Source organism: Amycolatopsis coloradensis, from assembly GCF_001953865.1.
GTDB classification, from domain to species: domain Bacteria; phylum Actinomycetota; class Actinomycetes; order Mycobacteriales; family Pseudonocardiaceae; genus Amycolatopsis; species Amycolatopsis coloradensis.
In genome coordinates, this window is record NZ_MQUQ01000020.1 from 1 (window position 1) to 112281 (window position 112281).

Below are 112281 nucleotides of genomic sequence, written 5' to 3' on the forward strand. Positions count from 1 at the left end.
CCCGCACCCAAACGGCGAACACCCGTGCTCAACCGGACAACACCCGTGCTTGGCCGGACAACACCATGTCCTCCACCCGATCACACGAGATCGCCGCCTGATAACGCGAGTTCGCCAACCAATCACGCGAGTTCGCCATTCACGCACGCGAGATACGGGCCCAATCACGTGAGTTACGCGTTCAAGCACGCGAGTTGCGGATCCGGGCACAGGCTCGACGGGGGTGGTTGGGACGAGTTCGCCGCCTGATCACGCGAGATCGCCAGCCAATCACGCGAGTTCCCGTCTGATCACGCGAGATCGCCACCCGATCACGCGAGTTACGCGCTCAAGCACGCGAGTTGCGGATCGGGGCACGGGTGTGACGGGGCGGTTGGGAGCTGGCGGGGCGGGAGCGAAGCAGGGCACTCGGGTGCCTGTCGTTCCGCGCACCCGACACCACCGGGACAGGACTGGGCCGGTCGGAACTGTGTGGATTTTGGGACATCTGACGTCCTGAAATCCACACGGTCACGCACCAGCGGTCCGGTCACGCACTTGATGCGCGAGCCCGCCCCGCGAACTCGGGATCAGCCCTGGGAGCCGACGGGGCGGCGCAGGTGGTAGATGTCCATGATCCAGCCCTTCCGTGACCGCGCCGCGGCGCGCACGGAGCGGATTTCCGAAGCGAGAGCGGCGGTGAGCGGGCCGGACAGCAGGAGCTCATCGGGCGTGCCGAGGTAGGCGCCCCAGTAGATCTCCAGTCCTGTGTCCGCGAAGCGAGAGAACGTGCAGCCCGCGTCCAGCATCACGAACACGTCGTCCGCGTCCGCGGGCCAGCCCGCTTCGAGACGCCGTCCGGTCGTGATCAGCACCGGCCGCCCGATCTGGTTCATCGTGGTCCGATGCCGGGACGTCAGCGCGGCCACGCTGCTGACGCCGGGGACGACCTCGTACTCGAACTCCACGTTTCCCCGCGAGAGCACCGCGTCCAGCAGAGTCAGGGTCGAGTCGTAGAGCGCCGGGTCACCCCACACCAGAAAAGCGCCCCGCTCATCGGGACCCAGCGAGCCGATCATGGTCTCGTAGACGTCGGTGCGGAGCCGGTGCCAGTCGGCGACGGCCTTCCGGTAGTCGTCCGGAGTACGGTCGCGTTCGGGGTCCTGCGCCCGCACGACGCGGTAGCCGGGCCGCTCGACGAACCGGTCGAGGATCTCCTGGCGCAGACCCACCAGGTCTTGCTTCTCTGAACCTTTGTCGAGAACGAAGAAGACATCGGTCTCGTTCAGCCGCCGGACGGCCTGGACGGTCAGGTGTTCCGGGTCGCCGGCGCCGATGCCGATGGCGGAGATCTTCCTCATCGCCGCAGTGTGCCCGCACCCTCAATGCACACCCCTACCCCCATGGGGTATAAATGAAGTGATCGCTTCGTCTGTCCTGTAGAGGAGTTCGTACCGATGGCCGAAACCACCTACACCGTCAAGGGCATGTCCTGCGGGCACTGCGCCTCCTCCGTCACCGAGGAGGTCAGCGGCATCGCGGGCGTCAGTGCCGTGAACGTGGACGTGGCCAGTGGCAAGGTAACCATCACCAGCGACGCCGCGCTCGATGTCCAGATCGTGGACGCGGCCGTCACCGAGGCCGGTTACCAGCTCGTCTCGTGAGCACCGCCGTCAAGGTGTCGGCGTTCGCCGCGGCCCTGGTCGCGGTGTTCGTCGTCGCCTGGGCGATCGGCTCCGCCGTCGGGCCGCCGGACGAGACACCGGCGCCATCCTCGCCCGCGCCGACCAGTGAGCACGAAGGACATCACGAGGGCCACACGGGAGGTACGCCGTGAGCGTCGAGACGTCCCAGCGCGTCGAACTCGCCATCGGCGGGATGACCTGCGCCTCGTGCGCCGCACGGGTCGAACGCAAGTTGAACAAGGTCGACGGCGTCTCAGCCACGGTCAATTACGCCACCGAGAAGGCGCAGGTCGATTTCCCGGCCGCGCTGTCGGTGGACGACCTCGTCGGTGTCGTCGAATCGGCCGGTTATACGGCCGAGCCGCCCAAGCCTGACGAAGTGGACGACCAGGCAGCCGGGCTCCGGCGACGGCTTCTGATCTCCGCCGTGCTCGCTGTCCCGGTGATCGTGCTGGCGATGGTCCCGGCCTGGCAGTTCACCTACTGGCAGTGGGTCTCGCTGGCCTTGACCGCCCCCGTCGTCACCTGGGGCGCGTGGCCGTTCCATCGCCCCGCCTGGACGAACTTCCGCCATGGCGCCGCCACCATGGACACCCTGATCTCGCTCGGGGTCGCCGCCGCCACCCTCTGGTCGCTGTACGCGCTGCTGTTCGGCACCGCCGGAGTACCCGGCATGCGGCACGGCTTCGCACTGACCATGGAACGCGGCTCCGGCGCGGGCAACCTCTATCTCGAGGTCGCCGCCGGGGTGACCACGTTCCTCTTGGCCGGTCGCTATTTCGAGGCCCGCTCCAAGCGTCGCTCCGGCGCCGCTCTGCGGGCACTGCTCGAACTCGGGGCGAAGGACGTCGCCGTCCTCAAAGACGGTGTCGAGACCCGCGTCCCGATCGGGGAGCTGAAGTCCGGCGACGAGTTCGTCGTGCGGCCGGGGGAGAAGATCGCCACCGATGGCGTCGTGACCGACGGCGGATCGGCGGTCGACCTGAGCATGCTGACGGGTGAAGCCGTCCCGGTCGAGGTGAGCGTCGGCGACACCGTTGTCGGCGGGACGGTCAACGCGGGGGGCAGGCTCGTCGTCCGCGCCACCCGGGTCGGAGCCGACACCCGGCTCGCGCAGATGGCGAGGCTGGTCGAGGACGCGCAGAACGGCAAGGCCCGGGTCCAGCGGCTCGCGGACCGCGTTTCGGCCGTGTTCGTCCCAGTGGTGATCGCGCTCGCGGTCGGCACGCTCGGGTTCTGGCTCGGCGCGGGCAGCGGGGCGGACGCCGCCTTCACCGCCGCCGTCGCGGTCCTGATCATCGCTTGCCCGTGCGCCCTCGGCTTGGCCACGCCGACGGCGTTGCTCGTCGGCACCGGCCGGGGCGCGCAGCTGGGCATCCTCATCAAGGGCCCCGAAGTGCTCGAGTCCACTCGTCAGGTCGACACCATCGTCCTGGACAAAACCGGCACGGTGACCGCAGGGAGAATGAGCCTCACTGACCTTCACGGGGCCGACGAGACCGAGGTGCTCCGGCTCGCCGCGGCGGTCGAGCACGCGTCGGAGCATCCGATCGCCCGCGCGATCGTCACGGCCGCGGAAGAGCGGCTCGGTCAGCTACCGCCGGTCGATGGGTTCCGCAACATCGAGGGCCTAGGTGTCGTCGGTGAGGTCGGGGGGAAGACCGTCCTGGCCGGCCGCACTGCTCTCCTCGAACAGCACGACATCACCGTCGGAGACGACTTCGCCCAGGTCAAGGCGGCCGCCGAGGAGCGTGGCGCGACCGCGGTCGTGGTCGCGTGGGACGGCGAGGCACGCGGTGTGGTCGTCGTCGCCGACACGGTCAAGCCGACCTCGAAGCAGGCCGTGCGGGAACTGCGGGCCCTCGGGCTCCGGCCGGTCCTGCTGACCGGTGACAACACCGGTTCCGCGAAGGCGATCGCCGCCGAAGTGGGGATCGATGAGTTCATCGCCGAAGTGCTCCCCGCCGGCAAGGTCGACGTCGTCAAGCGCCTGCAGTCCGAAGGCCGCGTGGTCGCCATGGTCGGTGACGGCGTCAACGACGCGGCCGCGCTCGCGCAGGCCGACCTCGGCTTGTCGATGGGCACCGGGACGGACGCCGCGATCGAGGCGGGTGACCTGACGCTCGTCCGCGGCGACCTGCGTGCCGCCGTCGACGCGATCCGGCTTTCGCGCCGCACGCTCGGCACGATCAAGGGCAACCTGTTCTGGGCGTTCGCCTACAACGTCGCCGCGCTGCCACTGGCCGCGCTCGGCCTGCTCAACCCCATGATCGCCGGGGCCGCGATGGCGTTCTCCTCGGTTTTCGTGGTCTCCAACAGCCTGCGGCTGCGCGGGTTCCGAGGAGTGGCTTAGGAGCGGACCAGCCGCGCGATCGCGTCGGAGGCCTCCCGGACCTTGAGGTCGGCCTCTTCACCGCCCGCGGCGGCGGCCTGGACCACGCAGGTGGCGAGGTGCTCGTCCAGCAGTTCGAGCGAGAACGACTGCAGTGCCTTGGTGGCGGCGGACACCTGGGTCAGGATGTCGATGCAGTACTTGTCCTCTTCGACCATCCGCTGCAATCCGCGGATCTGCCCCTCGATCCGGCGCAGGCGCTTGAGATAGGCCTCCCGCTCGCTGCCGTAGCCCGTCATTCCGCACCCGTTCTCTCGTCGTTCCCCAGCCGTCGCCGAGTATACCCTCCCCACGTATCCACCCCGGGTGGGCGGAATCCGCGGGTGCCAGGATGTCGAGGATGGTCCGGCGGCTCCGACTCAAGCGTGAACGGCCGGGCACCCGGCCGGACGACCAGGAGGAACACCGATGAAATACATGATCATGATCACGATGAACCCCACCGCGTGGGACGCCCTCCCCGAGGAGGAGCGCAACGAGGTGGTCGCCCGCATCGACCCTTTCATGAAGAAGCTGACCGAGAGCGGCGAGCTGCTCGGGACGCAGGCGCTGGGGGAGCCGAAGGACAGCACGGTGGTCCGGGTGCGTGACGGCGTCCCGGTGGTCACCGACGGCCCGTTCGCGGAGTCGAAGGAATACCTCGCGGGGTTCTACCTGGTCGAATGTGACAGCAAGGAGCGCGCGATCGAGATCGCGGGCGAGATCCCGGACGCGCACGTCAACGCGATGGAGATCAGGCCGGTGGTCTTTTCCTCAGGTGACAACGCCTGAGGCGGTCGCTTCAGCGCCGGTGCGGGTCTCTGGCCTGCTCCGGCGCTGAACGGGCACTTCCGGCTTCGGTTCTTCAGTCATGGTCAGGACCGTACCGGCCTCGGCGAGCAGTTCACGGCAGCCGACCAGCTGTTTCAGGACGTCATCGCGCAGGTGGAGGGCCACATCGGCCTTCTGCCGCGCTTCGGCGAGCAGGCGCTCGCCCTCTTCGGCGGCGTTGTCGAGCAGTTTTCGCGCCCGTGCTTGCGCGGCTTCGTCCCGTGCGGCGAGCGCTCGCATCGCCTCCGCCCGGCGCAGCGTCATGGCGCGCTCGAAGTCTTCGGTGATCCGCTTCCGTTCCGCCTCGGCCTTGGCGGCCTCCTCGGTGGCGCGCGCGATGATGTCGTCACCCTCTTCGCGGGTGAGTTCGAGCATCCGGCGCGATCGCTCCTGCAACGCGTCCGGTGCGATCGGCACGCGGCTGATCCGATCGATGCTGGCTTTCAGTTCGCGGTTCTCCTCGCACGCGGCGGTGAGTTCCGCGGCGAGCGCCTCCGCGCGCCGGATCGCTTCGTCGCGTTCGGCGGCGGCTCGTCGTAGCTCGGTTTCCACCTCGCGAACGAATTCCCGGACCTGAGCGCGATTGAAACCACGCCACGCCAGATCGAAGCCGGGCATCTCCATTGGTCACCTCCACAGTGGGCGATCCGTCACCGGTGCGCGACAGTTGTTGGGACGACAGAGTCCTTGCGGCACGGGGCTTTCCCCGTCCAGTGTGCCTGAAGCCGCAAGGACACGCGCCAGGGGTGGGTGATCTTTGCGCCGAGCGGTCCGCGCAAGCGGGGAGAAGGGTGATCCTCGAACCGGTGGGAGAATGGACGACCATCGTTTACCCCTACTGGAGGTGGCCGCGTGACGAGCAGCCGAATTCGGGTCCCTGGCTGGAATACGGCGACCGCGGCCGAAGGGTATCGGCAGGTCAGAGAGAACATCTCGATCTTGCTCGCCGAGCACGCGAGCGCGGGCGAGCGGGCCGTCCCGGCTTGTCCACAGTGGACAGTCCGGGATCTGCTCGCGCATGTGACCGAAATCTGCGATCGGGTCATCACCCGCTTCGGGGGAGAGCCGTGCCCGGTCCCGGAGACGGCGTCGGTCGCCGGATTGCTGAGGCTCTGGAACGAGCGCGGTCCCGAGGCCGACACCATCCTCGCCGCGGACGGCGACGGGAAGAGCCGCGGCGACATCATGGTGATGGACGCCTTCACCCACGAACTCGATCTCCGGTACGCGCTCGGCGCCCCGCTGCCCGAGGCGCACGGGGCCTGGCTGCGGGGTTTCGAAGTGCTCGTCAGCGGCCTCGGCGCCTCGCTGAAAGAGCACGGGCTGCCCGGGATGCGGATCGAGACCGAAGGCGCCAGCTGGATCGCCGGCACCGAGCCGGTCGCCGCGGTGCTCTCGGGCCCGCCCGCCGAGCTGTACCGGTCCCTCTCCGGGCGCCGGAGCCCGGCCCAGATCGCCGCCTTGGACTGGCTGGGCGATCCCGAGCCGTGGCTCCGGGCCTTCACCTGGGGCCCGTTCACCCCGCCGACGGAAGCGACCGAGCGCTGATCAGCCGGTCGGGGACATCGAGGACAGTGTCGCGGCCAGCGCGAGCACCACGGCGACGATCAGTACCTCGACCCCGACGCTGACCCGCAGTTTCCGCAGGTCGGCGGTCACGACGCCGGTGCCGCCGCGGCCGGAGACCCCGCGGCGCACCGCGTTGCGGCTCAGGTTCGCGACCAGCAGCAACGTGGCGAACCCGGACAGCTTCAGCAGGAAGACGATGCCGTAGGCCGACGTCCAGAGCGCTTCCACCGACGGGACGAGCCGGAAGCCCAGGTAGGCGCCGCTGACCACCATGATCACGATCGACCAGGTGGCGATCGGATGGAACCGCGCCAGCGCCGGTTCGGCCTCCGAGGCCGAGTACTCGCCGCGCAGCAGCACGGCCAGCTGGATCAGCCCGCCGATCCAGACGGCCATCGCGCCGAAGTGGGCGAGGTCGGCGCTGACCGAGAGGAACATGATCTTGTCGGCCACCGCGTGCCCGGTCGCGGAGAAGCTCAGCATCACGATGAACCCGGCCGCGATACCGAGGTTCTCGTAGCGCGACCGCTGCCTGTCCGGCAGGCCGTCCGCCAGCAGCCGTCGCACGATCACGGCGAGCGCGACGATCGCGGCGAGGCGCAGGAGCAGGAGCTTCCCGTACGCCACCCGCAGGGTCGCCTCGATGAGTGCCGGGTCGAAGACGGAGCCCACGCCACGGCCCGCGACGTACGGGCCTTGCAGCAGGAACCCGGCCACGGCCGTCACGGCCGAGAGCCACACCCCGGCGGTGATCAGCCTCCGCGCCGCCGGGTCGGTCCGGCCACCCGGACGGCAGACCAGCACGAACACCAGCCCGCCGAGCAGCGCGACCCCGCCGAACGAGCCCCAGCGGAAAGTGGTGAACAGCGCGTCGGTCACCGGATCCGTGCCGGTGGAGGCGGACACCGCGCCCGCCGAGGTGATCAGGGGGCCGGTGCCGATCACGAAGGCGATCGTGCCGCGCACCGGATGTGAGTCAGTCGAGACGAAGGCGTACTCGACAAGATAACTGCCGTCGGGAAGATCGGGTTCGAGCTTGACGGCGACCTGTTCGGCGATGTCGCCCGGCTGGAACACCGGTCCGGCGACGACGTCCGTGCCCTGCTGATCGACGACCTTGATCGAGTTCGGCTGGATACCGATGTTCTCCGACAGGGTGATCGAGACCTGAGCGGGCGCCGAGGTGAGCCGGGCGCCGTCGGCGGGATCCGAAGCGAGGAGTTCGACGTGGGCCGAGGCGGGGGCCGCGGCGAGCACCGCGACCCCGAACCACGCCGCCACAAGAGCCAGTAGCGCGAAGAGTCTCCTGGTCACGACGCCGTTGTCGCCAGCTCACGCCGGCTTTCGGGCGAGCACGTGCAGCCGGTGAGCTCCCGCTCGGCGGCGGAGGCCTTCCGGTGCACGAGCATCGCGATGATCATCGGGATGGTGACGATCGTGTTGTAGAACAGGTGCAGTTCCACCCGGGGGATGAACAGCTGGATGATGCTGCTCGGCGCGGTTCCGCCGCCGAGGCGCCAGCCGGTCTGCGCCTGGACCAGCAGCAGCAGATGCTCGATGTGATGCCAGAACTGCAGGCCGAGCGCCAGGTTCCACCACTGCCGCGAGCGGCCCGCGAAACCCTTGCGCAGGGCGAACAGCGCGATCAGCATGACGATGGCGTAGCCGTAGTGCAGCCATTCGGAGCTGATCAGCTCGGGGAACGGGATGCCGAGCACACCGCGGGCGTCCGGGGTCTTCCAGCCGAGGACGTAGATCTGGAACGCCTGCACGAGGTGTTCCGCCCAGTGCGCCAGCACGATCAGCGCGAAGACGGTGAGCGCCGCGCGGTGGTATTTCCCGTTGAGCGAAGCGAGCAGGCCTGGACGTGGCGAATCGAGTGAGGCCATGAAAGTGCTCCTAGGGCGAAAAGACCGGCCGGTGACGGATGTCGACGATATCTCGCGCACCGGCCGTTTCCGTTACTCCGAATTGCTCATCTGACCGCGGTACCGCGCCGGATGGTTCAGTGAACGACGATTCCGTGGGACACCTGGGGCGCGGCGGGGATGTGGAACAGCTCGGTGAACAGTTCCAGGTACTCGAAGGCGCCGTCGATCCGGACCTTGCCGGTACGGGTGGCGTCGGTGGCGCTGAGTTCCCCGCTCAGCAGTTCCTTGATGAACGGGCCCAGCGGTTCGATCGTCGCGTCGGCGCCGGGATGCGCGCCGCCCGCGACCTTGAGCGCGCCGTCCTCGACGATCGCGTGCAGGACCATGCCACCCGGGTAGTGCAGTTCGTAGGTGGCGTGGACGCCCTTGGCCCGCTCGCTCTGGAACGTCGTGTACAGCGAGAGGATCGCCGCGTCCGTGGTGAGCACGTCCTCGGGAGCGGGCCTGCCGAGCGACCGCGCGCCCCACAGCCCGAGGTCCAGCACGATCTGGTCGAGTTCGCCGCCGTACTCGGTGAGTTCGTAGACCACCGCGGCGTCGAGCTGGGGGAGCAGCCGGCGGCGGATCACCCCGGACTGTTCGAGTTCGTTGAGCCTCGCGGACAGGGTGCTCGCCGGGATCTTGGGCAGGCCCGCCCGCAACTCGGTGAACCGCTTCGGGCCGAGGACGAGGTCACGGACGATCAGCAGCGACCAGCGTTCGCCGATGATCTCCAGCGCGCGGGCGAGACCGCAGAACTGTCCATAGGTACGACTGGTCATCCGCCGATCCTCACTTTCGTTTTCCGTGGCAGGAGCAGGTCTTCACGCGGGTTCACCCTCGGAGAGCAGGTCGTGGTGCAGGATCTGCAACTCGTCGCAGGGCTCGACGCCCAGTTCATTGTTGAGCCTGGCGCGCACCTGGCGGTAGGTCGCGAGGGCGTCGGATCGCCGCCCGCTGCGCCCGAGGACGCGGATCAGCTGGCCGTGCAGTGCCTCGTCCAGCGGGTTCGCGGTGACCAGTGAGCGCAGTTCGCCGATCAGTTCGTGCCGCATCCCGGCCGAGATGTCCGCCTCGATCCGCAGGTGCAGGGTGCTGCGCCGCTGTTCGACGAGGTCGACCGCGTACGCCGACAGCACCGACCCACAGTGGACATTCGCCAGCGGCGGTCCGGACCACAGGTCGAGCGCCGACCGGAAGGTCTTCGCGGCTTCGGCGTGCTCGCCCCGTAGTTGCAGCTCCCGGCCCTGTTTCTGCAGCGTCTGGAACTCGAAGACGTCCACCTGCTCCGGGGCGATCCGGAACACGTACCCCGGCGGTTTCGTGGCCAGCATGGTCTCGCCGTACGGGGCGAGGTCGTTCTCGTCGATGCACCGGCGCAGCTGATAGACGTAGGTGTGCATCGTGGTGCGGACGCTGCGCGGCGGGTCGTTGGCCCACAGCTCCTGCACGATCGTGTCGATGTGCACGATCTTTCCCGGGCTCATCACCAGCATGGCGAGCACCTGCAGCAGCTTCGGCGTCGTCGGCGCGTAGTCGATCCCGTCCCGCACGAGTTCGAGCGGGCCGAGCAAGGTGAAGCGGACAGGGCTTGCGGACAGGTCCGGATTCGGGTTGGGTGCCGAGCCGTGGTGCGTGTCCGATACTCGTGATCCGGCATACATCGCAAGCGCCCTCCAGCTCGATACGCGTCGTGTCCCGCTTTCCCAGTGCGTCGACAGTGACAGAGCGGCGGGGTGCCGGGCCAGTGAGCCGTCCACCAGGTCCCGCGTGCGTGTGTCCCGGAAGAACATGGGTTTTTCACGTCCGACCCGTGAATCTCGCACTGGCCGGTACGCGGCCCGGCGCAGCAGGATTCGGGGACCGCACCGACCTACGGGGGTTCCCATGCGCGAGGCAGTGTCGAACGGGTCAGGCTCCAGCACCGGCGGTCTGGGATTCAAACGGCATCTGCGGGCGGAGATCAGTGAGGGCAACGGCGCCTATCTGTTCTCGGAACAGGGGGTCATCGCGATGCGCGGCGCGCAGGTCGCCTCGGTCGCGGCGTTGCTCGACGGCACCCGTGACTTCGACGGACTCCTCTCCGCCTGCCCGGAGGGGATGAGTGCCGAGCAGGTCACCGGGGTGCTGGCCCGGCTCGTGGAAGCGGGACTGGTCACCATCCGCGTCCCGGACGAACTCAGCGGTGACGAACGCGCGCTCGCGTACTGGGACGCGTGCGGTCTCGACGCGTCCGCGGTGGCCTGCCGTCAGAAGCCGGCGACGGCGAGCCTGACCGCGATCGGCCGCGGCGTCGACACCTCGCAGGTGGAGAACGCGCTCGTCGCGAGCGGGATCGAGGTGGTCGGGACGGCTTCCGAACTGGCCATCGTGCTGTGCGACGACTACCTCGACCCGAAGCTGGCCGAGATCGACGCCGAACACCGGCGCACCGGCAGGCCCTGGTTGCTGGCCCGGCCGTCGGGGTCGCAGGTGTGGATCGGCCCGATCATGCGGCCCGGCCGGTCCGGCTGCTGGCACTGCCTGACCAACCGGCTGTGGGGGCACCGGCACGCGGAGGCCTGCGTGCAGGAGGTCCTCGGGCACGACGGCCCGGCCTCGTTCCCGATGCCCGCCGTGCCGCCGCTGACCGCGGCCGCGTCGCACCTGATCTCCCTCGAAGCGTCCAAATGGCTGGCGGGACACCGGTATCCGGGTCAGCAGGCCGTGTGGATCCTCGACACCCTCGACCTGCAGGGGCGGCTGCACGAACTGCGGCGGCGTCCGCAGTGCCCGGAATGCGGTGACGAAGGAATCGTCGCCGCGCGGACGGCCGAACCGGTCGTGTTGCGGGAGGCCAAGAAGGCGACGTCGGGTGGTGGCGGGCACCGGACGCTCACCCCGGTCGAGGTGCTCGACCGCTACGGCCACCTGGTCAGCCCCGTCACCGGCATCATCAAGGAGATCGCCCGTGACCCGAGGGCGCCCGCGTTCGTGAACGCCTACCGGTCCGGGCTCAACGTCGCGCGCCGGGTGCGGGGTGAAGCCGGGCTGCAAGCCGGGCTGCGGGGGGACAACGGCGGCAAGGGCGCCAGCCCGCTCGACGCCGAGGTCGGCGCCCTGTGCGAGGCGATCGAACGGTTCTCCGCGAACTACCAGGGCGACGAACTGCGGATCCGCGACACCTTCCGCGCGCTCGGTGAGGACGCCGTCCACCCGAACTCGTGCATGCTCTTCGACGAACGCCAGTACGACGGCCGCGACGAGTGGAACGCCAAACACGCGATCTTCCAGCACGTTCCCGAACGGTTCGATGAGAAGGCGGCCGTCGACTGGACGCCGTTGTGGTCGCTTTCGCGGCAGCGGCGGAAGCTGATGCCGACGGCGTACCTCTATTACGGCGTGCCGCTGGAGTGCGGGATCACCGGGATGCGCGCCGACTCCAACGGCTGCGCGGCCGGCAGCAGCATCGAAGACGCCGTCCTGCAAGGACTGCTCGAACTCGTCGAACGGGACGCCGTCGCGATGTGGTGGTACAACCGGCTTCCGGTGCCGGGCGTCGACATCGCCTCGTTCGACGACCCGTGGGCCGTGGAGATGGTCGGCCAGTACGCGCGGGCGGGCAGGGAACTGTGGGTCCTCGACCTGACCGCGGATCTCGGTGTCCCGGTGATGGTCGCGCTGTCCAGGAGTATCGCCGGGCCCCGCGAGAACGTCATGATGGGTTTCGGCGCCCACCTGGACCCCAGGACGGCGCTGCGGAGGGCGGTCAGCGAGCTCAACCAGATGATCCCGGCGGTGCTCGCGAACGACGTCGAACTCGACGATCCCGACGCGGCGCGGTGGCTCCGGCACGCTACGGTCGCGAATCAGCCGTATCTGCTGCCGGCGCCTGGACGGTCGGCGAAACGGGCCGCGGACTTCAAGTTCGTCCGGCGGGCCGACGTACGGGACGACGTGGAATCGCTGGTACGCAAGCTTTCCGCGCTGGGGATGGAGACGCTGGTGCTGGATCAGACCAGGCCCGACATCGACCTTCCGGTGGTCAGGGTGGTCGTTCCGGGGTTGCGGCCCTTCTGGAGCCGCTTCGCCCCCGGACGGCTGTTCGACGTGCCGGTGCGGCTGGGCTGGCTCACCGAACCGACCCCGTACGACCGGCTGAATCCCTTCCCCATGTTCTTGTAGATCCGGCTGGAGCGACAGTTGAGGACAGATCCCCCCGGCGGTGTGGCCGAGACGATCCCCCTGTGGTCGCTCACCGACGACAGCCTTGTCGAGATCGGTGAGGACGGCTCATTGGTGGTCGTCACGCGCTGGGGGGAGCACGACTTCGACCGCGCCGAGCCACTGGTCCGGGAATCGTTGCGGCGGATGGCCTTGGGGCCGATCTCGCTGGCGAACGTGACGTCCTCTTGGGAGCCTGACGAGCGGGAGCCCGACCTCGAAGGCGAGCTGAGCTGGACCGCGGAGGGGGCCGACGCGCTGCGGCGGGCACTCAAGGAACTCGGCGGTTCCGTGGTGCGTTCACTCGGTCTCGCCGACGGGAGAGGGCCGCTGCTGTCGGTGATCCCGGTGGCGCTCGCCCCGGTGTTCGCGCCGGTCGAGATCCCTGCCGCGCGCCCGATCCGGTTGTCCCGCTTCTGTTCCCTGCGCTCCGACGCCTACGGCATGGGGCTGGAGTCGCCGTCCGCGCGCTACCGCGTCGTGCTGTACCAGCCGTGGGCGGTGCACGTCGCGGCGACGCTGGCGACGGCGAAGTCGGTGGGCGAGATCGTGTCCACGACCGGGATCGAGCCGGGGGTGGTCGGCGCGATCGTGTCCTATCTGGTCGCCGCGGGCGTCGCCGGGGTCGCGGGGGAGCACGGCCGGTTCGCCGAGGACGAGGATCCGGAACTCGGCCTGTGGTCCCCGGACGAACTGTTGTTCCACACCACGAGCCGGACCTGGCGGCCCGGTGGCCCGGCCGAGCTGCCGGGGCTCGGGAAACCGCCGGTGGTCAAGGCCGCCACCGGCGAGGGGCCGGTCTACTCGCTCTACCGGCCGGATCTGGCCGACCGCGCGGAGACCGATCCGACGCTGACGGCGTTGCTGGAGAACGATCACACCTGTCCCGAGTTCACCGAGGGGGAGCTGTCCGCCGAGCAGATCGGCGAGTTCCTGTTCCGTGGCGCGCGGATCCGGTCGATCGGGCCCGCGCACTTCCCCGATGGACACGGCCCGAACGGCCCCAGCCACAACGCTTCGCAGCGGCCGTATTTCAGTGTCGCGTGCCTGTACGAACTCGAGCTGTACGTCTCGGTCAACCGTTGTTCGGGGCTGGCGCGCGGGATCTACCATTACGACCCGCTCGATCACCGCCTCGGCTTGGTCAACGACGACGAGGCCGACCTGGACGCGATGCTCGACATGGCGATGATCGGCGGCGGCAACCATCGGCGGCCCTCGGCGCTGATCACGGTGACCGCGCGGATGCCGAGGATGGCGTCGGTGCTCGGCGGCGGCGCGTACGCCACGACCCTGGCGCACGTCGGCGCGTTGCAGCAGACGCTCTACCTCGTCGCCCGCGCCATGGGACTGGCCGCACACGCCGTCCCGGTCGACGCCGGCGACCGCGTCGACCGCGCCCTGAAGCTCGAATGGCCCGCCGAGGTGGGCGTCGGGGAGTGCGTGCTCGACCTCCTCGCGTGATCGAACGGCGAACTCGCGTGATCAGGCGGCGATCACGCATGCTTGGACGGCGGACGCGCGGAGCTGGACCACCCCTGCGCAGACCCCTTCTCGATCGCGCGTCGAGTGCTTCGAAATCGGTGCGGCGTTTGCTGGCGTGCAGAGGAAAAGCGACAGCGAATCCGAGGTTGGTCTGATGCAGCTACGAACAGTCGCCACGGCGGCGAACGAGAAAGGCGTCACCGAACCCCGTCGGCTCCCCGAGCCGGCGTCTCCCTTGCAACCCGCGGTGCTGCAGGCCATCTCCGCGATGCACGCGAGGTACTTCGACCCGATCACACTGGGGGATCTGGCCTCCGAAGTCTTCGTCAGCCCGTTCCACTTCTCGCGGATCTTCACCAAGGCGACCGGGGTGACCCCCGGCCGGTACCTCACCGCGATCCGGCTCTTCGAAGCGAAACGACTGCTGCTCACGACGTCGTTGACGGTGTCGGACATCGTCTGCAGTGTCGGCTACAGCAGTGTCGGCACGTTCACCAGCCGCTTCACCCGTGCGGTCGGGATGACCCCGACCCAGTACCGTGACCCGGAGGTCGGCGAGCTGCTCGTGGCGCTGGCCCCGCATTTCCAGCGGCTGCCGTCGCTGGAAGCCCTGCACAGCGCCGGAATGGGCTGTGCGTCGATGCGCAGCGGCACCGGGACGATCAGTGTGCGCGTCGAGACCCCGCGCGGAGCGGGCCCGGCGAGTGTCCTCATCGGACTGTTCGCCGAGTCGATCCCGCAGTGCGGCCCGGTCGCGTTCGGCGGACGGGCGAACGTCCTTTCCGCGGACATCGAAATCCAGAACGTCCCCGAGGGCAGGTGGACCGTGATCGCGGTCGCGGAGCACGCCGCCGGGACCGCGGCGTCGTCGTTCTCCGTCGGTACCCTGCCCGGCCGCGTCGACATCACCCGGTACGGCCGGGTCCACCTGCGGATGCCGATGCGCACCCCGCAGCCGACCGACGCGCCGATGGCGATCACCCTCGCCGGGAACCCGACGTCGACCGGGAACCGCATGACCATGCCCGCTCCCGACTATCTCCGCGCGGTGGCCTGAATCAGGTCTATTCCCGGTTCTCCCGGTTCACGCAAACCGGGAGAACCGCGGGCGCAACCGTGGAGTAGCTGCCGTGTCAGCACGCATGTGAGCCTTTAACCAGTCCGCAGAATTCGAATCCACCCGATAGGGGGAGAGTGCGTTGGGCAATGGTTGGCGCACGTTAAGACGTCGCATGATCACACCGGACGTCTCCGAGACGTCGCTGGACAAGCGGGGTTTCCACAAGAAGAGCCCAGCCGCTCAAGAATTGCTGGAGACCGTCGGGGAGAAATTCCTGCTCGGCTACGCGCACGCGGTCGAAGCGCGTTCCGTCGAACAGGCGGAAGAATGGCTCGAGCGAATTCCGGTCAAATTCCGTGGCTTCGCCTACGAAGGCGCGGGAATGGGTTACGGAATGCTGGACGGCCTGCCGGGGGGAGGCCGCGGGCATATCGCGGACCTCCTCGACGGTCCCGGTGAGAAGCACGACTACATCATCTACGTCGGCGTCGGCTGGGCGATGGCGCGGCTGCCGCGCTTCCGCTGGCCCTCCGCCGAGGACTTCGACCCGTTGCTGCGCTGGCTGGTGCTCGACGGGTACGGCTTCCACCAGGCCTACTTCAAGACCGCCAAGTACGTCGACGGTCAGTTCCAGGACCCGGACTTCGCCTGGCCCGCCGGCAACAACGGCTACTCGTTGCGGGCGATCGACCAGGGCATCGGCCGGGCGCTGTGGTTCATCTGCGGCACCGACGTCGATCTCGTCACCGACACCGTCGCGAGGTTCCCCAAGCAGCGGCACGGAGATCTCTACGCCGGGATCGGGCTCGCCTCGACCTACGCGTGCGGTGTCACCTCCGACGAACTGCTGAAGCTGGCCGAGTTCGCCGGTGAACACCGCGGGAACCTGGCCCAGGGCAGCGCTTTCGCCGCCGAGGCCCGGGTTCGCGCCGGATTGCTGATCCCCGAGACCGAGGTCGCCACCCAGGCGATCTGCGGGCTGCCGGCCGAGCGCGCCGCGGCCATCACCCAGGAAGTTCGCCCCGCCGTGGTCGTCGACGGTGAACTCCCGCATTTCGAAACCTGGCGACAGCGCATCGCCGAAGCGATCCTTTCGGCCGGGAAGCGGAGCTGACGATGCAGACATCGCTTGCCCCCCTCTGCGCGCCCCTGGCCGGAGGCCCCGCGATCGCGGCGGCAAGGTGCCCGACGACGCGATCGCACGTTCACCGAAAAGTAGCGCCCTGGCGACGTGATCGCGGTAGCGCGCTGACCGATAAACACGGAGGTGCAGGTAAATGACCGCGACCTTGGGCTGGCTCCGCAAGCAGCTGGCGGGCATCGTGGCGCTGTTGCTGATGGCGGGACTGTTCGTGGTGGCCCAGCTGCCGACGGCCTCGACCGCCGACGCGGACACCATGGCGTCGAAGTACGCGTTCGAGCCGTTGACGATCGCCTTGCCGGAGGCGGCGAAGAGCCAGTCGATCCGGACGGTGAACAAGGAGTACGAGCACATCCGCGCCTGGATCTCGTCGGTCGGCGCCGCGATCGCGGTCAACGACCTCGACGGTGACAAGCTCGCCAACGACCTGTGCTTCGTCGACCCGCGCAGCGACCAGGTGGTCGTCACCCCGACGCCGGGCAAGGGCGGCGACCGGTACGCGCCGTTCGCGCTCGACGCCGCGCCGCTGCCGATGGGCAAGTACATCGCCCCCATGGGCTGCGTGCCCGCCGACCTGAACGAAGACGGCCGGGTCGACCTGCTGGCCTACTACTGGGGCCGCACGCCGATCGCCTTCCTGGCGAAGCCGGGCGCCACGAAGCTCGACCCGAAGGCCTACGAGCCGGTGGAACTGGTGCCGGGCAACAACTCCAAGAACGGCGAATACTCCGGTCCACTGTGGAACACCAACGCCGCGACCGTCGGTGACTTCGACGGCGACGGCCACCAGGACATCTTCATCGGCAACTACTTCCCCGACAGCGCGGTGCTGGACGACCGCGTCCAGGGCGGGGTCGAGATGAACAAGTCGATGTCGCACGCGGACAACGCGGGCGGCAAGTACATCCTGCGGTTCACCGGCGCCACCCAGGGCGCGAAGCCGACCGCGTCGTTCGCCCTCGACGACAAGGCCATCCCGGCCGACGCCCAGGGCGGCTGGTCGCTCGCGGCCAGCGCGACCGACGTCGACGGGGACAACCTGCCGGAGCTCTACATCGGCAACGACTTCGGTCACGACCGCCTGCTGTACAACAAGTCCCGCCCCGGACACGTCGAATTCGCCGAGGTGAAGGGGATCCGCGGGCCGAACGAGCCGAAGTCCAAGGTGCTCGGCAACGACTCCTTCAAGGGCATGGGCGTCGACTTCGCCGACCTCGACCACGACGGCCTCTACGACCTGTACGTCAGCAACATCACGACGTCCTGGGGTATCGAGGAAAGCCACTTCCAGTTCATGAACACCGCCCAGGACACCGCGGATCTGCGTGGTCGTCTCCAGGGCGGCGAGGCACCGTGGGTCGACCGCAGCGCACAGGCCGGCACCGCGTGGTCCGGCTGGGGCTGGGACGTCAAGATCGCCGACTACAACAACAGCGGCGAATCGGTGATCACCCAGGCGACCGGCTTCGTCAAGGGCGACGTCAACCGCTGGCCGCAGCTGCAAGAACTGGCGACGTCCAACGACGAACTGCTGAAGCACCCCTACTTCTGGCCGAACATGGTCGCCGGTGACGACGTCGGTGGCGACCACACCCTGCACTTCTGGGCCAAGGGCCCCGACGGCCGCTACACCGACCTGGCCCCGCGCCTCGGGCTCGCGGTCCCGGTGCCCACCCGCGGAATCGCCACCGGCGACGCCGACGGTGACGGCAAGCTCGACTTCGCCGTGGCCCGCCAGTGGGAGCAGCCGATCTTCTACCGCAACGTCAGCGCCGACACCGGTTCGTACCTGAACCTGAAGCTGGTGCACGACAAGGCTCCGGCGGAGGGTCCGCTGAAGGCGGCGGGCACCGCGGCGATCGGCGCGCAGGTCACCGTCATCACCCCCGACGGCAAGAAGTACATGGACCGCGTCGACGGTGGCAGCGGCCACTCCGGCAAGCGCAGCCACGAGATCCAGATCGGACTCGGCAAGGTCACCGGGCCGGTGAAGGTGTGCCTGCAGTGGCGCGACCTGACCGGGACGATCCGCACCCAGGAAGTCCAGCTGACCCCGGGCAACCACACGTTCCAGCTCGGCGCTCAGGCTAAGGAGAAGTGACCCGTCATGGCTGAGCAGACACTGACCGCACCGAAGAGCAACAAGACGATCACGGCCCTTCGCCGGTTCGCGATCTCGATCACCATCTTCAACATCATCGGCTACACCGTGCTCGGGTTCGAGCAGCCGTACACCTATCCGTTCATCGCGCTGGCGACGGCGTACACCACGGAAATCCTGCTGGAGATCATCGGCGCCCGGGCGCAGGGCCGTCCCGTCCGGTTCCGCGGCAACGGTTTCAAGGGACTCGTGGAGTTCCTGTTCCCGGCGCACATCACCGGTCTCGCGCTCAACATGCTGACCTACGTCAACGACCAGGTCCTCGTGATGATCTTCGGCGTGGTGGTCGCCGTCGGCGCCAAATGGGTCCTCCAGGCCCCGGTGCGCGGCAGGCTCCGGCACTACATGAACCCGTCGAACTTCGGCATCACGATCATCCTGCTGGTGTTCCCCTGGGCGAGCATCGCTCCGCCGTACCACTTCACCGAGCAGGTCGACTCGTGGGTCGGCTGGCTGATCGTCGGCATCATCATGGTGTCGGGCACGGTGCTCAACGCGCTGCTGACCCAGCGGATGTGGCTGATCGGCGCGTGGCTCATCACCTTCGCGCTCCAGGCGATCATCCGAGGTCTGGTGTTCGACACCGCGATCCCCGGCGCGCTCGGGATGATGACCGGGGTGGCGTTCGTGCTCTACACGAACTACATGGTCACCGACCCGGGCACGACCCCGTCGAAGCCGGCGTCGCAGATCCTGTTCGGTTCGGGGGTGGCGATCGCCTACGGGTTCTTCATGGTGGTCCATGTGGCGTACGGCTTGTTCCTGGCCACCGCCCTCGTCTGCCTGATCCGCGGGATGTTCCTGTGGGGCCTGCACTTCTCGCAGAAGGCCACCGCTAAGTGGGAAGCGGAGCAGGCGAAGTCGGCCGAGATCACGACCCTGCCCAAGCCCGCCGGGAAGACGGGGACCGAAGAAGCCGGGGCCGTGGCGGCATGAGTCAGAGTGCGGAAGTCACCCGGGGGGCGCGTCTCGCGCCCCCCGGGCCGCCGCGCCGAGCGACCTTCGGTCTGCTGAAGAAGCTTTTCACCGACCGGCTGGCGCTCATGTCGGGCTCGGCGGAGGCCTACGGGGACGTCGTCCGGATCGCGATCGGCCCGAAGACGATGTACCTGGTCAACCACCCCGAGCTGGCGAAACACGTGCTCGCGGACAACGCGGCCAACTACCACAAGGGAATCGGCCTCCAGGAGGCCAGGCGGGCGCTCGGCGACGGGCTGCTCACCAGTGACGGCGAGGTCTGGAAGAAGCAGCGCCGCACGATCCAGCCGGTGTTCCAGCCCAAGCGGATCGCGCGGCAGGCCTCGGTCGTCGCGAACGAGGTCGAAGGCCTCGTGAAACGTTTGCGTGACGCGGGCGGGCCGATCGAGATCCTGCACGAGATGACCGGGCTGACCCTCGGCGTGCTCGGCAAGACGTTGCTCGACGCGGACCTCGGCGGGTTCACCTCGCTGGGCCACTCCTTCGAGGCCGTGCAGGACCAGGCGATGTTCGAAGCGGTGACGCTGAGCATGGTCCCGCAATGGGCTCCGCTGAAGAAACAACTGCGGTTCCGGGAATCGCGGGACGACCTCCGCCGCATCGCCGAGCAACTCGTCGAGGAGCGGTTCGCGAACCCGGTCGAGAACGGGGAAGACGTCCTGTCCCGGCTGATCGCGACCGACGGGACCCGCGAACAGATGCGGGACGAGCTGATCACCCTGCTGCTGGCCGGGCACGAGACGACGGCGAGCACGCTGGGCTGGGCGTTCCACCTGCTCGACGAACACCCCGAGGTCGCGGCGAAACTGCGTGCCGAGGCCGATTCGGTACTGGGCGACCAGTTGCCCACCCACGAGGATCTGCACCGGTTGCCGTACACGGCGCGGGTCGTCGAGGAGGTCATGCGGCTGTACCCGCCGGTGTGGCTGCTGCCGCGGGTGGCGCAGGCCGACGACGAGATCGGCGGCTACCACATCCCGGCCGGGTCCGACGTCGTCGTCGTGCCCTACACGCTGCACCGGCACCCGGACTTCTGGCCGGAGCCGGAGAAGTTCGACCCGGACCGGTTCGACCCGGACCGGCCGAGCGGGCGGCCCCGGTACGCCTACATCCCGTTCGGCGCCGGGCCGCGGTTCTGCATCGGCAACAGCCTCGGCGTGATGGAGGCCGTTTTCGTGCTGACGATGGTCCTGCGCGACCTGGATCTCAGGAAACTCCCGGGCTACGACGTGGTTCCCGAGGCGATGCTGTCGCTCCGGGTGCGCGGCGGGCTGCCGATGACCGTGCACACCAGGAACAGGAGGTAGGCGCCGTGGATTCGGACGAACAGGTCAAGGTGTCCACTTTGGAGGCTTACGCGGACACGATCCTGCCGGGGGAGAAGCGGTTCCCCGGCGATCACGCGATCGCCGGCGCCGCGGCGGGGCCGGGCGCTGTCGTGGCGGGCGCGCTCGAACTACTGCACACCGAGGCGACCGGGGTGACCGTCGGACTTCCCTATCTGGCACAGTCCCTCAACGAACACGCGAAGGTCTACGCCAAGGAACAGGACCTCACGCTGGACGAGTCGCTGCCGTCGTTCGTCGCACTGTCCTTCGAGGACAGGACGGCGCTGGTGAAGTCCCTGACCGCGCCGGGACATCCGGAGAAGGACGGCTGGGTCAGCCTCGCCTTGTTCTGCAACATGTCCTTCGACAGCGCGGCGCACAAGCACACCGCCGAAGCCATCGCCGAGGGCCACCCCGGCCTGCTGGCGATGGGGTACACCGCGCCGGACGAAGACGGCCTGTGGCGGTTCCCGAAGTTCTCCTACCGCCGCGAGTTGGCGCGACTCCACCCTGACACCACGCCTTCCGGGAGCCCGGCATGAACGCCTACGACAAGACCGACGTCGTCATCGTCGGCAGCGGATTCGGCGGCTCGATCCCCGCGTACCACTTGGCCGCGGGCGGGGCGAAGGTCACCGTGCTGGAACGCGGGCCGTGGCTGGAGGCCCAGGAGTTCGAGCACGACTACCTGCTCGGTTCCTCCTACACCCGGGCGTTCGACTTCGTCGTCGGCGACGGGATGAGCGTGCTGGGCGGCAACTGCGTCGGCGGCGGCAGCGTCGTGTACTTCGCCGCGATGCCGAGGGCGCCGAAGTTCGTCTTCGAGCGGCACGGCAGCATCGGCCGTCGCATGTGGCCTTCGGTGATCACGCGTGACACGCTGGAGCCCTGGTACGACCGGGTTTCGGATTCGCTGCCGGTGTCCAAACAGGACTGGAACGACGTCTCGTACGCGGGCGGGCTGTGGGCGGCGTTCTGCGACCACTCCGGGCGCACCGCCAACCCGGCGCCGGTCGCGGTGGACAACGACCGGTGCGTGAACTGCAACTTCATGATGGCGGGCTGCCGGTTCGACGCGAAACGCTCGTTGCTGACCAATTACCTGCCCGCCGCGCTCGCGCACGGCGCGCAGATCCGGCCCCTGCACGAGGTCCAGCGGATCGAGCGGATCGACGACGGCGACTACCGCGTGCACTTCACCACCGTCGACGACTCGGATTACCGCGTGCAGACCGGGAGCGGGACGATCGACGCGAAGGTCGTCATCATCGCGGCGGGCGCCGGTGCGACACCGGTGATCCTGCAGCGTTCGGAGTCGGCGCTGGGCACCATGCCGCACGCGGTCGGCCGGTACTTCTCGGGTAACGGTGAGCGGCTCAACACCGCGATCATCAACGAGGAGCGGGTCCGCGAGGTGCTCGGACTGTCCCGTGAGGACGGCAAGGTCTACGAGGCCAACCACATCGGCAAGGGCCCGACCGTGGCGAACTGGGACAAGCTCGACGGTTCGCTGCCGGAGTACGAACGGTATTCGCTGGAACAGCTGTACTTCCCGCCCGGGCTCGGCACGATCCTCGCTCAGGTGCCGGACGGCGACGAACCGCGCTGGTTCGGGGCGCAGAAGAAGGAGATCCTCAAGAAGTGGTCGTCCTGGCTGACCATCTTCCTGATGACCGAGGATGACAACGAGGGCGTCTTCGGCGCGCCGCCGCCCACCGGCAACGCCTACCGCATCTCGCAGCAGATGCTCGGCCGCGGCCCGCTGAAGTACGACCCGACGCCGAACACCCTGCACGGCTGGTCGCTGGCCGACGCGGAGTGCAAGGAGATCCTGGAGAAGGACGGCCTGGCGAAGGTGGCGCCGTGGACCAACGACGTCGTCGGCGCGTACACCGTGCACCCGCTGGCGTCGTGCCGGATCGGTGACGACCCGGAAACCTCGGCGCTGCACCCGAATCACGAACTTCGCAACCACCCGGGGATCTTCGTGACCGACAGCGCTTCCGTGCCGGGCGCGCTGACGGTGAACCCGGCGATGACGATCGCGGCGCTGGCCGAACGTTCGGTGCCGGGTATCGTGCGGGCGCTCCAGGCTCGCGGCGTCGACGTCTCCTATGGCGCGCCGGCTCCGGACGGTTCCATCACCGGGCGTCGGGCGGTCAGCCGTCTTCCCGTGGTGACCGGCTGATCATGGCGCCGGCGCTAATTCGACTCGCGCTGCGGCGGGTGTCGCGCGAAGTCCGGTACGTCCGGCCGGTTCCCTTCGGCCGGGCGACCGGGCTCGTGCGCGACGTCTACCGCGGGCTCGAACGGGACTTCGGCATGCTGGCCCCGCCGGTCGCCCTGCATTCGCCGTCGCCGGCGGTTCTCGCGGCGAGCTGGGTGATGCTGCGGGAATCGCTGGTGGCGGCGGGGGATACTGGCCGAGCGGACCGGGAGGTCGTCGCTTCGCTGGTGTCGCGGGCGAACTCGTGTCCATACTGTGTCGAAGTGCACGGGATGGCACTGGATTCGCTCGGGCGTTCCTCGGTGGCTTCGGCGATCGCGGCGGGTGAGACGGTGCCGGATCCGCTCGCCGGGGCCTTGTCGGCGACGGCGCGGGCGGAGCTGACCGCGGTCGCGTTCACGTTTCACTACCTGAACCGGGTGGTGAGCGTGTTCCTCGGGCCGTCACCGCTGCCTTCTTCCGTGCCGGATTCCGCGCGTGCTCGGGCCAAGGCCGTGCTGGGGCGGTTTCTTCGTCCCGTGGAGGACGCGTCGCCGGGGGTCTCCGTGGATCTCTTGCCGCCTGGATCGCGCGACTTCTCGTGGGCGTCGGGAAATCCGGTCGTCGCGGATGCCTTCTCGCGTGCGTCGCTGGTATTCGATTCGGTGGGGATCTCTCCTGTCGTGCGGGATGTCGTGTTCCGGCATCTGTCCACTTGGGACGGTTCGCCGCCCGGACTGAGCCGGGCTTGGGTGGACGGCGTCGATGATCCCGTGGCTCGATTGGCTTTGGTGGTCGCGAAGGCGCCTTATCAGGTCGATGACGCTTTGGTCGCCGGTGCGGGTTTGGGCGATCGAGAGCTGGTCGAACTGGTGGGGTGGGCGAGTTTCACCGCCGCCGCACACCGCGTGTCGCGCACTTCGATCCGCAAGGCGGCCTGATACCGCAACCACTCGACTACTGGCGGGGACTCACGCGTCGGGATCGCGCGTGAAGGCCCCCTTCCCTTCGCTGAGCCGAGGGAAGGGGGCCTTCACGCGCGAAGTTGTGACGTGTGGTGATGTCGCGACGGGGCGTCCGAAGTGCACGGTCGCCAAATTCGTTGCCCGCCTTCAACAACATGAGAGAAGACTCCGCGACCTGCTCCGGTTCATGCTTGACCGGACCGCAGATGCGGACGGCGACCGTGCCTCTGAGGACAGAGCGCCGGAACCGGATTCCATGACTTGAGTGGTTGAGAGCTAGGGGAGTGCGGTGGCATGAGCGTTGAGCGGATTTCGATTGTCGGTATCGGTCTCCGATACCCGGACGCCGGTTCCCCGGATGAACTGTGGGAGAACGTCCTCGCCGGCCGCCGGGCGTTCCGGAGACTGCCCGACGAGCGGATGAACCGCGAGGACTACTACTCGCCCGACCCAGCGGCTCCGGACCGTTTCTACGCCCAGAAGGCCGCGGTCCTCCGCGACTACGAATTCGACCGGATCAAGTACAAGGTCGCGGGCAGCACGTTCCGGTCGACCGACACCACGCACTGGCTCGCCCTCGACGTCGCCGCGCAGGCCTTGGCGGACGCGGGTTTCCCGGAAGGTGAAGGGCTGCCGAGGCCCGCCACCGGCGTGGTCATCGGCAACAGCCTCACCGGCGAGTTCTCGCGGGCCAACATCATGCGGCTGCGCTGGCCGTACGTGCGCCGCACGGTCGCGGCGGCGCTCGCCGAGCGCGGCTGGGCCGAGGGCGACACCGTCGAGTTCCTGCACGATCTCGAGGCGCAGTACAAGGCGCCGTTCCCCGAGATCGACGAGGATTCGCTCGCGGGCGGGCTGGCGAACACGATCGCCGGCCGCGTCTGCAACTTCTTCGACTTCGGGGGCGGCGGGTTCACCGTGGACGGTGCCTGCTCGTCGTCGCTGCTTTCCGTTGTCACCGCGGCGAACGCGTTGTGCGAGGGTGATCTCGACGTCGCCGTCGCGGGTGGTGTCGACTTGTCGATCGACCCGTTCGAGGTGATCGGGTTCGCCAAGACCGGCGCACTCGCCAAACGCGAGATGAAGGTCTACGACGCCGACTCCAACGGTTTCTGGCCCGGCGAGGGTTCCGGCATGCTCGTGCTGATGCGCGAGGACGACGCCATCGCGCAGGGTAAGCGGATCTACGCCTCCATCGGTGGCTGGGGTGTCTCGTCCGACGGCAAGGGCGGCATCACGCGGCCTGAGGCGTCGGGGCACCGCCTTGCGCTCAAACGGGCCTACGACAAGGCGGGATACGGCGTCGAGACCGTCTCCTACTTCGAGGGGCACGGCACCGGCACCGCGCTGGGCGACGCCACCGAGATCGAGGCGCTCTCCACCGCCCGCCGCGACGCCGACCCGCTCGCCGAACGTGCCGCGCTGAGCACGATCAAGGGCAATATCGGGCACACCAAGGCCGCCGCCGGGGTCGCCGGGCTGATCAAGGCGACCTTGGCGGTCTACCACCAGGTCATCCCGCCCGCGACCGGCCACTTCGAACCACACGAGTCGCTGGTCGGTGACTCCGCGCGGATGTACGTCCCGGCCGAGGCCGGGCTGTGGCCTTCGGATCACCCCGTGCGCGCGGGTGTTTCGGCGATGGGCTTCGGCGGCATCAACTCCCACGTCACCGTCACCGAAGCGCCGGGTGCGGCCCGGCGCAAGGAACTCGACGAGAAGACCCGGACGCTGGTCGCCGGACGGCAGGACACCGAACTGCTGCTGCTCGACGCCGACGACGCCGCGTCGCTGCGCGGCCGGGTGACCGGGCTGCTGGAGGTCGTCCCGAAGCTTTCGCTCGCCGAGCTGGCGGACCTCGCCGGCACGCTTTCCGTGGAACTGTCCGGAAAACCGGTGCGGGCGGCGATCGTCGCGACCAGCCCGGAGGACGCCGAGCGCAAACTGTCCAAGCTGCTCGACCTCCTCGGCGAAGGCGAACCGGAAGTCTTCTCCGCCGGTGAAGGCCTCTTCGTCACCTCGCGTACCAAGGGACCGAAGATCGGCTTCCTGTTCCCTGGCCAGGGTTCCGGGCAGGGCACGGTCGGCGCGGTGCGGAAACGCTTCGCCCACGCCGACGACATCTACCGCGCCGCGGGCCTGTCCACCGGCGCCGACCAGGTCGCCACCGACGTCGCGCAGCCGCGCATCGTCACCGGCTCGCTGGCCGGGCTCCGAGTCCTGAAGAGTCTCGGGATCGAGGCGCAGACGGCGGCCGGGCACAGCCTCGGCGAGCTGACCGCACTGCACTGGGGCGGCGCGCTCACCGAACGCGAAGTGCTCAAGCTGGCCAAGGTCCGCGGCAAGGTGATGGCGGGCGCCAGCGCCGGAAACGGCGCCATGGCGGGAATCGCGGCCGCGCCGAACGTCGTCGAGCGGATCGCGGACGGCGAGGACGTCGTCATCGCCGGCTACAACGCGCCCGAGCAGACCGTCCTTTCCGGACCGGCGGACGCCATCGAGCGGGTGGTCGCGCTGGCCCGCGCCGAGGGCGTCACGGCGACCAGGATCAACGTCTCCCACGCGTTCCACTCGCCCGCGGTCGAACCGGCCGCCGAGGCGATGACCGAGGAACTCGCCGCGTTCGCCTTCACCCGGCTCGACCGGCCCGTGGTGTCCACTGTGACCGGTGACGTCCTGCACGCCGCCGAGGACCTGCGTGATCTGCTGCGCGACCAGGTGGTCCTGCCGGTGCGTTTCCGTGAGGCGGCCGCGAAGGTCGCCGAGCGCAGCGACCTGGTGATCGAGGTCGGCCCCGGCCGGGTGCTCACCGGCCTGTTCGGCGAGATCGCGCCCGGCACCCCGGTGCTCGCGATCGACACCGACAGCCCGACGCTGGCCGCGGTGCTGAAGGTCGCCGGTGCCGCGTTCGCGTTCGGTGTCCCGCTGGACACCTCGGCGCTGTTCGCCGGCCGGGTCGTCCGGTCCCTGCCTGCCGACGGTGTGTTCAACTTCCTGGCGAGCCCGTGTGAGGCCGCGCCGTCCATCGGCGCGGAACTGGCTCGCGACCGCGTTGCCGACACCACCGAAGCCACCGCGGGGGAGGCGTCGGAAAACGGCGGCAGCAGCACGCTCGACCTGCTGCGCAAACTCGCTTCCGAGCGGGTCGAACTGCCGCTCGAAGCGGTCACCGCCGACACGCATCCGCTCGACGACCTGCACCTTTCGTCGATCACCGTCGGCCAGCTTGTCAACGACGTGACCCGCGCGCTCGGCCGTCCGGCGCTGGAGGGCATGCCGAACTTCGCGACCGTCTGCCTCGGCGAACTCGCCGAGATGATCGACGAACTCGCGCAGACGGCCAAGCCCGCCGACAGCAACCAGGCCGAGGTCGCCGGTGTCGGACCGTGGGTCCGGCCGTTCGCGGTCGAATACGTCGTCGCACCGAGGCCCGCGCCCGATCTGACCCCCGGCGTCTCCACCGCTGGTCTCTCGAAAGCGGAGTGGACGGCGTTCGCGGCCGAAGGCCACCCGCTGGCCGAGCCGCTGCGTGCGGCCCTGGCCAACGCGGGTGTCGGCGACGGTGTCCTCCTGTGCCTGAACGAGGACAGCGACGCCGATGACGTCGGATTGTTCCTGGACGCGGGCCGCGCGGTGCTGGCCGCGCCCAACGGCACGCGGTTCGTCGTGGTGCAGCACGGCCTCGGCGCTTCCGGTCTGGCGAAGACGCTGCGACTGGAAGACCCGTCGGCCCGCACCACGATCGTCGATCTCGCCGACGTCAACCCGGTCGACCCCGAAGCGATCGGCGCGGCGGTGTCCACTGTGGTCACCGAGGTCGCGGCGACGAACGACTTCAGCGAAGTCCGCTACGACCCGGCGGGTGTCCGTTCGGTGCCGAAGCTCGCCGCCCTCGCACCTTCGGAAACGGAGGGGACTCCGCTGGGCACGGACGACGTCCTCCTCGTCACCGGTGGCGGCAAGGGCATCACCGCGGAAAGCGCGCTGGCGCTGGCCAAGGACTCCGGTGCGAAACTGGCGCTGCTGGGCCGGAGCGATCCGGCCGACGACGCCGAACTTTCGGAGAACCTCGGGCGGATGGCGGCGGCGGGTATCACCTACCGCTACGAACGCGCCGACGTCACCGCCGCACAGCAGGTGGCGGACGCCATCGGCCGGATCCAGGCCGAGTTCGGCCCGGTCACCGCGGTCCTGCACGGCGCGGGCCGCAACGAGCCCGCGGCGCTGTTCTCCTTGACCGAGGAGACCTTCCGCAAGACGCTGGCGCCGAAGATCGGCGGCCTCAACGCCGTCCTCGACGCCGTCGACCAGGACAGGATCAAACTGCTGGTCACCTTCGGCAGCATCATCGGACGGGCGGGCCTGCGCGGTGAGGCGCACTACGCCACGGCCAACGACTGGATGACCGAACTGACCGTGCGCTTCGGCCGCGAGCATCCTCATGCGCGGGCGATCGCGCTCGAATGGTCGGTCTGGTCCGGGACCGGGATGGGCGAAAAGCTCGGTGTCGTCAGCGCTTTGATGCGCGACGGCATCACCCCCATCCCGACCGAGGAGGGCATCGAGATCCTCCGCCAGGTCGTCGGCGATCCGGCCGCCCCGTCGGTACTGGTCGTCTGCGGCCGTACCGCGGGGCTGGCCACCCTGCCGGTGGAAAAGCGCGAACTGCCGCTGACCCGCTTCGTGGACCGGGCGGTCGTGCACTACCCGGGGGTCGAGCTGATCACCGAGGCCGACCTGTCGGCGGGCAGCGACCCGTATCTGGCCGACCACCTGCTCGACGGCCAGCTGCTGTTCCCGGCGGTGATCGGCATGGAGGCGATGACCCAGGTCGCCAAGGCCACGCTGGCCGTGGAATCCCTGCCGGCACCGGTGTTCTCGGACGTGGAGTTCCTGCGCCCGATCATCGTCTCGCCGGGCGGTTCGACCACGATCCGGCTCGCCGCGCTGGCCAGGGACGCCGAAACGGTGGACGTGGTGCTGCGCAGCGGGGAAACCGGGTTCAGCGCCGACCACTTCCGTGCCCGGTTGCGGTTCAGCAGGCCGGATCCGCTCGGTGAGACCGTCGTCCGCGACGTCGCGCTGCCGCCGGTCCCCGTCGACCCGACGACCGAGCTGTACGGCACGGTTTTGTTCCAGGGCAAGCGATTCCAGCGGGTCATCGGTTACCGGCGGGCCAGCGCGCGGCACGCGGTCGCGGAGATCGCGACCGGCGCCGAGGTCGACTGGTTCGCGCCGTTCCTCCCGCAGGAACAGCTACTGGCCGACCCGGGCACCCGTGACGCGATGATGCACGCGATCCAGTGCTGTGTCCCGGACGCGACCCTGCTGCCGCAAGGGATCGAGCGGCTGTATCTCGCCGAGCCCGGCGAGCAGGATCCGGAGTTCGTGCTCCTCGACGCTCGCGAGCGTTCGCAGGACGGTGACAGCTACGTCTACGACCTCGACGTCCGTAACCCGGACGGGAAGCTCGTCGAACGCTGGGAAGGCCTGAAACTGCGCGCGGTCCGCAAGCGTGACGGTGAAGGGCCATGGGTCCCGTCGATGCTCGGGTCCTATTTGGAGCGTGCGGCCGAACGACTGCTCGGCTCGTCCCGCGCGATCGTCGTCGAACCGGACCCGATCGGCGTCCCGGTCGAGACCACACCGGAACGGCGGGCGCGGACGGCGCTGGCGGCGGGGCGCGCCGTCGACGCCCCGCTCGAGATCCGCTACCGCCCGGACGGGAAACCGGAGGCCGACGGGGTCGAGGTGAGCGCGTCCCACAGCGCCGACCTGACCCTGGCGATCGCCGGTACCGGCCGGATCGCGTGCGACGTCGAGACGGCGATCGAACGGACGCCGGAGGACTGGGCGGGTCTGCTCGGCGAGGATCTGCTCGCGGTGGGCGAACTGCTCGCCGCCGACGCCCGCGAGCCGCTTTCGGTCGCGCACACCAGGGTCTGGAGCGCGCTGGAATGCGTGCGCAAGACCGGCGACATGACACAGGCGCTCACCGTGCACCGGGTCGACCCGGACGGCTGGGCGGTGCTTTCCCACGGCAACGCCCGCATCGCCACCTGGGCCACGACCGTCAACGACAGGACCGATCCCGTCGTCTTCGCGGTGCTCCAGGGAGAGGAAGACTGACATGGCCGACTACTACGAGATCCTCCATACGGTCGGATTCGAAGAGACCAACCTGGTGGGCAACGTCTACTACGTGAACTACGTGCGCTGGCAGGGCCGATGCCGCGAGATGTTCCTGAAGGACAAGGCACCCGCGGTCCTCGAAGAGGTCCGCCACGACCTCAAGCTGTTCACGCTCAAGGTCGACTGCGAGTTCTACGCGGAGATCACCGCGTTCGACGAGCTGTCCATCCGGCTGCGGCTGGAAGAGCTGACCCAGACCCAGATCCAGTTCACCTTCGACTACGTCCACCTCACCGACGGAGGTGAGCGGCTGGTCGCACGGGGACGGCAGCGGATCGCGTGCATGCGCGGCCCCAACACGGCGACGGTGCCCAGCCGGGTCCCGGAGCAGTTGCGTGAGGCGCTGGCCCCGTACGCGGTCAACGGCAAGGGAGAGTGACCGGTGGGATCTCAGGAGCCTTCGCGGCCGGTGCTGAAACGCCTGCCGACGCCGGCCACACGGCGCCGGTTGTCCGCGCAGGCCGGGCTGCGGGAGGTGATGGGCCAGTTCGCCACCGGGGTCACCGTGCTGACCGCCGGGGGCGAACGGGCCCACGGGATGACCGCCAACGCCGTCACCTCCGTGTCACTCGAACCGCCGATGGTGCTGTGCTGCGTTTCCCGCGCGGCCCGGATGCACGAAGCGATCGTGACGGCAGGCTCGTACGCGGTGACGGTGCTGGCGTCGGACCAGAAGGACCTCGCGAAGTACTTCGCCGACTGGCGCCGCCCGGCGGGGCTCGCGCAGTTCGACTCGGTGGACTGGACGGCCGGGCCGCGGACCGGCGCCCCACTGCTCGACGGCGCGCTGGCGTGGCTGGAATGCGAACTGGCCGAGGTCTACGAAGGCGGTGACCACTCGATCTTCCTCGGCAAGGTGGTCGCCTCCAGCCGCGGCACCGCGCAGGACTCGCTGGTCTTCTACGGCGGCGGCTACCACCAGATCGACGGCCGCGTGCGAGCGTCGGCCTGAGCGAAAGGAACTGTCATGACCATCAACGAATCCGCCACGCCCGCTCCGGTTCTTTCGCCAGAGCGGCCGCCGGTGGTGACCACGATGCCTCGGCTCGGGCGGGGGGTGTGCTGGCGCGACATCGTGCGCGAGATCGAACTGGACGAGCTCGAGCGCGAGGCGCGGATGAAGGAGGCGGCGTGACCCTGCAAGGCGATCCGGGCGCTCAGCGCACGGAGGATTCCGAGGTGGTGCCGCTGCCGGAAGACCGGCTGCGGCGCCCCCGGATCCCGAGGGCGACCGACGGGCAGGTGATCCCGCTCGCCCGCGGCGCCGAACCGGTGCACCCGCCCGAACCGACGATGCCGTTGCTGCGCACCCAGCGCGACGAACTGCGCGAGCACATCGTCGACGGACGGCTCGACGGCGTCCGGCGGCAGCACTCGCTCGGCAAGCACACCGCGCGGGAACGGCTGGATCTGTTGCTGGACCCCGATTCCTTCACCGAGGTCGAGCTGTACCGGCGGCATCAGGCGAGCGGGCTCGGGCTGGCGGAGAACCGGCCGTACACCGACGGCGTCGTCGCGGGTTCGGGCACCATCGACGGCAGGCGCGTGTTCGTCTACGCGCAGGACTTCACCGTCTTCGGCGGTTCGCTCGGCGAGGCGCACGCGGCGAAGATCCACAAGGTGATGGACCTGGCGATCTCCACCGGTTCGCCGCTGATCGGGCTCAACGACAGCGGGGGAGCGCGGATCCAGGAAGGCGTCATGGCGCTCAACGGCTACGGCGGCATCTTCCGCCGTCAGGTCGAGGCGTCCGGGGTCATCCCGCAGATCAGCGTGGTGCTGGGACCGTGCGCGGGCGGGGCGGCGTATTCGCCCGCGCTCGCGGACTTCGTCTTCATGGTGCGCGACACCGCCCGCATGTACCTGACCGGGCCGGACGTCGTCGAAACCGTGACGGGGGAACGCGTCAGCCACGACGAACTGGGCGGCGCGGACGTGCACGGCGCGTCGTCCGGCGTGGCGACCGTGGTGCACGACGACGAGGAGACCTGCCTCGCCGACGTCCGCTACCTGGTCTCGCTGCTGCCGTCGAACTACCTGGACCCCGCGCCCCGCGAACCGTCGCAGGACGCGGGCAAGGACCGGCGGCCGCGGTTCGCCGAACTCGTCCCCGTGGAGCCGAACAAGCCCTATGACATGCGGGACGTCTTCGCGGAGCTGGCCGACGACGGCGAGTTCTTCGAGTTGCACGAACGATGGGCGCAGAACGTGCTGTGCGCGCTCGCGCGGGTCGACGGACGTGTGGTCGGCCTGGTCGGCAACCAGCCGGTGGTGTTCGCCGGCGTGCTCGACGGCCCGGCGTCGCAGAAGGCGGCGCGGTTCGTGCGGTTCTGCGACGCGTTCAGCATCCCGCTGGTGACGCTCGTGGACGTTCCGGGCTTCCTGCCCGGCGTCGAGCAGGAGCACTCCGGGATCATCCGGCACGGCGCGCAGCTGCTGCACGCCTACTGCGAGGCGACCGTGCCGAGGATCCAGGTCATCCTGCGCAAGGCCTACGGTGGTGCGTACATCGTGATGGACTCGCGGTCCATCGGGACCGATCTTTCCCTGGCCTGGCCGACCAACCAGATCGCCGTGATGGGCGCCGAGGGCGCGGTGAACGTGCTGTTCCGCAAGGATCTCGCCGCCGCGCCGGACCCGGACGCGCTGCGCGCCCACCTGGTCGGGGAGTACACCGAGGAGTTCATGAACCCGCACTACGCCGCCGAACGGGGCCTCGTGGACGATATCATCGACCCGGCGGACACGCGGTCCGCCGTCGCCAGGGCGCTGGACATGCTGCAGGACAAGCGAAAGGCGGCGCCTCAGCGCAAGCACGGCAACCACCCGATCTGAGGGGAGCGCCATGTCACCGTCCGAAAAGGACACAGCGCCGGCCTTCCGGGTCCTGCGGGGGGACCCGGAAGACGCCGAACTCGCGGCACTCGTCGCCGTCTTCACCGCGCTCGCGGCGACGGCGCCCCCACCGGTCGCGCCCGCGCGTTCGGCCTGGTCCCCGCGGACTCCGGCGATCTGGCGTACCTCCGCCCTGCGGTGAAACCCGCACCTCGCGTGATCAGACGGACAACTGGTGAGTTGTCCGTCTGATCACGCGAGTTCGCCGTCTGATCACGCGTGTCGTCCTTTTTGTGCCGGGTCTCGTTGCTCGGGGACGGCCGGGTCGGGCCACGACAGGCCCAGCAGGTCGATGTCCAGCTCGTCGTCGGCGTAGATCTCGTACGGGTCGAGGCGCTCGGTCATGGCGTGCTCCTTGGTTTTCCGGGTAGGACAAGAGGACTACCGGGACCCCCTCCCCGGCGACTCGTTATTTGCTCATCGGGATCTCCAGCCGTCCTCGAGCACGCCACGATCGGCTTCCGATCGGACGGGTCCATCCTTGGTTGTCAAGTGAGCTCTTCATCCAAGGCCGGGAGGAACGTCATGACGGCACAGGTGCGAATTTGGGTCGTGACCGATGATTTCGACCCGCGCGGGATCACCGAGACCGAGCAGGCGGCCATCGTCCCGGAACCGAGGTGGAGCGCGGAAAACGAGGCCACGGCCGAGCACATCGTCCTCGGCTACAACTAGCGCCATGAGCCACGACCGGCATGGACGGCAAGATCAAAGAAGACCACCGGGTATCACGCGCGGGAGAATGAACATCCCCCGTGACCCGGCGACACCTCGAGGAGGCCTTCGGATGGCTATGCGCCTCCAGCTCACGTCGGGTTTGCAGGTGCTGGAAGAATGGGCGATCAACGCCCCGCAGGCTGATCGCAATGTTATCTACGAAGCCCTCTTCGCGGTAGCCGATGGATCCGCTTTTCTCATCTACGACATTTTCGGAGATGGCCGGGATCCGCATCAGTTCATCATTCTGGTGAAACACGACCTCGTCATCAGGATAGGGCTGCGGCGCACCGACTCCTCGTTCGAGATCGGCTATATCGGCGCGCTGGAGCAGGGCTCGCCCGCCGCGGTATGGGCCGAGGACTCCGACGGATCCTGACCGGTACCGCCGAACGGCCCAGTCCTCGGCGCCGGTGCCGGCGGTCTTTCGCGGTAGTGGATCATGTGTTCCTCATCTTGACACCGTCCACTTCGGCGTGAAATTCTTCCGGTGTTTGCGAATATGGTAATTCTGCCGGTCGAAAATTGCTTTTATCGAGGTCTGGAGGCTGGAAAAATGTCGTCACCCGAATTCCCTGGACTCGACGTTTCCACGCGGGTACGCGCGCGTGACATTCAGATGGCCGGGGTCGCCGACGTCCGTCGCCGGGTGCTGATGATCTCCGGCGCGATCGACACCACCGACCACGACGTCTCCGTCAGCGTCAACCTGCCGGAGCCGGGCCGTTGGCAGGTGATCAAGTCCGAGACCAATCTGACCGACAAGACCTGGGTCGCGATGCAGGTCGTCACCGACGAGGACTCGACCTTCGTCAACGACGCCGAGACCCTGGTGCTTTCCCGCCAGTTCTCGAAGTCCTTCATGACGCCGGACCTTCGCCGCCTCACCTTCTACGACGGCGAGGTCCGCCCCGGCGAGGCCGTGCTGAAGGTGTACTCGCTGGACGCGGGCGGCCGGAAGCCGACCTATTCCTACTCCCGCTACAGCCCGATCGCGACCGACACGGTCGAGCAGTCCCAGCAGACACTGGACGAGATGATCGTCAACGGGATGAGGCAGCGTCCCGTGATCGAGCTGATCGTCCCGGTGACCGTGATCGGCTGAGCACGCCGGTGATCACCTTCGTTCCGGAACCCCGTCTGCTCGAATCGCCGCGCGGCCGGGAGTGGCCGGTCCTGCCAGCCACCCGCCCGGCCACCACCCCCGAACCGCCACCCGGCGCCGACGTCGTCATCGTCGGCGCCGGCCCCGCCGGGCTCGCCGTCGCTTCCGCGCTGTGGCACCACGGCGTGCGCGACATCGTCGTCGTCGACCGCGACGGCCGCCCCTGCGGCCGCTTCTTCGACCGCGTCGACCTGCTCGGCCAGCGCGTACTGCGGTCGCCGTACGAACACCACCCCGGTGTCGAGGGCTACCGCGACTGCGAACTGCTGGACTTCGCCCGGCTGCACTGGTCGGTGCTGACCCCGGTGGAACGCCGGGAGGTCCGGATGGCGCAGGCCGGGCACCGCTCGGTCGTCCCCGTCGACGTCTTCGAGGCCTACTGCACGCATCTGGCCGCGAGTCATCACGTCACGGAACGGACCTGGCGCGGTTCGGTCCGTGAGGTGCTGCCGACGACGCAAGCCGTCACCGTGCGCGCCGACCGGTTCTCCGTCACCGCCCGCCACGCGGTGCTGTGCCTCGGCGAGGAGCGCCGGTCCGCACCGGACACCTGGTGGGGTGGCGGCTATCCGCCGCGTGGCGTGAGCTACTGGGACGAACCCGTTCCCAGCGGCGGGAAACGGCTCGCTGTCGTCGGCGCCGGCCTGACCGCCGCGCATCTGATCGCCACCGGGCTCGCCCAAGGCCGCGAGGTGCGTTGGATCGTCCGTGAAGCGGGCGAGCGGTACCAATGCGCCGACGTCAACTCGTCGTTCTTCCGCCCCGAAGGCCGTGCCCGCTTCGACGGCGTGAGCTGGTCCGACCGGCTCGCGCTGATGGGCCGGTTCCGCCGCGCGTCGATCATGTTCGAGTTCCGGCCGATGCTCGAAGCGGCCGAAGCCGAAGGGCGGCTGGTCGTGCATCGCGGCAAGGCGATCGCGAAGGTGACGCCGGGCGTCGGCCTCCACCTCGAAGACGGCACGACCGTCACGGCCGACCACGCCGTCCTGGCGCTGGGCACGACGCCGTCCATCGGCCACGGCCTGATGCCCGACGAGGCCGTCCTGGATCGTGGCGGCTGGCCCCGGCTGGACGAGCGCACGTTCGCCTACGTCGGCGCGCCGCGGGTCTTCGCCGTCGGCGCGGCCGCGGGGATGGCCCTGGGCCCGGCCGCGCGCAACATCGACGGTCACCGCGTCGCCACCGCGCGGGTCGCGGCCGCCGTCGCCGAAAACCTGCGGCGGGACGCCCCGCTGCGGTCCGCGGGGAAGGACGTCGCCCGTGTCTGAGCCCTACGATTCCCGGTTCACCCTGCCCTCGATCGACGACGACCCGTCGACCGAGGCAGGCGTGATCCTGATGGGCTTGGACGCCGAGCGCCTGCTCGCCGGTGTCGGGCTCGCGCGGATCGCCGACGAGCCCGCACTGGTCGCGCTGGCCGTGGACCAGGCCAGGCACGAAGCGCTCGCCCTGGACACCGACGCGCTGATCGAAGCCGGGATCACCCGCTGGCGCGCGGTGCGCCCGCTGATCGCGGCAGTTCCGGAGGTGACCGTGGCCGGTGCCCTGCGTAAAGAATGGGAACAGACCACCGCGAGGGTCATCGCCACGGTGACCGGGCTGGGGCCGGCTTCGGTCGCCTGCCTCGCGGCCTGCTGGCTGCGCCGCGACGACGTCGACAGGTTCGCCGAACACGGGCGGCCGCCGGAAAAGGGGAGTGTTTCACGCGATGTCCTATCTCGGGTCTTTGCCGACTGACGCCACGTTGCTGCAGGTCTTCCAGAAGTTCCCCGCGCATGCGTCGAAACTGCTGGACTTCCACGAACTGATCATGCGGGCGCCGTCGGCGTTCGGCGCGGGGGAACGGGAACTGATCGCCGCGTACGTCTCCGGCGTCAACGATTGCCGGTACTGCCACGGGGTCCACACCGTCACCGCGGAGACTTTCGGTGTGCCGGAAGGACTTCTGGCCGCCGCACTGGCCGATCTGGACTCCTCGCCCGTGGACGTCCGGATGAAGCCCGTGCTGGCCTACGTGGGCAAGCTGACGCGGACGCCGTCGAAAGTGACCGACGCCGACGCCGAAGCCGTGTTCGCGGCGGGCTGGGACGAGGCCGCGCTGCACGACGCCGTCCTCGTCTGCGCTCTGTTCAACTTCATGAACCGGATGGTCGAGGGGCTCGGGATCCGCGCCGACGCCGCGTACGCGAAGACCTCGGGCGTGCGGCTGAAGGAGGGCGGGTACGCGGGTCTGGCGAGGCTGCTGGCCTCCTGATCGGGCGCGGGCATGACTAAGCCATTCGTGTCTGTGTTCGTCCATTTGGGCACTGTCGGTCACCGTCGCCCGTTAGGTGGGTTCAGTCACTTTCCGTGACTGGATTGCCTGCCTGTTACTCCACCCGATGGTCATGATCGCGGAAGTGGAGCAGTCCAGGAGAACCTTCTGGTGTAGGCGAAAAGCCCACTTTCGCGATGATTCCTGGCACTGGCCGCTCCCGGCCCCGGGAAGCACGCTTTCCTCATCGAAGGAAATCCACCGGAACGCCTGGGAGCCACTCGATGAAGAACGCTGTGACCGACAACGTCCGCTCGCTCTTCGCCATCCGAGGAATCGACACCGACTCCGCCGGGAGCCGGGTCGACCTGGTGATCGATCATTTCGACAACGGGACGAACCGGCCGGGCGGGCAGGTCTTCGACTGCTTCACCGGCGCCTGTTGCACCGCTCCGCCCCTGGCTGAGGCGAGCTGAGAACACCCCCGCCTGCCGCCACTCGCACCCCGAACGCGAGTGGCGGCGGCCGCGCGCGCCGGGCTGGCGACGGAAAGTCACCGACCGACTGCTGAATTCGTAGCCAGATGACACTTTTGCCCTAGCGCCGCCGAAGTGGACCAAGCGAACTCACCACCCGAACGGTGGAACGCGTTTCGCCCGAGCGTGTTTATCTTGGGGCCACGGGGGCGTGCATGGAGGGGCGGCGCGATGGTGATCCGAGTTCTCGTGGCCGAAGACATGCACATCGTCAGGGGCGCGCTCGTGGCGCTCCTGCGGTTGGAGCCGGACATCGAAGTGGTGTCCGAAGTGGCGTCCGGTGACGAGATCCTCGCCGCCGCGCGGACTTCGCGTACCCAGGTCGCGGTCATCGACATCGATCTCCCCGGCAAGGACGGGCTCACCGCGGCCACCGAACTCCACGAGCAGCTGCCCGAGGTCAGAACGCTGATCTTGACCAGTCTCGGCAGGCCCGGCACGCTCCGCCGGGCCTTGGCGGCCAAAGTGAACGGGTTCCTGTTGAAGGACGCCCCCGCGGAGAAGCTCGCCAACGCCGTACGCGGCGTCGCGGCCGGACGGCGGATGGTCGACGGCGACCTGGCGCTCGCCGCCTGGGACACCGTGGAATGCCCGCTGACCCCGCGCGAGATCGACGTCCTGCGGTTGACCGCGGAAGGCCGCGACACCCTGGAGGTCGCGGCGAAGGCCTTTCTCTCCACCGGAACCGTGCGCAACTACCTGACCACGATCGTTTCGAAGCTCAACGCGCGCAACCGGGTCGACGCGATCCGCATCGCCAAAGAGTCCGGCTGGATCTAGACCCGCGGTCCTTCACGGACTTGGGAAGGGTCTAGACCGGCACCACCGCGCGCAGCCGGAACCGCCCGTCGGCCTCGACGCCGGCGGTCAGCTCACCGCCGAGTCCGGCGACGCGGTCGGACATGTTCGTGATGCCACTGCCCGCGGCCTCGACCCGCACCGGCTTCTCCGTCTTCGGCCGCCCGTTTTCGACACCGTCGTTGACGATGTCCAGTGAGACGCCGTCGCCGATCCGCCGCACGGCGATCTCACAGCGTTCGACCTTGCTGTGCCGCAACACATTCGTGACGCCCTCGCGCAGCACCACGGCCAGCACCGTGCGCACCGTCGACGGCAGGTCCTCGTGCTCGATCTCCAGCCGCACCTGGACGTCGGCGGCCACCAGCACCGCCTGCGCGGACCGGGACTCCTGGTCCAGCGACAGTTCCCGGTAGCCGCTCGCCACCGAGCGGACGTCGGTCAGTGCCTGCCGCGTCAGGCCGAGGATCTCCAGCAGCTCGTCGGAGGCCCGCTTCGTGTCGATGTCCATGATCCGGCTGGTCAGCTCGCTCTTCAGCGCGATCGCCGAAAGGCTCATCCCCAGCAGGTCGTGCAGGTCGCGGGCGAAGCGCAGCCGCTCCTCCGCGACCGCGACCTCGGCGAGCCGCTTCCTGGTCTCGCCCAGTTCGGTCACCAGCCGGATCAGCCAGATCAGCCCGAAGACCATCAGCCCGGTGTTCAGGATGGACGCGAAACTGTAGAAGCCGCCGAGGAAGTCGGTGCCGTACTCGATCCGGATCAGCACCACGCCGACGGCGGTCGCGGCGAACGCCGTCCATCCCGCCAGTGGCGGCAGCACCAGCAGCGCGGTGCCGGCGAACAGGCTGGGCAGGCTCACCCAGGTGCTCCCGAGCGGGATCAGCGGCAGGAAGATCAGGCAGGCCTGGACGAACAGCAGCGCGTAGCTCTGCCGTGAGCGCAGCCGGACGTTCGGCCTGGCGAAATAGGACAGTTGTAGCGTGATCAGCGCGGTGAGGTAGCCGACGGTGAACACGACGTACCAGGTGTCCTCGGTCAGCGCGGTCCAGAAGTCGTGCCCGGTCAGCATGAAGGCCCGGGTCAGCGCGGAGAGACCGAAGAGGATGAAGACCACCGTCAGCGTCCACTGGACGTTCCTGGCCTCGATCCGGGACCAGTGGCCGGGTTCCTGGGCCAGCGCCGTCTCGGTGGGCTCGACCTGGTCGGGCACCGGGAGTTCGGCGCGCAGCCGCCACCGGCCCGCCGCGTCGGGGCCGGCGCCGAGCGTTCCGCCGTGCCCGGAGACCTCTCCGGTCACCGCCCGCAGGCTCTCGGCCGTTTCCTCCGGGACGTCTTCGTGTGCCGTCCCGTCGTGGACGATCTCCAGCGTGACCCGGCCCTCGCTCTCGCGCACGGTGATCTCGCAGTGCTCGACGCCGGTGTAGCGGAGCACGTTCGTGACGCCCTCCCGCAGCACCTTCGCCAGCAGCGTCCGCAGCTTCACCGGCAGTTCGACCTGTTCCAGGTCGACCCGCACCGCGACGTTCGACGCCGAGAGCAGCGAGATCGCGGTCCGTGATTCCTTGTCGAGCGACAGCTCCCGGTAACCCCTGGCCACCGAGCGCACGTCGGACAGCGTCCGCTGGGCGATCCCGGTGATCTCGGCGAGTTCTTCGCGGGCCCGGTCCAGCGACTTGCGCAGCAGCCGGTGCACCAGCTCACCCTTGAGCGCGATCGCGGAAAGGCTGAGGCCGAGCAGATCGTGCAGGTCCCGCGCGAACGCCAGCCGCTGCTCGGCCACGGCGCGCCTCGCCAGTTCGGTCCTGGCCTGGTGCAGTTCGGTCACCAGCCGCGCGAGCCAGGTCAGCAGGTACACGACCAGCGCGTAGAAGAACGCGCTGATGCTGTCGAACACCGCGCCGAGCCAAGTGTCGTCGTAGGTCCACAGGATCCACGTCGTGCTCGCCATGAACACGGTGAACACCGTCCAGCCCGTCCGCGGCCGGAAGATCAGCAGCGCACTGCCTGCCGCGAGGGTGGTCAGTGAGCTCAGCGCCGCCTCGAAGTGCAGGGTCGGCAGGTAGGCCAGGCAGGCCTGGACCACCAGCATGCCCTTCGCGAGCTTCGTGTCCAGCCGGACCGCCGGACGGCTGAAGAACAGCAGCTGGATCGCCAGCACGGGCCCGACGTACAGCACCGCCAGCAGCCCGTGCCAGAAGTCCACCCCCGGCCGCAGCAGCACCGCGAGGAGTCCGAACAGACAGGAGTTGACGAAGACGACGGTGATGATCAGCCCGGCGAGGAACAGTGCGCGCCGGGGGCGCCGATCGATCCCGGCGGTCCCCAGAGGTTCGGCGGTCACCGCGAGCTGTTCCGGCACAGGCACCCCAGTGGTAACAGGAGACGTCTTACTCTTCGTCGTGCTTCGCCCTCACGACGGCCGAGGGCGGGCGCCGCACGACCTTCCATCGCGGTGTATTCGGATCCTAACCCATGCCCGTTACCCCGGTTGATCGTTCAGGGTAAGGGAGAACGACAAACAGGAAGACGTTTTCCCGGCCGAGGCCAGGGAAAGTCCCGCCGGTCACCCGGCCGGGTGTGGGACGTTCGCACCCTGCGAACGGTCGCGGAACACGCCACGATGGAAGAGATGAGGATCCACTGTGTACCGAACAGCGTGAACGGGTCCCCGGGTACGCCACGCCGGGCGGCCTGTCGCGGCGGGAGCGGGCCGGTGGCCTTAAGCTCGGCGCATGGCCAGGTATTTCGACGTACATCCGGAAAATCCGCAACGGCGCGCGATCGGACAGGTCGTCGACATCCTGCGCGAGGACGGACTGATCGCGTACCCGACGGACTCCTGCTTCGCGCTGGGCTGCCAGCTGGGGAACAAGGACGGCATCGACCGCATCCGGAGCATCCGCAAGCTCGACGACCGCCACCACTTCACCCTGGTGTGCCAGGACTTCGCCCAGCTGGGCCAGTTCGTGCACATCGACAACACGGTGTTCCGGGCGATCAAGGCGTCCACGCCGGGCAGTTACACGTTCATCCTCCCGGCGACCAAGGAGGTTCCGCGCCGCCTGCTGCACGCCAAGAAGAAGACCGTCGGCGTGCGCATCCCGGACCACGTGGTCACCCAGGCACTGCTGGGGGAACTCGGCGAACCGCTGCTGTCGAGCACGCTGCTGCTGCCCGACCAGGAGGAGCCGATGACCCAGGGCTGGGACATCAAGGAGCGGCTGGAGCACGTGGTGGACGCGGTGATCGACTCCGGCGAGTGCGGGGTCGAACCCACCACGGTCATCGATTTCTCGGCGGGGGAACCGGAGATCGTGCGGCGCGGCGCCGGCGACACCGTACGCTTCGAATAGCGCGATTCGGCACCTGCTCGCGATCGTCGCGTGCGCATCCATCGCAAGCAGGTGCCTAATGGCGGGCTGCTTCTCAGTGCGTGACGAGCCCTTCGGCCTTCGACGGCGCCGAGGGGATGTGGAACAGCCGCGTGAACAGCTCCAGATGCGCCGGGTCGCCCTTGATGGCCACCGCGCCGCAGGTGAGCGCGCTCGTGGCGTCCAGCTCGCCGTTCAGCAGCTTGAGCATGAGCGGGCCGCGCGGCTCGATGACGATGTCCGGGTCGGGGTGCGGGCCCTCACCCGCGGTCACCGCGCCGTCCTCGACCACCGCGTGGACGATCATCTGGTCGCCGTAACGCAGTTCGAACGAGCCATGGACGCCGTGGGCCTCGTCCGGCTGGAACGTCGTGTACAGCGACAGGATGGCCGCGTCGAGGGTGAACAGGTCGTCCACCGCGGGGTCGGTGAGCGAACGGGCACCCCACAGGCCGAGCTGCAGCAGGATCTGGTCGAGGTCGTTGCCGTACTCGGTCAGCTCGTAGACCACCCCGGCGTCGAGCTGGGAAAGCACCCGGCGCTGGACGACGCCGTGCCGTTCGAGTTCGTTCAGCCGGGTCGACAGGATGCTCGTCGGGATCTTCGGCAGGCCATGCCGCAGTTCGTCGAAACGCTTCGGGCCGAGCACCAGGTCGCGGATCACGAGCAGGGACCAGCGTTCCCCGATGATCTCGAGCGCGCGGGCGAGGCCGCAGAACTGGCCGTAGGTGCGAGCGGTCATGCTTGACTCCTCAACTTCCTGGATCTGGTGGCGGGGTGGTGTTCGTTCGCCGGTCCGGTGATCAGCGGACCGGATGTCCCTCGGAGAGCAGTTCGCGGTGCAGCTCTCGCAGTTCGGCGCAGGGTTCCACCCCCAGTTCGTCGTCGAGCCTCGCCCGCAGCCACTCGTAGGAGGCCAGCGCGTCGCTACGCCGCCCGCTGAGCCCCAGTGCGCGGATCAGCTGGGCGTGCAGGGTTTCGTCGAACGGGTTCGCGGTGGCCAGCGACCGCAGCACCCCGAGCATCTCCCGATGCCGCCCGGCGCGGATCTCGGCCTCGATCCACAGGTCACGGGCGTTGCGCCGGTGCTCCAGCAGATAGACTGTGTAGGCGGCCAGCGTGGGTCCACAGTGGATGTTGGCCAGCGGTGGACCGGACCACAGGTCCAGCGCGGTGCGGAACGCGTGCGCGGCCGCCGCGTTGTCGCCGTCGCTCAGCAGGTCGCGGCCCAGGTGGTGCAGACGCTGGAACTCCGCCACGTCGACAACGGCCGGGTCGACGTCCAGCCGGTACCCGGGCGGGCTGGTGACCAGCAGGCCGTCACCGCCGGGATCGAGGTGGCGGCGGAGGTGGTGGACGTAGGTGTGCAGGGTCCGGCGGACACTGCGCGGGGGAGTGTCGTTCCACAGCTCGTGGACGAGGGAGTCGACGTGGACCGTCTTGCCTGGCCGGATGAGCAGCATCGCCAGCAGTTGCAGGAGTTTCGGTGTGGTCGGCGCGCGATCGGCCCCGCCGGCGTGCAGTTCGAGCGGGCCGAGAAGCCGCGCGCGCACCGCGATGTTCGCGACGTCTCCCGGTTCGGTACTCATCCCGTGCATCCCCTGCCCCTCCGGTGGACTCCCCCTCTGTGACGGTGACAGAGGGAGAACCTTCGGAACAGTGCCGGAAACACCCGGTGAACCGTGATTTCTTCGGTGCGCCGTATGTGATCGTCACGACCTGGTGCACGGAACCGATTGTGGCGAAGGAGAAGGCGCGCGGGTGGTCAGAGCCAGTCGGAATCGGTGGCGATGCGGATGGCGTCGACCCGGTTGCGGGCGTTGAGTTTCGTGACCACGGTGGCGAGATAGTTCCGCACGGTCCCCGGTGACAGGAACAGTTCGGCCGCGATGTCGGCGACCGTGCGGCCGTTCGCCGCGAGGCGGAGGATCTCGGCTTCCCGCGGTGTCAGCGGGCAATCCTCCGTTTCCCATGCGGAAAGCGCGAGTTCACTGTCGATGACCCGGCGGCCGATGGCGACCGAGCGGACGGCGTTCGCGAGTTTGTCGGCGGGCGCGTCCTTGAGCAGGAAGCCGTTGACCTTCGCGTCGAGCGCGCGGCGCACGGTGCCCGGACGGCCGAGCGAGGTGAGGATCAGCGTGCGGACGTCGGGAAGTTGCTGGTAGAGCTCGGAAGCGGCGGCGAGCCCGTCCTTGGCCGGCAGGTCGATGTCGATGATCGCGACGTCCGGCAGGTACTCCGCTGCCATCGGGAGGATCTTGTCGCCCGAGCAGACCTCCGCGACGACCTCGATGTCCTTCTCGAGGTTCAGCAGAGCGACCAAGGCGCCGCGGACCATGTGCATATCCTCGGCCAATAGGACTCGGATCACTCCGACCTCCTCTTCCCCATAACGCGCTAACTCTCAGTGTACATAGCAAACCCGGAAGAGTGAATCTGAATCGCACGATTCAAGGTTGCGCTTTTTTCGGAGCCCTGCTCGGGCGATCAAGACCCTGGTGAGCTGCGACGATGTTGGAGCTTCGAGTATGGTGAAATTGCGATCGGTCGATTACTCAGTGTCAGGCCAGAAGACGGTAAAATTGCCGCCATAAGTGCTTTCCATTCCCTGTCGCGTACATCCCACTCCGGTGAATTCGGTTGGCGAACGGGTGAATTCACCATTGTCATGGCCGCGAATGGACTGTTCGGCGGTACCGGCGCCGACCTCGATCGGCCGTCGAGCGGGCAGCGAGCACGGCGTGGTCTCCTCGGCAAGAGCCGAGTTCGCGCGCGAACCGACACTATCCACAAAGGACGTATGTGATGAGCTCATTGCTGGGTGCCCTGCGCAAGGTCTTGTTCGCGCCCTCGCTGGCCTCGGTCGGTTTCGAGGGGCGGGGCTTCGGGGTGCCGCCGACACCGGCGACCGCCCGGCTGGAGTCGATCCCGCAGTCGGTGGTGTGCGGGTTCGAGTGGGGGATCGAGGCGCCGCCGCTGTGGGAGGCCGAGCGGCGCCTGGACATGGTCGAGCCGGAGATGCGCGGGTTCGCCTACGAGGGCGCGGCGATGGCGTTCACCATCCTCGACGTCATGCCCGGCGGCCGGAAGGACCGCACCGCCGAACTGATGAGCGGCCCCGGCGTCGGCCACGTGTTCCTGACCTACATCGGCATCGGATTCGCGATGGCCAGGCTGCCGCGGCCGCTGTGGAAGAAGGTGCTGCCGGACCTGGACGGCGTCCCGTTCCATCCGACGATGAGCTGGCTGGCCGTCGACGGCTACGCCTTCGATCGCGCCTACTTCGACACGCGCAAGTGGGTCGGCGAGCAGTTCGTCCCCAAGCCGTATCCGTGGGCGGGCGCTCCCGCGTACTTCCCTCGCGCCTGTGACCAGGGCATCGGGCGGGCGCTGTGGTTCATCAACGGCGCCGACCCGGTGAAGGTCGCCGCGGCGGTGAACCGCTTCCCGGCCGAACGCCGTGGGGACCTGTGGAGCGGGGTCGGGCTGGCCTCGACCTTCGCGGGCGGCTGTGACCAGCCGGGGCTGACCCGGCTGCGCGAGTCGGCGGGGGAGCACCAGGACGAACTCGGCCTCGGCGTCGTGTTCGCGGTGAAGGCGAGGACGTTCTCGTCGTTCGTCCCGCCGCACACCCGCCGCGCCGCGCGGACGCTGGCCGGGCTGAGCATCGAGGAGGCCGTCGACCTCGCCGACTCGACCGAGGTCACCGCGAACGCCGCGGACGGCACGCCTGCCTACGAACTCTGGCGGCAGAACATCCGCGAGGGTTTCGCTTCCCCGGCGGGCCGCCTGTCGGCCTAGCGGTCGGAACGAGGGCGTGACTCGCGTGCTTGAACTCCGCACTCAGGAGTGCGGAGTTCAAGCACGCGAGTCACGTCTCCGAGCACGCGGGCACTCGGGTCAGGCGGCGTGCTTGACCGGCTCCGGCCGTCGCCGCAGGTCGGGCAGGGCGAGCAGGACCGGCGGGTCGAACAGGCATTTGGGGCGCATCCGCAGGTCCGCCAGCCGCGCGGTGACGCCCGGCTCGACGGTGATCGGGCCGTGGTGGCCGCTGTATCCGCTGCCGCGGCGCGTGAGCGGCCCGGTCACACAGTGCGCGACGAGGTGCCAGGTGCCTTCCGGGACCTCGGTGAGCTGATAGGGGCCGGGGGCGTCGATGACCGTGTGGCGCACAGGCGCGCCCTCGGGGATACGCGTCGGGAAGAGACCGACGAAGACGAGGCCGGGCGAGATCTCCGGCGGCACCGACACGAAACCGCGGACGATCGCGGGCTTCACACCGGGAAGGGATTCGCCTGCCAGCCGTCGCTGGAAACCGCCCTGCTGGCGGTACGCGGAGGGGGAGAGGCCGACGCGGCTGCTGAACCGCGTGCTGAAGGTGCCGACGCTGTTGTAGCCCACGCGGTGGCTGATGTCGGCGACCGTGAGTGAGGTCACCAGCAGCAGGCGTTTGGCCTCGTCGAGCCGCAGCGCGGACAGGAACCGGCCCGGCGAGACGCCGGTGGCCTGCTGGAACACCCTGGTGAAATGGAATTTGCTGAACGTCGCGGCGCGGGCGATCTCGTCGATAGTGAGCTCTTCGCCCAGTTTCTCGTTCATGGCCCCAATGGCTCGCTCCACGGCTCGCCGGACAGTCTCATCCATTGTACCGTCCTTTCGCTCGAGGAATTCTGGTTTGCTTTGCGGTTTCGACAGTAGTGTTCGCCGCCGCTTCTCCTGAAGTGCTTGAATCACCGCCGGATATGGATTCCTGTGTGCGGCGACGTGAAAATCTCACGGGGTCCGGCGGAGCGGGGCGTCACGGGAACGCCATGTGAAAACCACAGGTCGGCGATGGTGTGCGCACTGGATCTCCACGGCGGGCGGCCGCAAAATCACTGGTAGCGCATTCACGCCGGAACTACCCCGGCCGTGTTGGCGCGGTTCGAAGAACGTATTCCCGCGGCAACACAGAACCGGCCCTTGACCGCGTCCCCCTGCGGCGGTCAAGGGCCGGTTTCCATTTCGCGGTACGGGTGTGTGAGGATAGTATTGTCGGCTCGTGGGGCGCAGGCGCAGGCGAAAGGCAGATGGGGTCGATGATCAAGGTCCTGGTGGCGGAGGACATGCACATTGTCCGAGGGGCCCTCGTCGCGCTGCTCGGGCTGGAAGCCGACATCGAGGTCGTCGCCGAATGCGCCAGCGGTGACGAGATCCTTCCGCTCGCCCGGTCTTCGCGCCCCGACATCGCGCTCATCGACATCGACCTGCCCGGCAAGGACGGGCTCACCGCCGCCGCCGAACTGCACGAACAACTGCCCGGCGTCCGCACGCTGATCCTCACCTCGCTCGGCAGCCCCGGAACCCTCCGGCGGGCGCTGGCCGCGAAGGTCAACGGCTTCCTGCGCAAGGACGCGCCCGCCGACAGGCTGGCCAACGCCGTCCGCGGGGTCGCGGCCGGGCGGCGCGTCGTCGACGGTGACTTGGCGCTCGCGGCCTGGGACAGCGAGGAATGCCCGCTCACGGCCCGGGAGATCGAGGTGCTCCGGCTGGCGTCGGTCGGTTCCGATCCGACCGAGATCGCGGCCGAACTGTTCCTCTCCGCCGGGACCGTGCGGAACTATCTGACGACGATCGTGTCGAAGCTCAGCGCCCGCAACCGGGTCGACGCGGTGCGGATCGCGCGGGAGTCCGGCTGGCTGTGACGCTGGTTCACCCGGCCGGGACGTTCATCGTCGCGAAGGCGAGGTCCGCGGCGAATTCGCCGGGGGAGGCCGCCTCCGCGAACAGCCGGCGTTGCCGGGTCGCGCCGGTCCCGCGCTCGAAAAGCGAGTGCAACCCCTGCTCGACGTCGTCGAGATCGCCGGCCGCCCTGAGCGCGGGCCGGATGAAATCGACGAGCCTGCCGAGAAGAGCGCGCTGATCGGCCTCCCGGCCGGTGAAGACGTCGATGCCCGGCCCGTCGAGGCCGCGGCGCGCGGCGGCCGTGAGTGCCGCGCCGATCCGGGCGCCACGAACCCGCGGAAGTCCGGTCGCCCCGGCGCAGGTCGCCACCAGTCCGCGTACCAGCGCCGCGAGCAGGACGGCGTCGTCGACAGCGAGGCAGACATCGGCGATCCGGACCTCCACCGTGGGATGGCGAGAGGAAAGCCGGGCGTAGAAGTACACCCCGGCCGGGTCGAGGGCGGCCCCGTGACGCAAGGCGTCCCCGACGCTGCTGTCGTAGGCGGCCGCACCAGGCCATTCGTCGGGCGGCCTCGCCGTCGGCCATCGGTCCCAGATCGGGAAGCGCCTGCTGGACCACCCGGAATCGGCGCCGTTCTCGATCGGGGAGTTGACACTGAGCGCCAGCAACGGGGCGAGCCACGGCCGCAGTCCGGCGAGGACCCGCGCGCCGAGATCCCGCGACGGCAACCCGACATGCACGTGGCAGGCACAGGTTCCCGCGTCGTCGATCAGATCGGGGAAGGCCCTGGCCATCCGCCGGTACCGCGGTTCGGGCGTGATCGTGTCCCCTCGCGGGCCGGCAGGCGGTATCCCCGCCGCCACCATCAGGCAGCCGTCGGCCTCCGCCGCGCTCGCGACGATCTGCCGCAGGCGGGTCAGTTCCGAGCGGACCTCGTCCAAGCCGTGGCAGATCCCGGTCGCGGTCTCGATCTGGAACCGCATCAGCTCACCGGTGACGTCCGGTTCGGCGGCGAGGTGTTCGAGAAGCTCGGGCGCGCGCAACGCGACTGACCCGTCCAGCGGATCGAGGAGAAGGAACTCTTCTTCCACGCCAAGGGTGAACATCGTGCCGTCAACCGCCATGGGTTCCCCGTCTCTGGTGGTTTCGCCGGTACCGATGAATCTGCCCCTCCCGGCGCCGCGAAGAAAGGGCCGGTGTGCTGAACTTCGTTGCGGCGAAGGTGTTTCGCGATCTCACTGACGGTTCCGGCCGGTATTCATGATCGACCTGTGACAAAGGATTGCTCGATGTAGGTGACGGCGTCTTCGTCTCTTGGGAGACCTGCGGGAACCCGGAGGTCATGCCGCACGGTGGCCCCGGCCAGGGTTGCACGCCGGTATGCGGCGGATGTTCGCCCGGCCCGCTACCGCGCGGTGCTGTTCGACCAGCGCGGCCGCGGCCGCAGCACCCCGCACGCGAGCGACCCGGTGACCGGCCTGCGGCACACCACGACCGACCAGCTCGTCACCGACCTGGAACGGTTACTGGAACCAGGCAAGAGAGTCCACATTGGACCGATCGGCGAGTGGGAACTGACTTTCGCCCGCGTCGTCCATCCAGTCACGCGCGTCGTCCGTTCGGTCCAGATGATCGTGAGTAGCGCTTGGGGCTCTACGTCTTGGCGATCGAGGCTGCACTGACAGGCGAACGCCCTCAGGCGGCCGCGCGGTGGATGACGATGTCGTCGAGCCGCGTGCGGGCGTACACCTTGACCCCGCCCTCGCCGCTCTCCGCGGCGACGGAGTTGCGCACCGAACCCTTGGTACTCTTGGCATCCACTGACGCGGCGTCCCCGTCGACGCCGATGTCGATACCCCCGGAAGCGTTCACCAGCTCGGCACCGCGCGACAGCTTGCCGACCCGGATCGGGCAGTTGGCCGCCTTAGCGACGACGTCGCCGTCGGCACGGTCGATGTCGAAACTTCCGCTAGAGCCGGAGAAATCCAAATCGGCGTGGGCGTGCCCGATCCAGACCTTCCCGGTCGACCCCGCGTACCGGACCGTGCCCTCGGCCTCGCCGATTCGCAGGCAGGCCGTGCCACCGTCGACGTCCGCGGTCCCGGCGACGTGCCCGAGTGTGACCTCGCCCGCCGCCAGGTTGCCCCGCACCGTCGCGACGCGGTCGACCTGGACCTGGCCCGACGCCACCTCCAGCACGCAGTCGCCGAACCGGCCGTCGGCGCGCACGTCCGACCACGCCGTGTTCAGGACGAGCCGGGAGTCGGCGGGCACCTCGATCGTGATCGCGACCGAGCCCGCCTTGCCGCCCGCCTTCTTCGTCTCGATCGACAGCTCTCCGTCCGCGAAGCCGACCTTGGTGTTCTCAGCGACCTTCACATCCGACTTGCTCGTGCTGTCGATCGGCTCGACCAGCACCACCGCGTCCGAACGCTCGCTCGCGGCGACGCGCACCCGGGCACCCGCGGTGGTCAGGGTGGCGGTGATCGGCTTCGGGGTGGGGAAGACAGACATGGTGGGAACTCCTTCGTGGTGGTGATCTCTCGTTGTCGAGAGCAACGATCACCGACCGGACTGACACCGGACCGCCACGGCACTGACACGCCGCGGACACGCGCTAGGAAGGAAGCACGACGTCCTCGGGTGCCTTGTCCGCGCGCAGTCCCCGCCAGGTCGTATGCCGCAGCCGTCCGTCCAGGGTCCAGTTCCGGTACATGACCTCCCCGACCAGTTCCGGCGCCACCCAGTGCGCCCGCCGCGCCCGATCACGCGGGACCTTCGAAGCGAAGGGCGGCGTCTTCCGTTCCAGCGGGGTGAGCCGGGCGTACAGGTCTTCGAGGACCTTGTCGCTGAACCCGGTCCCGACGTCGCCGACGTACCGCAGCTCACCGGCCTCGTCGTGCGCGCCCAGCAACAGCGCGCCGAGCGTCCCCGAGCGCCGTCCGTCGCCGGGTCGCCAGCCACCGACCACGACCTCTTGGGTGTGCCACAGTGCCCGTTTGATCCACTGCCGCGTCCGCTTGCCGGGGTGGTACCGGCTGTCGAGCTTCTTCGCGATCAGCCCTTCGAGCCCGTGCTGCCGGACGACTTCCAGCAGTTGATCGGGCGAGATGTCGTCGTCGGTGTAGCCCGGTGGGATGACGACACGGCCACCGCCACCCAGCGAAGTCACGAGTTCACGACGAGCGGCGTAGGGCTCGTCGAGCAGGAGGGTGCCGTCGAGAAACAGCACGTCGAAGGCGAAGAAGTGCACCGGGCTGCGCTCCAGCAGCGACGCGTCCGGTGTGCGCAGGTGCCGCGTCTGCAACAGCGGGAAACTCGGCCGTCCCCGGTCGTCCAGGACGACGATCTCACCGTCGAGGACGGCTTCGTGGCCGTCGAAGGCCTCGGCGGTCACGTCCGGGTACGTCGCCGTGATGTCGAGGCCGCGCCGGCTGGTGAGGCGGGTCTCGCCGTCGCGGGCGACCCGCAGGCAGCAGCGGTAGCCATCCCACTTGTACTCGTACCCCCAACCGCCGGTGGGCAGGTCACCGTCGGTCGCCAGCATCGGGGCGATCGCGTCCGGCACGGTACTCATGCCTCACGGTACCCGGAATCCCCGCCGGTGATCTATCGTCGAAGGGTGCCTGATGAGCGGATAACGGTCGAGGTCGAGGGGCGGCGGCTGGGATTGTCCAATCTGGACAAGGTGCTCTACCCGGCGCACGGTTTCACCAAACGCGAGGTCCTCGACTACTACCGCCGCGTCGCCCCCGCGATGCTCCCGCATCTGCGCGACCGCGCCGTCACGTTCCGCCGGTTCCCGGACGGCGTCGACGGCGAACCGTTCTACGAGAAGAACGTTTCCCGGCACGCGCCCGAGTGGGTGCGCACCGCGCGGCTCACCAACCGCGGCCGTCGGGGCGGGGAGGAAACGCTCGACTACCCGGTGGTCGGCGACCTCCCGACGTTGATGTGGGCGGCCAATCTCGCCGCGCTGGAACTGCACGTTCCACAGTGGACGGTGGGCCCGCGTGGCGCGCGCAAATCACCCGATCTGCTGGTGTTCGACCTCGATCCCGGGTTGCCCGCGGACGTCGTCGACTGCTGCCGGGTAGCCGAGACGCTCAGCGAGCTGCTCACCGAAGACGGCTTGACCGTGTACGCGAAGACCAGCGGCAACAAGGGAATGCAGTTGTACTGCCCGGTGCGCACCCGTTCCGACGAGCGCACCTCCGAATACGCCAAGGCGGTCGCGGAGGAGCTCGCGCACCGGTCGCCGGAAACCGTGGTCGCCAGGATGACGAAGGCGATCCGCCCCGGCCGCGTGTTCATCGACTGGAGCCAGAACAACACCGCCAAGACCACCATCGCGCCCTACTCCCTGCGCGGCCGTGCCATCCCGACCGTGTCCACCCCGGTGACCTGGGAGGAGGTCGAGGCCTGCCGCCAGGCCGCCGACCTGCTGTTCACCGCCGAGCAGGTGATCGAACGCGTCGAGGAGATGGGCGACCTGTTCGGTGACATCGCCGAACACCGGGCGGCCGTTCCCGCTCGTTGACCCGGATAGACCACTGTGGACTCCCGCTCGTTCCGCATACCATCGGCGGATCGGGCGCGCGGGGGTGCGCGTCCACCGGGCTGGTACCTCCGGGGCCGGTGAGGAGGTGGCTGTTGACCGGGTATCACACACTGGCCGAGACCGAGACCGCCGTGCGGGCCAAGCTGGGCGGAATCCCGCTGCTGTGGGAGCGGATGGAGGCGGTGGCCAACCTCCACCGCGCCGCCACGGCCGTGCGGCTGCACTTCGAGAACTCGGTCCTGCGCGCCGCGGGGCTCACCTGGACCGCGTTCGTGGTGCTCTGGGTGGTGTGGATCTTCGGCGAGAAGGAGACCAGACACGTCGCCGCCGAGTCCGGGATCACCAAGGGAACGCTGACCGGGGTGATGAAGACGCTGGAAACGCACGGCCTGGTCACCCGGCGCAAGCACCCCGTCGACGGACGGCTGGTGCTGCTCGCGCTGACAGCGGAGGGCGAACGGCTGATGCGGGAGCTCTTCCCGGAGTTCAACCAGGAAGAAGCGTTCGTCACCGACCGGCTCAGCCCGGCGGAGTGCGCCGACCTGGCCGTTTCGCTGCGGGAGATCGTCAGGCAGCTGGAGGACAAGGGCGAGGCGCGGCGTCAGGCGGCGGTGACCCGGGGGAGCTGACCCCTACCGAAGACGGTTGCGCGAGGCCTCCGGCGACTTCTACGTTTTTTGGAGCCGAACGAAGCGAAGGGCGCCCTTGATGGACTTCCGGTACTGGCTCGGTCAGGCGTTGACGTCGAACGAGGCGTGGGCGGAGACGTTCACCCCCATGCGGCCACATCCGTCGCTGGAGATCCCCGATGGGCGGTTCGAGAACGCGTTCGAGGAGCTCACCGAGCGGCTGAAGGACAACTACCCGTTCTTCCACCCGTCCTACGCGGGCCAGATGCTCAAACCGCCGCATCCGGCCGCGGTGGTCGGCTATCTGGCCGCGATGCTGGTCAACCCCAACAACCACGCGCTCGACGGCGGGCCGGCGACGGCCGAAATGGAACGCGAGGTCGTCGGCCGGCTGGCCACGATGTTCGGCTATGCGGAGCATCTCGGGCATCTGACCACCAGCGGTACCGTGGCGAACCTCGAGGCGCTGTTCGTCGCGCGGGAGACGCGGCCGGGCAAGGGGATCGCCTACAGCGCCGAGGCGCACTACACACACGGCAGGATGTGCGGCGTACTCGGTGTCGAGGGGCACACGGTGCCTGTCGACGCTCGCGGCGCGATGGACCTCGACGCGCTCGAAGACCTGCTGCGTACCGGGAAGATCGGCACCGTGGTGCTCACCGCGGGCACGACAGGGCTCGGCACGGTGGAACCGGTCCACGAGGCGCTGGCGCTGCGCGAACGGTACGGCGTCCGGGTGCACGTCGACGCCGCCTACGGTGGGTTCTTCCGGCTTCTGTCCGGTTTGGACGGTCCGGAGGGGCTGCCAGAGGCCCCGTGGCTCGCCATCGCCGAGGCCGATTCGATCGTCATCGACCCGCACAAGCACGGACTCCAGCCCTACGGCTGCGGCGCGGTGCTGTTCAAGGATCCCGGGACGGCCCGGTTCTTCCTGCACGATTCGCCGTACACCTATTTCACCTCGGAAGACCTGCACCTCGGCGAGATCAGTCTCGAATGCTCCCGGGCTGGTGCGGCGGCCGCCGCGTTGTGGCTCACCTTCCGGGTGCTGCCGCCCACCCCCGACGGGCTGGGCCGGGTGCTCGCGGCCGGGCGCCGCGCGGCGTTGCGGTGGGCGAAACTGCTGGAGGACTCCGAGCGGTTCGACCTGTACCAGTCACCGGAACTCGACATCGTCACCTACTTCCCGCGCACGGAGCCGCCTTCCCTGTCGAAGATCGACCAGGTGAGCGCGCGGATCCTTCGCAACGGCATGGCCGCGGCGAAGGATCCGGTGTACCTCAGCACGCTGCGGGTGAGCGGGCCCCAGTTCGGCCTGCGTCACACCGGGGTCGACGCGGATGCGGACGGCGCGCGGATCCTGCGTAGCGTGCTGATGAAGCCCGAAAGCGAGGACCACGTCGACCGGCTCCACGAACGGCTGGAAGAGTTGTCCCGCGGTTGAGCACCGCGTACCGCCGCAGACGAATGGATCCACCATGCCCGCACCAGGCCCCGCCGAATCCGTGACCGAGATCGAGACCCGGACACTCGGCACCGGCTTCCGGCGGCGGCACGTCACCATGCTGGCCATCAGCGGGGCGATCGGCGCCGGGCTGTTCGTCGGCACCGGCGCGGGCATCAACACCGCGGGCCCCGGCATCCTGCTGTCCTACGTGGTCGCCGGGCTGCTCATGGTGCTCGTCATGCGCATGCTGGGCGAGATGGCCGCCGCCGAGCCGAGCAGCGGTTCGTTCTCGGTGTACGCGGAGAAGGCGCTCGGGCGCTGGGCCGGGTTCACCGTCGGCTGGCTGTACTGGTCGCTGCTGGTGGTCGTGGTGGCCGCCGAGGCGACCGCGGCGGCGGGGCTCGCGAACGGGCTCCTGCCTGCGATTCCACAGTGGACCTGGGTGCTGCTGTTCATGGCGGTGCTGACCGTGGTGAACCTGTTCGCCGTGCGCTCGTTCGGGGAGTTCGAGTTCTGGTTCGGCGCGATCAAGGTGACCGCCGTCGTCGGGTTCCTCGTCCTCGGCACGCTGGCGGTGTTCGGGATCCTGCCGGGTACGTCGCCGGTCGGCTTGAGCAATCTCACCGGGCACGGCGGGTTCCTGCCCAACGGCCCGCAAGGCGTGCTGACCGGCCTGCTCGCGGTCGCGTTCTCCTTCGGTGGCATGGAACTGGTCACCATCGCCGCGGCGGAGTCCGACGACCCGGCGGATTCGATCCGCCGCACCACGCGCACGGTCATCGTGCGCCTGCTGCTGTTCTACGTCGGTTCCGTGGCGCTGATGGTGTTGTTGCTGCCGTGGGAATCCGCGTCGGCCAACGCCAGCCCGTTCGTGACCATCCTGGAGCAGATCGGGGTGCCGTCGGCCGCGCTCTTGATGAGTTTCGTCGTGCTGACGTCTTTGCTGTCGGCGCTGAACGCGAACCTCTACGGCGCGTCGCGGATGGTGTTTTCCTTGGCCTCGCGAGGTGAAGCGCCGCGCGCGATGCTGCGGTTGTCCGGCGCCGGGGTTCCGCGGACGGCGGTGCTGGCGTCGGTCGCCTTCGGTTTCGTGGCCGTGCTGCTGAACTTCCTCGCCCCGGAACACGTACTTCCGTTCCTGCTCAACGCCATCGGGGCGAACATCCTGCTGGTCTGGATCTTCGTCGCCATCTCCCAGCTGAAGCTGCGGAAAGCGGCGGAACGGGACGGCACCGCCGCGGATCTCCCGGTGCGGATGTGGGGCTTCCCGTGGCTCAGCTGGGTCGCGCTGCTCGCGATGGCCGGCGTCCTCATCCTCATGTGGACGGACGCGAGCGCGCGGGCGCAGCTGTTCACCAGTGGTGCGGTGGCCGTGCTGATCGTGGTGATCAGCCTGGTCAGGCGACGTCCGCGACGCTGAACAACTCGCGCTCCACGCGGCTGAGGGCCAGCCGCACCGCGCCGAGCGCCACCGAGTCGTCGCCGAGCATCGACGTCTCGACGCGCACCGGGAACAGGCACAGGCGGGTCAGTTCGGTCCGCAGCGGTGTCGTCAGCAGGTCCCCGGCCTGCGCGAGCCCGCCGCCGATCACCACCAGTTGCGGGTCGACGGTGAGCACGGCCGCGGCGACGCCGACGCACAGATCCGTCACGAAGGCGGCCACGATCGCCTCGGCTTCGGGATCGCCACCGCGCAGGGCGTCGAAGACCCGCCTGGTGGCCTCGGCGGATCCGGAGCCGTCGCCGAAGGCGAGGAACCGGTCGAGCGCCGCGTACCAGCCGACCCGCCGCAGGGCGCCGATCTCGCCCGCCGCGCCGTTGTGCCCGGCGTGCAGTTTCCCGTCGAGCAGCAGGCCCAGCGACACGGTCCGCCCGGCCTGCACGTAGACGATGTCGTCGACGCCGTTCGCGGCCCCGCGCCAGTGCTCGGCCAGCGTCGCGAGCTTGGTGTCGTTGCCCGCCAGCACCGGGCATCCGCCGCCGAACTCCGCAGGCAGGTCGAGCCCGGTCCAGCCGGGCAGGCGTTCGCCGCGGACCACCTTGCCGCCGGACACCACGCCGGTGGTGCCGACGCCGAGCACCCGGACGTTCGGACGGCCTCCGACGGCGGCACCGAGCACCCGGCGCGCGACGCCGAGGCGGTCGGGCGCGTCCATCTCCGGGGTGACCTCGGCCCTCGCCCGTCCGACGACGACGCCGCGCAGATCGGCGACCAGGCACAACGCCTGGTGCGGGCCGATCTCGAGTCCGGCGACGTGCCCGGACTCGGGACGGAAGCGATACCGCTTGGCGGGCCTGCCGACCGGTCTCGGCGCGTCGGGGGAGAGCTGCACCTCTTCGATCAGCCCCTGCTCGCCGAGGTCGGTGGCGATCTCCTCGACCGTCGGCCGGGAGACCTCGCTCGCCTTGACCAGTTCCGTGAGGGTGAGTTCTTCGGCCGCGTACAGCGCCCGCAGGACCGCTATGGCGTTGAGTCGCCGCAGCAGTGACGGATCCCCGCCGGAAAGTCTGGCCATGCGGCTCCTCAGGTGTTGACGCGCTGGTCGTATCGGGCCCGCGCGACGGCGATCTCGCTCTGGTGGTCCTCGGTCCAGGCGACCAGCGACTGGATCGTCTTGTGCAGCGTGATTCCCAGCGGTGTCAGCGCGTACTCGACCCTGGGCGGCACGACCGGATAGACGGTCCGGTTCACGAGCCCGTCGCGTTCGAGGTGACGCAGCGTGGTGGTGAGCATGCGCTGGCTGATGCCGTCGATCTTGTACTTCAGCTCGGTGAACCGGAGGGTGTTCACGTCGAGCAGCGCGATCACCAGGAGTGACCACTTGTCCGCCACCCGGTCCAGGATCTGGCGGACCTCGCAGTCCTCGCGGGTGTCCCACTGGAAGGCCGCGTAGTCCGCCTCGGTGAGTTCACAACGACTGGGTGAGTTCAAAGTGCCTTCTTCCATGGTCATCGATGGTGACGGAAGATCCCCTTGGTTACAAGAGGGAACCGACCGGCAGCTGGGTAACCGTCGGTCCCTTGTCCACTGAGGGAGTTTCGATCTTGAGCACAACGCGAACGCCGCCGCACGCCGCCGACCGGATGAGCGGGCGGGCCTGGGGCGTGCTCCTGGTGCTGTGCGGCGCCATCTTCCTGGAGGGCATCGACGTCGCGATGCTGAACGTGGCGTTGCCGTCCATCCGCGCCGAACTCGGCCTGTCGACCGCGATGCTGAGCGGCGTGGTGAGCGCCTACGTGCTCGGCTACGGCGGATTGATGCTGCTGGGCGGGCGCGCCGCCGACCTCTACGGCCGTCGCCGCATGTTCCTCGTCTGGCTGGTGGTGTTCCTTGTCTTCTCCGGGCTCGGCGGGTTCGCCACCGAGGGCTGGATGCTGCTGATCGCCCGGTTCGTCACCGGTGTCGCCGCCGCCTTCATGACCCCGGCCGGCCTGTCGATCATCACCACGAGCTTCGAGGAAGGCCCCAAACGCACCAAGGCACTGCTGTTCTACGCCGGTACCGCGGCGGGCGGCTTCTCGCTGGGCCTGGTCATCGGTGGGCTGCTGACCAGGATCGACTGGCGCTGGGTGTTCTTCACGCCGGTGATCCTGGCCGCCGTCATCCTGACCGCCGCGCTCTGGCTCATCAAGGAACCGGCGGGGCGGGACCAAGGCCCACGGCGTCTGGACCTCGGCGGCGCCGTCACCGTGACCGTGGCGATGTTGCTGATCGCCTACGCGGTGGTCCGGCTGGAACACCCCGCGCGGGGCTGGGGCTGGACGGTCGCGTCCTTCGCCGGGGGAGTGGCCGCGCTGGCGGCCTTCGTGGCCATCGAACGCCGTTCACCCGCGCCACTGGTGCGACTGGGCATCCTGAGGTCGGGTCCGCTGGTGCGGGCCAACGTCAGCGCGTTGCTCTACGCGGGCTCGTTCTTCGGGTTCCAGTTCCTCGTCACCCTGTACCTCCAGGAACTCCGGGGCTGGTCGACGCTCGAGACGAGCCTGGCGCTGCTGGCGACCGGGATCGACGCGATCCTCGCGCCGACGCTGACCCCGCGTCTGGTGGCGAAGTTCGGCAACGCGCGGGTGATCTTCGGCGGTCTCGTGCTCGCCGTCGTGGCGTACGCGCTCTTCCTGCCGCTGGGCATGGACTGGACGTACGCGGCGATGTTCCCGTCGATGATCCTCCTCGGCCTCGGGTTCGCCCTCGCTTACGGCCCGCTGACGATCGTCGCCACCGACGGGATCGCCGAAGACGAACAGGGACTGGCGGGTGGCCTGCTGTACACGTCCTTCCAGTTCGGCGCGGCGCTCGGGCTGTCGGCGGTGACGGCCGTCAGCGTCGCGGCGCTCGGGGACGGTTCGCGGGAAGCCGCGCTCGGCGGATTCCGGGCGGCCTTCGTGGTGCCGCTGGTGATGGCCGTCCTCGCCGCGATCGTCACCGCGTCCGGACGTCAGCTCGCTTCGACGAAGGACGCCAGGTTGGCCAAGGAGGAGGCGATCCCGGCCTCGTGATCGGCCTGGCCGATGCCGGAAGGCACACCTGTCGCGGTGACGGTCACTTCGGTGCCGTCACCCGCGACGGTGAGCTGCCAGGTCATCGTCATGGTGCCCGCGAAGGACGGGTCGCCGGCCTCGAAGACGGCCTTCTGCACCACGCGTTCCGGCGGCAGAAGTTCGGCGAACCCGACTTCGACGACGTCCGTCGCGTCCGAACTCTTGCCGGGGGCATCGGAGGCGTCGAGATAGGTGAGGGTCATCCGGAAGCCGCCGCCGGGCCGGGGATCCCAGTGTTCGACGCGGCCGCGCATGCCCTCGGGCGGCAGCCACGCTTCGAGGGCCGTGCGGTCGAGAAGTGCGTTGTAGACGGTCGCGGGCGGTGCGGCGATCACCCGGCTGCCGCTGTCGATCCTGTCCATCCCCCCGATCCTAGGGCCGATACGCTGCCGTCGAGGGATCACGGCGAGCGGTGGTCCAGGGAGGGGTGATCCACATCGAGTACGTCATCGCCTGGTCCGCCTTCCTCGGTGGCTGGCTTCTCGTCGCCGGGCCCATGTACCAGGGCGCGCTCGAACTCCGCGAGGAAAGTGAACGGTTCGAGGACCTGCGCTCGGTCCAGACCCGCCGTCCTGCCGGCGGCACCCCCAGGTCGCGCTGGTGGTGGCTGGTGCCGCCGGTGGCCGTCATCAAGGAACGCCGTCGCCGGAAGAAGATCCAGCGCGAGTTCATGAAGACGCTCACGGCAGGCCAGCGGCGCACCATGACCACCTTCGCCAACAAGGCCAAGGGCTGGTTCATCGTGTGCGCGGGCGCCTTCTTCATCGCCCTCAAGGAGACGTGGCACTTGAACCACCTGTACCACTGGCCCTTGTGGACTTACCTCGCGCTCGTGCTCGTCCCGCTGGTGCTGAGCTTCGCCCACACGTCACGGGGCGTCCGGCTGACGGTGCTCATCATGGGTGCCGAGGAGTGATGGTGTCGCGGGTGATCGCCTCGACGTTCTCCTGCGCCTTCTTGGCATCGGTGACCCACAGCTTGTAGAAGTCGAACGGGCAGTCCGCCACGCCCTTGTCTCCCTCGTCCGCGTCCCGCACGCCGGTGTACCCGCGGTGCAGCAGCTTGAAGATGTGGTTCTGCGACTGGTCGTAGGTACGCGCGTCACGGATCGCCGACACCGACAATTGCGCGTACTGGATCCCGTATTCCTCCTCGCCGGTCTCGCCGAGCGTGCGGCCGTCGAAACCGATGAGCGCGGAATGGCCGAAGTACGAGTACACGCCGTCGAATCCGGCGGCGTTCGCCACGGCCACGTAACAGTTGTTGGCCCACGCCATCGCCTTGGCCATCAGTACCTGCTGTTCCTTGGCCGGGTACATGTAACCCTGGCAGCGCACGATCAGTTCGGCGCCCTTCATCGCGCAGTCGCGCCAGATCTCCGGGTAGTTCCCGTCGTCGCAGATGATCAGCGAGATCTTCATTCCCTTGGGGCCGTCGCTGACGTAGGTCTCGTCACCCGGGTACCAGCCCTCGATCGGGCACCACGGAAGGATCTTGCGGTACTTCTGGACGATCTCGCCCCGGTCGTTGATGAGCACGAGGGTGTTGTACGGAGGCTTGTTCGGGTGGTCCTCGTGCCGCTCCCCGGTGATGGAGAAGACGCCCCAGGTCTGGGCTTCCCGGCAGGCGGCGGCGAAAATCTCGGTTTCCTCGCCGGGAATGGTCGCCGCGGTCTCGTACATCTCGCCCGCGTCGTACATGATGCCCTGCGTCGAGTACTCCGGGAACACCACGAGGTCCATACCCGGCAGCCCGGATTTCATGCCCACCACCATTTCGGCGATCTTGCGGGCGTTGGCGAGGACCTCGGCCTTGGTGTGCAGCCGCGGCATCTTGTAGTTGACCACCGCGACGCCGACCGTGTCCGGGCTGGCGGCAATGTCACCGTGTCGCATGGGGACTCCTTTTCTCCGGGTGGGTTTTCTGGAGGAACAGGGCCGCCGCGACCAGCGCGACGGCGATCGCGGCCGCCAGCAGTGCCGTCCCGCCGTCGCTGCGGTAGGCGCCGGTCAGGCCGAGGAAGGCGGGCACCGTGCAGGTCGGCTGGCTGAGCAGGAGGACGGTCCAGCCGGTGAACCGCGTCAGCCGGTCCATGCCGAGGCCGAGCACCAGGAAGAACAACGTCCACAGCAGTGCCCAGGACAGCCAGATGACGCCGAACACCGGATCGCCGTCGCGCCGGAACGCGATTCCCGCGAACACCACGGCGGCGCCCGCCACGAAGAGCGAGAACCAGCCGATGCCTTCGGGTTCCAGGCCGGCGAGGTTCGCGATCCCGACGTACAAGTAGGTGAAACCGAACAGATAGAGACCGGACGCGGCGAGGATCGCGTCCGGATTCCCGCCGGCCTGGATGATCAGCACGGTCGGGGTGACGCACTGCAGCGCGCCCACGAACAGGTTCAGCACCGCCGCCGACCGCGGCGGTATCCGGCCGAGCAGCATCAGGCCGTTGATCATCAAGGCGGCGCCGACGTAGAGCAGGCCAACGTTGCCCATGCCCACCTCCGCGTAACGTGCATCACGTGGAATATTTCCAGATGAAACTATGTGGTGTGCCGGACCGAGTCAAGGGGAGTGGGATTCAGAGCCTGGTGAGGACTTCGAAGTCGTAGCCGTCGGCGATCGCGAGATGGACGTCCTGGTCGGCCTGCTGCCCGCGGAACTCGATCGTGCCGCGCGGGCCGTGATAGGCGACGCCGTCGATCGCCGCGTTGAGCGCGGGCAGTTCCGGCGTACCCGCGCGGCGGACGAGTTCCGCCAGCGTGTGCAGTCCCTCGTAACAGGATTCGGCGGCGTTGTTCAAGGCTGGGGCGCCGGGACCGTTGCGGTCGACGTAGCGGCCGAGCAGGTCCATCGCGTCGGCGGTCACCATGGACCGGAAATACGCGGCGGAGACGTAGAGATTCCCGGTGGCGTCCGCGCCGCTCGCGAGAAGCATGTTCTCTTCCATCAGCGGGCTGAACCGGGTCAGCCGGTCGCTGAGCCCGCGCGCGGCGAAGGCGCGGTTGAAGCGCACCGCGTCCTGCCCGACCAGCAACATGAGCACACCGTCGCTTGTGGACTGTTCGATTGAACGGACCACTGTGGACATATCGCCCGTGCCGAGCCCGACGAACGCCTCGCCGGTGATGCGCAGACCGAGATCCTTGGCGTAGTACCGGATCGCCCGCGCCGACCGGTGCGGCCAGACGTAGTCGTCACCGACGACGAACCAGCGCCGGGCGCCGAGGTGATCGCGCAGCCAGCGCAAGGCCGGTTCGATCTGGCAGCGCGGCGTCTCGCCCGTGCAGAAGATGCCCGAGCGGCGCTCGCCGCCTTCGTAAAGCGACGTGTACACGTACGGCACCCTGTCGGCCACGACCGGCGCGAGCGCGTGCCGGATCGACGAGATGTGCCAGCCGCTCACCGCGTCGACCCGCCCCGCGTCGACCAGGCGTCGCAAGTCTTCGGCCACCCGCGCGGAGGAGCCGCCGCCGTCGACCACTTCGGCCTCGACCTGCCTGCCGAGGATGCCGCCGGATTCGTTGAGTTCATGGACGGCCAGGTCGGTGATCGCCTCGCAGGACGGGCCGAACAGCCCGGCGGGCCCCTGCAAGGGGACGACCATGGCGACGCGCCAGGTGTCGTCGCGGGGCCGCGTGGCGAGGCGAAGGGGCATGGCGCTCCATGCGGTGGCCCGGTAAGGTCAAAGTGCTTTCACCTGGAAGTATCACGAGGGTGTCCGGTTTTGGCAAGGGACGGGATATGGGGACACGCGGCGTCACGACCGCCGGACCGTCGCTCATCGGCTCGCTCACCCGTGCCGCGAGGGCCGTCGCCGCCGACGTGGAGCAGGTGCTCGCCAAAGAGGGACTCACCCTGGACCAGTGGCTGGTGCTGGACGCGCTGAGCGGCAAAGGCGGTCTCGCCATGGCCGGACTCGCCGACCGGACGCTGGCCACCGCCCCGACGCTGACCAGGGTCGTCGACAAACTGGTGACCACCGCGCAGGCCTACCGCGAGGTCGACGCCGCCGACCGGCGCCGGGTGCTCGTCCACCTCAGCGCCCGCGGCCGCACGACGCACCGTCGCGTGGCCGCGAAGGTGTCCGAGGTGGAAGCCCGGCTCGACGTGACGGAGGAAGTGCTCACGGCGTTGCGGGGTCTCGGCGGCTGAGGTCAGGCGTGCGGCGGACCCTGCGGCGGGTACGGCGCGCCGTACGGCATCGGCCGTGCCGCCGGCTTCGCCTTCGCCAGCGTGACGATGCCGAGGATTCCGGCCACGACGAGCGCGACGAACACGAACACCGCGGCTACCACGTACACCACGCGGAAGCCGAGGGCGTCCGAGACCAGCCCGCCGAGCAACGGTGCGGTCGCCAAGGCGACGACACCGAGGCCTGCCGTCACCCCCGCCGCCGCGCCGCGACCGGTGCGGAGCCGCCGGATCAGCGCGACGGTCACGCCGATGGCCGCCCCCGCGCCGAGTCCGTTGAGCGCCCGCCCGACCAGGAACAGGACGCTGTCGGGAGTGAAGGCGACCAGCACCACACCGAGGAGCATCAAACAGAGCGCGGGCACGGTCAGCGCCGTCGGGAAGCGCGCGCCGAGCACCAGACCGGCCGGGAAAGCGATCGCGGCCGCTATGAGGTACGCGACGAGGCCACTCAGCAGCATGGCCTGGTTGGACATGCCCAGCTCGATTTGCAGGGTCGCTCGCCCATCGAAACGGTAGACCACGGTGAGCAGGAACAGACCGATGAGCGCGGCGAACCCGGGCCCGATGAGCAGCCACCAGGGCGGCCCGGCGTCCGGTCGCGGATCGTGCTGTGTCGGCGTCGGCACGTACATGCGCACAACCTATAGCGACCGGCGACGCGGATGAACCACTTCTCGGGGGAAGCCCGTCGGTGCAACAGTGACTGACTACCGGGAGTCTTCGACATCTTTTTCCGTCAGGAGTGCGCTGTCTCTCCAGCGACCCCGCAGTCGCCGCCAGGGCATCGCGCGATGCCCCGGCGGCGTCCCCGCTCGGACCAAGTCCCGGATCCAAAGTGATCCATTCTTGGCCCCCCGGACGCTTCCGTGTCCGAGGTGGCTGGTCACAAAGTGCTTGTGACCAGCCGCGACGTGCCCCCGGCAGGACTTGAACCTGCGACCTAGAGATTAGAGCGCGATGTTTGTCCTCGTCTATTGTGGATGGTCGTTACCTGCCCCTACCTGCCCTATTCGCAAAAGTGAACGTCTGTTATTAGTTGTCGCTTGTGGTTGCTGCTGAGTGATAGAGGTGGGTAAGCGGTGGGAGCTACGCCAACTTGATGTTCTTGAGGTCCACTTCGTAGACCTGGTGATCGGCTGCGTCTTCAACTTCGACCAGGTTCCCTGTCCGAGAAAGGATCATCCCAAAGATCTGACCACCTGCAATGGTGGCATAGCAATTTTCGCCCGTCTTGACCTCGGGTCGCTGTTTTGTCATAGGGGGACCTCCCGTGAGGGGACTTGTGAAGCTGCTCATCTTATCCACCTGCAAGTGGGGGCCTCTTCGGCATCTCGTCGACCTGGCGCAAGCCCAATCGCGCCGTGTCAAGGGGGCACCTGGAGCTTGTCCGGCGCGTGCCTGCGGTACTGCCCCCTTGACACGGTGTGATGCCCTCTGGGAGGTCGTCGGGATGCCGAATGGCCACACACGTACGCGACGTGCGCTCACTCCCGGACATCTCGGAGACCTGCCCGTCCGGCGAGGACATCTCTTCTTCTTCAACGGTCCGAGGACCCCACGGCCTGCCTCGCCACGGCCGACCGCCCGGGGGACCGGCGTCAGCCGCACGCCCCCGGGCGGTCGGCCGTGGCAAAGGGCATGAGGCCGTGCGGCCCCGCAGGGGCCGCCTTGAACAAGAAAAGAAACTCTGAACACACTGAGCCTGGCGACCTTGGCGAGTAGGTCTACAAGGGACACGGGGAGTCCAAAGAGGAACGCCCCGTAGCGAGGGTTGGTTGGCCCATTTCAAAAGCTACGAGGCGTTCAAGTCGGAAAGCAGTAGATCACTCACTGCGAGGCGAAAGCTGGTATGCGGCCGTGAACGAAGACCCGCACCGATAGCACTTAGTGGCGGAGCACGTGATATCCGGGTCGCCACATTCAGGGCAGCCACGGCGCCGAACGGGGAGCACTTCGCCGAAGTCTATAAGGGTGAACTGCGTCGCCTCGCCGTACGGTCGCTCATGGTCGATGGTGCCGACCGAGTCGACCGTACGGGGCGCGTCGTCCTCCTCGGGGTGGTGCTTGCCCATCTGATCTCTGCCCTTACTGTGGTCGGTCCATCATGTAGACGAATTCGTAGCGGTCGCTGGGGAAGATGATGTCTGCCGCCTCGACAGGGATCAAGTCGTCTGAGTCCTGCTGTGTCGCCAGGACAGTCTGTCGGACCTCGACGACGTGAACATCGGCGGGGATGGCCAGTTCGGACGTCTCGAACGCTGTTGGCGGGCGAACGATGAGCCGTTCCTGGATGTGTGCGACTGTCCAACCGATCGCAGCGAAGCGAGCGTTCAGCCCGTGCGTACCGTGCGGTCCTTCGTGTGGATGCTCGATGACTGTTCCGCCTGTGATACTCCTGGGTTCCCAGGACGTCGACATGCTCATCGGGTGGCTATCGGCAAACACTCGGTAGGTCGTCTCGGTGACGTCGTCCCCTGGCGAGATTTCCAGTCGCTGAGCGACCCACTCGGAGGCTGCTGCTGCTTGTGTGCGGTGCTCGGCGGTGGGCGTGCGCCCTGCCCGTCCTGCTTCGCGAACGTATGTGCGCTCCACCTGCTCGAAGTGGCGGTAGGGCATAGTCCGGATCATCCGATCCAGCTTCGCCACGTAGGTGCCCTTGCCAGGGACGCTGTAGACGAGCCCTTCGCTCTGGAGCACTTGAAGGGCTTTCTTACTGGTGATCATGCTGACGTCATGTTGCTTGCAGAGCGTGGCAGCGCTGGGAACGAGTGCATCGACCTGAAGGAGGCCAGCACGGATCTGCTGGCGTAGCTCGTCGGCGATCTGCATGTACTGGGGTACGGCCTTGCTCGGGCCTCGTTCGCTACTGGTCATTGTTGGTCATCCTTGGTCCATTCGAGTGACAGGGTGGGTATGGTTTGACATACCAGCCAGGTAATCGCATACTGGGTATGTAACACGATACCAGGTGTTCGATCCTCTGGAGGCAGACATGCAGGACATCCCGTTCGTCAGCACTGGCTACAAGTTCATGGTCACCGAGACTCCCACCATGAAGATGCGGGAGAACAAGAAGACCAAGGAGCTTGAGCCCGCCGTCACGGACGGTGTTGCCGAGTTCGTGGTGATGCTGTTCGCGAAGGCGAAAGCCCCCGGGCGCAACGGCCGAATGGCTAAGGGTGAAGAGATCAAGGTGACTCTGGCGACGGACCCGGGGGATGGGTTCGACGAGGGCACCTATGTGGAGCTGATCGCCCCGATGTTGAACACCTGGCAGACCACGAACGATGAGGGGCGGATCACGGGGTCGGGCCTGTGGTTCAAGGCTGAGGGGTTGAAGCCTGCCGGGTTGGGCGCTGTTCGCGACGCTGCCTGATTTCGGTCGCATGACCGGCGGGTGACCGGTTCGCGGAACCTCCCCAGTGTTCGCGGCACAACACCCTGGAGCGCTGCCCTGTAGGCAGGCCGCCCGTTTCGAGTCGGGCCAGCGCGCTTTCCGTTCATTGACAAATACATAGTGGGCCGATCCATGCCTAAATCCGCGCTGTTTGTGGTGGCGCGCATTGGTTCCCGGGGTCATTTTTCCGGGGGTCTTTGGGCTTTACCAGACTTCGGGACTTTGACACTTAAGCGTCAAAAAGGGAGGCGGGCGAGAATGGTGGACACGGCAGAGTGCATCACTGCTCGGTTGGTAACGGCGTTCGACGCGACATGGGCCACGATCCGTGAGCGCCACCCGGAGGTTCCGGAAGTGGTGCTGACCATCGGGTCTGGAACGCTGGGAAGCAAGCCCGGACAGACGAAACTGGGGCACTTCGCGGCGGGCCGCTGGCAGGTAGGGGAGAACGACCCGATCCCGGAGCTTTTCGTGTCAGGGGAAGGACTTCGCCGCACGGCTGAGGAAGTCCTCGGGACGCTGCTTCACGAGGCCGCTCACGGACTGGCGCATGTGCGGGACATCAAGGACACGTCGCGTCAAGGTCGTTACCACAACAAGCGTTTCAAGGCGCTGGGCGAGGAACTGGGCCTGATCCTGGAAGAGGACCCGGCCATCGGCTGGAGCCGCACCACGGTCCCGACGAAAACGTCGAACCAGTACCGGCGCGAAGTCGACCTGATCAAGGCCGCGCTTGTCGCACATCGACACGACGAGGTCGCGAAGCCGACGAAAGCACGCAGCAACAACCTGGCCGTCGCGACCTGCGGATGCGAACGCAAGATCCGGGTTGCCAAAACCACGCTCGTGGATGCTCCGATCCTCTGTGGACGCTGCGGAATCGAGTTCACCGCTGAAGACGACGACGAGTAAATCCAACGCACGAAAGGAGAAGGACGATGGTGGGAGTTTTGGCGGGCAGGGGCGGGCTGTCCTCGTATGACCCGTCCGGCCCGAAGCGAGGTTCCTAAGACCAACCACGCTTGCACCGCCAAGTTCTACGTGGTGTGCGGGATCGCGACATGCGAAGTGTGTGGCGCGCAGTGGAATTATCCCTGAGGAGGAGAAAGACATGATCGTGAACGGTTTGCCGTATGTGGTCTGGCTGGTCCTGGTGGTCTGCCTGATTGTCGCGTCCCCGCTGTTCGGTGTGCTTGCCTTGGCTTCGGGGCTGGCGCTGGCCACGAGGGTGGGGCACTGATGAGTGTCCGGATCACGGAAACGGAAATGATGAGCACGGTGACCGAACATCGGGCCATCGCAACGTCGGACGGCTGGACGGTGACGCTGATTCCGTTTGTCTACTTCGACCGGAACTCGGCTATTACAGCAATGTCGCTTGCGGAAATCTACGCGACGAACCCGCCTGCTGATTCGGCACTGTGGGTCCATGCCCGTGACTGGGAACGGGAGTTGGGGATTGACGGGGGTGATCACTGATGAGCCGCCCGGTTCGTGTCGGCACGGTGATCCGCATGCTCGCGGCTCGCCTGGAGCGGGAACGCAACGAAGCACTCGCCGAACAGACCACCGATCTCGGTTGGCAGGCCGGTTTCTGCGAGGGCTTGAAGCACGCACAGCACGTGATTCGGAACGGAGACTGAACACCATGCCGGAAATCCTGGAAATCATCACCGCGGCCACTGAGGCATACCACAAGTTCGAGGCCGCACACCCTGACCGGGACATCCGGCAGGCGGTCGGGAACGCAGTCAGATTCCTCGCCGCTGACCTGAAAACGGCCGCTGAACTGACGGCCTCGACGAGGAAGGGTTAAACGAAATGCGGGAGATTCAAGACATCATCGATGGCGTCAACAAGTCCTATCAGAACTTGCGGCACAGCGACGTTCCGGACGACGTCAAGGTCACAGCAGGTCGCGCCGTGCGGCTCCTGATCGCCGACATGAGCGGCCTCCAGTGGTCGGTGGAGAACTGCCCGGAGAGGTGGTCCTGAGATGCAGCTCGCAGTACTCAACCGGCGCGCACAGGAACGCTACGCCACGTTCACCGCGACGCTTGATCTTCTCGGGGAGATCCTGGGCGACGTCGACAAGCTCATCGCCAAGGTTGACGACGGCGCGGCCGGTGCCGACTCGTGGAGCATCGCCACGCAGGACGAACTGAAGCAGTACCGCACGAACGCTTTCGCCGCGCTGGATCATCTGCGGACGTTGGGTAAGAAGCACGAGGCCGAACTGATCTCACGCGAGTGGAGGTTCTGACATGAGCCATCAGGTAGACCGAGTGGTCGACGACCTGAGTTCCGCGCTTCTCCAGCTCAAGGCAGCGATGCGCGGAATGCCGCTGAACCAAAGTGGTTTCCGCGCCGCACACGACAAGGCCGCCCGCGCGATGGGCACGCTCACGACCGAGCTGCTCGACGCCCGACCGGCCATGACCTGACACAGTCCCCGCACGAGATCGGCCCCGCACCTCCTGACCGAGGACGCGGGGCCGGTTTCGTCCTACACAAGGAGAAACACTCTTATGCGGCACAAGAAGAAGTTTGAATCCGTGAAGTCCTTCCGGCGTGTGGGCGGCGAGTTCCGCGCCCTGAAGTGGACCGTCCGCCACCCCGGTTCGGTTCTCACTCCGGGCGCGCTCACCGCCTCCGGAATCGAACTCGGCTGGAGCACCACTGGCGGCATCGTCGGCGGGACGGCGGTCGGACTGTGCACCTGGTACCGGGCGCACCCGGACACCTTCGACCACTACGCCGCTCCCCGCATGCGGGCCTGGCGGCGGCGCTGGTCGGTCTACTTCGGACCGAAGTTCAACAAGGCGCTCCGGGCCTGCGACCTCTACACCACGGACCGTAAGACCGGACAGGAACGGTTCCCGAGGGTCATCCGGGTGCGTTCCTACTCGCCTTCGGTCGACACGATCACGTTGGCGCTGGCTCCCGGGCAGGGACGTCGCTCCTTTGACGACAAGTTGGAAATCCTGGCCGACACGCTGAAGGTGGAGCGTATCGCGATCGAGCGGCCGAAGCCGGGCTACGTCGCCCTGATCCTCGAACGTTCGGAGCCGTTCACCGAGACCATTCCGGCTCCGGAGATGCCTGAGGAGTCCGACGCCGTGGACCCCGGCGACATCTACATCGGCGAGACCGAATACGGCTCGGAGTGGCGGCAGGGCATCGGAAGTCGGCACATCTTCATCGCCGGTGCGACCGGGGCGGGCAAGAACTCGGTCGTTCTCGCGATCCTGCGGGGTCTGGCACCACTGATCCGGGACGGGCTCGTGCGCTTGTGGATCTGCGACCCGAAGCAACTGGAGTTCGCCAAGCTGGCGGGCATCGCTCACCGGTACGCTGACGATGAGGGCAAGTGCGCTGAGTTGGTCGACGCGTACCTGGAGGACCTGCGGGCCGTTCAGCGGATGTTCGCCTCGACCGGCACGCGGAAGATCACGATGTCGCGGGAAACGCCGCTGAACGTCCTGATCCTCGACGAGATCGGCGCGCTGCTGGCCTACGGCGACGGCTCGATCGGGCGGGTACTGCGGAAGAACCTCGCGATCGTCGGGTCGCAGGGCCGCGCTACCGGTCATTCGATGATCGCGGCGGTGCAGGAGCCAACCAAGGACACGGTTCCGATTCGTGAGCTGTTCCCGGTCCGGATCTGCATGCGCGTCACCGCCCTGTCTCATGTGGACATGGTCCTTGGTGACGGTGCCCGCCTTCGCGGTGCCCTGGCCGACGAGATCCCGGACATGCCCGAGACGGCCGGTATCGGCTACGTGATCCGACAGAAGACCCGCACCCCGATCCGGGTCCGTGCCGCCTACACCGATGACGGCGACCTTGACGACCTGGTCGCTTTCGTCCGCTCGGGATGGATGGGCGAATCGCGGCTGACGGTGGTGGCTTGATGCTCACTCCGACGAACTACGCAGTGATCGCCCTTGGGCCGTACTTCGCGGTGAAGGCCTGGAATCGACAGGATCGCACCTGGGATATCACCAACGAGCGGCTGTACAAGTCGCGAGCAGAGTGTCGGCCGATTTATGAGTGGCTGACCTCGCAGGACTCGGACACCTACGAGATCATCGAGTACTCGCATGTGTACCGCTGCCACTGCGTGATCTGCGGAATCCCGCCGGACTACGACGAGGTCTGCTCATATCCCGACTGGTACGAACTCGTCGCCTACGTGGCCAACTATCCCGGCTGGGTGACCACTTCCGAAGTGCTCATTTTCTGCCCCGATCACCGATTACTGACGGAGGAATGACGATGTGGCGCATCGGTTTCTACGTGTGGCGCGTGTGGCTGGTCGCCAAGTACGGCGTTCCGGCGGTGGGCCTGCTGGCGCTGATCTTCTGGGCACAGGGCGGCTCGCCGCTGTTCTGGACGACGTTCGGGGTGCTCGGCTGCGTCGGGCTCGGGATGTCTCTTGGGGTGATCGAGTTCCGTAACCAGGAGTTCGGCAAGCCAAGGGAGCGTATCCGATGACCAGGCGCGCGAACCGTGATCAGCTCGGATTGTTCGGCACAGTCGACCCGTCGCCGCCACCGACGCCGGGCCGACAGTGCCCACCAGTCCGCGACCGTAAGAAGGCCAACGGCGGTAGCGGGAATCCGTTGGTGGCAAAGGATGTGCTGGCCGAAGTTCAGGAAGGTCACTACGGCCTGCTTGATGACACGGAGAAGGTCGTGGTGATCGAGGACGGCGAACGCGCCCGCCCGGCGCTCGACGAGGACATCGTCCATCACCTCGTCGCCAACGGCTACCTCACCCGCTGCGCGCCCGGACACACCATGACGTGCGTCTACGGGATCAAACGACGCCCCGTCCTGCCGCTCCAGCTCACCAGGCGCGGCAGGGACATGCTCCAACGCTGGTCCAACCTTCATCCCTTGGGAGACACGAAATGACCGGAAACGACGAATTCGACGACCGCAACGTGACCGCTCTGTACGAGGAATATGACGAACTGCTCCGCGAGGTCGTCCACTCGCGACAGATCGAGGACCCCACGTTCCGGCACCCGCGCCTGGCGGAAGTCGGGCAGAAACTCGGCGACATGCTCATCGAGCAGGCCGAGTACTACCACCGCCGTGCCGCTCGCTGGCGCGATGGTGCCTGAGCAGGGCTGATCACCAACTGACAGGAAGGAGGAATCACGGTGTTCGGTAGATCCAAGTCCGATCGCGAGGACACCCCCGGCCCATCGCGTCGGGTACGCGCTCTGTCCGATCAGCTCGACGAAGCCCGCGATGTGCACAGGCTGTCCACGGACCCGATGCTGGGCGCGGTGACCGCAGACCGGTTCCGAGTCTCGATCACCCGCACCATGTGGCTTTTCCTCGCGATTGGGCTCGGGTTTACCACCGCCGGTGTTCACGACTTCCTCGCCGGAGACCGGCAACCGTCCGATCCGCTCTGGTGGGGTGCCTGGCTGGCCGAACCCGCGCTAGCGGGCATCTTGGTGACCCTGCTCCGCTGGGAAGCCGCAATGCTGTCCTACGGGGTCACCACGAACGTGAAACCGGTGCGCTACCTCAAACGCGTACTCCTTGGTGCCACGCTGGTCGCCAACGTCTGGGCAGGGCTCGCCCCCGCCCATGGTCCGGTATCGAAAGGCATGGTGTTCTTTCACCTGGTCATCCCGCTGGTGGTGTTCCTTCTCGCCGAGGTTATGCCGGTCATCCAGCAGACCTGCACCCAAGTCCGTGAACAAGCTCTCGCCGCCACCCCGCCGACCAAACCGGCATCCAACCCGATGCTGGTTGAACCACCCGCGACGATCGCGCCGTCACCGCGGCTTCGCCTCCCACCCGAGATCTCCAGTCGCGTCGACGCCGCTGTGACTGCCGCTCGCAACGAAGGGCGGGAGGTCACCACCGAGGACATCCGCCGCGCCGCTCGTATCCCCGAGCAGATGGCCGCACAGGTCCTCGCGCAACTCACCACGCACAACGGGTACAAGCTCGACGCCTGACGCATCACGCACGACCTCGACGGGGCACGGCCACCAAGCACCACGGCCGTGCCCCGTTTCTCGTCTCCACGAACCGAAGGGCTCCGACATGCTGACGTTGGAACATCGCCTCACCGCCCGTGTCCGGGCCGCTGACTACCAGGAATGGCGCGCCAAGGTCCACGCCGTCAACGGCTGCTCCCGGCCCATCCGGCTCGCCGGAGCGCACCAGCTCCAGGACGCCAACACCGGGCAGGTGCTGCACCACCACGGCGGCGACATCTTCGCTCCCTGCGGCAACCGACGCTCCGCTGTCTGCCCCTCCTGCTCCGACCGCTACGCCGCAGACGCCTTCCACCTCATGCGCGCCGGACTCGTCGGCGGCCACAAGGGCGTCCCCACCACGGTCACCGACCGGCCGCGCTCCTTCGCCACCCTCACCGCACCCAGCTTCGGCCCCGTCCACCACGCCCGCACCACCGCACGCGGCAAGCGCATCCCCTGCGGCTGCGGCGAGGTCCACCACGAGGCCGACACCCGCATCGGAACCCCGCTCGATCCTGACACCTACGACTACGTCGCCTCGGTTCTCTGGCAAGCACACGCGGGCGTCCTGTGGCAGCGCTTCATCACCCGCGTCCGCCGCGAGATCGCCAAACGCGCCGGACTCACCGCCCGCGAGTTCCGCGACCACGCCCGCCTGTCCTACGGCAAAGTCGCCGAATACCAGCGGCGCGGCCTCGTCCACTTCCACGCCGTCGTCCGCCTCGACGGCCCCGGCGGCGCTATCGATGACGCCCCGGCCTGGGCCACCCCGGACCTGCTCGACGACGCCGTCGCAGCCGCCGCCCGACACGTGAAGGTCACCACCCACCGCCCCGAAGGGGAAGTCCTCATCCTCGCCTGGGGTACTCAGGTCGACGTCCGGCGCATCGAAAGCGCCGTCTCGGCGGAGATCGAGGACGAGAACGGTCAGATCAGCGAAGGCCGACTCGCCGCCTACATCGCGAAGTACGCCACCAAGGGCACAGGCAAGACCGAAGCAGCCGACCGTCCTATCCGGTCACAGCAGGACATCGACTACCTCAAGGTCTCCCCACACCACCGCCGCATCATCCAAACCGCGTGGGACCTGGGTGACCTTCTGTCCTATGAGGACCTGAAACTCCGGCGCTGGGCGCACATGCTCGCCTTCCGTGGGCACTTCCTCACCAAGTCGCTGGCCTACTCCACGACGTTCAAGACCATCCGCGAGGACCGGCGCGCGTTCCGGCTCACCGAAACCCTCGAACGCCTCGGCCTCGACGACCGCGCCGACACCGTCCTCGTCGTCAACGACTGGACCTTCGACGGCGCTGGATACACCGACGACGCAGAACGCGAACTCGCCGCAGGCATCGCCGAACGCATCCGAGACGACCGCAAACGCAAATACGACAAGGAGAACTACGGTGGACCCACTTCTCACGCTCGATGAAGTCGCGCAGGCTCTCAAGGTTTCGAAGAACACGATCTACCAGTGGCGCAAGACAGGTAGGGGACCGGTGGGCATCCGGGTCGGCAAGTACGTCCGCTATCGGCCCGAGGCAGTCTCGGCCTGGCTCGACGAACAAGCGGGCATCTGATGCCCCGGCCGCCGATGCCCCTCGGAACTTGGGGCAAGATCTGGGCAAACAGAGTGCCGCACGGCGGCTGGGTCGCGAGAACGAACTACAAGGACTACGACGGCGTCCTTCGACGGGTGGAGCGCAACGGAGCCACTAAAACCAAGGCTGAAAACAACCTGGCTGAAGCCTTGCGCGACCGCTCCCGCGCGTTCCTAGACGGCGAGATCACCCCGGACACCAAGGTTTCCGCAGTCGCCGAGATCTACTTCGCTGAGCTGGACCGCTCAGACAAGGCGATACGGACTAAACAGGACTACAAAGGCGCGTGGAAACGGTACCTGAAAAAGCCTCTCGGGAATCTTCAGGTCCGGGAAATGCGACGAGTGTCCATTGTGAACAAGGTTTTGACGTCCATTCGGGACAACAACGGAAGCGGTGCCGCGAAGCTGGCTCGTGCTGTCCTCACGGCGATGTGTGCGCTGATGGTTCGTCACGACGCGCTCGACGACAACCCGGTCCGCGAGATCGAGTCACTGAGCGCGAAGCGGGACAAGAGCGGCAAGAAGGCGCGACTGATCACCCCGGCTACCGCCTCGGACGCCCTCCAGCTCTTCCATGACTCGGAGGATGCCGCACGGTGGGATCTCGTCGACGTCCAAGATGTCCTTTCCGGCCTCGGCTGCCGAATTGGTGAATTGCTGGCGCTGGACTGGGACACCTCGGTGGACTTTGACCAGGGAACCATCTGGATCCATGGGACCGTGATCCGGGTCACCGGAGTTGGGTTGATCGTTCAGGACTACACCAAAAGTCCGGCCGGAATGCGCCGCATCCGCCCGCCCGCGTGGGTGGTGGACATCCTGAAGCAGCGGCACGAGTCCCTGACGTCGGAGTGGTGCTTCCCGTCCTCCACGGGCACGCTGAGAGACCCAGACAACACCCGGAAGTACATCCGTCGGGTCGTCGCCGGAACGTCCTTCGAGGGGCTTCACCCGCACGACTGGCGCCACTACGTCGTCGACGTGCTCGACGCCGCTGGCCTGTCTGCGCGCGAGATCGCCGACTACGTCGGCCACGACGACCCGAGCACCACGCAAGACCTGTACATGAGTCGCGGCGTCGTGGGCGAGGCAGCCAGTGCCGCTCTGGCCACTCGTCCGGCGCTGGCAGCCTGAATCAGGTGGGTTTGTGGTGGGTCGTGCAGATGAGAAAACCCCTGGCCACTTGCGTGACCAGGGGTTTTCCTGTTGCGACGTGCCCCCGGCAGGACTTGAACCTGCGACCTAGAGATTAGAAGGCTCTTGCTCTATCCAGCTGAGCTACGAGGGCCGACGTCGGCGACGTTGGGTGTCGCCCAGCACCGGCAGCTTAGCCGTCGCCAACCTGTCGATCGTTCGACACCGCCAGATCGTTTCAGGTCGAGCCCACCGTTTTTCGGAACGCCCGTGAGCGCGTCACGACGCGGGGTGACGCGCCCACGGGTCAGGGCCGCTTCGGGGGAGCGGCCCCTGGGTTCGTGCAGGTCGCGAGTCGACTCGTCCGCGAGCGACCGGCACGAACCGCCGGGGTGGTCAGTCCCAGATCTTGAGGGCGCGGATCACGAACGGTCCCTGGGGTACGTAGGTGCCGCCACCCGGATAGGTGATGAAATCTCCCTCCGTCGTGCATTCCTCGCTCTGGTAAATCGTGACGTCCCTGCTTAACCGGTTCACGAACGAATGGCCGTTGAACCCTTCTGGTAGCGGAATGCATTCCTCGGGATTGGAGGTGCGCAGGTCGAATTTGCGCACCGCGCCGCCGTACGATTCTTCGCCCCAGACGCAGAACTCGCCCTTCTGACAGTCGGGTGCGGGCGGCGCGGTGGTGGCGCTCGCGATTCCGGTGCTGGTCAGCAGGCCGAGCATGGCCAGCAGGAGTGCCTGCGGGAGGCGTGCGCGCAGGTTCGTCAAACGTCGTTGCATGGCTGGGTTCTCCCCCGTGGATCGGCGGCTCGATCGCCGTCGGTGAATGTGTGATTCCACGATGACCCGCCGGGAAGGCTTTGTCAGCCCGTATTTCTACTGCTGTGGATAAGTAGTGGTGCGCCGCTCGATCGGGGTGAGTTGTCCACAGATCACCGGAACCGCATTGCGTCCGTCGAAATCGACTGCTAAGCGGGCGCGGTGGACTCGCGGACGACCAGTTCGGTGGGGATCTCGGTGGGCGCGGGCGTCTTTTCCCCGCGCAGCAGGGTCAGCGCCAGATCACCGGCCGTGCGCCCCTTGGCGGCGAGGTCCTGCCGGACCGTCGTCAGCGGTGGTTCGGACCACCGTGCGGGCGGGACGTCGTCGAAGCCCACGACGGAAAGATCGCCGGGAACGGACAGCCCGAGCTGTCTCGCCGCGGAGATCGCCGCCAGTGCCAGCAGATCCGACATGCACAACAACGCGGTCGGCCGCGGATGCCGGTCGAGCAGCCCGAAAGCGCTCGGGAGGGCACTGTCGACCGAGAGTCCGGACGCCTCCCAGATCGGCACGTCCGCCACCGGGACGCCCGCTTCGGCCAGCGTCTCCAGGTAGCCGGCCATGCGCTCGCGGTTGTCGTGGAACCGGCTGTTCCCGGCCTCCGCCGCGCTCAGTTCGCCGCCACGCGGCGCCGAGAGGCACTGCGCCGAGAAGATCCCGATCCGCCGGTGCCCGAGGTCGAGCAGATGCCGGGCCGCCGCGGCCGCCCCCGCCCGGTCCGCCACCCCGACCCTGGCCGAACCGCGGACGTGCGGCTGATCGATCACCACCAGCGGCATCCCCCGATCGCGGACCGCGTTCAGCGCCGGCGCGCCGTCGGCCAGCGAATACGCCACCGCGATGTCGGCTTGCGCGGTCAGGATCCGCTCCGCGCGCGGGCCGCCGCTCTCGCCGTCGCCGGGGAGGAGCAGGAGGGCGTGCCCCTCGGGGTCGACGACGGTCGAGAGCGCGTCGAGGGTGAGAGAGAGCGCGGGATCGGAGAAGGCCGTCGAGAGATTCGTGTCGAGCAGGACGGCGATCGCGCCGGTGCGGCTGGTGGCCAGGCTGCGCGCCGTCGGGTTCGGCCCGGTGTACCCGATCTTCTTGGCCGCGCGCAGCACCTCTTCGCGCAGCTGGGCGGACAGCTGATCGGGCCGGTTGTAGGCATTGGAGACGGTCGCCCGTGACACCCCGACGGCGTCGGCGACATCGTCCAACGTCGGCCTTCGCCGTCGGGTGCTGGTCACGGCGGCAGTCTAGCCCTGACCTCGGCAGGTGGACTTTCTGAAGCGCTTAAGTCATTCTGAAGGAACAGGAATCGGAAGGGGACTGGGGTTTATGCGTGACCGTACGGCCGTTTTCGTCGTGTTCGCGCTCAACGGGGCCGCGCTCGGCTCCTGGGCGCCGCGGACTCCGGCGTTGTCGGAAAGGGTGAACGCCTCACCGGGTGTTTTCGGGCTGGCCCTGCTGGGTGCCAGCGTCGGCATGCTGATCGCGGCCTCGGTTTCGGGGCGGCTGATCGAGCGGCACGGTGCCCGCGCGGTGGTCGCGGGCAGCACGGTCATCGCTTGCGCGGCGCTGCCGATGATCGGCTTCTCGACGTCGGTCGTCCTGCTCGCCGGGGCCTTGTTCGTCCTCGGTGCGAGCGTCGGCGCGCTGGACGTCGCCATGAATGTCGCGGGCGTCGAGGTGGAGCGCAGTTCCGGACGAGCGATCATGCCGATCCTGCACGCCGGGTTCAGCTTCGGCGCATTGGTCGGCTCCGTCGCCGCCGGTTTCGCGGCTTCGCATCAGTGGTCGCCGGGCCGCCATCTCACCGTCGCCGCGTTGGCAGCGCTGGTCGTGCTCGCCTTCGTCGTCGTGGCCGTGCCCGGCGCACGGCCCGCGCACACCGGACCCGTCGAGAAGCCACGGGTGCCGCCGATCAAACGTCCCGTCCTCTGGTTGCTCGCCGCCATCGCGCTGTTCTCGGCGATCGCGGAAGGCGCGAGTTCGGACTGGTCCGCTCTGCTGATGACGTCCGTGCACGGGGTTGGCGACGGCGCCGCCGCCTTCGCCTACTCCGGGTTCGCCCTGGCCATGGCGCTCGCCAGGCTCGCGGGCGCCTGGCTTCAGAACCGCTTCGGCGCGACCCGCGCGCTGGCGGTGGGCGCCGGTGTCGCCGCGGCCGGACTCGTGCTCGCCGCGCTGGCCCGTCTGCCTGTGTTCGGCTTCGTCGGTTTCGCGCTGGCGGGTGCCGGACTGGCCGCGGCCTTCCCGATCGCGCTGAGCCTCGCGGGGGCGTCCGGCAAACGCGCCGACGGCACCGGAGGCGAGCGGGAACTGGCCTTCGTCACCGCGATCGCCTACACCGGCTTCCTCGCCGGGCCGCCGCTGATCGGCGGAATCGCGCAGGTGACGTCGCTTTCGGTGTCGTTCCTGTTCGTCGGCTTGACCGCCGCGCTGATCGTGCCGTCCGCGCTGGCCGCGGCGCGGGCGGCGAAACGGGAGGAGATGTCCGAACCCGTCGCCCGTTGACATCCTCGCCGCGACCCGGGCAAGCTGATTGCTCGTAAACTGAAATGAATGCGAGTCGTTCGCTGTTTCAGGGTGGCTGATCCGGGGAGGAGCGGCGTGAGGGTGCTGATGCTCGGTGGCGGCGTAGGGATCCCGGCGCGGCTGGTGCAGACCACGTTGCCCCGGCTCGTGCTGGTCCCGGTGGTGTTCCGGCTGGTGATGCTGGCGCAGGCGCTGTGGGTGGCCGGCTCCGGCGGTTCGGCGGCGCTGTGGACGTTCGCGGTGCTGTACCTGGTGCCGAACGTCGCCGAAGCCGCCTGGATCTTCCGCTGGTCCGCTCGTGACCCCGCCGGCGCGCGGCTGGTGCCGGTGGCCGACGCCGGGGCCGCCGTGCTCCTGACCTCGGGCGCCGCGCTGATCACACAGGACATCGCGATCAAGTCGATCACCTGGACCCATCTGATGGGCACGGTGATGATCTGGACCCTGCTGCGCGGCGCGCTGGCGGGGTCGCTGGTCATCGGCGGCGGGGTGGTGCTGCACGCCGTGCTGGACCCGGCCTCCTCGCTCGCCCTCTTCCTCACTCTCGCGACCGCGCTGGTGGCGTCCCTCGCGGTCGTCGGCCTGGTCGGCGCGTCGATGCGGTTCGCGCTCGGATTCGGGGAGCAGCAGGGCAGGGCGGCGGAACGCGAACGGCACCGCCGCGACGTCCACGACACCGTCCTCCAGGTGATGGAGTCGTTCGCGCTTCCCGCGCCCGCCGACGAACTCGACCCGGCGGCCAGCCTCGACCGGGTCCGCCGCACCGCCCGCGCCCAGGCGATGCGCCTCCGGATCAGCATCGAGCACGAACCGGCGGAACCGGTCGGATTGCACCAGCGGCTACGGCTGCTCGCCGCCGAAATGGCCGTCGAGGGCCTGCGGGCCGAGGTCGTCATCCAGGACGACTGTGGTCCGGATCTCGCGGAGGAATCCGCCATGGCACTGCACGACGCGGCGAGGGAGGCCTTGCGCAACACGCTGAAGCACTCCGGGACCAGACGGGCCGTCGTCAGCGTCGAGGGGATCGGCGGCGGGGTTTCCCTGACGGTGCGCGATCACGGCGCCGGTTTCGACGTCGGCGATCGGCGCCGCGGGTTCGGCCTGGAGAATTCGATCATCGCGCGGATGGCGGAAATTGGCGGTTTCGCGCGGATCGAGTCCAGCCCCGGACTGGGGACGAGGGTGGTGCTCTTAGCTCCTCCATCCATGCCCCCGCCGCCACCCTCAAAGGGGGCGCTGCGCGCCGCTGCTCCGTCAGTCCTGCGTGTCCCCGTCGGGTGAGTCCCGCCATTGGCGGAACGGACGGTCCAGCGTCCACTCGTCGTTCTTGCGCTCGGCGACACGGTATTCGCAGGTCGACGGGTTGGACAGGGACTCGAACAGCTCGATGCTCCAGCCGAAGAGACGGCGGCACAGCAACCGGATCGTCAGGCCGTGCGAGACGACCAGCACGGTCTTGGGGTGATCTTCGCCGCAGGCCGCCAGTTCGCTGAGGAAGGCCGCGACCCGGTCGTCCACGTCCGCGCCGGACTCGCCGAACGGGAGCCGGTAGAAGAAGTGCCCGAACTCGTGACGGCGTTGCTTCTGGACCTCCTGCTCCAGCGGGTCCTGGAGGTTGCCCCAGTCCTGTTCCCGCAGCCTCGGCTCCGGCACGATCCGCTCGCATACTTCGCGGATGTCCAGTAACCGCAACGTTTCCCGCGTCCGCAGATACGGGCTGACGTAGACCGCCGGCCGTTCGCCGTCGAGGAGTTCCCTGAGTTCCGGGCCCACCTGCCGGGCCTGCTCGCGGCCGGCCTCGGTCAGCGGGAGGGAATGGTCGGGAATCCGCGTATAAGCGAGTTCGTCGACGTTGCCGAGCGACTCGGCGTGCCTCAGCAGGATGATCCGCACGCCGCCATCTTGCCCCTTTCGCGTCCGGCTTACCCTCGTGACGTGCCTTCAGACCCCGAGACGAAACCGGCCCCACCCGCGCGGAAGGCCGGTGTCCTGCCGCTGGTGTCGATCGGGGCGCTCCTGGCCGCGGTGGTGGCCGTCGGGCTGGTCGCGTTGACCGGTGGCGCCGGTTACGTCATCGCGGGCCTGCCGGATCCGGGGCTGGTGACGCGTTACGGCATCACCGTCGTCCGGGTGGTGGCCGAGGCGGCTTCGGTGCTGTGCGTGGGTTCGCTGCTGCTCGCCGCGTTCCTCGTCCCGCCGCAGAAGTCCGGCACGCTCGCGGCGGACGGCTACTCGGCCATCCGCGTCGCGGGCGTCGCCGCCTGGGTCTGGTTCTCCGCCGCCGCCGCGTCGGTCTTCTTCTCCGCGGCCGACGGCGCGGGGCGCCCGTTCACCGAGGTGCTCTCGCCGCAGGTGCTGGTCGACCTCGTGGACGCCATCGAGCAGCCCAAAGCCTGGCTGTTCACCGCGTTGATCGCGCTGCTGGTGGCGCTCGGCTGCCGTCTCGCGCTGACCTGGGGCTGGACGACGGTGGTGTTCTTCCTGTCCGTCGGCGGCCTGGTCCCGGTCGCGGTCACCGGGCATTCCGCGAGCGGCGGCTCGCACGACCTGGCGACCAACAGCCTGCTGTACCACCTGGTCGCCGCCGCGTTGTGGGTCGGCGGCCTGGTGGCGCTGCTCGCGCTCGGCTGGCGCCGCGGCGAGAACCTCAAGCTCGCCGCGACCCGGTTCTCCAAGCTGGCGCTGGTCTGCTGGATCGTGATGGCCGTCTCCGGCCTCGTCAACGCGCTGGTGCGGATCAGGATCGACGACCTGTTCACCACCGACTACGGCCTCCTCGTGATCGCGAAGATCGTGGCGTTGCTGCTGCTCGGCGTCTTCGGGCATCAGCAACGGCAGAAGGGCGTCGCCAGGCTGGTGAACGGCGCGGGCGGCGGGCAACTGCTGCGGCTCGCCGCGGTCGAGGTGCTGATCATGTTCATCACGATCGGCATCGCCACCGGGCTCGCGAAAACCCCGCCGCCGCAGGAATCGTTCACCCAGCCGTCGACGACGGAACTGTTGATCGGCTACGACCTCTCCGGCCCGCCGACCGTCTTCAGGCTGCTCACGGACTGGCGGTTCGACCTCGTCTACGGCACCCTCGCGATCGTTCTCGCCGGGCTGTACCTCGCCGGCGTCCGGCGGCTGCGGAGCCGCGGCGACACTTGGGCCACCGGCCGGACCGTCTCGTGGCTCGCGGGCTGTTTCGTGCTGCTGATCGCGACGTCGTCCGGCATCGGGCGATACGCGCCCGCGATGTTCAGCGTGCACATGGGCAACCACATGCTGCTGTCCATGGTGGCGCCGGTGCTGTTCGTGCTCGGCGGACCGGTGACGCTCGCGCTGCGCGCACTGCCCGCGGCGGGCAAGGACGCCCCGCCCGGACCGCGTGAATGGCTGCTCGCCTTCGTGCACTCGCCGCTTTCGCGGTTCTTGACGCATCCGATCGTCGCGCTGCTGCTGTTCGTCGGTTCCTTCTACGGCCTGTACTTCTCGGGCCTGTTCGACTCCGCGCTGAACTACCACTGGGCGCATCTCGCGATGAACGCGCATTTCCTGCTCGCCGGATACGTCTTCTACTGGCCGCTGATCGGGGTCGATCCCGCGCCGCGACGGCTCCCGCCGCTGGGACGGCTGGGGATGATGTTCGCCGCCATGCCGTTCCACGCGTTCTTCGGGATCACGCTGATGAGCATGCAGACCGTGCTCGGCCAGGACTTCTACCGGTCGCTGAAGCTGCCGTGGGTCACCGATCTGCTGACCGACCAGCGACTCGGGGGCGGGATCGCGTGGGCGTCCGGTGAGCTGCCGGTCCTACTGGTGCTCGTCGCGCTGCTGGTGCAGTGGGCACGTCAGGACGAGCGGGAGGCCCGGCGCCGGGATCGCCGCGAGGACGCCTCGGGCGACGCGGATCTGAACGCCTACAACGCGATGCTGAAGAACCTCGCTGATCAGGGTCAGGGGCGGGACGGCACCCCGTGAGACCGGCTGCCCCCAATGCGGCATTGGGGGCAGCCACCGTGAGCCGCGCCCCCGACCGTCGGCCGAGCGCCAGCAGCCCGCAGTACAGGAAGGGGCCTTCATGTACTGCAGGCGCGACTGGTCCCAATACCACCGGTTCCCGCTCGCTCCCCGGCTTTCACCCGAGTTGTCCACAGGAAGCCCACATAGCCCGGAGTTGTCCACAGATCCGGTTCTCGTCCCTTTTCGCCCCTTGATCCAGGGCAGTCTGTGAGCAAGGGAAACACCGAAGAGAAAGGCGAGTGTGATGGCGATGGGCGAAACATGGGTGACCATGATCGGCAACCTGACCAGCGAACCGGTCCACCATCCGGAACGGATTCACGGGCACGACGTCGTGTCGTTCGGTCTGCGGAGTGTCGAACGACGGTACGACAAGGAACGAGGGGAGTGGGGCGAGGGACGGCAGCTCGCGGTCAAGGTCACCTGCTGGCGGAAGCTCGCGATGGCGGCCTTTTCCTGCCTGAGCAAAGGCGATCCGGTGATCGTGGCCGGGAGGCTGCGCGGTGCCGAGACCGCGGAGGAGATCCCGGCACCTCTCGGTCTACCTGAGCTTGAGGCCTTCTCCATCGGCCCCAACCTGGCGCGCTGCTCGGCCGAGATCCGGCGGATCGGGCGTGACCGGCCAAGGGCGATCCCGCTACCGCCGCCGCCCGCCGGGAATCCCATGGTCACCGCACTGGAGGAGGCGCCCGTGGCCTGAGGATTCCGATGCTCCTCAGTGATATCAGGCTGACTGTCGGTAGTTCGATGGTGACCGCCGTCAAGGCCGCGATCGGCTCGCTCTACGATCGCTTGTATGGCCGAGTTCATCTACACCATGAAGAAGGTGCGCAAGACCGTCGGGGACAAGGTCATCCTCGACGACGTCAGCACCGCGTTCTACCCCGGCGCCAAGATCGGCGTGGTGGGGCCGAACGGCGCGGGTAAGTCCACCGTTCTGAAGATCATGGCGGGGATCGAGCAGGCCAGCAACGGCGAAGCCTTCCTCCAGCCTGGCGCCAGCGTCGGCATCCTCATGCAGGAGCCGGAGCTCAACGAGGAAAAGACCGTCCGCGAGAACGTCGAAGAGGGCCTTGGTGACATCAAGGTCAAGCTCAACCGCTTCAACGAGGTCGCCGAGCTGATGGCGACCGACTACAGCGACGAGCTGATGGAGGAGATGGGCAAGCTCCAGGAGGACCTCGACCACGCCGACGCGTGGGAGATCGACTCCGCGGTGGAGCAGGCGATGGACGCCCTGCGCTGCCCGCCGCCGGAAGAGCCGGTCACGCACCTCTCCGGTGGTGAGCGCCGCCGGGTCGCGCTGTGCAAGCTGCTCCTGTCCGCGCCCGACCTGCTGCTCCTCGACGAGCCCACCAACCATCTGGACGCCGAAAGCGTGCTGTGGCTGGAACAGTTCCTCGCGAACTACGCCGGCGCCGTCCTCGCCGTCACCCACGACCGGTACTTCCTGGACAACGTCGCCGAGTGGATCATGGAGCTCGACCGTGGCCGCGTCGTCGGCTACGAGGGCAACTACTCCACGTACCTGGAGAAGAAGCGCGAGCGCCTCGAGGTCCAGGGCAAGAAGGACGCCAAGCTCGCGAAGCGGCTGAAGTCCGAGCTCGAATGGGTCCGGTCCAACGCCAAGGCGCGTCAGACCAAGTCCCGGTCCCGGCTCGACCGCTACGAGGAGATGGCCGCGGAGGCGGACAAGCACCGCAAGCTCGACTTCGAAGAGATCCAGATCCCGCCGGGGCCCCGGCTGGGCAGCGTGGTCGTCGAGGTCGAGAAGCTGCGCAAGGGCTTCGACGACCGTGTGCTGATCGACGGACTGTCGTTCGACCTGCCGCGCAACGGCATCGTCGGCGTGATCGGGCCGAACGGCGTCGGCAAGACGACCCTGTTCAAGACGATCGTCGGGCTCGAAGAGCCGGACGGCGGCCAGGTCAAGATCGGCGAGACGGTCAAACTGTCCTATGTGGACCAGAATCGTGGCGGGATCGACCCGAAGAAGACGGTATGGGAGGTGGTTTCGGACAAGCTGGACTACATCCACGTCGGGCAGACCGAAATGCCCTCGCGTGCCTACGTCAGCGCGTTCGGTTTCAAGGGACCGGACCAGCAGAAGCCGGCGGGCGTGCTCTCCGGTGGCGAGCGCAACCGGCTGAACCTGGCGCTGACCCTCAAACAGGGCGGGAACCTGATCCTGCTCGACGAGCCGACGAACGACCTGGACGTCGAGACCCTTGGCTCGCTGGAGAACGCCCTCGAGCAGTTCCCCGGCTGCGCCGTGGTGATCTCGCACGACCGGTGGTTCCTCGACCGGGTCGCGACGCACATCCTCGCCTGGGAAGGCACCGACGAGAACCCCTCGCAATGGTTCTGGTTCGAAGGTAACTTCGAGGGCTACGAGAAGAACAAGGTCGAGCGTCTCGGTGCCGAGGCGGCTCGTCCGCACCGCGTCACCCATCGCAAGCTGACCCGCGACTGAGGGCCGGGGGTTCCCCGTGGAAGCCAGCAAGCGCCAACGGCCGGGCTCGCCCACCACCATGGTGGGTGGGCGGACGGCTGCCACCGGGGGAACCCTGTCCGCTGTCGGCAGGCTGATCGAACGAGCGGACGCCCTGCACCTGAGGGCGCCCGAACTCGCTCTCGTCCTCGGGGAGCGCGCGGCCGCGCTCGCCGAGGCGGCCGGTGCCGACGAGCAGTGGATCCGCGCCGAGAGCCTCGTCGTGACCGCCCGGGTGCGGCTCGGTGGCCGTCCCAGGACGGTCGGCCGGGCGGTCGCCGCCCTGCGTGCCGCCGAGCACGCGGGGTACGGCGACATCGCGGCTCGGCTGAGGATCGACCTCGCGGTCTGCGCGCGCAGTGTCGGCATCCCGCTGACCGGGCTGGCCGCACTGCGTCCGCTGCTGGCGGATCCGTCGGTCTCACCGGCGCACCGGGCCGAGGCGATGTGTCACCTCGTCGGCTGCCTGGCGCAGTTCGGTCGCAAGACGGAGCTGGACCGGGTGCTCGCCGAGGCGGACAAGCTCGTGCTCGGCGACGGCTCGATGACGGCGGATTCACAGCTGCTGATCCGTGCGTTGCTGCGGGTCGGGGTGTCGGCGCACCGTCGTCGCCACGGCGACCTGACGTCGGCGGCCGATGCCGCGCGGACCGGGCTTGGCATGCTCGAAAAGCTCGGAAACCCCGACGACGACGGAGGTCTCGTCCGGATCCGGCTGATCCTGCAACTCGTCTGCACGTTGCTGGACCGGGGTGACACGGCGATGGCGATGGAGGTCGCGCAGCCGATCCTCGACGCGCCCGTGCGGGCCGCCGGGATCTCGCCTGCCGCGTGGCTGCGGCTGGCGGTGGCCAGCCGCGTCCTGCTGCCCGCGGGATCCGGGGAAGCCGCGGGCATGCTCGTGCGCGAAGCGGTCGCCGGGACCGAGGGGCACAACCTGCACGCCGTCACGGCAAGGCTGTGGCTGGAACTCGCGCAGATCGAGGAACGGCTCGGCCGGGCAGAGGAGGCCATCGGCTGCCTGCACCGGTCCCGTGCCGCCGAGCACCTGCACGCCCGCGCGCGCAGGCAGGCCTGCAACGTCCTCCTCGGGGAGTTCGGCGCGGCCGAGAACACCGCGGTCGACCTCGACGACGTCCTGCGGGTCGTCGCCGCGCGGTCGTCCGCTCCCGCGGCACCCGCGCCGGCTCCGGCGGAAGTGACCGCGGTGATGGCGCCGATCGACGAGGTGCCCCCGAAACGGGCCGCCGCCGAGTCTCCGGTTCGCCGTGAACCGCCGCAGCCCGTACGGCACAGCAGGCGGGCGGAGCCCGCGCCGGTGCGGCCCACCCCGGCCGAGCCTCCACGCCCCGCCGTGCCTCCGCTTCCGGCTGCACCTTCCGTGGCACCCGCGGTGGAAAAGACGGAAGCTCCGGTGCTCAAGCCGCCGTCGCGGCCGGAGCCGTCTCGTGAAGTCGCGGCGTCCGACAGCGATTGGCGTCGCCGGGTGCCGAAGAAACCTCGGCAACTCAAGCCGACGATCAGGTTCGAACCCAAGATCGAGCCCGCCGCGCCGAAACTGATGCCGCCGCCTCCGAAACCGGAGCCTGCGCCGCGCCCTGCGCCGGTAGCGCGTCCCGAGCCGGAGCCCGGGCGACGCAGCCGCCCGGAGGTGCCCGCCGCTCGCGAGACCGCTCCGCGCGAGTCCACCCTTCGTGAGACCGCTCCTCGCGAGACGACCCTTCGTGAGACCGTTGGCCGCGAGCCCGTCGCTCCCGGCCCCTCGGTCTCCTGGCCCGAAACACCGATCCCGGCCGAGCGGCGGCGTCGACCCGAGGTACCCGTGCGTCACGAGGAGCCCGCACCCGTGCCCGCTCCGGAACCGGTTGTCCCGGAACTGCTTCTGGCTCCCGAACCCGCCGCCGAACCCCGGCCGCGGATCGCGGCGGAGGCCGAAGCGCCGCGTCCGCCGGGGACCGCCGCCCCGTTGTGGGAGAGCGACGAGTGGGCGGCCGAGGAGCGTGTCCGCCGGTCCGCCGCGCCCGTTTCGCGCACGACCAGGCACGACGCGGAACACGGTTCCGTGGCGGCGAAATCGGTGCTGGACCGGCTCGGGATCTCGAGCACCGGCGGACAGGGCGGTGGCCGTCGCCGGGCGGACAGCACCGGGGATTCTGTGCACCCCGAGCCCGTCGCCGAGGAACCCGCCGATACCGGACGTGCGGCCCGCCGGGAGCAGCCTCCGGTGGAGTACGCCGAACCCGCTGTCCCGCTCGCACCGCCGCCTCGGGAAGACCCGGCACCGTCGTTCGGGATCCAGCCCCCGGAAAGCACCCAGGAAAGCCCGCGGAAGGTCGCCAAGGAAGAGGTCCCGGAGCCGTGGCTGCCGCGCCTGCGGATGCCGCCGGCGCTGGACCCGTTGACCGACACCGGCTCTTGGCGGCCCATCACGCCGTTCCCGGAGAGCTACGCCCGCGCGATCGCGGAGGACGAGCCGCCGCCGGACGCCGGTCTCGCCGACCTGCTCGCCCGCGCGCTCGCCGAGCACCAGGCGGGGACCGCGAGTGCCGCCGCGCTCGTGAAACAACTCGGCTCCCCGGACTCGGGGAAGCGTCCGGTCAACGGCCGCGACCGGCATCGCACCAACGGAAGCGACTGACCGCGAGAGCAAAGGTCCCTTGCTTCGGAGTCGGAGCAAGCCCAAGCCTGACTTGAACGATTCAGTCGGCCCGGTGAGGCAGCCCTTCGTTCGTCCGATCGGCGAGGGGTGCTGGTCACCCCCGTGCGGCAGGGGCTGGAGAGGGCCGGACAGACCGGCTATGTGACCCGTCAGTAGCTGAACCGATCACGGCGATTCCGGTATCTGAGCAGGGAAATCTTCGACGGGTGGGAAGGACCCGGCCTTGTGGAGCCGACTGTCAGGAGCTGTAGGTTGGGTCTGGGCCGGTACAGAGTCGTGCCGGTCGCGGTGTCAATCTCGCTACAGTGGAGAGTTGCCTCAATGAGCTCGACGGGAGTCTCGTCCCCGCCCGGAAAAGATGTCGGCACCGAAGAGGGCGCCCGGCGCCGGTCGGCGAACCCGGAGCAGATCCGGGACGACCTGATCGACGCCGCCGCGGCGTACGCCCCGGAGATCGGCGACCTGATCCGCCTGTACTACCGGCACATCCCCGCTGAAGAGATCCTCGGTGACGACCCGGTCGACCTCGTCGGCGCCGTCCGTTCGCACCTCCAGCTGGCCAAGGACCGGATGCCCGGCCGTCCCGCCGTGCGCCTGCTGAACCCGACGGGTCCGGAAGACGGCTGGACGCGTGAGGCCACCGTCGTGCAGGTCGTCACGGACGACATGCCCTACCTCGTGGATTCCGTCGCGGCCGAGTTCGCCCGTGACGGGGTGCAGGTGCAGCGCATCGTGCACCCGATCGTCGTGGTCAGCCGCGATCTGACCGGCGAGTTGCTGGCGGTCCACCCGGACGCCGACCCGGCCGAGCCGCCCTCGAATTCGGCGGCCGAATCTTGGATGTACATCGAGATCGACCTGGTGACCGACCCGCACCGCGCTCGCGAGCTGGACAACCGGCTCTCGTCGGTGCTGGGTGACGTGCGCGAGGTCGTCGAAGACACCGACAAGATGGCGGAGACGGCGCGTCGTCTCGCCGACGAGCTGGACGCGAACCCGCCGAAGCTGTCCTCGCGCGAGGTCGCCGAAGGCGCCCGGCTGTTGCGCTGGCTCGCCGACGGTCACTTCACCTTCCTCGGCTACCGCCGCTACGAGCTGATCGACAATCCGCATCCCGACAGCGACGAGCCGGCCTTGCGTGCGGTGCTCGCGACCGGGCTGGGTGTGCTGCGGCAGGACAGCCTGGCCGCGCGCAGCCTCACCGCCGGTCCCGACACGGCGGCGTCCGCGCTCGCGCCGACGCTGCTGGTGCTGACCCAGGCCAGCGCGCCGTCCACGGTGCACCGGCCGGTCTACCCGTACTACGTCGGCGTGAAGACGTTCGACGACAAGGGAGACGTCACCGGCGAACACCGTTTCCTCGGCATGTTCACCACCACCGCCCTGCACGAGAACGTGCTGGACATCCCGGTGGTGTGCAACCGGGTCCGCGAGGTCATCCACCGCGCCGGCTTCCCGATGGAGTCCTTCTCCGGCCAGCGGATGCTCGAAGTGCTGCAGAACTGGCCGCGTGCGGACCTGTTCTCGGCCGACACCGACTCGCTGTACTCCACGACGACCGGCGCGATCACACTGTCGGATCGCAGACGCCTGCGGCTGTTCCTGCGCCGTGACCCGTACGGCCGCTTCTACTCGTGCCTCGTGTACCTCCCGCGCGACCGCTACACGACCCGTTCGCGGCTCGCGATGCAGGAGGTCCTGCTCGAAGAGCTCGAAGGCACGCAACTGGAATACAGCGCGCGCATCGGGGAGACCGTGCTCGCGCAGGTGCATTTCATCGTGCACACCGATCCCTCGCAGTGGTCGGAGCCGGACACCCTGCGCATCCAGGAACGGCTCAACGAAGCCGTGCGTGGCTGGGACGACCGGATGGTCGAGGCGATCCTCGCCGAGCGCCGCGAGCGCGCCGGCGACAGCGGCGTCGCGATCGGCCTGCTGGGCGAGGAGTCCGCGGGCGAACAAGGTCAGCGGTTCGCCGCCGTGTTCCCCGAGGGCTACAAGGAGGACTTCAGCGCGCTCGAAGCGCTCGCCGATCTCCGTGCCTTGGAGTCGCTGACCGACGAGGGCGACCTCTCGATGTCGTTCTACCTGCCCGCCGACGCCGAGCCGGGGGACCGGCGCTTCAAGCTGTACCTGCGCGGCGAGGGCGTCACCCTCTCCCAGGTGCTCCCGGTCCTGCAGCGGATGGGCGTGGAGGTCGTCGACGAGCGGCCGTACGAACTGCGCCGCGAGGACGGCGGCCGGTCGTGGATCTACGACTTCGGCCTGCGGATCGACCCGCAGGTGCTCGACCACGCCGATCACGACCTCCGCACCCGCTTCCAGGACGCGTTCCACGCCGCCTGGCGCGGCGACTGCGAGGTCGACGGCTTCAACGGTCTCGTCCTGCGCGCCGGGCTCACCTGGCGCCAGGCGGCCATCCTGCGGGCGTACTCGCGGTACCTGCGCCAGACCAAGATCCCGTTCTCGCAGGAGTACATCGAGAACACCGTCCTCGCGCACACGGACATCGCCACCGCGCTGGTGCGGCTGTTCGAGACCCGCTTCGACCTCTCGCTCGGCACCGAGGTCCGCGCGTCGCAGACCGATCAGCTCACCGCCGAGATCGGCAGGCTGGTCGACGAGGTGACCAGCCTCGACGAGGACCGGATCCTGCGACGGCTGATGGCGGTCATCCTCGCCACGCTGCGCACGAATTACCACGTGACCGACGAGGAGGGAAACTCCCGGCAATACCTGGCGCTCAAGCTCGACCCGAGCGCGGTGCCCGAGCTGCCCGAGCCGCGGCCGAAGTACGAGATCTTCGTGTACGCGCCCCGGATCGAGGGTGTGCACCTGCGTTTCGGTGACGTCGCGCGTGGTGGCCTGCGGTGGTCCGACCGCCGGGAGGATTTCCGCACGGAGATCCTCGGCCTGGTCAAAGCACAGGCGGTCAAGAACGCGGTCATCGTGCCGGTGGGCGCGAAGGGCGGCTTCGTCGTGAAGCGCCCGCCGACGGCGACCGGTGACCCGGGCCTGGACCGTGACGCCCAGCTGAACGAGGGCATCGCCTGCTACCGGATGTTCATCTCGGGCCTGCTGGACGTCACCGACAACCGCGTCGAGGGCAAGACCGTGCCTGCCCCGGGTGTGGTCCGCCACGACGGTGACGACAGCTACCTCGTGGTCGCGGCGGACAAGGGCACCGCGAAGTTCTCCGACATCGCGAACGAGGTCTCGGCGCACTACAACTTCTGGCTCGGCGACGCCTTCGCTTCCGGTGGCTCGGTCGGCTACGACCACAAGGCCATGGGCATCACCGCGAAGGGTGCTTGGGAGAGCGTCAAGCGCAACTTCCGCGAGCTGGGCAAGGACACCCAGACCGAGGACTTCACCGTCGTCGGCATCGGCGACATGATGGGTGACGTCTTCGGCAACGGCATGCTGCTCTCGGAGCACATCCGGCTCGTGGCCGCCTTCAACCACCTGCACATCTTCCTCGACCCGAACCCGGATTCGGCGACCTCGTTCACCGAGCGCCGACGGCTGTTCGACCTGCCGCGTTCGTCGTGGGAGGACTACGACCGCTCCCTGATCAGCGAGGGCGGCGGAATCTACTCGCGGTCGGCGAAGACGATCCCGATCAGCCCGCAGGTCCGCGAAGCACTCGGACTCGGCGAGGACGTCACCGCGCTGGCCCCGAGCGACCTCATGCAGGCGATCCTGCTGGCCCCGGTCGAACTGCTGTGGAACGGTGGCATCGGCACCTACGTCAAGGCCGAGAACGAGACCCACGCGGACGCGGGCGACAAGGCCAACGACGCCCTGCGCGTCAACGGGAACCAGCTCCGCGTCAAGGTCGTCGGCGAGGGCGGGAACCTCGGGCTGACGCAGCTCGGCCGGATCGAGTTCGCCCGCAACGGCGGCAAGATCAACACTGACGCGCTGGACAACTCGGCGGGCGTCGACTGCTCCGACCACGAGGTCAACATCAAGATCCTGCTGGACCACCTGGTCTCGTCCGGATCGCTGGGTGCCGAGCAGCGCAACGAACTGCTGGAGCAGATGACCGACGAGGTCGGCGAGCTGGTGCTCGCCGACAACTACCGGCAGAACGCCGTGCTCGGCGTCAGCCGGGCGCACGCCGGGCCGATGGTCTCGGTGCATCAGCGGCTCGTCGCGGCACTGGTCGCCAAGGGCGCCTTCGACCGCAAGCTCGAGGCGCTGCCGAGTTCGGCGGAGTTCCGCGCGCTGGAGAAGGCGGGCGAGGGCCTCACCTCGCCGGAACTGGCGACGCTGCTCGCGCACGTCAAGCTGGACCTCAAGGACGAGTTGCTGGCGAGCGAGCTGCCGGACTCGGAGGTGTTCTCGCGTCGTCTGCCCGAGTACTTCCCGAAGCCGCTTCGGGAGCGCTTCGGCGACGCGATCTTCCAGCACCCGCTGAAGCGCGAAATCATCACGACGATGGTGGCCAACGAGGTCGTCGACGGCGCCGGGATTTCCTACGTCTTCCGCCTGATGGAGGAGATGAACGCGACCGCGACCGACGCCGTCCGCGCGTACGCCGTGGTCACCCACGTGTACGACCTGCCCTCGCTGTGGGCGCAGATCGACGCGCTGGACAACGTCGTGCCGACCGAGGTCGCGGACGAGATGATGCTGGAGACCCGCAGGCTGCTCGACCGGGCCGCCCGCTGGTTCCTCACCAACCGGCCGCAGCCCCTCGCCCCGCTCGCGGAGATCAACCGGTTCGGCCGGGTCGTCGGCGAGCTGGCCCCCAGGGCGCACGAGCTGCTTCGCGGTGTCGAGTGCGCTTCGGTGGACGCGAACACCGCGCGACTGGTGGGGAAGGGCGTCCCGGCGGAACTGGCGGAGCGCGTGGCACTCCTGCTGCACACCTTCGGCCTGCTCGACATCACAGACGTCGCGGAGATGGCCGAGCAGCAGGCGGGGATCGACGCGGTGCACACGCCGTGGGAGACCGCGGGCCTGTACTACGCGCTGTCGGACCACCTCGGCATCGACAAGATGCTGACGTCGATCAGCGGCCTCGAACGCGGCAACCGCTGGCACGCGCTCGCGCGGCTGGCGCTGCGGGACGACGTGTACGGCTCGCTGCGGGCGATCACCCTGGACGCGTTGAAGTACAGCGATTCGGGCACCGGCCCGGACGAGAAGATCGCGCACTGGGAAAAGGCGAACGCTTCACGGTTGCAGCGGGCCCGCGTCGCGCTGGACGAGATCAGCCAGTTCGGCAAACTCGACCTGGCGACGCTGTCGGTGGCGGCGAGGCAGATCCGGAGCACGGTGAGGTAGTGAGCTACATTTCCCTGATCCGGCCGCGCTGGTCGGATATGGACGTCTACGGGCACGTCAACCACGCGAACCTGGTGACCCTGCTCGAAGAGGCACGGATTCCCCTCTTGTTCGGGGACGCCGTCCGGGCCGGGCTCACCGAACTGCCCAAGGGCATCGTGGTGGTGAAGCTGGCCGTTCATTACCGTTCGCCGATCGTGGTGTCCGATCAGGACATCCGGGTGGAGATCTCGTTGAAGGACTTGAAGCACGCCAGCTTCACCCTCGGCTACCGAGTGCACAGCGGGCCCGCCGAGGCCGACAAGGTCGCGGTCACCGCGGAGACGGTGCTCGCGCCGTTCGACACCGGGTCGGAGCGGCCCCGCCGGCTGACCGAGGACGAACGCGCCTTCCTGGAGAAGGGGTTCGCGGATGCCTGAGCTCGTCATCCCGGACGCGGGCGACCGCGAAACGCTCGGCGCGTTCGTGGCCAGGGCGGTCCGGCTCGACCAGAACACGCTGGTGCGGTTGCGGCAGCGTGGTGACGGCGTCGTCGAGGCGTGGAGCGCGACCCCGTTCGAGGTCCTCGCCACCAGGGCGGTCGCCGGCGACGTCACGCCGTCGGACGTCACGGTGTCCGGGAACGAGCTGCTCGCCGCGCTGACCATCGCGGGCGGCGAACGGATGGATCCGGGCCCGGCCCGCGACCTGATGTGGCACTCCGAACTGCCCGCCTCCGGACGCTGGCAGCTGGTGGACGAACTGCCGGCGACGGTGATCTCCGAACTGGCCGATCGCGGTGTCACGCTGGCCAGGGACAACGTCGGCCCGCACGGCAATCCGCCCGCTTCGCTGATGGACCAGGCGGTGCTCACCGTTTCGGGCAACGAGCTGGAGATCAAGGTCCAGATGCGGTGCCTGTTCGCGTTGTCCGGGATGGGTTTCGTGGACTCGTCGATCGACGGCGACGTCGTCCGCGTCACCGCGACGGATTCGTGGATGCGCATCGACGCCCGGTACGGCGCCGTCCTCAAACGCCGTCACGCGCTCCTGCCACTGCTGTTCTGACAGGTTCCTTACGCTTCGGGCCGCGGGTGGTTTCCGGCCGCCCGCGGTGTCAGGCTGTCCCCATGAGCGACAGTGTCCCTCGCGACGCCGGTAAGGACGAGGAAGACCCGACCGCGGACTTCCTCGCCGAGGTCCGGCCGGAGGAGACGCCGTGGCGGACCGAGCGCCCGCCGGGTGAGGAGGCGCCGGAACGCGCCGAACGCCCGGAGAAGTGGAGCCGGGCGAAATCGGCCGGACGGGCCGCGGCGAAAGCGGCGCCCTACGTCCAGGCCGCCGCGCTGGCGACCTGGATCGTCTCGGGCACCCTCGACGACTCCGGCGACGGCGACCTGGGCTCCTCCGGTGACGCCTGACCCCGCGTTTCGTCCTCTGGTTGCGGTAGTTGGCGACGCGAACTACCGCAACCAGAGGACGAAACGCGGAGGAGGCCTAGAGCTTCGAGCGCATGGTTTTCATGCGTTCGATCTCGGCGGACTGGCCGGTGATGACCTCCTGCGCCATCTGCTGCGCCTTGGTCTCCACTCCCTTGCCGAGCTGGGTCTCGGCCATGGTCAGCGCGCCCGTGTGATGCGCGATCATCAGGTCCAGGAACAGCTTCTCGAACGCCACACCGCTCGCCGCGCGCAGTTCCGCCAGCTGGGCGTCGGTCGCCATTCCCGGCATGAGCGCGTGCTCGTGATGGCCGCCGTGGCCTTCGTGGCCATCGCCGGGGACGGGCTTGCCGCGGTCGGCCAGCCACGTCTTCATCATCGTGACCTCACCGTCCTGCGCGACCGAGATCCGGCCCGCGATCGCCCGGATCTGCTCGTTCGCCGTCTTGCCCGGCACCAGGTCGGTCATCACCTTCGCCTGCTGGTGGTGGGGAATCATCATCGTCATGTACTCGACGTCGGCCTCGTTGGGCTGATCGCGGTTCACGGGGCCGGGGGAGCCGGTGCCCGCCTGCTCTCCGGGCTTCCCGGGCACGATCACCGGAGCACTTTGGGCCGATTGCGGCGGAGTTTCGTCACCAGTGCAGCCCGAGACTACGAAAGCAGCGGCGACCAGGGCCGATGTCAAACTTTTTCTCATCCCGGGAGTTCCTCCGTTGGTCGGTATCTGGTGAGCCTAAATAAGGAATAAGGTGCGCGTAAAGCTGGGTGGAAGGAGAGCCATATGGTGCTGCAGCCTGGGCTGAAACGCCGCTTGACCAGGGTCTTCGTGTCGGCGGCCGCGGTCGCCGCCCTCGGGGCCTCCAGTGCGCTGGCCGCGCCGGCCGTCGTCGCGGAGCCGTCGGCGACCACGATCCCGGGGGTGGACGAGATCGTCCACAGTCCCAATCTCCGGTCGATCGCGAACGTCCCGCAGCAGGGACCCTTCACCAAGGACTCGACCGGCACCGACATCGCGTTCACCAAGGGGCACGCGATCATCGGCACGTACGACGGCTTCAACGTCTTCGATGTCCGCAACCCCTACCGCCCCAAGATCGTCAGTCAGGTCCTCTGCCCCGGCGGGCAGAACGACGTGTCGGTCTCCGGCGACCTTCTCTTCCTGTCGACGGACTACGCACGCAGCGACAACTCGTGCAACAGCGCCGCGAAGCCCGCGTCGGACAAGACGGCGTGGGAGGGCATCAAGATCTTCGACATCTCGAACCTCGCGGCGCCGAAGTACGTCGCCGCGGTCGAGACCGACTGCGGTTCGCACACCAACACCCTGGTGCCGGACAAGCGCGGCAAGGACGTCTACATCTACGTCTCGTCGTACGCGCCGGCGGCCAACCTGCCCGACTGCCAGCCGCCGCACGACAAGCTCTCCATCGTCAAGGTCCCGGTGAAGGACCCGGCGAAGGCTTCGCTGGTCGCGACGCCGGTCCTGTTCCCGGACGACGGCGGCAACCCCGGTGGCACCAACCCCGACGGCACCCGCCGGTCCGCGACCACCGGTTGCCACGACCTGACGGCGCTGCCGGAGAAGGACCTCATGGCCGGTGCCTGCATGGGTGACGGCGTCCTGCTCGACATCTCCGACCGGCTCAAGCCGCGGGTGATCAACCGGGTCCAGGACAACGTGAACTTCGCGTTCTGGCACAGCGCCACCTTCAACAACGACGCCACCAAGATCGTCTTCACCGACGAGCTCGGCGGCGGCGGGATGGCGACCTGCCTGGAGAAGTTCGGTCCCACCCGCGGCGCCAACGGCATCTACGAGATCACCGGCCGCGGCGACAACCGCAAGCTGGAGTTCCGCAGCTACTACAAGATCCCGCGCTTGCAGTCCGAGACCGAGAACTGTGTGGCCCACAACGGCTCGCTGATTCCGGTGCCGGGCAAGGACATCATGGTCCAGTCCTGGTACCAGGGCGGCATCTCGGTGTGGGACTTCACCGACTCGGCGAAGCCGAAGGAGATCGCGTACTGGGAGCGGGGCCCGCTCTCGAACGAGAAGCTCGTCGTCGGTGGCACCTGGTCGGCGTACTGGTACAACGGCCACATCTTCTCGTCCGACATCGTGAAGGGCCTGGACGTCCTGGACCTCAACGACTGGCGGACCTTCCCGGCGAAGCTCGTCCGGCAGAACGAGTTCAACGCCCAGACGCAGTACAAGCTGCACCCGGGCTTCAACAAGTGATCCGGTGAACCAGGTGTGAAATGAACGGACCTTTCATAACAAATCCTGTTATAAAAGGTCCGTTCATAACATTCCAGGACGCTCAGACCAGCCAGGCGGCCGCGTCCGGCGGCAGTTTCCCGTCCACCAGCGGCACACTCGACAGCAGCACCTCACCCCGCGGCAGCGCGATCGGGCTCGCCGACGTGTTCAGCGCGCAGACCAGCCCGCCACCCCGCCGCCGGAACGCGAAACATCCGGCCGGCGCGCCGTACCAGTCCAGGTCTTCGCCGCTGAAAGCCTTGTGCGACTTACGGATCTCGATCGCCCGCCGGTACAGCGACAGCGTCGACGCCGGATCCTCCAGCTGAGCTTCCACGGTCACCGGCGCCCACGAGGCCGGCATCGGCAGCCACGTCCGCGGATTCCGCGAGAAACCGAACGGCGGCCGGTCGCCTTCCCACGGCAGCGGCACGCGCGACGCGTCCCGGCCGAATTCGGCGCCGGAAATCTTGGCTCGCGGGTCCGCGAGCGCGTCGGGCGGGAGGTCGACGTTGCCGAGCCCCAGTTCCTCGCCGTTGTACAGGTAGATCGTCCCGGGCAGCGCGAGTTCCACGAGCGCCATCGCCCGCGCCCGCCACACCCCTCGGTCACCGTCGCCGTACCGGCTGACCTGCCGCCAGACGTCGTGGTTGCTCAGCGTCCAGGTGGCCGGGGCCCCGGTCGACTTCGGCACCGCCAAGGACCGCTCGATGGCCGTCCGCAGCGCGTCGGCGTCGAAATGTGTGAGCACGAGCCGGAAGTTGAACGCCAGGTGCAGTTCGTCCGGCCGCAGATAGCGGGCGAGGCGTTCCTCGTCGGTCACCCAGATCTCGCCGACGGCCATCGTGCCCGGGTACTCGTCGAGCACCCCGCGGATCATCTGGTGGATCTCGTGGACGCGATCGTTGTCGAACCGCGGGTCGTAGAACTCGCTCGGCCCGATCGCGTCCACCCTCGGGTCCATGTCCGGCAGGCCGGGCGGTTTCGCCATGCCGTGCGCGACGTCGATGCGGAAGCCGTCCACCCCGTGGTCCAGCCAGAACCGCAGGGTGCGCTCCAGATCGGCGGCGACCTCGTGGTTGGCCCAGTTCAGGTCCGGTTGCTGCGGCGAGAACAGGTGCAGGTACCACTGGCCGTCCGGGATCCGGGTCCACGCCGGGCCGCCGAACGCGCTGACCCAGTTGTTCGGCGGCAGGTCGCCGCGCGGGCCGAGCCCGTCGCGGAAGATGTAGCGATCCCGTTCCGGGCTGCCCGGCGGCGCCGCCATCGCCGACCTGAACCAGGCGTGGGTGTTGCTGGTGTGGTTGGGGACGACGTCGATGGTGACCTTGATGCCGCGTTTGTGCGCCTCGGTCAGCAGTACGTCGAAGTCGCCGAGGGTGCCGAACATCGGGTCGACGTCGCGTGGATCGGCGATGTCGTAACCGTGGTCGGCCATGGGCGAGCGGTAGAACGGCGTCAGCCACAGCGCGTCCACCCCGAGCAGCTCCAGGTACCCGAGCTTGCCGCGGATGCCTTCGAGGTCGCCGACGCCGTCCCCGTCGGAATCGGCGAACGAGCGCACGTAGACCTGGTAGAAGACCGCCTGGTCCCACCACGCCGCGCTCGTCGCCATCACACGAAGCTGTTCATCATGCTGTTGGCGGCCATCTCCAGGTACGCCCACAGCTGCGTGCGGTACGGCTCTTCGATGTGCTCCTCGTCGACCGCGATCTTGATGCAGCGCAGCCAGGCGTCGCGTTCGATCGGGCCGACCTTGAACGGCGCGTGCCGCATCCGCAGCCGGGGGTGGCCGCGCTGGTCCGAGTAGGTGTGCGGGCCGCCCCAGTACTGCATGAGGAACAGCCGGAAGCGCTCCTCGGCCGGGCCGAGGTCCTCCTCGGGGTACAGCGGGCGAAGCACCTCGTCGACCGCCACTTCGGCGTAGAACCGCGCGACGATCCGGGTGAACACCGGTTCACCGCCGATCGCCTCGTACAGGGTCGTGGGGTCTGGCTCGCTCACGGACACAGCTCCATTCTGCCCTTGTCCTACTGGCTCGCGGTGCCGGACGACATAAAGCGCCCCAGAGGAGGTTCGAAGCCCGCTTCGTCGAGCGCGGCGAGCAGATGCGCCCGCAGCGCGCGCTGCACCGCCCACTGCTTGCCAGGCCGGACCTTCACGGTCAGGCGGACCTTGATGCCCTCCGGCGTCACGGTCTCCACACCGAGCATCTCGGGCGGTTCCAGCACGTTGGGTGACAGCGCCTCGTTCTCCAGCAGCGTCTTCGACTTCGCGGCCATCAGCTCGGTGGCTTTCTCGACGTCGACGGAGTAGCTGAGCGGGACGTCGACAACGGCGACCGCGAAGCCCTGGCTCGAGTTGCCGACCCGCAGCACCTCGCCGTTGCGGACGTACCAGACGGTGCCATTGATGTCACGCAGGGTGGTGATCCGGAGGCCGACCGCCTCGACGGTTCCCGACGCCTCGCCGACGTCGACGACGTCACCGACGCCGTACTGGTCCTCGATCATCATGAAGATGCCGGAGAGGAAGTCCTTCACCAGGTTCTGCGCGCCGAAACCGAGGGCGACACCGACGATGCCGGCGGAGGCGATGATCGGCGCCAGGTCGATGCCCAGTTCGCCCAGCACGAGGATGAACGCCAGGCCGTAGATGAACAGTGTCGCCATCGACTTGAGCACCGAGCCGATGGTGGCGGCGCGCTGACGGCGTCGTTCCATCACCGCCGACCCGAGCACCTCGGGAGCCTTCTCCCGCAACGGTCTCAACAGGGCGGGCAGCTTCCTGGAACCGCTCGGCATCCGCGTCACGCGGTTGATCAGGCGCCGCACCAGGTACCGCAGCAGAAACGCCACGGCGACGATCATCAGTATCTTGATCGGCTTCGTCAGCAGCCAGCCCGCCGACGCGGAGAGCCATTCGTTCTTTGTGACCTCGAACACCTGGCCGCACAGGGTGCTGGCGTCCTTCGTGCAGGCTGGGGGTTCGGTGGGCAGCAGGTTCACTGAGAAGAAATGTCCTTTCGTGCTCGGCGGGGTTTCGTTCGCGCCGCTCGGCGCGGCAGGCGCACCGGCGGATCCGAAAACCCGGCTTCAGGTGGCCGCGGGGTCGCGGGCGTGTGACACGTCCAGTAACACACGTGCGCTTTGGGGCTGATCTGTGGTCGACTATGCCTGCACCGGTGGAGGTGGTCGAGTGCCAGACCGACAACCCATCCCCCTCGGCGTCCCGAGCCAAGCCTTGGCCGGACAGGCGCCGGAGGTCGTGTTGCGCGCTCATCCGGGAGGTGCCCCCTCGCACGGGGCCCCACCGGGCGGGCCGGGAACGCGGCCAGGGGGTGTTGCCCGCCCGCCCGGACAGCGTAGAGGGCGGGATCCGTCGACTTCGGCGGCACCCACCACGACGACAGCGTCGTCATGGGGCCGCAGACGGGTATTGCTGTTGAACGCCACGTTCGAGCCGCTCACGGCGCTGCCGTTGCGGCGCGCGGTGGTCCTCGTGATGTGCGGCAAGGCGGAAGTGGTGCACGGCGACCCCGCGGGGCTCGAACTGCACGCCGCTTCGGTCTCGCTGCCGGTGCCCTCGGTGATCCGGCTGAGTACCTACGTGCGCGTGCCCTACCGCGCGCAGGTACCGCTGACCCGGGCCGGGCTCATGCATCGCGACCGGTACCGCTGCGCCTACTGCGGAGGGCGGGCCGAGACGATCGACCACGTCGTCCCGCGCAGCCGTGGTGGTCCCCACAGCTGGACGAACTGCGTGGCCTGCTGCGCCAAGTGCAACCATCGGAAGGCGGACAAGCTGCTCTCCGAGATCGGCTGGCGGCTGCGCGTCGTGCCGCGGGCCCCGCACGGGCCGCACTGGCGGCTGCTCGCCCATTCCAAGGAGGCCGACCCGTTGTGGCGGCCGTACCTCGGAACCGCGGCCTGATCCCGTTCCTCACACGTCGGCGCCCCGGCTGCCTTTCGGCGGCCGGGGCGAGCCGATGATGCCGTGGTGAAGCTCTGCACCGCTACAGGTACGCCGGTCTCGCTGCTGCTCAGGCGGCCAGGGAGAAGTCGCTCCGGCAGGTGACGCGAGTACCACGGGTGACGCGGGTGCCACGGGTGACCCGGGTTCCGCAGGTGACGCGAGTGCCGGCGGTCACGCGGGTGCCGCGAGTGACGCGCGTGCCACGGGTGACGCGAGTTCCCGCCGTGACGCGCGTGCCTCGGGTCACGCGGGTGCCACGGGTGACCCGGGTTCCGGCGGTGACCCGCGTACCGCGAGTGACACGAGTACCGCGAGTAACCCGTGTGCCCGCCGTCACACGCGTTCCGGGGGTGAATTCAGTTTCGAAGAGTGACGAAATGTCGTCGATGATCGCCTGGCCGGGTGTCTGGGTGCTCTGCATGACATGTCCTCCTGCGACCGGTGCGTTACCTGCTGGGGTGAGAGAGCTGGGCGCAAGGCCCGTACAGGTGAAAAAGTTACGAGGATTTCAAGGCCGCGACAAGACGACAGCACCGGGTGCGGCCGCCCGTACGTTGAGTTGCAACCTTTCGGCCTTGAGGGCTTCGCCCCAACGTGGGAGCGCTTTCGCGGCAAGCGGCGGACGGACCCGTTCGGACGACGAGCGGCAGATGTCCGGCCGCACGTCCGTGCGACCGGGTGCGGCCCGTCGGCATCGGATACGCTCACGCGCGTGAACCTTGTCGAGACGATCCTGGTCTTCGCGGTGATCCCCTTGGCCATCTACGCGCTTTGCGGGGTGGCCACGCTGCGGTCGAAGGGCGCGGGCGTCGCCCGGTACCGGCCGGGGCAGCCGTGGGAGTACCCGGCCATGTGGTGGAGCGCCAACCCCGACGGTGTCGGCGCCAAGCATTCGCACGTGAACGTCGGCGGCGCGACCGCCCTCGGCGCGGCGGACGGAACTTCGGTGACGGGAGGCGCTCGTGGCAACTGGTGAACTGACCCATTCGTCCACCGCTGTTGACGAAGAGCCCGGTTACGGCACCGCCGTTACCTCGAGCGGCCGGGTTTCCGCCGCCAGGATGTACGAACCGGCTGGGCCGATCAGCCCATTCTCGACCCAGCAGCTTGCCCGGCTGGACGAGGCGCTGACGCTGGCCAGCCGCGAGACCGGCCTCGACTTCAGCGTGTACCTCGGCGACCTCGGCGAAGACACCCGCGTGACCGCCGAGGGCCTGCTGGCCTCGACCGACGACCCGGCCGACTCCGTGGTCGTCGCCGTGTCGCCCGGCCAGCGCGTCATCGAGATCGTGACGGGCTCGCAGGCCAAGCACCGCCTGCCCGACCGCGGCGCGAAGCTCGCCGTGGCCAGCATGGTGGCCTCCTTCAAGGAAGGCGACCTCGTCGGCGGGCTCGTGAACGCACTTCGCATGCTGAGCGACCAGGCGGGCAGCCCCCGCTGAAGGGGACTTTTCCCGCATAAGACATGAGGAAGGGGCCCTTCACCGCATCACATGCGGTGAAGGGCCCCTTCAGCTCTTTCTAGAGTCCGGCCTGCGAGTCGAACTCACGGGCGGCCAGCGCCCGCACGATCCCGGCCCGGCCTTCCGACACGAGACGGCGCAGCGCCGCCGGGTGCTCCCCGGTCAGCCACTCGTCCGACGCCGTCACGGTCGCCGGCTCGACGGCCCACGACGGGTACAGCCCGACCACGGTCGGCTGGGCCCGCTCGCTGGAGCGCCGCTGCCACACCTCGTCGATGACGTCGAAGTAGCGCGTCACGTAGTCGCCGAGCAGGTGCTTCTGGCCAGGGTGGGAGAAGCCGGTGATGAGCGAGTCGCTGACCGCGTTGGGCAGCTCGTCGTCGTACACCGCCCGCTGCCACGCGTCGGCCTTCGCCTCGCTGGTCGGCCGCAGCGCCCGCGAGCGCTCCGCCTGACGCCGTCCGGCGGCGGTGTCGTCCTTGGCGAGTTCCGCGCCGATCTCGGGGTTCTCCGCCTTGCCGTGCGCGACGAGCGCCTGCAAGAGGCGCCAGCGCAGGTCGGTGTCGACGGTCAGGCCCTCTAGAGGCGCCGTGCCGTCGAGCCAGCCCGCGATGATCTGAAGCGTCTTCTCGTCGAGCACACACCCCGCGAGCGAGTTCACGAAGGCGAGCTGGTGGTCTGAACCGGCCTCCGCGCCCTGCGCCAGCTCCAGCAGCCGCGAGCTGAACTCCGGCCAGCCCTTGTCCGCCGCCCACGCCTTGTTCGCGTACGAGTTCAGCGCCGTCTGCGCCTGCAACAGCAGCCGCTGCACCACGCCGACCTCGGTCTCGGTGTGCACGCCGCGCTGGACCAGCGTGACGAAGTCGCGGGCCTTGAGCTCGGCCTCCCGCGTCATCTCCCACGCCGCCGACCAGCACAGCGTGCGGGGGAGCGGGTCGGTGATGTCGGCGATGCGGTCGATCAGCGTGGTCAGCGACGCCGGGTCGAGCCGCATCGTGCAGTAGGTCAGGTCGTCGTCGTTGACCAGCACGAGCTTGCAGGCGGGGAGGCCGACCAGTTCCGGCACCTCGGTGCGCTCGCCGTCGACGTCGAGTTCGACGCGGTGCTTGCGGACGATCTTGCCGTTCTCGTCCTCGTCGTAGACACCGACCGCGACGCGATGCGTGCGCAGCTCACCGGCACCTGGCTTGGCACCGGTCTGCGTAACGGCGAAGGCGGTGTACGCGCCGTCGGCGCCGATCTCGTAGCGCGGGCTCAGCGAGTTGAGACCGGTGGTCTCCAGCCACTGCGCGCTCCACCACGACAGGTCGCGGCCGGAGGCCTCTTCCAGTGCGCCCAGCAGGTCCGCCAGGGTCGCGTTGCTCCAGGCGTGCTTGCCGAAGTAGACCTTCAGGCCTTCGAGGAAGTGATCGAGCCCGACGTACGCAACGAGCTGCTTCAGGACACTCGCGCCCTTGGCGTAGGTGATGCCGTCGAAGTTCACCTCGACCGCGTGCAGGTCGACGATGTCCGCGGCGATCGGGTGCGTCGAAGGCAGCTGGTCCTGCCGGTACGCCCACGACTTCTCGATGTTCGCGAAGCTGGTCCACGCGTTCTTGTACTCGGTGGCCTCGGCCTGGGCCAGCACACTCGCGAAGGTCGCGAACGACTCGTTCAGCCACAGGTCGTCCCACCAGCGCATGGTGACCAGGTCGCCGAACCACATGTGCGCCATCTCGTGCAGCAGCGTCTCGGCGCGGCGCTCGTAGGAGTAGCGCGTGACGCGGCTCCGGAAGACGTAGTCCTCCAGGAAGGTGACGGCGCCGGCGTTCTCCATCGCGCCCGCGTTGAACTCGGGCACGAACAGCTGGTCGTACTTGGAAAACGGGTACGGGGTCGCGAACTTCTCGTGATAGAAGGCGAAACCCTGCTTGGTCTCGGTGAACAGCTTGTCCGCGTCCATGTGCTCGGCGAGCGAGGAGCGGCAGTAGATGCCGAGCGGGATCGTGCGCAGCTCGTCGGAGTACTCGTCGCGCCACTCGCTGTACGGGCCCGCGATCAGCGCGACCAGGTACGTCGAGATCCGCTCGGACACGGCGAAGACCGTGCGGACGGCCCCTTCCGGGGTCTCTTCGGCCGACTCGACCAGCGCGTTCGAAATGATCTTCCAGTCCTTCGGCGCGATCACGGTGAGCCGATAGACCGACTTGAGGTCGGGCTGGTCGAAGCAGGCGAACATGCGCTTGGCGTCGGCGGTCTCGAACTGCGTGTAGAGGTAGACCCCGTCGTCGACCGGGTCGACGAACCGGTGCAGGCCTTCGCCGGTGTTCATGTACCGGCAGACCGCGTCCACCACGAGTTCGTTCGACTCGGCGAGGCCCGGCAGCTCGACGCCCTTGTCCTCGACGTACCCGCTGACGTCGAGTTCCGTCCCGTTGAGGACGGCCGACTCGATCCCCTCGGCGACGATGTCGATCCACGACGCTTCGCCGCTTCTGGCGCTCGCGAACTTGATCGTCGTCTTCGACGTGAAGGTCTTCTCACCGGGACCACCGCGGCCGTCGGTCAGATCGAGCTCGATGTCGTAGGACTCGACGTCGAGCAGCTCCGCGCGCAGCTTCGCTTGGTCTCGGGTCAGGTTGGGGGCGGGCACTGGCACCTCTGGTCATCGGTATCGGTTTTGGTTTCCAACTACAGGCATCCAATCATGTCCAGGCCGGTGCTGACGACGGGAACAACGCCGATGGCCCCGATGTTGGCCGCTGTGTAGCACTCCGTGTGTACCGGCCCACCCCGCAGACGATGGCACTGGGAGAACTTGATGACCGCCCCGTCCGAGACGACCAAGGTCGACTTCTACTTCGACCCGATCTGCCCCTTCGCCTGGATCAGCTCGCGCTGGATCCTCGAAGTGGCGAAGCACCGCGACCTCGACCTGAGGTTCCGGATCATGAGCCTGTCCGAGCTCAACAGTGGCCGTGAGGACCTTCCTGAGCAGTACAAGGAGCTTCTCGACCGCGGCTGGGGCCCGGTCCGCGTCGCGACCGCGCTGGCGCAGAAGAACGGCGAGGAGGCCCTGCGCGACTTCTACACGGAGTTCGGCACCCGCCACCACAACCAGGGCGACAAGGACATCCCGAAGGTCATCAAGGAGACCCTCGAGGCCATCGGCGCCCCGGCCGAGCTGGCCGACGCCGCGGAGTCGGCCGAGTACGACGAAGCGCTGAAAAAGAGTCACTACGAAGGTATGAATCCGGTCGGAATGGATGTCGGCACCCCGACCATCCACATCGACGGCGTCGCCTTCTTCGGCCCGGTGCTCAGCTCGATCCCGCGCGGCGAAGACGCCGTCAAGGTCTTCGACGGCGCCCGCGCGCTGGCGAGCTACCCGGACTTCTTCGAGCTGAAGCGCACCCGGACCGGGGATCTCAACTTCGACTAAGAGGTCGCGAGTGCGGCCTTGGTGACATCGCCGGGGTAGGAAGACCTCGCGACGGCTTCGTCCGTCGTGAGGTCACCCGCGGCGACCTGTGCCTTGAGCGCGATGAGTTCCCGCAGCCCTTCGCGGTGTTTCTCGATGAAGGCGGTGTCGACCGGGTCTCCGTGCCCGGCGACGACGGTCTTCGGCTCCAGCGCGAGGATCTCGTCCATCACGCGGACCCACTCCGCGAGTGAGCTGTCCTCGTTGAAGGAGAAAGCGCTGAAGCCCGCTTCGGCGTTCTCGACGGCGTCACCCGCGTAGATGATCCCGACGTCGGGGACTTGCACGAACAGGTCGTGATCGGTGTGGGCGCGGCCGAGGAACCGCAGCACGACCACGCGGCCACCGAGGTGGATCTCGGCCGTGTCGGCAACCGGACGGTTCGGCACGGTGATCTCGGTGCGTTCCAGCGCCTTCGCCATCTCGGGACGGTTTTCGGCCAGGTAGTGCTCGATCCACTTACGCCGCGCACCCTCGCCATAGGTGGTCAGTTCGGCCAGGCAGCCTTCGTGCGCCCAGACGTCGCAGGGCAGGAAAGCCGTCGTGCCGAAGGCGTGGTCGAAATGCGCGTGGGTGTAGACGACCGACCACGGCAGCGGCGTGATCTCCCGGACCGCCGCGGCGAGTTCGGCGCCTTGCTCGACGTCACCGCGGACATCGACGACCAGGCAGCGGTCAGTGCCGACGACCAGGCCGACGGTCAGGTCCAGCTCCTCGTAGCGGCGGGCGTACACGCCGTCCGCGAGTTCGAGCCAAGTCACAGGTCCTCCAGTATTCCGTTGCGCAGCACCGGAACCATGCTGCTCATGTCGAGCTGTGCGGCGAGGGTGACGTCGTTTCCGTGCCCGGCCGCGGCGAGTTCGCGTCCTGAGGAGCACTCTGCCAGTGCTTCGGGGATGTCGGTCGCTTTCGCCGCGACGGCGGCGAGACGGGCTTCGGCGGACAGGCGGCCGTAGCCGCTCAGTGCGGCCACGATCGCGCCCGCGCCGAGCTGGTCCTCGACGCACGGCCTGAGCGGTCCGAACGTCTTGACTTCGGTGCGGATGTCGATACCCCAGCGTTCCCCGGCCGGGATGACGCCGATCGGACTGCCGTCCGCGAGTTCGGCCGCGCGGGCGGCGACGGCGGTCGCGTTGCGCAGGCATCCCGCCAGGACGACGGCACCGGCCGTGGCGGCGGCGTCGCACAGCGTGGCGCCGTTGGGCGAAGGGAGCGCCAGAAGCGTGCCGGAAGGGATTTCCGTCACAGACGAAGGTCGCAAGGTCCAGTGCTTTTCACCCGCGAGGGTGGCGCCTCGCGCTTTTGCGGCCTCCTCACCGCGCTGATCGTGCCAGCGAACGGGCAGCACTCGGCCGCCGTTGCCGAGCACGAGATCCGTTGTGGTGCAAAAGGAAAGCACGTCGACGACGACGAGAACGGCGCAGTCCGCGCCCAAGGCGGCGACGCCCTCGCTTCCCCATTCGAGTCTGATGTCCACCCCCACAGCATGCTCGCCCCGGAACGTGATGGCAGACTCCGCGCTGTGCGTGTTTACCTTGGCTCCGACCATGCCGGTTTCGAACTGAAGAACCACCTCGTGGCCCACCTCAAGGAGCAGGGCCACGACGTCGAGGACGTCGGCCCCTTCGTCTACGACGCGGTGGACGACTACCCCGCGTTCTGCATCGAGACGGCCCGCCGGGTCGTCTCGGACGAGGGCAGCCTCGGCATCGTCGTCGGCGGTTCCGGCAACGGCGAGCAGATCGCGGCCAACAAGGTCAAGGGCGCTCGCGCTGGCCTCGCGTGGAGCGTCGAGACCGCGAAGCTCACCCGCGAGCACAACCACGCCCAGCTGATCGGTGTCGGCGCGCGGATGCACACCACCGAAGAGGCCACCGAGATCGTCGAGGCGTTCCTCGCGACCCCGCCGAGCCCGGACGAGCGCCACGGCCGCCGCGTCCAGCAGATCCTGGACTACGAGAACACCGGCTGGCCGCCGCCGCTGCCCGAGCACTGACATGCCCGAGGGGCATACGCTCCATCGCCTGGCACGTCTGCACAAACGCCGTTTCGCCGGTCACCCGGTCGAAGTGAGCAGTCCGCAGGGACGCTTCGGCACCGAAGCGTCCCGTTTGGACGGCAGGGTGCTGGTGAAGGCCGAGGCGTACGGGAAACACCTGTTCCACGACTACGGTCCACACGGGACGGTGCACATCCATCTCGGCCTGTACGGAACGTTCTCCGACGAGCCGCTGCCGGTGGGCGAACCGATCGGGCAGGTCCGGATGCGGCTGGTCGGCCCGACGCATTCCGCCGACCTGCGCGGACCGAACCAGTGCGAACTCTTGGACGCGCCGCGCGTCGACGCGATCAAGGCCCGCCTGGGGCCGGACCCGCTGCGCCGGGACGCGAAGCCGGACAAGGCGTGGGAACGGATCTCCCGCTCCAAGACGTCGATCGCGGCGTTGCTGATGGACCAGTCGGTACTGGCGGGCGTCGGCAACGTGTACCGCGCCGAGGTGCTGTTCCGGCACGGTGTCGCCCCGCTCGTTCCCGGCCGCGCGCTCGATCGCGAGTTGTGGGGCGACATGTGGGCGGATCTCGTGACGCTCATGCGGCACGGTGTCCGGGTGGGACGGATCGACACGGTCGCGCCGGAGCATCTGCCCGAGGCGACCGGCCGCGCGCCGCGGCAGGACCGGCACGGGGGCGAGGTCTACGTCTACCGTCGCGAGGGGATGCCTTGTCTCGTTTGCGGGACTCCGGTGCTGCGGAGCGACCTGGCGGCTCGGAACCTCTTCTGGTGCCCCACCTGCCAGCCCGCTTGATCCCCAGCGGCACCTTTGCTGTGGGGTGCGCTCGGACCGGCCGACGCTGAACGCCACAGGATGAAAAGCCCCTGTTATGAACGGACCTTTCATAACAAGATTTGTTATGAAAGGTCCGTTCATAACATCTCTCAGGGCTAGAAGTCGAAGCCGCCGCCGTCGAACCCGCCACCATCGAACCCGCCACCGTCGAAGCCACCGGCGTCACCGCCACCGTCGGCGGCCCCTGCGTCCTCCTGGCCCGCGTCGTAGCCCGACTCCCAGGCCGACGCGCTCGCGATCCCGGCCATCCCGGAGAACATCGCGCTGAACAGCAGCATCGAACCGAGACCCCAGGCGCCGGCGACGAGCGCGGGCTTCCACCACGGCTCGCTGTACCAGCCCTGCGGCACCGGGCGGCCCGCCACGCGGCCACCGGGGTAGTAGTGCGGCGTCCGCTGGCTCGGGTCCGGCGAAGCCTCGTAGTGCTCGCCCTCGACGTCGACGGAGCGGTGCTCGGTGACCTTGCCCGCGCGGTCGCGCTCTTCGCTGCCGGGCAGTTCCGGACCGGGGTCCATGCCCATCGCGAGCCGGGCGGCGCGGACGTAGTAGAGGCCCTCGATGGCCGTTTCGCGCACCAGCCGGGCCTGCTCGATGCTCTGCGCCTGCTCCATCTGGGAGCCCGCCGCGGTGAAGCGTTCGGACGCGTCCGCCATCGCCTGCTGGGAGGCGGTGTCCGTGCCGGTGATGTTCATGACCTGACCGCCGAGTCGCTCGACGAGGCGCCGTGCGTCGGCTTTCGCGTCGTCCAGCCGGCGTTTCTTGGCCGCCGCCTGGGATTTCGCGAAGTAGATGCCGCCGCCGACCACGACGACGAGGAGCACGATCAGGAAGATCGCGGTGCCCATGGGTTCACTCCAGGAATCGTTCGGCCTTTGCCCGGATCAACGCGGCCGGTGTGCCGGGGGTTCCCGCAGGTGCTCCCGGTCACCGCGCACACTGGCGTGGCAAACTAGAACACGTTATAGTTCGTCCCCATGAAGTTCACCCTGTCGATCGCGATGAATCCGCTCGATCAACTGGGCGAGCTCGCCCGCGCCGCCGAAGAGGCGGGGTTCTCCTCGATCGCGCTCCCGGATTCCCTGTTCTATTCCGAAACGGTTTCGGCCGACTATCCGTACACCCCCGACGGCAGCCGGTTCTGGACCGAGGAGACGCCGTGGGCCGATCCGCTGGTCGCGGCCGCCTCGATGGGCGCGGTCACCGAACGGCTCACCTTCTACACCTCCGTGCTCAAACTCGGCTCCCGCAACCCGGTCCTGCTCGCCCGCCAGGTCAACTCGGTCGCGGCGCTGACCGGCGGCCGCTTCGGCCTCGGGCTCGGCGTCGGCTGGTCGCCGGAGGAATTCCGCTGGTGCGGCGCCCCGTACGAGAAGCGCGGCAAGCGCGTGGACGAGGCCATCGATGTCCTGCGGCTGATCCTCGACGGCGGGATGGTCGAGTTCCACGGCGAGTTCTTCGACTTCGACAAGCTCCGCATGAGCCCGGCACCGCCGTCGCGCGTGCCGTTCTACATCGGCGGCCACACCGACGTCGCGCTGCGCCGGGCCGCACGCGTCGCCGACGGCTGGTCGTCGGCGATGATGAAGTTCGACGACCTCCGCGACACCATCGCCAAAGTGCGCGGGCTGCTGGCCGAGCAGGGCCGCGCCGAAGACCCGTTCGAGTACCAGGCCGTCTGCATCGACAAGTTCGGTCTCGACGGTTACCGCGAGCAGGGCGACATCGGCGTCACCGACATCATCACCATGCCGTGGGTGTTCGACGGCCTCGGTTTCGACGCGGAAGTCGGACCGAAGCTGGATTCCATCAAGAAGTTCGGCGACGAGATCATCGCGAAGATCGGAGACTGAGCCATGGGTGTCGACGTCTGCTGGGATCCGGCCGCCGCGCAGCCGCCCGCGCGCCAGGCCGCGTTCCGCTCGATGACCGCCGTCACCGCCGGGGACAAGGCCGCGTGGCTCGAACTCTTCGCCGGGGACGCCGTCGTCGAGGACCCGATCGGCCCGTCCATGTTCGACGAGGAGGGCAAAGGCCACCACGGGCAAGACGGGATCAGTGCCTTCTGGGACAAGACGATCGCGAACGTCGAGCGTTTCCAGTTCACCGTTCGTGATTCGCACGCGGCCGGTGACGAGGTCGCGAACGTCGGGACGATCACGACGTACCTGCCCGGCGGCTACCGCGTCGACACCGACGGCGTGTTCGTCTACCGGGTGCGCGAGGACGGGCTGATCGTGTCGATGCGGGCGTTCTGGGAGACCGAGCGCGCCATGGCCACCGCCAGGAAAGCCGAAGACCAGGACAAGCTCAGCGAGGCGCTATGACTGTCTACAAAGGACGCTACGGATCGAATCGTCCGATTGAACGGCCGTACGTCCTTCACGGATCACTCATCTAGGACCCGAGCCGCTCCGCGCGCCCGGTCAGGTATCGCTTTTCGGGTTCGCTCGCGGTCTTCCCGGCGGCACGGAGGTAGGCCTCGCGCGCGGCGCCGGTGTCCCCGGCCAGTTCCAGCAGATGCCCGCGGACGGAATCGAGGCGGTGGGTCTGGCTCATCCTGCCGTCGTCGTCGAGTGTGGCGAGCAGGTCGAGGCCCGCCGCCGGGCCGTTGACCTCGGCGACCGCGACGGCCCGGTTGAGCGTGACGATCGGCCCGGGCGAGACCTTCTCGAGGACGTCGTAGAGCGCAAGGATCTGTGCCCAGTCGGTGCCGGCCGCGGTGGCCGCCTCGCTGTGGACGGCGGCGATCGCGGCCTGCACCTGGTACGGCCCGACCGGGCCCGCTTCCAGCGCCGCGCTCACCAGCGAGACCCCTTCGGCGATGACGTCGGCGTTCCAGAGCGAGCGGTCCTGATCGGCGAGGGGGATGAGCGAGCCGTCGTCGCCGGCGCGGGCGGCGCGGCGGGCGTCGGTCAGCAACATGAGCGCGAGCAGGCCGGTGACCTCGTCCTCGCCGGGCATGAGCCGCCGGAGCAACCGGGTCAACCGGATCGCCTCGGCGGTCAGGTCGGCGCGGTGCAGGTCGGGGCCGCCGCTGGTGGTGTAGCCCTCGTTGAAGATCAGGTACAGCACGTGAAGGACGACGCGGAGCCGTTCGGCGAGTTCGGCGGACGGCGGCAGGACGAACTCCGCGCCCGCCTTCTTGATCGTCTGTTTCGCACGGCTGATCCGCTGGGCCAGCGTCGATTCCGGGACCAGGAAAGCGGTCGCGATCTCGCCGGTGGTCAGGCCGCCGACCGCGCGCAGGGTGAGCGCGAGTTGCGACGGCGCGGACAGGGAAGGGTGACAGCACAGGAAAAGCACGGTGAGCGTGTCGTCCGATTCGGACACCGTCGACGGGGCCAGGTCCATCACCGCGGCGTTCTCTTCGCGACGGCGGCGGGCGCTTTCGCTGCGCCACTCGTCGACCAGACGCCGTGAAGCGACTGTCGTGAGCCAGGACTTCGGGCTGTCCGGGACGCCCTGCTCCGGCCATTGCCGCGCGGCCGAGAGCAGGGCCTCCTGGACGGCGTCCTCGCAGGCGTCGAACTGCCCGTGCTTGCGCACCATCGACCCGATGACCTGCGGGGCCAGCTCCCTCAGGAGCGCTTCCACCTGACGATCGTCCTTCACGACGCCAGTCTTACCGCACCGCGGTCGTCAGGCGACGGGGGAGTAGTGCGAAGCGTCGCCTTCGAGGGATTCGCTCGCCACGCCGTCGATGCCCACCGGGACGTCGCCCGCCACGGTCACCCGGTTCAGGCGCCGGGGCAGGTCGTCGTAGTTGTCGACGGCGTAGTGCTGGGTGATGCGGTTGTCGAACAACACCAGCTGGTCCGGCTCCCAGGTCACCCGGACGACGTTCTCCGGCCGCGTCACGTAGGACTGGAGCAGCCGCAGGACGTCCCGCGACTCGCCCTTGGACAGCCCGATGATCCGCTGCGCGAACCCACCGATGTACAGCCCGCGTTCCCCGGTCACCGGATGCACCCGCACCACGGGGTGGACCGTGCGGAACTTCCGCGAGACGAACACCTTCCGGCGCTCCTGCTCCGCCTCGTCGAGGGTTTCCGGCGCCTTCGCGTAGTCGTAGT

Annotated in this window: 113 protein-coding genes, 1 tRNA gene and 2 pseudogenes (1 of these 116 only partly in view); 77 read left to right on the forward strand and 39 right to left on the reverse strand. The window is 68.4% G+C overall.

What is annotated here, in order from left to right; genetic code table 11:
* Positions 1-569: 569 nt before the first annotated feature.
* The gene (cobF, locus tag BS329_RS32570) at positions 570-1340 is read right to left on the reverse strand and encodes a precorrin-6A synthase (deacetylating) (protein ID WP_076165781.1); all 771 of its coding nucleotides are present in this window, start codon (positions 1338-1340) and stop codon (positions 570-572) included.
* Positions 1341-1436: 96 nt separating this feature from the next.
* Here cobF and BS329_RS32575 point away from each other — a divergent pair, with 96 nt between their 5' ends.
* From BS329_RS32575 to BS329_RS32580, 3 genes and pseudogenes are all read left to right on the forward strand, one after another.
* The gene (locus BS329_RS32575; protein ID WP_076165783.1) at positions 1437-1643 is read left to right on the forward strand and encodes a heavy-metal-associated domain-containing protein; all 207 of its coding nucleotides are present in this window, start codon (positions 1437-1439) and stop codon (positions 1641-1643) included.
* A complete protein-coding gene (locus BS329_RS44010; RefSeq protein ID WP_167480044.1) occupies positions 1640-1816 on the forward strand; it encodes a hypothetical protein in 177 nt (58 codons plus the stop codon). Before BS329_RS32575 ends, BS329_RS44010 begins: the two co-directional genes overlap by 4 nt.
* 41 nt (positions 1817-1857) lie before the next feature.
* Positions 1858-4014 (forward strand): annotated as a pseudogene (locus BS329_RS32580) (heavy metal translocating P-type ATPase); the annotation flags it as partial.
* Here BS329_RS32580 and BS329_RS32585 read toward each other — a convergent pair.
* Positions 4014-4295: a metal-sensitive transcriptional regulator gene (locus tag BS329_RS32585; RefSeq protein ID WP_009081418.1), complete on the reverse strand. Its 282-nt coding sequence runs from the start codon at positions 4293-4295 to the stop codon at positions 4014-4016. The pseudogene BS329_RS32580 and the gene BS329_RS32585 overlap by 1 nt on opposite strands.
* Positions 4296-4464: 169 nt before the next feature.
* Here BS329_RS32585 and BS329_RS32590 point away from each other — a divergent pair, with 169 nt between their 5' ends.
* On the forward strand, positions 4465-4827 hold the full coding sequence (locus BS329_RS32590; RefSeq protein ID WP_076165786.1) for a YciI family protein: 363 nt from the start codon (positions 4465-4467) through the stop codon (positions 4825-4827).
* On the opposite strand, the gene BS329_RS32595 is transcribed toward BS329_RS32590, so the two are convergent.
* Entirely contained in the window at positions 4810-5490 is a 681-nt protein-coding gene (locus BS329_RS32595) for a M protein (protein ID WP_076165789.1), read from the reverse strand. The two genes, BS329_RS32590 and BS329_RS32595, sit on opposite strands and share 18 nt — an antisense overlap.
* Positions 5491-5718: 228 nt before the next feature.
* Here BS329_RS32595 and BS329_RS32600 point away from each other — a divergent pair, with 228 nt between their 5' ends.
* A complete protein-coding gene (locus tag BS329_RS32600) occupies positions 5719-6414 on the forward strand; it encodes a maleylpyruvate isomerase family mycothiol-dependent enzyme (protein ID WP_076165792.1) in 696 nt (231 codons plus the stop codon).
* Here BS329_RS32600 and BS329_RS32605 read toward each other — a convergent pair whose 3' ends face one another.
* The 4 genes from BS329_RS32605 to BS329_RS32620 all read right to left on the reverse strand — a co-directional run bounded on the left by BS329_RS32605 (position 6415) and on the right by BS329_RS32620 (position 10009).
* A complete protein-coding gene (locus BS329_RS32605; RefSeq protein WP_076165795.1) occupies positions 6415-7749 on the reverse strand; it encodes a copper resistance CopC/CopD family protein in 1335 nt (444 codons plus the stop codon).
* Entirely contained in the window at positions 7746-8324 is a 579-nt protein-coding gene (locus BS329_RS32610; RefSeq protein WP_076165798.1) for a hypothetical protein, read from the reverse strand. Before BS329_RS32610 ends, BS329_RS32605 begins: the two co-directional genes overlap by 4 nt.
* Positions 8325-8440: 116 nt before the next feature.
* On the reverse strand, positions 8441-9127 hold the full coding sequence (locus BS329_RS32615) for a winged helix-turn-helix transcriptional regulator (RefSeq protein WP_076165800.1): 687 nt from the start codon (positions 9125-9127) through the stop codon (positions 8441-8443).
* A gap of 42 nt (positions 9128-9169) precedes the next feature.
* Positions 9170-10009, reverse strand: a complete 840-nt coding sequence (locus BS329_RS32620) for an AfsR/SARP family transcriptional regulator (protein ID WP_208619312.1) — start codon at positions 10007-10009, stop codon at positions 9170-9172.
* Between the two features lie 223 nt (positions 10010-10232).
* Between BS329_RS32620 and BS329_RS32625 the strand changes: the two genes are divergently transcribed.
* The 16 genes from BS329_RS32625 (at position 10233) to BS329_RS32695 (ending at position 33101) form a co-directional block, all read left to right on the forward strand.
* Positions 10233-12509: a TOMM precursor leader peptide-binding protein gene (locus BS329_RS32625; RefSeq protein WP_076165803.1), complete on the forward strand. Its 2277-nt coding sequence runs from the start codon at positions 10233-10235 to the stop codon at positions 12507-12509.
* A gap of 42 nt (positions 12510-12551) precedes the next feature.
* Positions 12552-14012, forward strand: coding sequence for a SagB family peptide dehydrogenase (locus tag BS329_RS32630; RefSeq protein WP_076165805.1), 1461 nt, complete (start codon positions 12552-12554; stop codon positions 14010-14012).
* A 175-nt stretch (positions 14013-14187) separates the two neighbouring features.
* Positions 14188-15090, forward strand: a complete 903-nt coding sequence (locus BS329_RS32635; protein WP_076165808.1) for a helix-turn-helix domain-containing protein — start codon at positions 14188-14190, stop codon at positions 15088-15090.
* Positions 15091-15265: 175 nt separating this feature from the next.
* Positions 15266-16207: a DUF1702 family protein gene (locus BS329_RS32640; RefSeq protein WP_244197388.1), complete on the forward strand. Its 942-nt coding sequence runs from the start codon at positions 15266-15268 to the stop codon at positions 16205-16207.
* A gap of 163 nt (positions 16208-16370) precedes the next feature.
* On the forward strand, positions 16371-18335 hold the full coding sequence (locus tag BS329_RS32645; RefSeq protein ID WP_076165813.1) for a CRTAC1 family protein: 1965 nt from the start codon (positions 16371-16373) through the stop codon (positions 18333-18335).
* Positions 18336-18341: 6 nt separating this feature from the next.
* Entirely contained in the window at positions 18342-19331 is a 990-nt protein-coding gene (locus BS329_RS32650; protein WP_076165816.1) for an enediyne biosynthesis protein, read from the forward strand.
* The gene (locus BS329_RS32655; RefSeq protein ID WP_076165818.1) at positions 19328-20680 is read left to right on the forward strand and encodes a cytochrome P450; all 1353 of its coding nucleotides are present in this window, start codon (positions 19328-19330) and stop codon (positions 20678-20680) included. Before BS329_RS32650 ends, BS329_RS32655 begins: the two co-directional genes overlap by 4 nt.
* A gap of 5 nt (positions 20681-20685) precedes the next feature.
* Positions 20686-21243, forward strand: a complete 558-nt coding sequence (locus BS329_RS32660; protein ID WP_076165821.1) for a DUF5987 family protein — start codon at positions 20686-20688, stop codon at positions 21241-21243.
* Positions 21240-22889, forward strand: a complete 1650-nt coding sequence (locus BS329_RS32665) for a GMC family oxidoreductase (RefSeq protein ID WP_076165824.1) — start codon at positions 21240-21242, stop codon at positions 22887-22889. Before BS329_RS32660 ends, BS329_RS32665 begins: the two co-directional genes overlap by 4 nt.
* Positions 22890-22891: 2 nt before the next feature.
* The gene (locus tag BS329_RS32670) at positions 22892-23848 is read left to right on the forward strand and encodes a carboxymuconolactone decarboxylase family protein (RefSeq protein ID WP_076165826.1); all 957 of its coding nucleotides are present in this window, start codon (positions 22892-22894) and stop codon (positions 23846-23848) included.
* A 318-nt stretch (positions 23849-24166) separates the two neighbouring features.
* On the forward strand, positions 24167-30001 hold the full coding sequence (locus BS329_RS32675) for a type I polyketide synthase (RefSeq protein WP_076165829.1): 5835 nt from the start codon (positions 24167-24169) through the stop codon (positions 29999-30001).
* A gap of 1 nt (position 30002) precedes the next feature.
* Complete coding sequence (locus BS329_RS32680; protein ID WP_076165831.1) at positions 30003-30443, forward strand: acyl-CoA thioesterase; 441 nt, start codon at positions 30003-30005, stop codon at positions 30441-30443.
* Positions 30444-30446: 3 nt separating this feature from the next.
* Positions 30447-31016 carry a flavin reductase family protein gene (locus tag BS329_RS32685; protein WP_076165834.1) on the forward strand — a complete coding sequence of 190 codons (570 nt, stop codon included), beginning with the start codon at positions 30447-30449 and terminating at the stop codon, positions 31014-31016.
* A 15-nt stretch (positions 31017-31031) separates the two neighbouring features.
* Entirely contained in the window at positions 31032-31199 is a 168-nt protein-coding gene (locus BS329_RS44015; RefSeq protein ID WP_167480045.1) for a DUF6222 family protein, read from the forward strand.
* Positions 31200-31357: 158 nt separating this feature from the next.
* Complete coding sequence (locus tag BS329_RS32690) at positions 31358-32899, forward strand: acyl-CoA carboxylase subunit beta (RefSeq protein WP_425266390.1); 1542 nt, start codon at positions 31358-31360, stop codon at positions 32897-32899.
* 10 nt (positions 32900-32909) lie between these two features.
* Entirely contained in the window at positions 32910-33101 is a 192-nt protein-coding gene (locus BS329_RS32695) for an acyl-CoA carboxylase subunit epsilon (protein ID WP_076165840.1), read from the forward strand.
* 71 nt (positions 33102-33172) lie between these two features.
* Here BS329_RS32695 and BS329_RS45245 read toward each other — a convergent pair whose 3' ends face one another.
* Entirely contained in the window at positions 33173-33304 is a 132-nt protein-coding gene (locus tag BS329_RS45245; RefSeq protein WP_279628219.1) for a hypothetical protein, read from the reverse strand.
* 180 nt (positions 33305-33484) lie between these two features.
* On the opposite strand from BS329_RS45245, the gene BS329_RS44020 reads away from it, so the two are divergent.
* The 8 genes from BS329_RS44020 (at position 33485) to BS329_RS32730 (ending at position 38411) form a co-directional block, all read left to right on the forward strand.
* Positions 33485-33634, forward strand: coding sequence for a hypothetical protein (locus BS329_RS44020; protein WP_167480046.1), 150 nt, complete (start codon positions 33485-33487; stop codon positions 33632-33634).
* 112 nt (positions 33635-33746) lie between these two features.
* Positions 33747-34055 (forward strand): DUF6235 family protein, encoded by a 309-nt coding sequence (locus BS329_RS32700; RefSeq protein WP_076165842.1) that lies wholly within the window; start codon positions 33747-33749, stop codon positions 34053-34055.
* A gap of 240 nt (positions 34056-34295) precedes the next feature.
* Positions 34296-34781: a DUF6423 family protein gene (locus tag BS329_RS32705; protein ID WP_076166591.1), complete on the forward strand. Its 486-nt coding sequence runs from the start codon at positions 34296-34298 to the stop codon at positions 34779-34781.
* A gap of 8 nt (positions 34782-34789) precedes the next feature.
* Positions 34790-36109: an FAD-dependent oxidoreductase gene (locus tag BS329_RS32710; RefSeq protein ID WP_076165845.1), complete on the forward strand. Its 1320-nt coding sequence runs from the start codon at positions 34790-34792 to the stop codon at positions 36107-36109.
* Complete coding sequence (locus BS329_RS32715; RefSeq protein WP_076165848.1) at positions 36102-36578, forward strand: DUF6187 family protein; 477 nt, start codon at positions 36102-36104, stop codon at positions 36576-36578. The genes BS329_RS32710 and BS329_RS32715 overlap by 8 nt, the downstream gene beginning before the upstream one ends.
* Positions 36550-37095 (forward strand): carboxymuconolactone decarboxylase family protein, encoded by a 546-nt coding sequence (locus BS329_RS32720; protein ID WP_076165850.1) that lies wholly within the window; start codon positions 36550-36552, stop codon positions 37093-37095. The genes BS329_RS32715 and BS329_RS32720 overlap by 29 nt, the downstream gene beginning before the upstream one ends.
* A 284-nt stretch (positions 37096-37379) precedes the next feature.
* A complete protein-coding gene (locus BS329_RS32725) occupies positions 37380-37571 on the forward strand; it encodes a hypothetical protein (RefSeq protein WP_076165853.1) in 192 nt (63 codons plus the stop codon).
* A gap of 234 nt (positions 37572-37805) precedes the next feature.
* The gene (locus BS329_RS32730) at positions 37806-38411 is read left to right on the forward strand and encodes a response regulator transcription factor (protein ID WP_076166594.1); all 606 of its coding nucleotides are present in this window, start codon (positions 37806-37808) and stop codon (positions 38409-38411) included.
* Between the two features lie 31 nt (positions 38412-38442).
* On the opposite strand, the gene BS329_RS32735 is transcribed toward BS329_RS32730, so the two are convergent.
* Entirely contained in the window at positions 38443-40788 is a 2346-nt protein-coding gene (locus BS329_RS32735; protein ID WP_084750484.1) for a sensor histidine kinase, read from the reverse strand.
* 373 nt (positions 40789-41161) lie between these two features.
* On the opposite strand from BS329_RS32735, the gene BS329_RS32740 reads away from it, so the two are divergent.
* Positions 41162-41782, forward strand: coding sequence for an L-threonylcarbamoyladenylate synthase (locus tag BS329_RS32740; protein ID WP_076165860.1), 621 nt, complete (start codon positions 41162-41164; stop codon positions 41780-41782).
* A 73-nt stretch (positions 41783-41855) separates the two neighbouring features.
* Here the strand turns inward: BS329_RS32740 and BS329_RS32745 are convergent, their stop codons facing one another.
* The 3 genes from BS329_RS32745 to BS329_RS32755 all read right to left on the reverse strand — a co-directional run bounded on the left by BS329_RS32745 (position 41856) and on the right by BS329_RS32755 (position 44171).
* Positions 41856-42542, reverse strand: coding sequence for a winged helix-turn-helix transcriptional regulator (locus BS329_RS32745; RefSeq protein WP_076165862.1), 687 nt, complete (start codon positions 42540-42542; stop codon positions 41856-41858).
* A gap of 61 nt (positions 42543-42603) precedes the next feature.
* On the reverse strand, positions 42604-43398 hold the full coding sequence (locus tag BS329_RS32750; protein ID WP_076165865.1) for an AfsR/SARP family transcriptional regulator: 795 nt from the start codon (positions 43396-43398) through the stop codon (positions 42604-42606).
* 167 nt (positions 43399-43565) lie between these two features.
* A complete protein-coding gene (locus BS329_RS32755) occupies positions 43566-44171 on the reverse strand; it encodes a response regulator transcription factor (protein WP_076165868.1) in 606 nt (201 codons plus the stop codon).
* 434 nt (positions 44172-44605) lie between these two features.
* On the opposite strand from BS329_RS32755, the gene BS329_RS32760 reads away from it, so the two are divergent.
* Positions 44606-45601, forward strand: coding sequence for a DUF1702 family protein (locus BS329_RS32760; protein ID WP_076165872.1), 996 nt, complete (start codon positions 44606-44608; stop codon positions 45599-45601).
* A gap of 99 nt (positions 45602-45700) precedes the next feature.
* Here the strand turns inward: BS329_RS32760 and BS329_RS32765 are convergent, their stop codons facing one another.
* Complete coding sequence (locus BS329_RS32765; protein ID WP_084750491.1) at positions 45701-46399, reverse strand: helix-turn-helix domain-containing protein; 699 nt, start codon at positions 46397-46399, stop codon at positions 45701-45703.
* Between the two features lie 479 nt (positions 46400-46878).
* Between BS329_RS32765 and BS329_RS32770 the strand changes: the two genes are divergently transcribed.
* Positions 46879-47484 (forward strand): response regulator transcription factor, encoded by a 606-nt coding sequence (locus tag BS329_RS32770; RefSeq protein WP_076166597.1) that lies wholly within the window; start codon positions 46879-46881, stop codon positions 47482-47484.
* Positions 47485-47491: 7 nt separating this feature from the next.
* On the opposite strand, the gene BS329_RS32775 is transcribed toward BS329_RS32770, so the two are convergent.
* Entirely contained in the window at positions 47492-48589 is a 1098-nt protein-coding gene (locus BS329_RS32775) for a carboxylate-amine ligase (protein WP_076165877.1), read from the reverse strand.
* 158 nt (positions 48590-48747) lie between these two features.
* Between BS329_RS32775 and BS329_RS44845 the strand changes: the two are divergent.
* Positions 48748-49042: pseudogene (locus tag BS329_RS44845) on the forward strand (prolyl aminopeptidase); the annotation flags it as partial.
* A 118-nt stretch (positions 49043-49160) separates the two neighbouring features.
* Here BS329_RS44845 and BS329_RS32785 read toward each other — a convergent pair.
* Together BS329_RS32785 and ligD (BS329_RS32790) are read right to left on the reverse strand one after the other, a co-directional pair.
* Positions 49161-49979, reverse strand: coding sequence for a DUF4097 family beta strand repeat-containing protein (locus BS329_RS32785; RefSeq protein WP_076165882.1), 819 nt, complete (start codon positions 49977-49979; stop codon positions 49161-49163).
* Between the two features lie 103 nt (positions 49980-50082).
* On the reverse strand, positions 50083-51042 hold the full coding sequence (gene ligD / locus BS329_RS32790; protein WP_084750495.1) for a non-homologous end-joining DNA ligase: 960 nt from the start codon (positions 51040-51042) through the stop codon (positions 50083-50085).
* A 45-nt stretch (positions 51043-51087) separates the two neighbouring features.
* Between ligD (BS329_RS32790) and ligD (BS329_RS32795) the strand changes: the two genes are divergently transcribed.
* The 4 genes from ligD (BS329_RS32795) to BS329_RS32810 all read left to right on the forward strand — a co-directional run bounded on the left by ligD (BS329_RS32795) (position 51088) and on the right by BS329_RS32810 (position 55522).
* A complete protein-coding gene (gene ligD / locus BS329_RS32795; RefSeq protein ID WP_076165884.1) occupies positions 51088-52005 on the forward strand; it encodes a non-homologous end-joining DNA ligase in 918 nt (305 codons plus the stop codon).
* A 113-nt stretch (positions 52006-52118) separates the two neighbouring features.
* Entirely contained in the window at positions 52119-52655 is a 537-nt protein-coding gene (locus BS329_RS32800) for a MarR family winged helix-turn-helix transcriptional regulator (RefSeq protein WP_076165887.1), read from the forward strand.
* A 79-nt stretch (positions 52656-52734) separates the two neighbouring features.
* The gene (locus BS329_RS32805; protein ID WP_076165891.1) at positions 52735-54099 is read left to right on the forward strand and encodes a pyridoxal phosphate-dependent decarboxylase family protein; all 1365 of its coding nucleotides are present in this window, start codon (positions 52735-52737) and stop codon (positions 54097-54099) included.
* Between the two features lie 34 nt (positions 54100-54133).
* Positions 54134-55522, forward strand: coding sequence for an amino acid permease (locus BS329_RS32810; RefSeq protein ID WP_076165894.1), 1389 nt, complete (start codon positions 54134-54136; stop codon positions 55520-55522).
* Here BS329_RS32810 and BS329_RS32815 read toward each other — a convergent pair.
* Together BS329_RS32815 and BS329_RS32820 are read right to left on the reverse strand one after the other, a co-directional pair.
* Positions 55500-56618: an ROK family transcriptional regulator gene (locus BS329_RS32815; RefSeq protein WP_076165897.1), complete on the reverse strand. Its 1119-nt coding sequence runs from the start codon at positions 56616-56618 to the stop codon at positions 55500-55502. The genes BS329_RS32810 and BS329_RS32815 overlap by 23 nt on opposite strands.
* Before the next feature lie 8 nt (positions 56619-56626).
* Positions 56627-57055: a winged helix-turn-helix transcriptional regulator gene (locus tag BS329_RS32820; protein ID WP_084750498.1), complete on the reverse strand. Its 429-nt coding sequence runs from the start codon at positions 57053-57055 to the stop codon at positions 56627-56629.
* A gap of 92 nt (positions 57056-57147) precedes the next feature.
* On the opposite strand from BS329_RS32820, the gene BS329_RS32825 reads away from it, so the two are divergent.
* Entirely contained in the window at positions 57148-58599 is a 1452-nt protein-coding gene (locus tag BS329_RS32825; protein WP_208619313.1) for an MFS transporter, read from the forward strand.
* Here BS329_RS32825 and BS329_RS32830 read toward each other — a convergent pair.
* Positions 58539-59003: an SRPBCC family protein gene (locus BS329_RS32830; RefSeq protein ID WP_076165905.1), complete on the reverse strand. Its 465-nt coding sequence runs from the start codon at positions 59001-59003 to the stop codon at positions 58539-58541. The genes BS329_RS32825 and BS329_RS32830 overlap by 61 nt on opposite strands.
* Positions 59004-59068: 65 nt before the next feature.
* Between BS329_RS32830 and BS329_RS32835 the strand changes: the two genes are divergently transcribed.
* Positions 59069-59557 (forward strand): hypothetical protein, encoded by a 489-nt coding sequence (locus BS329_RS32835; protein WP_076165909.1) that lies wholly within the window; start codon positions 59069-59071, stop codon positions 59555-59557.
* Here the strand turns inward: BS329_RS32835 and BS329_RS32840 are convergent.
* From BS329_RS32840 to BS329_RS32850, 3 genes are all read right to left on the reverse strand, one after another.
* A complete protein-coding gene (locus BS329_RS32840; RefSeq protein WP_076165912.1) occupies positions 59538-60536 on the reverse strand; it encodes an aliphatic amidase in 999 nt (332 codons plus the stop codon). The genes BS329_RS32835 and BS329_RS32840 overlap by 20 nt on opposite strands.
* Positions 60523-61140: an AmiS/UreI family transporter gene (locus tag BS329_RS32845; RefSeq protein WP_076165915.1), complete on the reverse strand. Its 618-nt coding sequence runs from the start codon at positions 61138-61140 to the stop codon at positions 60523-60525. The genes BS329_RS32840 and BS329_RS32845 overlap by 14 nt, the downstream gene beginning before the upstream one ends.
* Positions 61141-61225: 85 nt before the next feature.
* Positions 61226-62302 carry a substrate-binding domain-containing protein gene (locus BS329_RS32850; RefSeq protein ID WP_279628221.1) on the reverse strand — a complete coding sequence of 359 codons (1077 nt, stop codon included), beginning with the start codon at positions 62300-62302 and terminating at the stop codon, positions 61226-61228.
* A gap of 86 nt (positions 62303-62388) precedes the next feature.
* Here BS329_RS32850 and BS329_RS32855 point away from each other — a divergent pair, with 86 nt between their 5' ends.
* Positions 62389-62799, forward strand: coding sequence for a MarR family transcriptional regulator (locus BS329_RS32855; protein WP_076165919.1), 411 nt, complete (start codon positions 62389-62391; stop codon positions 62797-62799).
* A 2-nt stretch (positions 62800-62801) separates the two neighbouring features.
* Here the strand turns inward: BS329_RS32855 and BS329_RS32860 are convergent, their stop codons facing one another.
* From BS329_RS32860 to BS329_RS32870, 3 genes are all read right to left on the reverse strand, one after another.
* On the reverse strand, positions 62802-63473 hold the full coding sequence (locus tag BS329_RS32860) for an MFS transporter (RefSeq protein ID WP_076166605.1): 672 nt from the start codon (positions 63471-63473) through the stop codon (positions 62802-62804).
* Positions 63474-63927: 454 nt separating this feature from the next.
* Positions 63928-64098 (reverse strand): hypothetical protein, encoded by a 171-nt coding sequence (locus BS329_RS43555; protein WP_158075846.1) that lies wholly within the window; start codon positions 64096-64098, stop codon positions 63928-63930.
* Between the two features lie 828 nt (positions 64099-64926).
* Positions 64927-65715, reverse strand: coding sequence for a GntR family transcriptional regulator (locus BS329_RS32870; protein ID WP_076165925.1), 789 nt, complete (start codon positions 65713-65715; stop codon positions 64927-64929).
* 118 nt (positions 65716-65833) lie between these two features.
* Here BS329_RS32870 and BS329_RS32875 point away from each other — a divergent pair, with 118 nt between their 5' ends.
* From BS329_RS32875 to BS329_RS32940, 18 genes are all read left to right on the forward strand, one after another.
* Positions 65834-66217 carry a hypothetical protein gene (locus BS329_RS32875; RefSeq protein ID WP_076166609.1) on the forward strand — a complete coding sequence of 128 codons (384 nt, stop codon included), beginning with the start codon at positions 65834-65836 and terminating at the stop codon, positions 66215-66217.
* A gap of 282 nt (positions 66218-66499) precedes the next feature.
* Positions 66500-67150: a SprT family zinc-dependent metalloprotease gene (locus BS329_RS32880; protein WP_208619314.1), complete on the forward strand. Its 651-nt coding sequence runs from the start codon at positions 66500-66502 to the stop codon at positions 67148-67150.
* Positions 67151-67349: 199 nt separating this feature from the next.
* Positions 67350-67478, forward strand: coding sequence for a hypothetical protein (locus BS329_RS45250; protein ID WP_279628222.1), 129 nt, complete (start codon positions 67350-67352; stop codon positions 67476-67478).
* Entirely contained in the window at positions 67478-67717 is a 240-nt protein-coding gene (locus tag BS329_RS32885; protein ID WP_076165932.1) for a hypothetical protein, read from the forward strand. The genes BS329_RS45250 and BS329_RS32885 overlap by 1 nt, the downstream gene beginning before the upstream one ends.
* Positions 67717-67881, forward strand: coding sequence for a hypothetical protein (locus BS329_RS43560; RefSeq protein WP_158075847.1), 165 nt, complete (start codon positions 67717-67719; stop codon positions 67879-67881). The genes BS329_RS32885 and BS329_RS43560 overlap by 1 nt, the downstream gene beginning before the upstream one ends.
* Before the next feature lie 5 nt (positions 67882-67886).
* A complete protein-coding gene (locus tag BS329_RS43565; protein ID WP_158075848.1) occupies positions 67887-68054 on the forward strand; it encodes a hypothetical protein in 168 nt (55 codons plus the stop codon).
* Positions 68055-68059: 5 nt separating this feature from the next.
* Entirely contained in the window at positions 68060-68233 is a 174-nt protein-coding gene (locus tag BS329_RS43570; RefSeq protein ID WP_158075849.1) for a hypothetical protein, read from the forward strand.
* Between the two features lies 1 nt (position 68234).
* The gene (locus tag BS329_RS32890; protein ID WP_076165935.1) at positions 68235-68501 is read left to right on the forward strand and encodes a hypothetical protein; all 267 of its coding nucleotides are present in this window, start codon (positions 68235-68237) and stop codon (positions 68499-68501) included.
* Between the two features lies 1 nt (position 68502).
* Entirely contained in the window at positions 68503-68682 is a 180-nt protein-coding gene (locus tag BS329_RS32895) for a hypothetical protein (protein WP_076165937.1), read from the forward strand.
* 84 nt (positions 68683-68766) lie between these two features.
* The gene (locus BS329_RS32900; protein ID WP_076165940.1) at positions 68767-70152 is read left to right on the forward strand and encodes an FtsK/SpoIIIE domain-containing protein; all 1386 of its coding nucleotides are present in this window, start codon (positions 68767-68769) and stop codon (positions 70150-70152) included.
* Positions 70152-70514: a hypothetical protein gene (locus BS329_RS32905; RefSeq protein WP_076165943.1), complete on the forward strand. Its 363-nt coding sequence runs from the start codon at positions 70152-70154 to the stop codon at positions 70512-70514. Before BS329_RS32900 ends, BS329_RS32905 begins: the two co-directional genes overlap by 1 nt.
* 2 nt (positions 70515-70516) lie before the next feature.
* On the forward strand, positions 70517-70735 hold the full coding sequence (locus BS329_RS32910; RefSeq protein ID WP_076165944.1) for a hypothetical protein: 219 nt from the start codon (positions 70517-70519) through the stop codon (positions 70733-70735).
* Complete coding sequence (locus BS329_RS32915; protein ID WP_143253296.1) at positions 70732-71157, forward strand: hypothetical protein; 426 nt, start codon at positions 70732-70734, stop codon at positions 71155-71157. The genes BS329_RS32910 and BS329_RS32915 overlap by 4 nt, the downstream gene beginning before the upstream one ends.
* Positions 71154-71369 (forward strand): hypothetical protein, encoded by a 216-nt coding sequence (locus tag BS329_RS32920; protein ID WP_076165950.1) that lies wholly within the window; start codon positions 71154-71156, stop codon positions 71367-71369. Before BS329_RS32915 ends, BS329_RS32920 begins: the two co-directional genes overlap by 4 nt.
* A gap of 39 nt (positions 71370-71408) precedes the next feature.
* The gene (locus tag BS329_RS32925) at positions 71409-72224 is read left to right on the forward strand and encodes a hypothetical protein (protein ID WP_076165952.1); all 816 of its coding nucleotides are present in this window, start codon (positions 71409-71411) and stop codon (positions 72222-72224) included.
* 88 nt (positions 72225-72312) lie between these two features.
* Positions 72313-73680, forward strand: coding sequence for a replication initiator (locus BS329_RS32930; RefSeq protein ID WP_076165955.1), 1368 nt, complete (start codon positions 72313-72315; stop codon positions 73678-73680).
* Positions 73655-73828, forward strand: coding sequence for a helix-turn-helix transcriptional regulator (locus BS329_RS32935; RefSeq protein WP_076165958.1), 174 nt, complete (start codon positions 73655-73657; stop codon positions 73826-73828). Before BS329_RS32930 ends, BS329_RS32935 begins: the two co-directional genes overlap by 26 nt.
* Before the next feature lie 116 nt (positions 73829-73944).
* Positions 73945-74985 carry a tyrosine-type recombinase/integrase gene (locus BS329_RS32940; protein ID WP_158075850.1) on the forward strand — a complete coding sequence of 347 codons (1041 nt, stop codon included), beginning with the start codon at positions 73945-73947 and terminating at the stop codon, positions 74983-74985.
* 80 nt (positions 74986-75065) lie between these two features.
* Here the strand turns inward: BS329_RS32940 and BS329_RS32945 are convergent.
* The 3 genes from BS329_RS32945 to BS329_RS32955 all read right to left on the reverse strand — a co-directional run bounded on the left by BS329_RS32945 (position 75066) and on the right by BS329_RS32955 (position 77009).
* A tRNA-Arg gene (locus BS329_RS32945) sits at positions 75066-75139 on the reverse strand.
* 242 nt (positions 75140-75381) lie between these two features.
* Entirely contained in the window at positions 75382-75771 is a 390-nt protein-coding gene (locus BS329_RS32950; RefSeq protein ID WP_076165964.1) for a peptidase inhibitor family I36 protein, read from the reverse strand.
* Positions 75772-75959: 188 nt separating this feature from the next.
* On the reverse strand, positions 75960-77009 hold the full coding sequence (locus BS329_RS32955; protein ID WP_076165966.1) for a LacI family DNA-binding transcriptional regulator: 1050 nt from the start codon (positions 77007-77009) through the stop codon (positions 75960-75962).
* Between the two features lie 121 nt (positions 77010-77130).
* Here BS329_RS32955 and BS329_RS32960 point away from each other — a divergent pair, with 121 nt between their 5' ends.
* A complete protein-coding gene (locus BS329_RS32960; protein WP_076165969.1) occupies positions 77131-78309 on the forward strand; it encodes an MFS transporter in 1179 nt (392 codons plus the stop codon).
* Positions 78310-78411: 102 nt separating this feature from the next.
* Positions 78412-79611, forward strand: a complete 1200-nt coding sequence (locus tag BS329_RS32965; protein ID WP_244197407.1) for a sensor histidine kinase — start codon at positions 78412-78414, stop codon at positions 79609-79611.
* Here the strand turns inward: BS329_RS32965 and BS329_RS32970 are convergent.
* Positions 79585-80223, reverse strand: a complete 639-nt coding sequence (locus BS329_RS32970; protein ID WP_076165972.1) for a histidine phosphatase family protein — start codon at positions 80221-80223, stop codon at positions 79585-79587. The two genes, BS329_RS32965 and BS329_RS32970, sit on opposite strands and share 27 nt — an antisense overlap.
* Before the next feature lie 42 nt (positions 80224-80265).
* Here BS329_RS32970 and BS329_RS32975 point away from each other — a divergent pair, with 42 nt between their 5' ends.
* The 8 genes from BS329_RS32975 to BS329_RS33015 all read left to right on the forward strand — a co-directional run bounded on the left by BS329_RS32975 (position 80266) and on the right by BS329_RS33015 (position 94180).
* Positions 80266-82293, forward strand: a complete 2028-nt coding sequence (locus tag BS329_RS32975; protein ID WP_076165975.1) for a bifunctional copper resistance protein CopD/cytochrome c oxidase assembly protein — start codon at positions 80266-80268, stop codon at positions 82291-82293.
* 292 nt (positions 82294-82585) lie between these two features.
* Positions 82586-83035 (forward strand): single-stranded DNA-binding protein, encoded by a 450-nt coding sequence (locus tag BS329_RS32980; protein ID WP_244197391.1) that lies wholly within the window; start codon positions 82586-82588, stop codon positions 83033-83035.
* Positions 83036-83131: 96 nt separating this feature from the next.
* Positions 83132-84808 carry an energy-dependent translational throttle protein EttA gene (gene ettA / locus BS329_RS32985; RefSeq protein WP_076165980.1) on the forward strand — a complete coding sequence of 559 codons (1677 nt, stop codon included), beginning with the start codon at positions 83132-83134 and terminating at the stop codon, positions 84806-84808.
* 16 nt (positions 84809-84824) lie between these two features.
* On the forward strand, positions 84825-87464 hold the full coding sequence (locus BS329_RS32990) for a tetratricopeptide repeat protein (protein ID WP_076165983.1): 2640 nt from the start codon (positions 84825-84827) through the stop codon (positions 87462-87464).
* 342 nt (positions 87465-87806) lie between these two features.
* Complete coding sequence (locus BS329_RS33000) at positions 87807-92780, forward strand: NAD-glutamate dehydrogenase (RefSeq protein ID WP_076165986.1); 4974 nt, start codon at positions 87807-87809, stop codon at positions 92778-92780.
* On the forward strand, positions 92780-93199 hold the full coding sequence (locus BS329_RS33005) for an acyl-CoA thioesterase (protein ID WP_076165988.1): 420 nt from the start codon (positions 92780-92782) through the stop codon (positions 93197-93199). Before BS329_RS33000 ends, BS329_RS33005 begins: the two co-directional genes overlap by 1 nt.
* Positions 93192-93827, forward strand: a complete 636-nt coding sequence (locus BS329_RS33010; RefSeq protein ID WP_076165991.1) for a DUF8010 domain-containing protein — start codon at positions 93192-93194, stop codon at positions 93825-93827. Before BS329_RS33005 ends, BS329_RS33010 begins: the two co-directional genes overlap by 8 nt.
* Positions 93828-93889: 62 nt before the next feature.
* Positions 93890-94180, forward strand: a complete 291-nt coding sequence (locus BS329_RS33015; RefSeq protein WP_076165993.1) for a hypothetical protein — start codon at positions 93890-93892, stop codon at positions 94178-94180.
* Positions 94181-94256: 76 nt separating this feature from the next.
* Here the strand turns inward: BS329_RS33015 and BS329_RS33020 are convergent, their stop codons facing one another.
* Complete coding sequence (locus tag BS329_RS33020; protein ID WP_076165997.1) at positions 94257-94898, reverse strand: DUF305 domain-containing protein; 642 nt, start codon at positions 94896-94898, stop codon at positions 94257-94259.
* An 87-nt stretch (positions 94899-94985) separates the two neighbouring features.
* Between BS329_RS33020 and BS329_RS33025 the strand changes: the two genes are divergently transcribed.
* Positions 94986-96440, forward strand: a complete 1455-nt coding sequence (locus BS329_RS33025; protein WP_084750538.1) for an LVIVD repeat-containing protein — start codon at positions 94986-94988, stop codon at positions 96438-96440.
* 82 nt (positions 96441-96522) lie between these two features.
* On the opposite strand, the gene BS329_RS33030 is transcribed toward BS329_RS33025, so the two are convergent.
* The 3 genes from BS329_RS33030 to BS329_RS33040 are packed head-to-tail and all read right to left on the reverse strand — an operon-like array spanning position 96523 to position 99469.
* A complete protein-coding gene (locus BS329_RS33030) occupies positions 96523-98076 on the reverse strand; it encodes a glycoside hydrolase family 13 protein (protein WP_076166002.1) in 1554 nt (517 codons plus the stop codon).
* The gene (locus tag BS329_RS33035; protein ID WP_076166005.1) at positions 98076-98471 is read right to left on the reverse strand and encodes a globin; all 396 of its coding nucleotides are present in this window, start codon (positions 98469-98471) and stop codon (positions 98076-98078) included. The genes BS329_RS33030 and BS329_RS33035 overlap by 1 nt, the downstream gene beginning before the upstream one ends.
* 20 nt (positions 98472-98491) lie before the next feature.
* Positions 98492-99469 carry a mechanosensitive ion channel family protein gene (locus BS329_RS33040; protein ID WP_076166008.1) on the reverse strand — a complete coding sequence of 326 codons (978 nt, stop codon included), beginning with the start codon at positions 99467-99469 and terminating at the stop codon, positions 98492-98494.
* Between the two features lie 430 nt (positions 99470-99899).
* Here BS329_RS33040 and BS329_RS33045 point away from each other — a divergent pair, with 430 nt between their 5' ends.
* From BS329_RS33045 to BS329_RS33060, 3 genes are all read left to right on the forward strand, one after another.
* Positions 99900-100394, forward strand: coding sequence for an HNH endonuclease (locus BS329_RS33045; protein ID WP_076166009.1), 495 nt, complete (start codon positions 99900-99902; stop codon positions 100392-100394).
* A 754-nt stretch (positions 100395-101148) separates the two neighbouring features.
* Complete coding sequence (gene ctaJ / locus BS329_RS33055; protein WP_076166014.1) at positions 101149-101412, forward strand: aa3-type cytochrome oxidase subunit CtaJ; 264 nt, start codon at positions 101149-101151, stop codon at positions 101410-101412.
* The gene (locus BS329_RS33060; RefSeq protein ID WP_076166017.1) at positions 101399-101878 is read left to right on the forward strand and encodes a DUF5130 family protein; all 480 of its coding nucleotides are present in this window, start codon (positions 101399-101401) and stop codon (positions 101876-101878) included. Before ctaJ ends, BS329_RS33060 begins: the two co-directional genes overlap by 14 nt.
* 79 nt (positions 101879-101957) lie before the next feature.
* On the opposite strand, the gene pepN is transcribed toward BS329_RS33060, so the two are convergent.
* Positions 101958-104531: an aminopeptidase N gene (gene pepN / locus BS329_RS33065; protein ID WP_076166020.1), complete on the reverse strand. Its 2574-nt coding sequence runs from the start codon at positions 104529-104531 to the stop codon at positions 101958-101960.
* Positions 104532-104699: 168 nt separating this feature from the next.
* On the opposite strand from pepN, the gene BS329_RS33070 reads away from it, so the two are divergent.
* Entirely contained in the window at positions 104700-105320 is a 621-nt protein-coding gene (locus tag BS329_RS33070) for a mycothiol-dependent nitroreductase Rv2466c family protein (protein WP_076166023.1), read from the forward strand.
* Here the strand turns inward: BS329_RS33070 and BS329_RS33075 are convergent.
* Positions 105317-106120 carry an MBL fold metallo-hydrolase gene (locus tag BS329_RS33075; protein WP_076166026.1) on the reverse strand — a complete coding sequence of 268 codons (804 nt, stop codon included), beginning with the start codon at positions 106118-106120 and terminating at the stop codon, positions 105317-105319. The two genes, BS329_RS33070 and BS329_RS33075, sit on opposite strands and share 4 nt — an antisense overlap.
* Complete coding sequence (locus BS329_RS33080; RefSeq protein WP_244197393.1) at positions 106117-106836, reverse strand: 2-phosphosulfolactate phosphatase; 720 nt, start codon at positions 106834-106836, stop codon at positions 106117-106119. Before BS329_RS33080 ends, BS329_RS33075 begins: the two co-directional genes overlap by 4 nt.
* A gap of 45 nt (positions 106837-106881) precedes the next feature.
* Between BS329_RS33080 and BS329_RS33085 the strand changes: the two genes are divergently transcribed.
* Both BS329_RS33085 and BS329_RS33090 read left to right on the forward strand, forming a co-directional pair.
* Positions 106882-107355 carry a ribose-5-phosphate isomerase gene (locus tag BS329_RS33085; RefSeq protein ID WP_076166031.1) on the forward strand — a complete coding sequence of 158 codons (474 nt, stop codon included), beginning with the start codon at positions 106882-106884 and terminating at the stop codon, positions 107353-107355.
* Between the two features lies 1 nt (position 107356).
* Positions 107357-108166 (forward strand): Fpg/Nei family DNA glycosylase, encoded by an 810-nt coding sequence (locus BS329_RS33090; protein ID WP_076166034.1) that lies wholly within the window; start codon positions 107357-107359, stop codon positions 108164-108166.
* A 137-nt stretch (positions 108167-108303) separates the two neighbouring features.
* Here BS329_RS33090 and BS329_RS33095 read toward each other — a convergent pair whose 3' ends face one another.
* Entirely contained in the window at positions 108304-109053 is a 750-nt protein-coding gene (locus BS329_RS33095; protein WP_076166036.1) for a hypothetical protein, read from the reverse strand.
* Positions 109054-109182: 129 nt separating this feature from the next.
* On the opposite strand from BS329_RS33095, the gene BS329_RS33100 reads away from it, so the two are divergent.
* Positions 109183-110058, forward strand: a complete 876-nt coding sequence (locus tag BS329_RS33100) for a TIGR03619 family F420-dependent LLM class oxidoreductase (protein WP_076166038.1) — start codon at positions 109183-109185, stop codon at positions 110056-110058.
* 3 nt (positions 110059-110061) lie between these two features.
* On the forward strand, positions 110062-110532 hold the full coding sequence (locus BS329_RS33105) for a nuclear transport factor 2 family protein (RefSeq protein ID WP_076166041.1): 471 nt from the start codon (positions 110062-110064) through the stop codon (positions 110530-110532).
* 70 nt (positions 110533-110602) lie between these two features.
* On the opposite strand, the gene BS329_RS33110 is transcribed toward BS329_RS33105, so the two are convergent.
* Both BS329_RS33110 and BS329_RS33115 read right to left on the reverse strand, forming a co-directional pair.
* Entirely contained in the window at positions 110603-111820 is a 1218-nt protein-coding gene (locus BS329_RS33110) for an RNA polymerase sigma factor (RefSeq protein WP_076166045.1), read from the reverse strand.
* A gap of 27 nt (positions 111821-111847) precedes the next feature.
* Positions 111848-112281 carry the 3' end of a TauD/TfdA dioxygenase family protein gene (locus BS329_RS33115; RefSeq protein WP_076166048.1) on the reverse strand. Its footprint extends 469 nt past the window's final position, so only the last 434 of its 903 coding nucleotides appear in the window; the start codon falls outside the window, past its right edge; the stop codon is at positions 111848-111850.

Excerpts from the sequence above, each read along its gene's own strand:
- BS329_RS33010 (WP_076165991.1), top strand. The coding sequence starts at position 93,192 with ATGCCTGAGCTCGTCATCCCGGACGCGGGCGACCGCGAAACGCTCGGC.
- BS329_RS32615 (WP_076165800.1), bottom strand. The coding sequence starts at position 9,127 with ATGACCAGTCGTACCTATGGACAGTTCTGCGGTCTCGCCCGCGCGCTG.
- BS329_RS32720 (WP_076165850.1), top strand. The coding sequence starts at position 36,550 with ATGTCCTATCTCGGGTCTTTGCCGACTGACGCCACGTTGCTGCAGGTC.
- BS329_RS32815 (WP_076165897.1), bottom strand. The coding sequence starts at position 56,618 with ATGGCCAGACTTTCCGGCGGGGATCCGTCACTGCTGCGGCGACTCAAC.
- BS329_RS32670 (WP_076165826.1), top strand. The coding sequence starts at position 22,892 with ATGGCGCCGGCGCTAATTCGACTCGCGCTGCGGCGGGTGTCGCGCGAA.
- BS329_RS32610 (WP_076165798.1), bottom strand. The coding sequence starts at position 8,324 with ATGGCCTCACTCGATTCGCCACGTCCAGGCCTGCTCGCTTCGCTCAAC.
- BS329_RS33105 (WP_076166041.1), top strand. The coding sequence starts at position 110,062 with ATGGGTGTCGACGTCTGCTGGGATCCGGCCGCCGCGCAGCCGCCCGCG.
- BS329_RS43570 (WP_158075849.1), top strand. The coding sequence starts at position 68,060 with ATGCGGGAGATTCAAGACATCATCGATGGCGTCAACAAGTCCTATCAG.
- BS329_RS32620 (WP_208619312.1), bottom strand. The coding sequence starts at position 10,009 with ATGTATGCCGGATCACGAGTATCGGACACGCACCACGGCTCGGCACCC.
- BS329_RS32740 (WP_076165860.1), top strand. The coding sequence starts at position 41,162 with ATGGCCAGGTATTTCGACGTACATCCGGAAAATCCGCAACGGCGCGCG.
- BS329_RS45250 (WP_279628222.1), top strand. The coding sequence starts at position 67,350 with ATGATCGTGAACGGTTTGCCGTATGTGGTCTGGCTGGTCCTGGTGGTC.
- BS329_RS32915 (WP_143253296.1), top strand. The coding sequence starts at position 70,732 with ATGACCAGGCGCGCGAACCGTGATCAGCTCGGATTGTTCGGCACAGTC.
- BS329_RS32960 (WP_076165969.1), top strand. The coding sequence starts at position 77,131 with ATGCGTGACCGTACGGCCGTTTTCGTCGTGTTCGCGCTCAACGGGGCC.
- BS329_RS32745 (WP_076165862.1), bottom strand. The coding sequence starts at position 42,542 with ATGACCGCTCGCACCTACGGCCAGTTCTGCGGCCTCGCCCGCGCGCTC.
- BS329_RS32725 (WP_076165853.1), top strand. The coding sequence starts at position 37,380 with ATGAAGAACGCTGTGACCGACAACGTCCGCTCGCTCTTCGCCATCCGA.
- BS329_RS32860 (WP_076166605.1), bottom strand. The coding sequence starts at position 63,473 with ATGTACGTGCCGACGCCGACACAGCACGATCCGCGACCGGACGCCGGG.
- BS329_RS43555 (WP_158075846.1), bottom strand. The coding sequence starts at position 64,098 with ATGACAAAACAGCGACCCGAGGTCAAGACGGGCGAAAATTGCTATGCC.
- BS329_RS32640 (WP_244197388.1), top strand. The coding sequence starts at position 15,266 with ATGATCACACCGGACGTCTCCGAGACGTCGCTGGACAAGCGGGGTTTC.
- BS329_RS32700 (WP_076165842.1), top strand. The coding sequence starts at position 33,747 with ATGGCTATGCGCCTCCAGCTCACGTCGGGTTTGCAGGTGCTGGAAGAA.
- BS329_RS32810 (WP_076165894.1), top strand. The coding sequence starts at position 54,134 with ATGCCCGCACCAGGCCCCGCCGAATCCGTGACCGAGATCGAGACCCGG.
- BS329_RS32690 (WP_425266390.1), top strand. The coding sequence starts at position 31,358 with ATGCCGTTGCTGCGCACCCAGCGCGACGAACTGCGCGAGCACATCGTC.
- BS329_RS32750 (WP_076165865.1), bottom strand. The coding sequence starts at position 43,398 with ATGCACGGGATGAGTACCGAACCGGGAGACGTCGCGAACATCGCGGTG.
- BS329_RS33020 (WP_076165997.1), bottom strand. The coding sequence starts at position 94,898 with ATGAGAAAAAGTTTGACATCGGCCCTGGTCGCCGCTGCTTTCGTAGTC.
- ettA (WP_076165980.1), top strand. The coding sequence starts at position 83,132 with ATGGCCGAGTTCATCTACACCATGAAGAAGGTGCGCAAGACCGTCGGG.
- BS329_RS32590 (WP_076165786.1), top strand. The coding sequence starts at position 4,465 with ATGAAATACATGATCATGATCACGATGAACCCCACCGCGTGGGACGCC.
- BS329_RS32785 (WP_076165882.1), bottom strand. The coding sequence starts at position 49,979 with ATGTCTGTCTTCCCCACCCCGAAGCCGATCACCGCCACCCTGACCACC.
- BS329_RS32655 (WP_076165818.1), top strand. The coding sequence starts at position 19,328 with ATGAGTCAGAGTGCGGAAGTCACCCGGGGGGCGCGTCTCGCGCCCCCC.
- BS329_RS32950 (WP_076165964.1), bottom strand. The coding sequence starts at position 75,771 with ATGCAACGACGTTTGACGAACCTGCGCGCACGCCTCCCGCAGGCACTC.
- BS329_RS32775 (WP_076165877.1), bottom strand. The coding sequence starts at position 48,589 with ATGGCGGTTGACGGCACGATGTTCACCCTTGGCGTGGAAGAAGAGTTC.
- BS329_RS32595 (WP_076165789.1), bottom strand. The coding sequence starts at position 5,490 with ATGGAGATGCCCGGCTTCGATCTGGCGTGGCGTGGTTTCAATCGCGCT.
- BS329_RS32625 (WP_076165803.1), top strand. The coding sequence starts at position 10,233 with ATGCGCGAGGCAGTGTCGAACGGGTCAGGCTCCAGCACCGGCGGTCTG.
- BS329_RS32675 (WP_076165829.1), top strand. The coding sequence starts at position 24,167 with ATGAGCGTTGAGCGGATTTCGATTGTCGGTATCGGTCTCCGATACCCG.
- BS329_RS33070 (WP_076166023.1), top strand. The coding sequence starts at position 104,700 with ATGACCGCCCCGTCCGAGACGACCAAGGTCGACTTCTACTTCGACCCG.
- BS329_RS32905 (WP_076165943.1), top strand. The coding sequence starts at position 70,152 with ATGCTCACTCCGACGAACTACGCAGTGATCGCCCTTGGGCCGTACTTC.
- cobF (WP_076165781.1), bottom strand. The coding sequence starts at position 1,340 with ATGAGGAAGATCTCCGCCATCGGCATCGGCGCCGGCGACCCGGAACAC.
- BS329_RS45245 (WP_279628219.1), bottom strand. The coding sequence starts at position 33,304 with ATGACCGAGCGCCTCGACCCGTACGAGATCTACGCCGACGACGAGCTG.
- BS329_RS32760 (WP_076165872.1), top strand. The coding sequence starts at position 44,606 with ATGAGCTCATTGCTGGGTGCCCTGCGCAAGGTCTTGTTCGCGCCCTCG.
- BS329_RS32875 (WP_076166609.1), top strand. The coding sequence starts at position 65,834 with ATGCAGGACATCCCGTTCGTCAGCACTGGCTACAAGTTCATGGTCACC.
- BS329_RS32645 (WP_076165813.1), top strand. The coding sequence starts at position 16,371 with ATGACCGCGACCTTGGGCTGGCTCCGCAAGCAGCTGGCGGGCATCGTG.
- BS329_RS32575 (WP_076165783.1), top strand. The coding sequence starts at position 1,437 with ATGGCCGAAACCACCTACACCGTCAAGGGCATGTCCTGCGGGCACTGC.
- BS329_RS32910 (WP_076165944.1), top strand. The coding sequence starts at position 70,517 with ATGTGGCGCATCGGTTTCTACGTGTGGCGCGTGTGGCTGGTCGCCAAG.
- BS329_RS32845 (WP_076165915.1), bottom strand. The coding sequence starts at position 61,140 with ATGGGCAACGTTGGCCTGCTCTACGTCGGCGCCGCCTTGATGATCAAC.
- BS329_RS32585 (WP_009081418.1), bottom strand. The coding sequence starts at position 4,295 with ATGACGGGCTACGGCAGCGAGCGGGAGGCCTATCTCAAGCGCCTGCGC.
- BS329_RS33030 (WP_076166002.1), bottom strand. The coding sequence starts at position 98,076 with ATGGCGACGAGCGCGGCGTGGTGGGACCAGGCGGTCTTCTACCAGGTC.
- BS329_RS32895 (WP_076165937.1), top strand. The coding sequence starts at position 68,503 with ATGAGCCATCAGGTAGACCGAGTGGTCGACGACCTGAGTTCCGCGCTT.
- BS329_RS33100 (WP_076166038.1), top strand. The coding sequence starts at position 109,183 with ATGAAGTTCACCCTGTCGATCGCGATGAATCCGCTCGATCAACTGGGC.
- BS329_RS33090 (WP_076166034.1), top strand. The coding sequence starts at position 107,357 with ATGCCCGAGGGGCATACGCTCCATCGCCTGGCACGTCTGCACAAACGC.
- BS329_RS32680 (WP_076165831.1), top strand. The coding sequence starts at position 30,003 with ATGGCCGACTACTACGAGATCCTCCATACGGTCGGATTCGAAGAGACC.
- BS329_RS32635 (WP_076165808.1), top strand. The coding sequence starts at position 14,188 with ATGCAGCTACGAACAGTCGCCACGGCGGCGAACGAGAAAGGCGTCACC.
- BS329_RS32840 (WP_076165912.1), bottom strand. The coding sequence starts at position 60,536 with ATGCGACACGGTGACATTGCCGCCAGCCCGGACACGGTCGGCGTCGCG.
- BS329_RS32885 (WP_076165932.1), top strand. The coding sequence starts at position 67,478 with ATGAGTGTCCGGATCACGGAAACGGAAATGATGAGCACGGTGACCGAA.
- BS329_RS32855 (WP_076165919.1), top strand. The coding sequence starts at position 62,389 with ATGGGGACACGCGGCGTCACGACCGCCGGACCGTCGCTCATCGGCTCG.
- BS329_RS32830 (WP_076165905.1), bottom strand. The coding sequence starts at position 59,003 with ATGGACAGGATCGACAGCGGCAGCCGGGTGATCGCCGCACCGCCCGCG.
- BS329_RS33000 (WP_076165986.1), top strand. The coding sequence starts at position 87,807 with ATGAGCTCGACGGGAGTCTCGTCCCCGCCCGGAAAAGATGTCGGCACC.
- BS329_RS32900 (WP_076165940.1), top strand. The coding sequence starts at position 68,767 with ATGCGGCACAAGAAGAAGTTTGAATCCGTGAAGTCCTTCCGGCGTGTG.
- BS329_RS32930 (WP_076165955.1), top strand. The coding sequence starts at position 72,313 with ATGCTGACGTTGGAACATCGCCTCACCGCCCGTGTCCGGGCCGCTGAC.
- BS329_RS32850 (WP_279628221.1), bottom strand. The coding sequence starts at position 62,302 with ATGCCCCTTCGCCTCGCCACGCGGCCCCGCGACGACACCTGGCGCGTC.
- BS329_RS32770 (WP_076166597.1), top strand. The coding sequence starts at position 46,879 with ATGATCAAGGTCCTGGTGGCGGAGGACATGCACATTGTCCGAGGGGCC.
- BS329_RS44020 (WP_167480046.1), top strand. The coding sequence starts at position 33,485 with ATGACGGCACAGGTGCGAATTTGGGTCGTGACCGATGATTTCGACCCG.
- BS329_RS32650 (WP_076165816.1), top strand. The coding sequence starts at position 18,342 with ATGGCTGAGCAGACACTGACCGCACCGAAGAGCAACAAGACGATCACG.
- BS329_RS43560 (WP_158075847.1), top strand. The coding sequence starts at position 67,717 with ATGAGCCGCCCGGTTCGTGTCGGCACGGTGATCCGCATGCTCGCGGCT.
- BS329_RS33015 (WP_076165993.1), top strand. The coding sequence starts at position 93,890 with ATGAGCGACAGTGTCCCTCGCGACGCCGGTAAGGACGAGGAAGACCCG.
- BS329_RS33095 (WP_076166036.1), bottom strand. The coding sequence starts at position 109,053 with ATGGGCACCGCGATCTTCCTGATCGTGCTCCTCGTCGTCGTGGTCGGC.
- BS329_RS32890 (WP_076165935.1), top strand. The coding sequence starts at position 68,235 with ATGCAGCTCGCAGTACTCAACCGGCGCGCACAGGAACGCTACGCCACG.
- BS329_RS32820 (WP_084750498.1), bottom strand. The coding sequence starts at position 57,055 with ATGACCATGGAAGAAGGCACTTTGAACTCACCCAGTCGTTGTGAACTC.
- BS329_RS43565 (WP_158075848.1), top strand. The coding sequence starts at position 67,887 with ATGCCGGAAATCCTGGAAATCATCACCGCGGCCACTGAGGCATACCAC.
- BS329_RS32870 (WP_076165925.1), bottom strand. The coding sequence starts at position 65,715 with ATGACCAGTAGCGAACGAGGCCCGAGCAAGGCCGTACCCCAGTACATG.
- BS329_RS32705 (WP_076166591.1), top strand. The coding sequence starts at position 34,296 with ATGGCCGGGGTCGCCGACGTCCGTCGCCGGGTGCTGATGATCTCCGGC.
- BS329_RS32920 (WP_076165950.1), top strand. The coding sequence starts at position 71,154 with ATGACCGGAAACGACGAATTCGACGACCGCAACGTGACCGCTCTGTAC.
- BS329_RS32980 (WP_244197391.1), top strand. The coding sequence starts at position 82,586 with ATGGGCGAAACATGGGTGACCATGATCGGCAACCTGACCAGCGAACCG.
- BS329_RS32665 (WP_076165824.1), top strand. The coding sequence starts at position 21,240 with ATGAACGCCTACGACAAGACCGACGTCGTCATCGTCGGCAGCGGATTC.
- ligD (WP_084750495.1), bottom strand. The coding sequence starts at position 51,042 with ATGAGTACCGTGCCGGACGCGATCGCCCCGATGCTGGCGACCGACGGT.
- BS329_RS44015 (WP_167480045.1), top strand. The coding sequence starts at position 31,032 with ATGACCATCAACGAATCCGCCACGCCCGCTCCGGTTCTTTCGCCAGAG.
- BS329_RS32695 (WP_076165840.1), top strand. The coding sequence starts at position 32,910 with ATGTCACCGTCCGAAAAGGACACAGCGCCGGCCTTCCGGGTCCTGCGG.
- BS329_RS32765 (WP_084750491.1), bottom strand. The coding sequence starts at position 46,399 with ATGAACGAGAAACTGGGCGAAGAGCTCACTATCGACGAGATCGCCCGC.
- BS329_RS32805 (WP_076165891.1), top strand. The coding sequence starts at position 52,735 with ATGGACTTCCGGTACTGGCTCGGTCAGGCGTTGACGTCGAACGAGGCG.